Source organism: Psychrobacter sp. SWN149, from assembly GCF_015864565.1.
GTDB lineage: Bacteria > Pseudomonadota > Gammaproteobacteria > Pseudomonadales > Moraxellaceae > Psychrobacter.
Window position 1 is genome coordinate 1 of sequence record NZ_JADYWX010000002.1, and the last position, 115,343, is coordinate 115,343.

General features: G+C 43.8%; 94 protein-coding genes, 2 tRNA genes and 1 rRNA gene (1 of these 97 running past the window's edge). 71 read left to right on the top strand and 26 right to left on the bottom strand.

The annotated features are described in order from the left end of the window. The 8 genes from rrf to I6E86_RS02815 all read left to right on the top strand — a co-directional run. Positions 1-111, top strand: a 5S ribosomal RNA gene (gene rrf / locus I6E86_RS02780); the annotation flags it as partial. Between the two features lie 439 nt (positions 112-550). After that, a complete protein-coding gene (locus I6E86_RS02785) occupies positions 551-991 on the top strand; it encodes a thiol-disulfide oxidoreductase DCC family protein (protein WP_197175072.1) in 441 nt (146 codons plus the stop codon). After that, on the top strand, positions 978-1,358 hold the full coding sequence (locus I6E86_RS02790; protein ID WP_197175074.1) for a DoxX-like family protein: 381 nt from the start codon (positions 978-980) through the stop codon (positions 1,356-1,358). Before I6E86_RS02785 ends, I6E86_RS02790 begins: the two co-directional genes overlap by 14 nt. 199 nt (positions 1,359-1,557) lie before the next feature. Next, positions 1,558-1,962, top strand: coding sequence for a hypothetical protein (locus I6E86_RS02795; RefSeq protein ID WP_197175076.1), 405 nt, complete (start codon positions 1,558-1,560; stop codon positions 1,960-1,962). A gap of 241 nt (positions 1,963-2,203) precedes the next feature. Continuing rightward, the gene (locus I6E86_RS02800; protein WP_197175078.1) at positions 2,204-2,740 is read left to right on the top strand and encodes a hypothetical protein; all 537 of its coding nucleotides are present in this window, start codon (positions 2,204-2,206) and stop codon (positions 2,738-2,740) included. Positions 2,741-2,835: 95 nt separating this feature from the next. Beyond that, positions 2,836-3,249 (top strand): OsmC family protein, encoded by a 414-nt coding sequence (locus I6E86_RS02805; RefSeq protein ID WP_197175080.1) that lies wholly within the window; start codon positions 2,836-2,838, stop codon positions 3,247-3,249. A gap of 1 nt (position 3,250) precedes the next feature. Then, the gene (locus I6E86_RS02810) at positions 3,251-3,715 is read left to right on the top strand and encodes a flavodoxin family protein (protein WP_197175082.1); all 465 of its coding nucleotides are present in this window, start codon (positions 3,251-3,253) and stop codon (positions 3,713-3,715) included. A gap of 98 nt (positions 3,716-3,813) precedes the next feature. Next, a complete protein-coding gene (locus I6E86_RS02815) occupies positions 3,814-4,488 on the top strand; it encodes a DUF938 domain-containing protein (protein WP_197175083.1) in 675 nt (224 codons plus the stop codon). Between the two features lie 129 nt (positions 4,489-4,617). Here I6E86_RS02815 and I6E86_RS02820 read toward each other — a convergent pair whose 3' ends face one another. After that, positions 4,618-5,409 (bottom strand): dienelactone hydrolase family protein, encoded by a 792-nt coding sequence (locus I6E86_RS02820; RefSeq protein ID WP_197175084.1) that lies wholly within the window; start codon positions 5,407-5,409, stop codon positions 4,618-4,620. A gap of 441 nt (positions 5,410-5,850) precedes the next feature. On the opposite strand from I6E86_RS02820, the gene I6E86_RS02825 reads away from it, so the two are divergent. Both I6E86_RS02825 and I6E86_RS02830 read left to right on the top strand, forming a co-directional pair. Further along, complete coding sequence (locus tag I6E86_RS02825) at positions 5,851-7,938, top strand: catalase (protein ID WP_197175085.1); 2,088 nt, start codon at positions 5,851-5,853, stop codon at positions 7,936-7,938. A 313-nt stretch (positions 7,939-8,251) separates the two neighbouring features. Beyond that, a complete protein-coding gene (locus I6E86_RS02830; RefSeq protein ID WP_197175086.1) occupies positions 8,252-9,040 on the top strand; it encodes an MBL fold metallo-hydrolase in 789 nt (262 codons plus the stop codon). Positions 9,041-9,122: 82 nt separating this feature from the next. On the opposite strand, the gene I6E86_RS02835 is transcribed toward I6E86_RS02830, so the two are convergent. The 7 genes from I6E86_RS02835 to leuS form a co-directional block, all read right to left on the bottom strand. Continuing rightward, positions 9,123-9,198 (bottom strand) — tRNA-Lys (locus I6E86_RS02835). A gap of 159 nt (positions 9,199-9,357) precedes the next feature. Next, a tRNA-Lys gene (locus I6E86_RS02840) sits at positions 9,358-9,433 on the bottom strand. 231 nt (positions 9,434-9,664) lie between these two features. Continuing rightward, the gene (locus tag I6E86_RS02845; RefSeq protein ID WP_197175901.1) at positions 9,665-11,614 is read right to left on the bottom strand and encodes a MacB family efflux pump subunit; all 1,950 of its coding nucleotides are present in this window, start codon (positions 11,612-11,614) and stop codon (positions 9,665-9,667) included. Between the two features lie 296 nt (positions 11,615-11,910). Next, positions 11,911-13,242: an efflux RND transporter periplasmic adaptor subunit gene (locus I6E86_RS02850; RefSeq protein WP_197175087.1), complete on the bottom strand. Its 1,332-nt coding sequence runs from the start codon at positions 13,240-13,242 to the stop codon at positions 11,911-11,913. Positions 13,243-13,507: 265 nt separating this feature from the next. Further along, positions 13,508-14,578, bottom strand: coding sequence for a DNA polymerase III subunit delta (gene holA, locus I6E86_RS02855; protein ID WP_197175088.1), 1,071 nt, complete (start codon positions 14,576-14,578; stop codon positions 13,508-13,510). Between the two features lie 57 nt (positions 14,579-14,635). Further along, on the bottom strand, positions 14,636-15,373 hold the full coding sequence (locus tag I6E86_RS02860; protein WP_227680506.1) for a hypothetical protein: 738 nt from the start codon (positions 15,371-15,373) through the stop codon (positions 14,636-14,638). Between the two features lie 61 nt (positions 15,374-15,434). Continuing rightward, a complete protein-coding gene (leuS, locus tag I6E86_RS02865; protein ID WP_197175091.1) occupies positions 15,435-18,122 on the bottom strand; it encodes a leucine--tRNA ligase in 2,688 nt (895 codons plus the stop codon). A 207-nt stretch (positions 18,123-18,329) separates the two neighbouring features. On the opposite strand from leuS, the gene I6E86_RS02870 reads away from it, so the two are divergent. Further along, the gene (locus tag I6E86_RS02870) at positions 18,330-18,707 is read left to right on the top strand and encodes an arsenate reductase (protein WP_197175092.1); all 378 of its coding nucleotides are present in this window, start codon (positions 18,330-18,332) and stop codon (positions 18,705-18,707) included. Positions 18,708-18,792: 85 nt separating this feature from the next. Beyond that, on the top strand, positions 18,793-19,152 hold the full coding sequence (locus I6E86_RS02875) for a hypothetical protein (RefSeq protein WP_197175094.1): 360 nt from the start codon (positions 18,793-18,795) through the stop codon (positions 19,150-19,152). 101 nt (positions 19,153-19,253) lie between these two features. On the opposite strand, the gene argB is transcribed toward I6E86_RS02875, so the two are convergent. The 5 genes from argB to I6E86_RS02900 all read right to left on the bottom strand — a co-directional run bounded on the left by argB (position 19,254) and on the right by I6E86_RS02900 (position 26,342). Then, entirely contained in the window at positions 19,254-20,168 is a 915-nt protein-coding gene (gene argB / locus I6E86_RS02880; RefSeq protein ID WP_197175096.1) for an acetylglutamate kinase, read from the bottom strand. Positions 20,169-20,302: 134 nt separating this feature from the next. Then, on the bottom strand, positions 20,303-22,144 hold the full coding sequence (locus tag I6E86_RS02885) for a phosphomannomutase (RefSeq protein ID WP_197175098.1): 1,842 nt from the start codon (positions 22,142-22,144) through the stop codon (positions 20,303-20,305). A gap of 113 nt (positions 22,145-22,257) precedes the next feature. Beyond that, positions 22,258-22,722: a dUTP diphosphatase gene (gene dut, locus I6E86_RS02890; protein ID WP_197175100.1), complete on the bottom strand. Its 465-nt coding sequence runs from the start codon at positions 22,720-22,722 to the stop codon at positions 22,258-22,260. Positions 22,723-22,785: 63 nt separating this feature from the next. Next, positions 22,786-24,189: a magnesium transporter gene (mgtE, locus tag I6E86_RS02895; protein ID WP_197175102.1), complete on the bottom strand. Its 1,404-nt coding sequence runs from the start codon at positions 24,187-24,189 to the stop codon at positions 22,786-22,788. A gap of 119 nt (positions 24,190-24,308) precedes the next feature. Then, positions 24,309-26,342 (bottom strand): UvrD-helicase domain-containing protein, encoded by a 2,034-nt coding sequence (locus I6E86_RS02900; RefSeq protein ID WP_194362790.1) that lies wholly within the window; start codon positions 26,340-26,342, stop codon positions 24,309-24,311. A 797-nt stretch (positions 26,343-27,139) separates the two neighbouring features. On the opposite strand from I6E86_RS02900, the gene ndhC reads away from it, so the two are divergent. From ndhC to I6E86_RS02970, 14 genes are all read left to right on the top strand, one after another. After that, positions 27,140-27,763, top strand: a complete 624-nt coding sequence (gene ndhC, locus I6E86_RS02905; RefSeq protein WP_194362791.1) for an NADH-quinone oxidoreductase subunit A — start codon at positions 27,140-27,142, stop codon at positions 27,761-27,763. A 175-nt stretch (positions 27,764-27,938) separates the two neighbouring features. Continuing rightward, on the top strand, positions 27,939-28,607 hold the full coding sequence (locus I6E86_RS02910; RefSeq protein WP_021813431.1) for a NuoB/complex I 20 kDa subunit family protein: 669 nt from the start codon (positions 27,939-27,941) through the stop codon (positions 28,605-28,607). Between the two features lie 135 nt (positions 28,608-28,742). Next, a complete protein-coding gene (nuoC, locus tag I6E86_RS02915; protein ID WP_197175104.1) occupies positions 28,743-30,518 on the top strand; it encodes an NADH-quinone oxidoreductase subunit C/D in 1,776 nt (591 codons plus the stop codon). 174 nt (positions 30,519-30,692) lie between these two features. After that, entirely contained in the window at positions 30,693-31,202 is a 510-nt protein-coding gene (gene nuoE / locus I6E86_RS02920; protein WP_045444735.1) for an NADH-quinone oxidoreductase subunit NuoE, read from the top strand. After that, the gene (gene nuoF, locus I6E86_RS02925; RefSeq protein ID WP_227680507.1) at positions 31,199-32,623 is read left to right on the top strand and encodes an NADH-quinone oxidoreductase subunit NuoF; all 1,425 of its coding nucleotides are present in this window, start codon (positions 31,199-31,201) and stop codon (positions 32,621-32,623) included. Before nuoE ends, nuoF begins: the two co-directional genes overlap by 4 nt. 10 nt (positions 32,624-32,633) lie before the next feature. Then, a complete protein-coding gene (gene nuoG, locus I6E86_RS02930; RefSeq protein ID WP_197175106.1) occupies positions 32,634-35,729 on the top strand; it encodes an NADH-quinone oxidoreductase subunit NuoG in 3,096 nt (1,031 codons plus the stop codon). Position 35,730: 1 nt separating this feature from the next. Continuing rightward, on the top strand, positions 35,731-36,774 hold the full coding sequence (gene nuoH / locus I6E86_RS02935; RefSeq protein WP_194362794.1) for an NADH-quinone oxidoreductase subunit NuoH: 1,044 nt from the start codon (positions 35,731-35,733) through the stop codon (positions 36,772-36,774). A gap of 55 nt (positions 36,775-36,829) precedes the next feature. After that, complete coding sequence (gene nuoI, locus I6E86_RS02940) at positions 36,830-37,378, top strand: NADH-quinone oxidoreductase subunit NuoI (protein WP_010198902.1); 549 nt, start codon at positions 36,830-36,832, stop codon at positions 37,376-37,378. Continuing rightward, on the top strand, positions 37,375-38,091 hold the full coding sequence (nuoJ, locus tag I6E86_RS02945) for an NADH-quinone oxidoreductase subunit J (RefSeq protein ID WP_197175108.1): 717 nt from the start codon (positions 37,375-37,377) through the stop codon (positions 38,089-38,091). The genes nuoI and nuoJ overlap by 4 nt, the downstream gene beginning before the upstream one ends. Positions 38,092-38,189: 98 nt before the next feature. Next, complete coding sequence (gene nuoK / locus I6E86_RS02950) at positions 38,190-38,498, top strand: NADH-quinone oxidoreductase subunit NuoK (protein ID WP_192519290.1); 309 nt, start codon at positions 38,190-38,192, stop codon at positions 38,496-38,498. A gap of 4 nt (positions 38,499-38,502) precedes the next feature. Continuing rightward, positions 38,503-40,377: an NADH-quinone oxidoreductase subunit L gene (gene nuoL, locus I6E86_RS02955; protein ID WP_197175109.1), complete on the top strand. Its 1,875-nt coding sequence runs from the start codon at positions 38,503-38,505 to the stop codon at positions 40,375-40,377. A 3-nt stretch (positions 40,378-40,380) separates the two neighbouring features. After that, positions 40,381-42,006 carry an NADH-quinone oxidoreductase subunit M gene (gene nuoM, locus I6E86_RS02960; RefSeq protein WP_197175112.1) on the top strand — a complete coding sequence of 542 codons (1,626 nt, stop codon included), beginning with the start codon at positions 40,381-40,383 and terminating at the stop codon, positions 42,004-42,006. Between the two features lie 3 nt (positions 42,007-42,009). Further along, the gene (locus I6E86_RS02965) at positions 42,010-43,488 is read left to right on the top strand and encodes an NADH-quinone oxidoreductase subunit N (RefSeq protein WP_197175114.1); all 1,479 of its coding nucleotides are present in this window, start codon (positions 42,010-42,012) and stop codon (positions 43,486-43,488) included. Between the two features lie 190 nt (positions 43,489-43,678). Continuing rightward, entirely contained in the window at positions 43,679-44,506 is an 828-nt protein-coding gene (locus tag I6E86_RS02970) for a ferredoxin--NADP reductase (protein WP_197175116.1), read from the top strand. A 218-nt stretch (positions 44,507-44,724) separates the two neighbouring features. On the opposite strand, the gene I6E86_RS02975 is transcribed toward I6E86_RS02970, so the two are convergent. Beyond that, a complete protein-coding gene (locus I6E86_RS02975; protein WP_227680508.1) occupies positions 44,725-45,504 on the bottom strand; it encodes a hypothetical protein in 780 nt (259 codons plus the stop codon). 686 nt (positions 45,505-46,190) lie between these two features. Between I6E86_RS02975 and I6E86_RS02980 the strand changes: the two genes are divergently transcribed. Both I6E86_RS02980 and I6E86_RS02985 read left to right on the top strand, forming a co-directional pair. Continuing rightward, positions 46,191-47,078, top strand: a complete 888-nt coding sequence (locus tag I6E86_RS02980; protein ID WP_197175117.1) for an energy transducer TonB — start codon at positions 46,191-46,193, stop codon at positions 47,076-47,078. 134 nt (positions 47,079-47,212) lie between these two features. Further along, positions 47,213-48,097, top strand: coding sequence for a mechanosensitive ion channel family protein (locus tag I6E86_RS02985; protein ID WP_197175119.1), 885 nt, complete (start codon positions 47,213-47,215; stop codon positions 48,095-48,097). Between the two features lie 26 nt (positions 48,098-48,123). Here I6E86_RS02985 and ybeY read toward each other — a convergent pair whose 3' ends face one another. Continuing rightward, a complete protein-coding gene (gene ybeY / locus I6E86_RS02990) occupies positions 48,124-48,738 on the bottom strand; it encodes an rRNA maturation RNase YbeY (protein WP_197175121.1) in 615 nt (204 codons plus the stop codon). Between the two features lie 190 nt (positions 48,739-48,928). Further along, positions 48,929-50,020: a PhoH family protein gene (locus tag I6E86_RS02995; RefSeq protein ID WP_197175908.1), complete on the bottom strand. Its 1,092-nt coding sequence runs from the start codon at positions 50,018-50,020 to the stop codon at positions 48,929-48,931. 589 nt (positions 50,021-50,609) lie between these two features. Here I6E86_RS02995 and I6E86_RS03000 point away from each other — a divergent pair. From I6E86_RS03000 to I6E86_RS03010, 3 genes are all read left to right on the top strand, one after another. Further along, a complete protein-coding gene (locus I6E86_RS03000) occupies positions 50,610-51,956 on the top strand; it encodes an FAD-dependent monooxygenase (protein WP_320158518.1) in 1,347 nt (448 codons plus the stop codon). A 101-nt stretch (positions 51,957-52,057) separates the two neighbouring features. Next, positions 52,058-53,326: an FAD-dependent oxidoreductase gene (locus tag I6E86_RS03005; RefSeq protein WP_197175125.1), complete on the top strand. Its 1,269-nt coding sequence runs from the start codon at positions 52,058-52,060 to the stop codon at positions 53,324-53,326. Between the two features lie 26 nt (positions 53,327-53,352). Then, positions 53,353-53,997 (top strand): OmpA family protein, encoded by a 645-nt coding sequence (locus tag I6E86_RS03010; RefSeq protein WP_197175126.1) that lies wholly within the window; start codon positions 53,353-53,355, stop codon positions 53,995-53,997. Between the two features lie 27 nt (positions 53,998-54,024). On the opposite strand, the gene I6E86_RS03015 is transcribed toward I6E86_RS03010, so the two are convergent. Further along, on the bottom strand, positions 54,025-54,936 hold the full coding sequence (locus tag I6E86_RS03015) for a lysine exporter LysO family protein (RefSeq protein ID WP_197175129.1): 912 nt from the start codon (positions 54,934-54,936) through the stop codon (positions 54,025-54,027). Between the two features lie 247 nt (positions 54,937-55,183). Here I6E86_RS03015 and I6E86_RS03020 point away from each other — a divergent pair, with 247 nt between their 5' ends. From I6E86_RS03020 to I6E86_RS03030, 3 genes are read left to right on the top strand one after another with little or no spacing between them, the layout of a single operon-like run. Beyond that, positions 55,184-57,859, top strand: coding sequence for an alpha/beta fold hydrolase (locus I6E86_RS03020; RefSeq protein WP_197175131.1), 2,676 nt, complete (start codon positions 55,184-55,186; stop codon positions 57,857-57,859). Positions 57,860-57,862: 3 nt separating this feature from the next. Beyond that, positions 57,863-59,032 (top strand): patatin-like phospholipase family protein, encoded by a 1,170-nt coding sequence (locus tag I6E86_RS03025; RefSeq protein ID WP_197175133.1) that lies wholly within the window; start codon positions 57,863-57,865, stop codon positions 59,030-59,032. Then, positions 59,029-59,844: an SDR family NAD(P)-dependent oxidoreductase gene (locus I6E86_RS03030; protein ID WP_197175137.1), complete on the top strand. Its 816-nt coding sequence runs from the start codon at positions 59,029-59,031 to the stop codon at positions 59,842-59,844. The genes I6E86_RS03025 and I6E86_RS03030 overlap by 4 nt, the downstream gene beginning before the upstream one ends. 47 nt (positions 59,845-59,891) lie before the next feature. On the opposite strand, the gene I6E86_RS03035 is transcribed toward I6E86_RS03030, so the two are convergent. From I6E86_RS03035 to nadA, 3 genes are all read right to left on the bottom strand, one after another. Beyond that, the gene (locus I6E86_RS03035; RefSeq protein WP_197175139.1) at positions 59,892-60,800 is read right to left on the bottom strand and encodes a phosphatidate cytidylyltransferase; all 909 of its coding nucleotides are present in this window, start codon (positions 60,798-60,800) and stop codon (positions 59,892-59,894) included. 76 nt (positions 60,801-60,876) lie between these two features. Beyond that, positions 60,877-62,781 (bottom strand): L-aspartate oxidase, encoded by a 1,905-nt coding sequence (nadB, locus tag I6E86_RS03040; RefSeq protein WP_197175140.1) that lies wholly within the window; start codon positions 62,779-62,781, stop codon positions 60,877-60,879. A 70-nt stretch (positions 62,782-62,851) separates the two neighbouring features. Further along, positions 62,852-63,991, bottom strand: a complete 1,140-nt coding sequence (gene nadA, locus I6E86_RS03045) for a quinolinate synthase NadA (protein ID WP_197175142.1) — start codon at positions 63,989-63,991, stop codon at positions 62,852-62,854. A gap of 310 nt (positions 63,992-64,301) precedes the next feature. Here nadA and I6E86_RS03050 point away from each other — a divergent pair, with 310 nt between their 5' ends. The 3 genes from I6E86_RS03050 (at position 64,302) to I6E86_RS03060 (ending at position 67,308) form a co-directional block, all read left to right on the top strand. Then, the gene (locus I6E86_RS03050) at positions 64,302-65,345 is read left to right on the top strand and encodes an NUDIX hydrolase (RefSeq protein ID WP_197175145.1); all 1,044 of its coding nucleotides are present in this window, start codon (positions 64,302-64,304) and stop codon (positions 65,343-65,345) included. A 160-nt stretch (positions 65,346-65,505) separates the two neighbouring features. Beyond that, positions 65,506-66,366: a carboxylating nicotinate-nucleotide diphosphorylase gene (gene nadC / locus I6E86_RS03055; RefSeq protein ID WP_197175147.1), complete on the top strand. Its 861-nt coding sequence runs from the start codon at positions 65,506-65,508 to the stop codon at positions 66,364-66,366. 300 nt (positions 66,367-66,666) lie between these two features. After that, on the top strand, positions 66,667-67,308 hold the full coding sequence (locus I6E86_RS03060; protein ID WP_197175149.1) for a MarC family protein: 642 nt from the start codon (positions 66,667-66,669) through the stop codon (positions 67,306-67,308). 226 nt (positions 67,309-67,534) lie between these two features. Here I6E86_RS03060 and I6E86_RS03065 read toward each other — a convergent pair whose 3' ends face one another. Next, on the bottom strand, positions 67,535-68,137 hold the full coding sequence (locus I6E86_RS03065) for a LysE/ArgO family amino acid transporter (RefSeq protein WP_197175150.1): 603 nt from the start codon (positions 68,135-68,137) through the stop codon (positions 67,535-67,537). Between the two features lie 146 nt (positions 68,138-68,283). On the opposite strand from I6E86_RS03065, the gene I6E86_RS03070 reads away from it, so the two are divergent. The 3 genes from I6E86_RS03070 (at position 68,284) to I6E86_RS03080 (ending at position 70,566) form a co-directional block, all read left to right on the top strand. After that, positions 68,284-69,051 carry a hypothetical protein gene (locus tag I6E86_RS03070; protein ID WP_227680509.1) on the top strand — a complete coding sequence of 256 codons (768 nt, stop codon included), beginning with the start codon at positions 68,284-68,286 and terminating at the stop codon, positions 69,049-69,051. Positions 69,052-69,249: 198 nt separating this feature from the next. Beyond that, on the top strand, positions 69,250-69,933 hold the full coding sequence (locus I6E86_RS03075) for a hypothetical protein (RefSeq protein WP_197175152.1): 684 nt from the start codon (positions 69,250-69,252) through the stop codon (positions 69,931-69,933). A 45-nt stretch (positions 69,934-69,978) separates the two neighbouring features. Beyond that, on the top strand, positions 69,979-70,566 hold the full coding sequence (locus tag I6E86_RS03080; RefSeq protein ID WP_197175154.1) for a hypothetical protein: 588 nt from the start codon (positions 69,979-69,981) through the stop codon (positions 70,564-70,566). Between the two features lie 211 nt (positions 70,567-70,777). Here the strand turns inward: I6E86_RS03080 and rluB are convergent, their stop codons facing one another. Next, entirely contained in the window at positions 70,778-71,725 is a 948-nt protein-coding gene (gene rluB, locus I6E86_RS03085) for a 23S rRNA pseudouridine(2605) synthase RluB (protein ID WP_194362818.1), read from the bottom strand. A gap of 652 nt (positions 71,726-72,377) precedes the next feature. On the opposite strand from rluB, the gene I6E86_RS03090 reads away from it, so the two are divergent. The 15 genes from I6E86_RS03090 (at position 72,378) to I6E86_RS03160 (ending at position 90,605) form a co-directional block, all read left to right on the top strand. Beyond that, positions 72,378-73,400 (top strand): polysaccharide biosynthesis/export family protein, encoded by a 1,023-nt coding sequence (locus I6E86_RS03090; RefSeq protein WP_227680510.1) that lies wholly within the window; start codon positions 72,378-72,380, stop codon positions 73,398-73,400. Between the two features lie 25 nt (positions 73,401-73,425). Beyond that, positions 73,426-73,902 (top strand): low molecular weight protein-tyrosine-phosphatase, encoded by a 477-nt coding sequence (locus I6E86_RS03095; RefSeq protein ID WP_197175158.1) that lies wholly within the window; start codon positions 73,426-73,428, stop codon positions 73,900-73,902. Positions 73,903-73,933: 31 nt separating this feature from the next. Continuing rightward, positions 73,934-76,195 (top strand): polysaccharide biosynthesis tyrosine autokinase, encoded by a 2,262-nt coding sequence (locus I6E86_RS03100; protein WP_227680511.1) that lies wholly within the window; start codon positions 73,934-73,936, stop codon positions 76,193-76,195. Between the two features lie 53 nt (positions 76,196-76,248). Beyond that, a complete protein-coding gene (locus tag I6E86_RS03105; protein ID WP_197175170.1) occupies positions 76,249-78,246 on the top strand; it encodes a polysaccharide biosynthesis protein in 1,998 nt (665 codons plus the stop codon). A 181-nt stretch (positions 78,247-78,427) separates the two neighbouring features. Further along, the gene (locus I6E86_RS03110; RefSeq protein ID WP_265090672.1) at positions 78,428-80,110 is read left to right on the top strand and encodes an ABC transporter ATP-binding protein; all 1,683 of its coding nucleotides are present in this window, start codon (positions 78,428-78,430) and stop codon (positions 80,108-80,110) included. A 115-nt stretch (positions 80,111-80,225) separates the two neighbouring features. Further along, a complete protein-coding gene (locus tag I6E86_RS03115; RefSeq protein WP_197175174.1) occupies positions 80,226-81,296 on the top strand; it encodes a glycosyltransferase family 2 protein in 1,071 nt (356 codons plus the stop codon). A 1-nt stretch (position 81,297) separates the two neighbouring features. Next, entirely contained in the window at positions 81,298-82,368 is a 1,071-nt protein-coding gene (locus I6E86_RS03120; RefSeq protein ID WP_197175176.1) for a glycosyltransferase family 4 protein, read from the top strand. A 184-nt stretch (positions 82,369-82,552) separates the two neighbouring features. Further along, positions 82,553-83,620, top strand: coding sequence for a glycosyltransferase family 4 protein (locus I6E86_RS03125; protein ID WP_227680512.1), 1,068 nt, complete (start codon positions 82,553-82,555; stop codon positions 83,618-83,620). Between the two features lie 63 nt (positions 83,621-83,683). Beyond that, positions 83,684-84,760, top strand: coding sequence for a glycosyltransferase (locus I6E86_RS03130; RefSeq protein ID WP_197175179.1), 1,077 nt, complete (start codon positions 83,684-83,686; stop codon positions 84,758-84,760). Continuing rightward, positions 84,747-85,859, top strand: a complete 1,113-nt coding sequence (locus I6E86_RS03135) for a hypothetical protein (protein WP_320158516.1) — start codon at positions 84,747-84,749, stop codon at positions 85,857-85,859. The genes I6E86_RS03130 and I6E86_RS03135 overlap by 14 nt, the downstream gene beginning before the upstream one ends. After that, positions 85,856-86,986, top strand: coding sequence for a glycosyltransferase family 4 protein (locus I6E86_RS03140; protein WP_197175181.1), 1,131 nt, complete (start codon positions 85,856-85,858; stop codon positions 86,984-86,986). The genes I6E86_RS03135 and I6E86_RS03140 overlap by 4 nt, the downstream gene beginning before the upstream one ends. Then, positions 86,987-87,598, top strand: a complete 612-nt coding sequence (locus I6E86_RS03145; RefSeq protein ID WP_197175183.1) for a sugar transferase — start codon at positions 86,987-86,989, stop codon at positions 87,596-87,598. 10 nt (positions 87,599-87,608) lie between these two features. Next, on the top strand, positions 87,609-88,808 hold the full coding sequence (locus I6E86_RS03150; protein WP_197175185.1) for a DegT/DnrJ/EryC1/StrS family aminotransferase: 1,200 nt from the start codon (positions 87,609-87,611) through the stop codon (positions 88,806-88,808). A 294-nt stretch (positions 88,809-89,102) separates the two neighbouring features. After that, positions 89,103-89,990, top strand: a complete 888-nt coding sequence (gene folD / locus I6E86_RS03155) for a bifunctional methylenetetrahydrofolate dehydrogenase/methenyltetrahydrofolate cyclohydrolase FolD (protein WP_197175194.1) — start codon at positions 89,103-89,105, stop codon at positions 89,988-89,990. Between the two features lie 99 nt (positions 89,991-90,089). Further along, positions 90,090-90,605 (top strand): phosphate-starvation-inducible protein PsiE, encoded by a 516-nt coding sequence (locus I6E86_RS03160; RefSeq protein ID WP_197175203.1) that lies wholly within the window; start codon positions 90,090-90,092, stop codon positions 90,603-90,605. Between the two features lie 64 nt (positions 90,606-90,669). Here the strand turns inward: I6E86_RS03160 and corA are convergent, their stop codons facing one another. Both corA and I6E86_RS03170 read right to left on the bottom strand, forming a co-directional pair. Further along, positions 90,670-91,824, bottom strand: a complete 1,155-nt coding sequence (corA, locus tag I6E86_RS03165) for a magnesium/cobalt transporter CorA (RefSeq protein ID WP_413786984.1) — start codon at positions 91,822-91,824, stop codon at positions 90,670-90,672. 161 nt (positions 91,825-91,985) lie between these two features. Further along, positions 91,986-92,375, bottom strand: a complete 390-nt coding sequence (locus I6E86_RS03170) for a DUF2237 family protein (RefSeq protein ID WP_194362833.1) — start codon at positions 92,373-92,375, stop codon at positions 91,986-91,988. A 486-nt stretch (positions 92,376-92,861) separates the two neighbouring features. Here I6E86_RS03170 and I6E86_RS03175 point away from each other — a divergent pair, with 486 nt between their 5' ends. From I6E86_RS03175 to I6E86_RS03230, 12 genes are all read left to right on the top strand, one after another. Further along, positions 92,862-94,160: an ATP phosphoribosyltransferase regulatory subunit gene (locus tag I6E86_RS03175; RefSeq protein WP_197175216.1), complete on the top strand. Its 1,299-nt coding sequence runs from the start codon at positions 92,862-92,864 to the stop codon at positions 94,158-94,160. A gap of 171 nt (positions 94,161-94,331) precedes the next feature. Further along, the gene (locus I6E86_RS03180; RefSeq protein ID WP_110922316.1) at positions 94,332-95,621 is read left to right on the top strand and encodes an adenylosuccinate synthase; all 1,290 of its coding nucleotides are present in this window, start codon (positions 94,332-94,334) and stop codon (positions 95,619-95,621) included. Between the two features lie 331 nt (positions 95,622-95,952). After that, positions 95,953-96,384 (top strand): nucleoside-diphosphate kinase, encoded by a 432-nt coding sequence (gene ndk / locus I6E86_RS03185; RefSeq protein WP_197175218.1) that lies wholly within the window; start codon positions 95,953-95,955, stop codon positions 96,382-96,384. Between the two features lie 384 nt (positions 96,385-96,768). Then, on the top strand, positions 96,769-97,998 hold the full coding sequence (gene rlmN / locus I6E86_RS03190) for a 23S rRNA (adenine(2503)-C(2))-methyltransferase RlmN (protein WP_197175222.1): 1,230 nt from the start codon (positions 96,769-96,771) through the stop codon (positions 97,996-97,998). 399 nt (positions 97,999-98,397) lie between these two features. Beyond that, entirely contained in the window at positions 98,398-99,333 is a 936-nt protein-coding gene (gene pilW / locus I6E86_RS03195; RefSeq protein WP_227680513.1) for a type IV pilus biogenesis/stability protein PilW, read from the top strand. Further along, positions 99,324-100,145, top strand: a complete 822-nt coding sequence (locus I6E86_RS03200; protein ID WP_227680514.1) for a helix-turn-helix domain-containing protein — start codon at positions 99,324-99,326, stop codon at positions 100,143-100,145. The genes pilW and I6E86_RS03200 overlap by 10 nt, the downstream gene beginning before the upstream one ends. A gap of 152 nt (positions 100,146-100,297) precedes the next feature. Beyond that, on the top strand, positions 100,298-101,413 hold the full coding sequence (gene ispG, locus I6E86_RS03205; protein WP_194362838.1) for a flavodoxin-dependent (E)-4-hydroxy-3-methylbut-2-enyl-diphosphate synthase: 1,116 nt from the start codon (positions 100,298-100,300) through the stop codon (positions 101,411-101,413). Positions 101,414-101,484: 71 nt separating this feature from the next. Beyond that, positions 101,485-102,786: a histidine--tRNA ligase gene (hisS, locus tag I6E86_RS03210; RefSeq protein WP_197175235.1), complete on the top strand. Its 1,302-nt coding sequence runs from the start codon at positions 101,485-101,487 to the stop codon at positions 102,784-102,786. A gap of 54 nt (positions 102,787-102,840) precedes the next feature. After that, a complete protein-coding gene (locus I6E86_RS03215) occupies positions 102,841-103,635 on the top strand; it encodes a YfgM family protein (protein WP_197175237.1) in 795 nt (264 codons plus the stop codon). 124 nt (positions 103,636-103,759) lie between these two features. Further along, a complete protein-coding gene (bamB, locus tag I6E86_RS03220) occupies positions 103,760-104,968 on the top strand; it encodes an outer membrane protein assembly factor BamB (protein WP_197175239.1) in 1,209 nt (402 codons plus the stop codon). Between the two features lie 370 nt (positions 104,969-105,338). Further along, complete coding sequence (der, locus tag I6E86_RS03225; protein WP_197175250.1) at positions 105,339-106,760, top strand: ribosome biogenesis GTPase Der; 1,422 nt, start codon at positions 105,339-105,341, stop codon at positions 106,758-106,760. A gap of 203 nt (positions 106,761-106,963) precedes the next feature. Further along, positions 106,964-108,919 carry a sensor histidine kinase gene (locus tag I6E86_RS03230; RefSeq protein ID WP_197175252.1) on the top strand — a complete coding sequence of 652 codons (1,956 nt, stop codon included), beginning with the start codon at positions 106,964-106,966 and terminating at the stop codon, positions 108,917-108,919. 180 nt (positions 108,920-109,099) lie between these two features. On the opposite strand, the gene I6E86_RS03235 is transcribed toward I6E86_RS03230, so the two are convergent. Together I6E86_RS03235 and I6E86_RS03240 are read right to left on the bottom strand one after the other, a co-directional pair. Then, positions 109,100-110,266, bottom strand: a complete 1,167-nt coding sequence (locus I6E86_RS03235) for a D-alanyl-D-alanine carboxypeptidase family protein (RefSeq protein ID WP_194362844.1) — start codon at positions 110,264-110,266, stop codon at positions 109,100-109,102. Positions 110,267-110,925: 659 nt separating this feature from the next. Continuing rightward, entirely contained in the window at positions 110,926-111,270 is a 345-nt protein-coding gene (locus I6E86_RS03240; RefSeq protein ID WP_227680515.1) for an MCR_0457 family protein, read from the bottom strand. Between the two features lie 357 nt (positions 111,271-111,627). On the opposite strand from I6E86_RS03240, the gene surE reads away from it, so the two are divergent. The 4 genes from surE to glp form a co-directional block, all read left to right on the top strand. Next, on the top strand, positions 111,628-112,497 hold the full coding sequence (surE, locus tag I6E86_RS03245; RefSeq protein ID WP_197175263.1) for a 5'/3'-nucleotidase SurE: 870 nt from the start codon (positions 111,628-111,630) through the stop codon (positions 112,495-112,497). A 217-nt stretch (positions 112,498-112,714) separates the two neighbouring features. Continuing rightward, positions 112,715-113,503, top strand: a complete 789-nt coding sequence (locus I6E86_RS03250) for a peptidoglycan DD-metalloendopeptidase family protein (RefSeq protein ID WP_197175265.1) — start codon at positions 112,715-112,717, stop codon at positions 113,501-113,503. 69 nt (positions 113,504-113,572) lie between these two features. After that, positions 113,573-114,871, top strand: coding sequence for a lytic murein transglycosylase (locus I6E86_RS03255; RefSeq protein ID WP_197175267.1), 1,299 nt, complete (start codon positions 113,573-113,575; stop codon positions 114,869-114,871). Between the two features lie 393 nt (positions 114,872-115,264). Continuing rightward, positions 115,265-115,343, top strand: partial view of a gephyrin-like molybdotransferase Glp gene (gene glp / locus I6E86_RS03260; protein ID WP_197175269.1) — the beginning only. The gene runs 1,217 nt beyond the window's last position; only the first 79 of its 1,296 coding nucleotides appear in the window; the start codon lies at positions 115,265-115,267; its stop codon lies beyond the right edge, outside the window.

The following is a 115,343-nucleotide window of genomic DNA, read 5'->3' on the forward strand; positions in this document are numbered from 1 at the left end:
ACGACAATAGCGCGATGGCCCCACCTGATCCCTTCCCGAACTCAGAAGTGAAACATCGTTGCGCCAATGGTAGTGTGGATTCGTCCATGTGAGAGTAGGTCATCGTCAGCTCTCTATACTTAAAAAGAGTCACCCTTAACCGGGTGGCTCTTTTTTTTATCTTTTATTCTTAGTGACCTACACAGTAAATCCTATTTAAAGGATTTACTCTTGCGCTGCCTAAAATTGGCATGCAATTTTTACGGCGCTCAGGTCATCGTCAGCTCTCTATTCTGAATTATCCCCCGACATTAGCTTGTCGGGGTTTTTTCTTTGTGCGTTGGTTTATTCTTAATATAGTCATTTCATTAGTTAATGCTACCTAATTACTTCCTCTACACATATCTCGCGTTATTGTACCTTTTGCTTTGAGGTTTGTTCTTTATCTAATTTTAGCTATTCATTATTAAAAATTATCAGACCACACTCTACTTTTATATTTAGATTGTTGCTCAGCCATATTAGTGTTAAATTTACTCAACAATAAGTGGTTATTCAAAAGAGTAAAAAGATGAGTACTGATAAAATCCCTCCCAATGTCGGTGTTTTAGATAAAGTCATTCTTTTCGATGGTGTTTGTAAGCTATGTAACGTATGGAGTAATTTTATCCTCAAGTATGATAGTAAGCAGCTTTTCAAATTGTGCAGTGTACAGTCAGAAGAAGGCCAAGAGATACTGCTTTATTTTGGGCTACCTACCGACTCTTATGAGACCATGCTTTATGTAGAAGGTAACCAGTCCTTCCAAAAAAGTGATGCTTTTTTTCAAATAATGGCAGAGTTAGGCTATCCGTGGAAAGGGGTTTGTATTTTCAAGATTATTCCGACATCTATACGAGATTGGATGTATGACCGTATCGCATTAAATCGTTATAGTCTTTTTGGTAAATATGACTACTGTGCTCTACCATTGCCAGAGAATGAGGCACGTTTTTTAAATGCAAAAAGATAAGCTCACTCATGTTTCGATGATTAGTAGAGTGCTATTGGGATTTTTGTTTATTTATCATGGTTTGGTGCCCAAAATATTGTGGTTAAGTGCGGTCGAAGTACATTTGGTCTCTATCAGTGGTATTGGTGTGCCTGCTAAGGTAGCCTCACCCTTAGCGGGTATTGGTGAGATAGTTTTGGGTTACGCAATCATATTTCTCAATAAATCTAAGACTCCTGTCTATATAGCCGTAGCTATTCTAATTTTATTATTACTCTTCGTATTCGTAGCAAGTCCAATGTATTTAATAGGTGCATTCAATCCTGTTACGACCAATATTCTAGGTCTGGGTTTTTGCTATCTGATTCTATTCGTAGATAAAACGTAAATGGTAACCAAAATAGGTACAGATTTATTTAAAGTTTCATGAGTTGAAAAGATATGACAATATACATCACACGTTGCAGCCCATGATTCAGTCTAATTGAGGCAATACTATAAAAAGAAAATAAAATGAATATCGATCAAGATTTTTCAGAGAAAGTTCAAAAATATCTACATGGACTCACTACGAGTATAAAACAGTTTTGAAAGCGTTAATCGAATATAGTTATCCAAAAGAAGTGGTCAGTCTAGAGTTTGAAATATTTGCTGATGGATTCACACAAGGATTCCCAGTTAGAAATTTTTTTATGGATTCAAATAATTCTGAACACTTTGTTTATGTCAATGGTAAAGCTCAATATCCGTCGCCTGTTAAGCCAGAATTGTTAGAGATAGAGTATGTCTACCCTTATGAGCTTGAAGAGAAGTATATCAATGAAGATGAAGATTTTGACCCATGGAGTATCGCGATTGATGAGCTTATTCAGTGGTTTTCAAAGTGTTGGAGAGAGATGGGTGGAGAATCGTTTAAATTAAATGCAAACATTGCTCCTCATGATAATGATCAGGCGTATAACCTTACAGAAAGTAAGTGGGAAGAACGGTAGAAACACACCAAGGTAGCCTATCAGGAAGAAGGTCGCGACTGCTAATGTCAAATGTAGCCAAACTCTCATTGATAGGCGGTGGCGGTGCTGATGGAGCTATATATAAAGCTGCTGGATCGAGTGTGCTCAGAGAGTTTTCAGCTTCGACAGATGCTTAAGGGCTAGCGAAGATTTATTTAAAAATTATATACTTGAAAATTTGTATATAAATTAATTATGTAATTCTACCTTAGGAGCAATAATGTCCATATTAAAAGAATACAAAGAACCTAAAGATCTATTAGAGAAGTTGTTACGTGAAGGTAAAAGAACATGGACTTCCAAGGATATACAGGAAAAGGTAGATCACTTTTTTAATTTTTGTGTAACATCTTTATCCCTTCGAGATTGGTGTCTTGCATATTTGAATTTAGATGGTGCTGAAAAGTCAGATTTTTATAATATTCACTCTCAAAATGAATGGCTGAATTATTGTGGTTCAATTGCAAACTTGTCAAAGCACTTTAAATTGCTTGAAGGACGTAAGTCATCTGTTTCCTCGGTCGATTCTAAAATCTCGAGGCACATGTTATTAGGTATAGGTGATGATGGAAAAATGACTGAAATTACGCAAGCTATGAGAGTGTCCTTTGACATTAAAAATTCAGATGGCAATGTAAAGGGACTGATGGAAGTACTGTCCGGATGTGTATCTCAATGGGAACAAGTATTTACCGATTATAATATACCTGCACCTGATTCAGACTTAAAATATCGTATGTTTATTGAGTATTTATAATTTTTGAATCACTGAGTATTTACTATCTAATTTGCAAAATAATTGAAAACTAAACCGTACTTTCACACCCAATATTACCTATAAAAGAGAATTCCATGACAACTTCAAAAGTAACCTATCAAGGCAATTTACGTACTCAAGCCATCCATTTACAATCAAATAATCAAATCATCACTGATGCCCCTACGGACAATCATGGTAAAGGTGAGGCGTTTTCTCCTACTGATTTGCTAGCGACCAGTTTGGGCAGTTGTATCTTAACGATTATTGGTATCAAAGCCGAAGCGATGGACATCGATATCTCAGGTACGACCGCAGAAGTTACCAAAGTCATGGCTGCCAAACCAAGGCGTGTGAGTGAAATACACGTTATAGTCAATTTCTCGAAGGCATTGGATGAAAGTACGTTAAAACGATTCTACAAAACTGCGTTGACTTGTCCAGTAGGCAATAGCTTAGATCCTGCCATTACTCAAAACTTAGTGTTTAACAATGGCACAGACGCTTAATATGTCTACTAAGACTTTACTCATCGTCGCTCATGCGCCATCGCCTAATACTCAGAAATTGGTGCAGGCAGCTTATGACGGTGCCAATCATCCTGATATAGATATCAACGTCGTTTTGAAATCACCGCAGGATACGCAGCCTGAGGATGTGTTGGCTGCTGATGCGTTACTGCTAGGTACGACTGAAAATCTAGCGTATATGGCAGGGCTGACCAAAGATTTTTTTGATCGCTGCTATTATCCCGTGCTAGAAAAGAAGCAAGGTATGCCATTTGCGGTATATATTCGAGCAGGGCATGATGGTACGGGTACTAAGCGTGCGCTCAAAACCATTATCACGGGATTGCGCTGGTCTTGGGTGCAAGAGGCGCTGATACTACAAGGCGATTGGCAAGATAGCTTTGCTGAGCAAGTAGAAGAGCTTGCTATGACCTTGGCTGCTGGGGTAGAGGCAGGGATTTACTAGTTGTGATTTGTTTGGTAGAACTATGGCAATATAGACAGTGCTTGTTAATCTACTGCTATCAATACTGAGAGCATAATAGATGGTTTGGGAGGATAGTGATGCATGACGATAATCTGGATAGTGATAATCCAAATAATAAAGTAGATATTTCTGCATTGCCGTTTTCTCAAGCGTGTGAAAATAATAAGCAGCCTATTCTAGAAATACTTCAAACAGAGCTACAAGGCTTTAATCATGTGCTAGAGATTGGCTCTGGGACAGGTCAGCATAGCGTTTACTTTGCCCCTAATCTGCCTGAGATACAATGGCAAACCAGCGATGTTATTAGTAATCACCGCCATATAGTCGCTTGGCATAATGCTTATACTGCACCTAATCTATATTCGCCATTAGCGTTTGATTTGGCGCATGATTCAGTACCTGTTAGTGGTCATTTAAATAGCAGTGATATAGCCAAACCTTATGATGTGATATTTACAGCCAATACTTTGCATATCATTAGCTGGGCTCTAGTTGAGCGGTTATTTACATTGGCTGGTGAGGCGCTACCTGTTGACGGTAAGCTGATTATATATGGCCCATTTAACGAAGATGGCAAATATACCAGTGAAGGTAATCAGCGATTTGATGCGATGTTGAGATCAGGTAATCCTGATAGCGGCATTCGCGATAAAGAAGATGTCGTTAGTTTAGCAAATGCTCATCATTTACAACTTTCTAAATCGTATGCGATGCCTGCTAATAATCAACTATTGGTATTTCAGAAGCGCTAATTTTTTAAAGCGTCAGCAAAAACTAAATAAATAAAAAGACACCTTAATGGATCATTATTAGATCTTAATTGAGGTGTCTTTTTGTCTGGGTTTGCTTATATTATTACTTATTCAACTTGTGCTGCTAGGTTATTTATATTCTTCTGCTAAAAAGTCCAAGTAGCGTTTCCAAGAGCGCTCATCGGCGCGGGCATCATATCTATCGCTGCCAAATACGCTAAAGGCATGTGGCGCTCCGCTGTAGGTAACCATTTCGTGAGGTATCTTGGCTGCTTCTAATGTCTTGCCCAAAGTCGCAAAGCTCTCTAGCGAGACAGATTGGTCAGCAGAGCCATGGAATACTAGGATTTCTCCTGTAGTTTTGTCATAGCTTTGACCGGTTGGAATGTCGAAGGCACCGTGGAAAGGGACGAATGCTTTTTGCTCAAAGCCTGAACGTGCTAGCTCTAACGCAACTGTACCGCCAAAACAATAACCCATCGTAGTGCCTTTACGCACATCATTGCCTTGTAGTTGTCCTGCCGTTAATGCCCCTGCCAATATGCGACGCATTTTATTACGATCATCATATAGCTCCCCAGTTAGGCGTTTGTTTTCTTCGATAGAAGTGGGGCGAATGCCTTGTCCAAACATATCGGCCGCCAATACGTTGTAGCCTTCAGCCGCTAACATGTCAGCACGTTTGCGCTCATAGTCAGTTAGACCATCCCAATCATGAATCAATAAGATAAAAGGTGCATTAGCTTTGTCCGCCTTGGCATAATAGCCTTCGTATGCTTGGTCATCGACCGTATAAGTCACATTTTTGGTTGTGATAGCGGCAGCTGTCTGACTGAACATTAATGCCATTAGACCCATTGACGCGCCTACTAGCAATGAGTGATAAGGTTTCTTAGATGGAGAGTTTAGAGTTGGTAGCATAATGGATCGCCTTATAAGTATGTGAGAAAGATAAAGGGTTGGCTAAAGATTGTGCCTGTTTTATTTATTAACCATCCTTAGTATTTCATAAAAGCATACCTTAAAGAATAACTACATTACAAGATTCTATTGTTAACGTTTATGCGCCTTTGAGACCATCTAAAGCAGCTGCTTTATAGCGTCTATAAACCTTAACCAAACATCAACAAGGTTTACTATATACGCAACTATATTTGACTTATTTTTTGGGTAGTATAAGTCCTAAGCCTATTATTCTTTTATGAATTTTAGTGCGGTATCAATTTAACGCTCGGCAATACTGAAGACACAGACAAATAAATGACAGATGAAGTCACCATTATCTCAAAGGATATCAAAACTGTGTAGGCACTCTTTTAGTGATTTAAAAGAGCACTCTCAATCTATTAGCTAGGACTTTTTATGAATAATAATATCGATCATACTGACCCCGCCAAAAACATGAACACTGAACGTGGCAATGGTGGTGAAACCCATCAGCGCGCAGGCGGCGACACCAAAGTATTAACCACGCAGCAAGGTGTAGCTATCGCTGATAACCAAAACTCGCTAAAAGCAGGCTCACGTGGGCCGACGCTGTTAGAGGATTTTGTATTACGTGAAAAAATCAATCATTTTGACCATGAGCGTATCCCTGAGCGTATCGTTCATGCTCGTGGTAGTGCAGCACACGGTTATTTTGAGCTGACAGAGTCATTAGAAGAATATACGACTGCAAAAGTATTGACCGAAACGGGTAAGCAAACGCCATTATTTACGCGCTTTTCAACGGTAGCAGGTAACAAAGGTTCAAAAGACACGCCACGTGATGTGCGCGGTTTTGCTGTGAAAATGTATACGGAAGAAGGTAATTGGGATATCGTTGGTAATAACATGCCAATCTTCTTTATCCAAGACGCGATGAAGTTTCCAGATTTGATTCATGCGGTAAAACCAGAACCAGATCGCGGTTTTCCGCAAGCGGCCTCCGCTCATGATACGTTTTGGGATTTTGTCTCATTAAGTCCTGAAACCATGCACAATCTAATTTGGCTGATGAGTGATCGGGGTCTACCACGTAGCCTACGCATGATGGAAGGCTTCGGTATTCATAGCTATCGCTTAATCAATAAAGACGGTAAGAGCACCTTTGTACGTTTCCATTGGAAGCCAGTATTGGGCGTACAATCGACCACATGGGATGAGGCAGTGAAAATCTCAGGTGCTGATCCTGACTATCATCGCCGTGATTTGTTTGAGTCAATCAATAATGGCGACTATCCTGAATGGGAGTTTGGCGTACAGTTATTTACTGAAGAAGAAGCCAACGAATTTCCATTTGATCATCTCGATGCGACAAAACTGATTCCAGAAGAATTGGTGCCAGTTAAAGTCGTGGGTAAGATGGTATTGAACCGCTATCCAGACAATTTCTTTGCAGAGACTGAGCAGGTAGCATTCTGCCCATCGCATTTGCCACCTGGTGTTGATTTTAGTAATGACCCATTATTACAAGGTCGTCTGTTTAGTTATCTAGACACCCAGCTATCACGGTTAGGATCGCCAAACTTTGCCCAGATTCCTATTAATGCACCAAAATGTCCGTTTGCTAACAATCAGCAAGATGGTCATATGCAAATGCAAGTGCCTAAGACACGTGTACTCTATGAGCCACAAAGCCTAGATCCAACTCGTCCTCGTGAAAGCGCTAAACGTGGCTTTAACTCATTCCATGAGCAACTAGATGATGGCGTAAAAGGCCGAGTACGTGACGAGAGCTTTGCAGATCATTATAGCCAGCCACGTATGTTCTATCGTAGCCAGACAGCAACCGAGCAAGCACATATTGCAACCGCTTATGCATTTGAGCTAGGCAAAGTAGATACAGCTCATGTACGTACGCGTATGCTTAGCCATTTGATTCATATCGATGAAGACTTGGCCAACCGCGTAGCAACGGCACTGGGTATGGAGCTACCAGAGCCAGCGGATGCGGCTGCACCTGTCCAAGACTTGGGAACGTCTAAAGCGGTACAAACGATTGGTCTAACGCCTGATACACTAAAAGGCCGTATGATCGGTATATTAGTCGCGGAAGGTTCTAATAGCAGTGAAGTCAAAAAATTCGAAGATGCCGCCAAAGCGCAAGGTGCTAGCGTCAAGATTGTAGCGCCTAACAAAGAAGTCGTATTGGATGATGGTACACGCATACAAGCTGATGAGCGTCTCGCTGGGGGTCCGTCAGTGATGTTTGATGCCGTCGTTAGTATCATCATGCCTGACCAAGCTAAGAAGCTGGCAAAAGACAGCTCAGCACTAGATTGGTTCAACGATGCGTACAACCATTGCAAAGCCATCGCATATTGCGGCGCGACTGATGAATTTATCCTAAGTAAACTCCCAGTTGAAAAAGATGAATTTGTGACGCCATTGGCTGAGCTAGATGCCTTTATCAGCAATGCTAAGTCTCGTCTATGGGAACGTGAGCCAAAGGTTCGTGATCTTGCATAGTTGATAAGTAGATAGTTTACAAACTATCCAATTACTAAATGTTTCCTTAAACCCAGCCTAAGTGCTGGGTTTTTGCTTTTTGCTAATAAGGTGAGAATTTTTATAGATAAAAGTCATATATATACAGGTTCTAATCGTTATTTGTTAATAGTATTAGCTATGTCGTCTCTGTATGCCGCATTACTTTTGTATATAGTCACAAGCGTTCACTCAAAGTCATTTTATTTGTGGTGACGGGCGCTATACTAAAGGTTGGCTATAAAACTGAACAAAAGCCTCACAATAATAACGACGAATGAGGTAGGGAACACCAATGAGTCTATGTGAAATTGTACGTTTAGAAGGATATATCCAAAGTAGTTATCTGGCAGTATATCCAGATAAAATAATGCTGTTAGATGGTTGCTGCCGTGCTGATGTACCGATGGTGCTTGACTATATTGAGACAACATTGAAACGACCCATCACTGACCTAAAAGTAGTGGTGGTTACGCATATGCATCCGGATCATGCAGGCGGTGCGAATAAGTTTCGAGGAAAGACTGGCTGTCTGATTGTCTCAGCGGATAAAAAAAAGCAGTGGTATAGCGGTATTGGTGGGCACACGATGCACTTCGTAGATATACATCTAGGGTATTATGTGGCCAGACGTCAAGGCCGCTCATTTAAAAACCTGTATTACTCGGCAAGTCTGAGACCGGATATCACCGTCACAGACGGCAAGCTTGTGCCACATTTTGATGAGTGGCAAGTATTAGAGACGCCAGGTCATACGGATCGTGACTTGTCTTTGTTTCATTTGCCCAGTCGCGAAGTATATACAGCTGATTTAATCATTAAATTACGCCACAAGTTCGTAGCACCGTTTCCTGTCTATTACCCTAAAGACTATGTTGAATCGTTAAAAAAAATAAGAGCATTGCAACCGTCAATGGTGATGATGGCACATGGTCGAGAGCTGGCCATGAGTGAGGCAGAGTTTGATGAGTTTATTGCTCATGCACCCAAGCACCCACGTACCATCAAAGATACGATCAGACATAAACTACTATGGCGCAAGAGAGATAACTTTCGACTGTTTAAACGTAAGAAATATAAGTAAAAGCCAAAGTTAAAAAACACGTTCAAAAAACCCAGACGAAAAAAAGCCCAGTTACTAAGATAGTAACTGGGCTTTCTAAATATGGTGGGCTGTCCGCGACTCGAACGCGGGACCAATTGATTAAAAGTCAACTGCTCTACCAACTGAGCTAACAGCCCTGAAGAGTATATAAAAAAGCGATGCTTTTTAACTCTGCAAGAAAAAATTCTAACTAAAGAACTTTCTAAAACTAAACATCTTAACGATGTATTTTAAACTTATCTTTATTAGTCTACTACCGGATAGGGCAGAACGATTAATAAAGATCAAACTAAATATGGTGGGCTGTCCGCGACTCGAACGCGGGACCAATTGATTAAAAGTCAACTGCTCTACCAACTGAGCTAACAGCCCTAATGTTTGCAAACGATACTTAATAATTTAAGCATGATGCTTGCTTTCCCGTTTAGTTAATTTGTATCTCTAAACGTGAGAGCACATTATATATATAAATGAGCCAAATACAACCCCGAAGCGCCAAAAAAATGCAATTAATGCAAAAAAATGCCTTTTTTTTATCTAATTTGGCTTATTGGTGGATGTTTGATGGCAATAAATACTGATTTAAAATGCCAGTCACAGCTTTTAGTCCCTAGACAATGCTTCAACAGGATCCAATTTGGCGGCATTACGGGCAGGCAAGAATCCAAATACCACGCCAATGAGAGTAGAGCACACAAAAGCGGCAATAATAGAGGTTGATGAATAGATAACTTTGAAATTATCACCGCCCACACTATTAATTAATTCACCAATGGCAAAGGCCAGCCCAATACCAATCAGTCCCCCTAAGATACAGACTAGAACGGCCTCGATGAGGAACTGCTGCATGATATCGCTTTGACGTGCGCCTACTGCCATACGTACACCAATCTCGTTGGTGCGCTCGGTGACAGAGACGAGCATGATGTTCATGACCCCAATACCGCCGACGATCAATGAAATAACCGCGACCGATGAAATAAGCAATGTCATCGTACCTGTCGTCGACTCGATCGTTTGACGGATAGAGTCTGAATTACGTAACTCAAAATCATCTTTGCCATGGCGACTCTCTATCAAATCAGAAATGGCAGTCTCTGCGGCACTAGAGGAGATACTGTCATCTAATAACGCCACAAAGCGGTCTATATTGGTACTACCAGTGACGCGCGACATCACCGTTGTATAAGGCATATAGATGGTGGGCGTCGTCACACTGGGACCGAAGCCACCATCGCTCTCTTCGAGTACGCCAATCACACGTCCAGGCACACTACCAACCAATATCACTTCACCAATGGGGTTATCAATATCTGCAAAAAAGGTCTGTTTGGCATTGTCATCGATGATGATATCTTGACTACGTAATGTGACGCTTTTTGCATCAAACCCTTGACCCAATGCCAACGTCTCACCAGTGACGGTTAGATAGTCTTCACCAACGCCATTGACGGTGGCATCCTCTTGTATACTACGATAGCGCACGCTAGAGTTGGCATTTACCTGAGGACTGACGCTGATAATATAGGGCTGATTGCCGACCGCTTCTGCGTCTTCTGGTGTCAAGTTGTCATCGTTGTAACGGCGTCTAGGGTCGCCTCTAGGATAGCCATCATTGACGGTGATGGTATTGGTACCTAGCGAGCTGATATTGGCGAGGATTTGCTGCTGAGAGCCTTGACCAAGGCCAACGATAGATACGACTGCAGCGATACCGATGATGATACCGAGCATGGTCAGTAGGGTACGCATCTTATGCGCACGCATAGCAAGCAAAGACATCTTAAACGCTTCAAGCAGTCGATCAACAAAGCTACCAAAGGCACTTTTACGATGCTCACCAAGGATAGACTCTGGTTTTTTGTCTGTGTGCTTGTAATGCTCAGTTTGATAGTCAGCGATGACATAGCCATCTTTTAGTTCAATCACACGCTCCGCTTGTGCCGCCAGCTTTGGATCATGCGTGACCATGATAATGGTATGACCTTGTGCGCTGAGGTCATGCAAAATCGCCATGACGTCTTCGCCAGACTTACTGTCTAGGGCACCCGTTGGCTCATCTGCTAAGATTACGTCACCACCATTCATCAGTGCACGAGCAACAGAAACACGCTGCTGCTGTCCACCTGAGAGCTGATTGGGACGGTTATTGACCTTACTACCAAGGCCTAAATCCGTTAATAGCTTCTCAGCACGATTGGTGCGTGCCTCGGTATCCATGCCAGCATACACGGCAGGGACGGCGACGTTGTCTTTGGCACTGATATCACCAAGCAAATGATAGCGCTGAAAAATAAAACCAAAATGCTCACGGCGCAGTTCGGCCAGCTGATCGGCATCAAGCTTACGGGCGGATTGACCATAAATCTTATAATCACCAGCCGTGGCTTGATCTAGACAACCTAAGATATTCATCAAGGTGGACTTACCAGAGCCTGATTGTCCAATGATGGCAACCATCTCGCCTTGATTGATGGTTAGATTGATATCATGCAAGACGCGAATGGTTTGCTCACCAGCAGGGAACTCTCTGATAATGCCAGACAACTCCATAATGGGCTTGCCTGATGCAGGATGGTTAGCAGTATTGGTTTTTGCCCGATTATTTAAGTTATCCAAATTGTCTAAATTATTTAAGTTATCTGAGCTGTTTGAAAGGTTAGCAGAAGTGTGTGACCCTAAGTTTTGAGCCGTGCTACTTTCAGAGCTATCTTCAGTCGGCGGTTTAGGAGATTGAGATATAGTCATAGCAGTGTCTTTAATAAAGGCTAATAAGCGTTATAGTGTTGTTATGAAAGGGCTACGATATTTAACAAGCCCTTTTTTATTCAACATAGTCAAAGAACAAGTTACATTCGAGGTCCACCAGGGATACGGCCGCTACCTGATTTCTTACCGCTTTCTTCACTGATGATTACTTCTTCACCTTCTTTCAAACCACTTAAGATTTGCGCATTTACTCGGTTATCGATACCGACTTCTACTGTACGCTCTTCTACGGTTCCGTCATCTTTTAATACACGTACAAACTTGCCCGTGGCTGCTTTGACTTTTTCTTTACCTTTACCTTTAGAACGCTTCTCTTGTATCACTGTTGACGGTACTAATAGCGCATTTTTGGCTTCATTGACGATGATATAAATCTGCGCGGTCATATCAATTCGGAACAAGCGGTCAGGGTTCGGTACTTCTACGTAGCCGACATAATAGATAGCAGCGTCTGTCGAGCTGGTGCTACTGATCTGCTCTGGGGCAGGTTCGATAGCGGTCAATGTCGCATCATACTGCTTATCTGGATTACCAATGATATTGAAATAAGCGGGCATACCAGCATTGACGTTAATGACATCAGCTTCTGAGATTTGCGCGTTGATACGCACGGTCGATAAATCCGCTAGTGTCACCAGTGTGGGCGCCGTTTGGTTGGCATTCACGGTGGTGCCTTGTTCAGTCGTAATAGAAACGACGGTACCTGATATCGGCGCGCGAATCGTGGTATAGCTCAGATCTTCTTCAGCGGTACTCACATTGGTTCGTGATTTGCGTAACGCCGCTTGCTGACTGTTGATATTGGCTTCGGTAGTCGCAATCGCAGCCTTTGCCGTATCGATAGCTGCACGTGCATTGGCAACGGCTGCTTTTGCGGTCTCGACACTGGTCGCTTGCGTGTCATATTCTTGCTGCGAGATAGCGTCGATAGCGACTAAGTCTTGCAAGCGTGCAAAATCAGACTGTGCCTGTTTGAGCTCAGACTGACGGCTGGCAAGATCAGCATAGGCACTTTTTAGACTGGCTTGTTTGCTAAACGATTCCGCTTGTGCACTTTGTAGCGCCGCTTCACTTTGCTCAAGGGTGGCTTGTTCATTACTCAGGCTGTTCTTCTGAGTCACTTGATCAATCTGCGCAATCAAATCGCCTTGTTTGACCTCATCACCGACTTCAACGTACAGGCGTTTTACTTCACCAGATACCTGTGCCCCTACATCGACGGTATTTAACGCTTTCACTTTACCCGATGCCATGACATTGTTTTCAATATCACCGACCTCAACGGTTGCAGTTAGATAGTTGGGTGTGGTTTCTTCTGGCTTTAAAAAAGTATAGGCCAAAGCCCCTAATGCTACGATAATTAAGGCAATGACACCCCATTTTATAGCAGACTTTTTGCTTATTTTGCGCATGACAACAATCCAATCACAATTAAATCAAGTGTAGATATAGTAGAGACTTCACCTACAAAATGGAATGGAAATTAGTTTACGAAAGGTTAAGGTAGCCAAGCATAGAGATAGGTACAGAAAATAAACGCTTAAAAGCGAAAATTATAGGAGAACAAGATAGGATAGTAGAATCTGGACTTATAGTGTTTAAACGTATAAGTCAGTAAGAGAAGAGGTAAATAACTCGTTAGTAAACAGAACCATAGAAGATGATTACAGACTAATTTTAGCGCATCGCAAATAAACGCTTACCTGCCAATTCCAATGCGGCTTGTAGTAATAGCTCCCATGCTGGCTGACGGATTAGCCCTTTGATGGCTTGGTCACAGCGGTAAAGCAGGGCAGGCCATTCGCTCGTTTGTTCTTTTGATTGACGACGGCACGCTTGTTGGTAGAGACCTTGCTTGCTACGCCAAATGCCTAATGCTTGAGGATCTTGTCCATCCATCAATTGTATAATTTGACGCATGTCTTTGCTGATGGCCCATAGCACTAGAGTGGTGGGTTCATCGGTCGACTTTAGCTGAAAAATGATTTTGGCGACTTGTGCACTATTGCCTGCGAGCATTGCATCAGATAAGTCAAACACACTAAATTGCGCGTCACTGACCAGTGCTGCTTGCAGATCTGCGATATCTAGCGCCACGGTGCTTGTAGGCTGTGTATCGCCGCTAGTCGGCTTGGCATCATCACTTTCAAATAACTGCGGTGCAAACAGGTAGGACAGTCGCCAAAGCGTTTGATAAGCACTTAATAAATGGTGCTCCGTATGTGACATCAGGAGCTGCCACGCTTCTTGAGACAGTCGTAACCCAAACTGCTGTGCCTGTATCTGTAATAACTGCTGTCGCTGCTGCTCATTGTATAGATTGCAATCAATGACGTTGCCATATTGTGCAAAAGGGGCAAACCACTTACTGCTCTGGCTGCGTTTATCCTGCTTAGGCGTGAGCCACAATAGACTGTGACTGTGCGTACCGGCTTGTGCCTCAATGGCAAAGCGCTCTAGCTCAGCGATAACCGCTTTGTCAGGTTTATGATTGCCGGTCACGATTAAAGCGCTGGCATCATCGAATAAAGACTGACTGCCAAGCTCTGATAATACTTCTTGCCAGCTCTTGACGGAAATTAGCTCTATGCGTTTGATGGCGTAATTTTGCGCGCGCCAGTGCGGTCGCAGCGCATCCATCAGCCATTGACTGAGCAGTGGCTCATCACCATGCGCGAGCCATAGCCCTGCTACTCCAACTGAGAGTTGAAGTAGTTTTGGATAGGCTTTTATAAAAGTATCTTGCATAAGGTGATGACGCGCAGATTGATGGTAATAAATAGTAAATGTCTAGAATGCAAAGGGTCAAGGCGTTGGTAATACAACCGCTGTTGATGCGGATCCTTTGCCTGTTTGTACCGGTATCTTGGCAGTTCTAGAGGGAACTTTAGGCAGAGACAGCGCAACATATTGGTCAGTGATACGGCGGGCTAGTGTGTCATAGAGCCAGTCACGCGTTTGATCGCCTTGCTGATCGTCGGTACTGACCGATGCTTCATTATACTGGTAACTACGATCCACTTGGATGGGATTGGTCAGGGTAACCAGTTTGCCATTTTCCATGGTCTGGTAGCTGACATCGGCAGATAGTACCAGACGAATCTCTGTCAATACCCCAACCAGCTCATAACGTTTAAAACGCATATTGCTGATATCAATTGCTGCAATGGTATCAGGACCGATTTGCTGATTATTGCGGGTCACCTCATCTGAGGTCATATTGTCAATGACATCAACGCCCAAGGTTTCAAGACGCTTCGTCAATGGCAGTTTCAGAGGAAATGAGGTACGGTTGTCCTCGATGATGACAGCGGTTCTATTGACATCAAGTAACATAGGCGCGTCATAACCGCGTAGATGAAAGCCGCAACCGCTCAGCGTCGCTGCTGCACCTACTACCGCAAACATTGGTAATCCTGCTAGCAACACGGCCGCGAGTTTTTTTGCACCAGACTTTCGCGCAGCCATACTTGGTGCGTTAGGTGCGTTAGGTGCGTTAGGGGTTGCTTGATCTGATGGCCCAGCTCGGTGCTTGTACGACATAACGCTATCCTCATATGATAAAAAGGCTTAGTTGCCTAAGCCTAAAAGTCTTAGCTTAATCTTAGCCTGCAACCACGATATTGACGAGCTTGTTGGGCACAACGATTTCTTTTTTGATTTCGCCTGTGATGAATTTTGCCACACTTTCCATCGTGCGAGCTTGTTCTTTTAACTGCTCAGGATCGCTGTTCGGTGCGACGTCCATTTTACCACGCATTTTACCATTGACCTGTACCACCATCGTGATGGTGTCTTGTACGAGCGCACTGTCATCAACGACTGGGTAGTCTAGAGTTAAGGTGTCAAGTCCTAGTTGCTCAAGCAGATGCTCGCCGACGTGCGGGGCATAGACTGATAGCATGATTAATAAGTTGGTGAGCGCTTCGTGTTTGACTTGTAGCTCTTGCTCATTACTGGCGTTAAAGCCCGTTAGCTCATTGGCAAGTTCCATCAGGCTTGATACTGGCGTATTCAGTGCCAAACGGTCGCCTAAATCGCTGTCAATCTTGGCAATCGTTTCATGAGTCTTACGGCGCAAGTTTTTGGCAGCGGTACTCAATCCTTCTGTGTTTAATGTGGCACTGTTGAGCGTATCACTGCTGATATTGGCGGCTGTCAATGCTTGCATATGGTCGTTTGCAATACGCCATACTTTTTTCACAAAGTTATACGGGCCTTTTAGTGCATCATCTGACCACTCAAGCGTTTGATCGGCAGGCGCGGTAAACAGTGTGTACAGGCGAACGGTGTCCGCACCATACTTATCAATGGTAATCTGCGGATCGACGCCATTATTTTTTGATTTAGACATTTTTTCGATTTTGCCAATCGTCACAGGCTGCCCATCAGATTTTAGGAGGGCTTTGATTGGTTGGCCACGCTCATCGAAATCAATATCAATATCTTCAGCAAAGTAATACGTGGTACTACCATCCGCGTTGACGCGATAGAAGGTACCAGCGAGCACCATGCCTTGGGTCATCAAGTTGGCAAACGGCTCATCCCCTGATACGAGTGATTCGTCACGCATCAGCTTATGGAAGAAGCGTGCATATAATAAGTGCATCACAGCGTGCTCTACACCGCCAACATATTGATCAACCGGCAGCCACTTGTTGGCAGCAGACTTATTGACCATGTTTTGCGTATCATTTGGGCTAGCAAAGCGGGCGTAATACCAGCTTGACTCAACGAAAGTGTCAAAGGTATCGGTCTCACGTTCAGCAGGGTTGCCACATTTAGGGCAAGTGGTATTGACAAACTCAGGGATGTTTTTGAGCGGATTACCACGACCATCTGGCACAACATCCGTTGGCAATATGACTGGTAGGTCTTGCTCTTCGACAGGCACTGTACCGCAATGCTCACAGTTGATCATTGGGATTGGGCAGCCCCAATAGCGCTGGCGAGAAACACCCCAGTCACGCAAGCGATATTGGATTTTTTTCTTGGCCAGCTCTTTTGGCTCAAGTGTGGCTAGCATCGCCTCAAACGCTTGCTCAAAGTCTAGACCATCGAACTCACCTGAATTGACCAAGGTGTTGCGCTCGGTATAGGCAAGGTTGGCGACAGTATTGTTGGCCTTAGCGTCGGCTTCTTCATTATCAAAATAGCCTTCAGGCACAGTGATGACTTGCTTGATGGGTAGGTTGTACTTATTAGCGAACTCATAATCACGCTCATCATGTGCAGGCACTGCCATGACCGCACCTGAGCCGTAGCTCATAAGCACATAGTTGGCAACCCACACCGGCACTTCTTCGCCAGTCAGTGGATGCGTCACAGTCAGGCCAGTGTCCATACCGATTTTTTCGGCTTTGGCCATATCTGCTTCAGCCACTGAGCCTTTTTTGCATAGAGCACAAAACTCAGCAATCGCTTCATCATTCTCTGAGGCATACTGTGCGAGCGGATGCTCTGCTGCAACCGCAACATAAGTCACGCCCATCAAAGTGTCAGGACGGGTTGTGAACACATCTAACGTGTTGGTTTCGCCAGACAGCTCATAAGGGAAGTGCACTTCCATACCTGCGCTACGACCGATCCAGTTACGCTGCATGGTCAACACTTCAGACGGCCAATGACCTTCTAGTTGGTCCAAATCGTCAAGCAATTCGTCCGCATAATCGGTGATGTTGAAGTAGTACATCGGGATATCGCGCTTCTCAACTGCAGCGCCACTACGCCAACCTTTGCCATCGATGACTTGCTCGTTGGCCAATACGGTGTTGTCAATTGGATCCCAGTTGACGGTCGAGAGCTTTTTGTAGACCAAGCCTTTTTTGTATAACTGTAAAAACAACCACTGCTCCCACTGATAATACTCAGGGCTACAAGTGGCAAACTCACGCGACCAGTCAATAGAGAGGCCGAGCAGTTTAAGCTGCGCACGCATGTTGTCAATATTGGCAAACGTCCATGCCGCAGGCGGGGTTTGATTGGCAATCGCCGCGTTTTCTGCTGGCAAACCAAAACCATCCCAGCCCATTGGCTGCATGACTTCATAACCTTTAAGGCGATAGTAACGGCTCAGTACGTCAGAGATTGTATAGTTGCGCACGTGACCCATATGCAGCTTACCGCTTGGATACGGAAACATAGACAGCATATAACGACTTGGCTTATCGCTTGGCTCATTGCCCACTTCAAAGCGCTTGTCATCTGCCCATTTGGCTTGTTGCGCGGCTTCTATCGCTTGTGGATTGTAATAGTTTTTTTCTGTTTGGTCTGCTGTCACGGCGTTGCTCATAGTCGGCTCAAAATTGGTTGATACTAATAAAAATAGGGGGAATTTGACAATGCCATAGCATAGCGTAATTTGGCAAAAATTGCGACGATATGATGTATTTGCTCATGAGGTTTATGCATTAAAAGTGACTTTAGAGGGATGGGTTGTCTACATCTCATCATCCTTGGGTATAATAAAAGGATCAATGAACATTCATGAGGAGTTTCTATGACCATCACTATCTACGGTATCAAATCTTGTAGCACCATGAAAAAAGCGTTTACTAAGCTAGATGCGCTAAACGTCAGCTATGAGTTTCATGATTATAAAAAACAAGGCATCGACAGAGAGAGTATCCAGCGCTGGGTGAATGAGCTAGGCGTTGATAAAGTGCTCAACAAACGCGGTACCACATGGCGCAAGCTAGACGATAGCCAAAAGCAAGCGGCAGATGCCAATATAGACAACGCGATTGACTTGCTAGTAGAGAATACTAGTATGATTAAGCGCCCGATGGTAGAAGGTCAGATCAAGGACAAAAATCAAGGTCAGCCAGTACTGCTTTGCGGTTTCAATGAAGACGAATTTGATACAAATTTTTCATAAAAAAGCTGTCACTTTGGCAGCTTATAAACTATGATTTCATGAATGGAATTAAGTTTGCTTGTTTATAATAGTTAAGGATAAGACTATGAAAAAGTTGTTATTAATGGCGACGCTTGCAACAGCCTCTTTGATGATGACAGGCGTCCAAGCTGCTGACTCATCTACCAAGATTACTTTTGCCAAAGACAGCTATTGTGGTAGTTTTAGCGGTAACATCAAAGATGGTAAGTTGTTCCGCTTATGGTTGCTACCTGAGCAAAACTTAGTGATTCGTAATGTGGGCGATGACCAAATAAACGTCGCATACGTTTCAGGGCCTAAAGGGCGCCTAGATGGTGACCGCTATGATAATGAGACCTCTTATTTTACCGAAAATAAAGGCAATCATTACATGCAAGTATATGGCAACACTAGCCATAGTTCTGTCGAGTTCTGTGCTTATTAAGCGCTTTGCTTGCTAACGATTATCAAAGCATTCATGAGTCATAAAAAAGCCCGAGCTTGGTATTCAAGCTCGGGCTTTTTTATGTCAGTTACGGCTAAGCTCTACTGGCTCAATGATGAGTCCAAATCACGACTGATGAGTGTACCAACCCCTTCATTGGTAAAAATCTCCAATAGCGTGGCATGCGGGACGCGACCATCTACAATGACAGCGCTTTTGACACCGCTACGCACCGCATCGAGTGCGCATTGGATCTTGGGAATCATGCCGCCTGAGATTGTACCGTCTTCGATGAGGCTGTCGACTTTCTTTGGCGTGAGTCCAGTCACAACTTCGCCATCACGGCCCAGTACGCCTTTGATATTGGTCAGCAACATGAGTTTTTCTGCTTGCAAAAACTCAGCCACTTTACCTGCGACTAGATCGGCATTGATATTATAGGTATTGCCGTCGGCATCAACGCCAAGTGGTGCGATGACTGGGATAAAATCAGAGGCAATGAGCATGTTAATCACGTCTTTATTAACACTGACCACATCGCCGACAAATCCTAAATCGATAGGAACAGCGATACCATCTTCGCCGATTTTTTCCATCTTTAACTTTTTGGCTAAGATTAAGTTGGCGTCTTTACCCGTCAGACCAATCGCACGTCCACCGTGCTTATTAATCAAGCTGACAATGGATTTATTGACGCTACCGCCCAAAACCATTTCGACGATATCCATGGTGCTTTTGTCCGTGACGCGCATCCCATCGATACGATCTGACTGACGGCCTAGCTCTTTTAAAAGATTGTCCACTTGCGGACCGCCGCCATGTACCACCACTGGGTGTATACCGACGGTTTTTAGCAACACAATATCGCGGGCGAACGAGCTTTCAAGCTCAGGGTCAGTCATTGCATTGCCACCGTATTTTACGACGATCAATTTATCAACAAAGCGCTGAATATAGGGCAGTGCCGTGGTGAGTACTTCGGCGGTGTTTTTGGCATCATCTAAATTAAGCGTCATTACAAACTCCTAAAGGGCGGTTTTAAATGGGTTGTTTTTGGTAGTTATTCAAACATTTATAAATTGGTACAGTGCTGCTAATTGCGCTTGGTAGATCTACGTTTTTGTACAAGCATACTATCCATACGTGCCGACTACTCAGCAACCATAGCAAGAATCTGCTCTGCCAGTACGGTGTTGAACGGACGGCATAACGTGGCAAATATGGCTTGAATATCTTTTAGGTCGTCGATGCTATCACCAGCAAAGCGAGCGGTTAGGCTATTACTGGTGTTTGATTGGCGCAGCACGCCAAAGCCATGGGGGAAATCCAAGCGAACCCCGTCGATACAGCTAAGAGACGTCCCTATAGGCAGTAGGTGCTTCGCTTGCGCCAGTGTGGTGCTAGATTTTACTGAAGCGCAAGTGCAGACTGACGATGGGCACTGCATGGTTGGCAGTTGAATGAAGGTTGATGAGTGACTGGCATTATCCAGCGAATGGTGACGCGCCGGTACGGGTATCAATTGCTGTAAATAACGGCAAAACTTAGTCAATTGCTCCATGATAGCGCAATCGGTAGTCGCGGATGGCGGCATTGGCAAATAATGGTCAGCGGTACTGACCATGGCTGGCAAGCTTTGGATAATGTCTGACAGAGATTTTTTGCTGCTAAAGTTACCAGTGTTATCAATGTCATCACCAGACAAAGCAAACCAATGCAATAATCGTAGTGCAGCATACATCGCATCATCATAAGGAATAAAGCGGTGGTCATTGAAGATAAAATGCCCTGATAACTCGCCAGCAAAGACAATCTGACTATCAGGAAGCCGTATCTGTTGGCGCATAAAGCTGCTCCCCGTCTTACTGATGACAGGAGTCGCACCAAGATGGGACAGGAGTCTTGGCAAATGATGGGCACATTTAATATCGAAAAGAACCTCAGACGCTACTAATGAGTCATTCAAAGACTCAGGGCGTTCAGTGATAGCGATGCGTGCCAATAGATAAAGCAGATGATCAGGCATGACGACTCTGCCGTTATTATCAACAACCATCAAACGGTCACCATCACCATCAAAGGCAAGGCCAATATCTGCATGATGAGCTATGACGGCTCGCTGTAATTGTTTTAAGCGATTCGGTTCGGTTGGGTCAGGATTGCCAAGAGGAAAGCATCCGTCTGGCGTATCGTTGAGCATGATGACATGCTGGCAGAAATGGTCAAATAAATGCTGAGCAACACTGCCAGCAGCACCATTCAAGCAGTCAATAACCACGATTAGATCAAGCTTGCGAGCGTTTTTTGGATGATAAATAGTGGTTGAGCAGTGGTCTTCAGAGAGCTGGTTAAAGACGCGTTCGATAGCGTCGATATAGACACTTTCGACTTGCTCGGTAGATAGTTCATCAAGCAGATAACTTGATGGTTTAGTATCGTTATTATTCTCTACCATTTCTGAATCAAAAACTCGGTTTTTAGCTTGGATTTTTTGATAAAAGTGATAATCATGGTTCACAGTCAATTGTTGATAGAGTGCCTGTATTGCAGCGCTGCTCGGTGATGTATTACTGACCAACCACTTAATACCCAGCGTGTCTTTGGCCGAGTGGCTGGCGGTGACTGTGATGCCATGACCATGATAGCGTGCTGCCCAAAATGCCACCATCGGTGTGGTAACTAACCCTAGCTGTATAACGCGGATATTATGCCCAACCAATATGGCAGACAGTGTCCGTGCAATCGCCTCACTACCGCAGCGCACATCATAACCGACGACGACGGTAACGACGTTTTGCGGGTTTTCTTTACTTATATTCGTATGGGTATTGATGACAGTATTAAAGACTGGCGCTTTTTCGTCGCTGTGGGAGTGATAAAGCCGACCAAAAGCATGGCCCAATGCTTGTATAAACTCGTCTGTAAAATGCTGATAATAGCCGCGAATATCATAAGCACGAAATAAGGATTGCTGTGCAGCAAAAGATGGCATCGCTTACTCTCCTTATTGTCGTGGTTACTATTATCACAGCTATTATTGTGATGGTTATTATCTTGAGAGTTAACAACCATGAAAACGGTCAATCAATAGGGCTTACTTATGGGCTACTGGCGACCTGAATGTCCGAATCCGCCCGCACCGCGTTCGCTTTCATCACTGAACTCTGTTACCACTGAAAACTCAGGGCGGGCAACAGGTACAACGATATATTGTGCCATACGCTCTGCTGGATTAAGCACAAAGTCGTCGTTACTGCGATTCCAAATACTAACCATCAGCTCACCTTGATAATCCGCATCAATCAGCCCGACCAAATTACCTAAGACGATACCGTGCTTATGGCCGAGCCCTGAGCGCGGCAAAATCATACCTGCATAATTAGGATCTTGGATATAAACGGCGAGACCTGTACCGATTAAGTGTGTTTCACCTGCCTTGATGGTTAATGGCTCATCAATGCAAGCGCGCAAGTCGATACCCGCACTGCCATCGGTGGCACGAGTCGGTAAGGAGAACGCCTTATCTTCGATAATTTTTGGGTTGATAACTTTCACTTGTACAGCTTGCATAACACACTCACTTAACGATTTGATGGTTTTATAAATGAAGATATTCAAAAATTCAGTATTTGATTATAGTATCAATACACTGGCTAAGCCCAAAAATGACATAAAACCGACGATATCGGTTACGGTGGTCAAAATAACGGAAGCAGACAATGCAGGGTCGATATTCATACGTTTGAGCATCAGCGGTATGCTGATACCAGAGACATTAGCTGCTGTCATATTGATGGCAATGGCAAAGCCAATCACGGCGCTGATCTTAATGTCATGAAACCATAACTGAGCAATAAACGCCATAATTATCGCCCAAATGATACCGTTGATTGCGCCTACCCACAGCTCTTTATTCAAAAGCCAGACACGGTTAGAACCACCGATTTGACCCATTGCCATCCCGCGAATCACGACTGTCAGTGTCTGAGATCCAGCAATACCGCCCATGCTCGCAACCACAGGCATGAGTATCGCTAGTGCCACGACTTGTGCTAGTACTTCTTCAAACTGCCCAATCACTGCGGCGGCCAACAGCGCGGTACATAAATTGATACCTAGCCAAACACTACGGCTTTTGGCACTGGTTAAGATAGGGGCAAACAGTTCTTCATCTTGACTGACACCAGCGAGGTTTTTCATGGTGCTGTCAACATCGTCTTGGATAATCTCCATGATATCCTCGCCATTTAGCTGACCAACCAGCTCGCCATGGCTATTGATAACAGGGGCAAAGCGAATGTCTTCTGAACGAAAAATCGCCGCCGCATCTTGGATGTCTAAGCGATCATTGATCGTGATGGCGGTGTCAATCAGCTCTGACACTAAGGTGCTTTGCTTATGTTTAATCAAATCTACCAGACTCAATAGACCGAGCAGTTGCTGGCTTTGATCGACGACTAGCAGCTCTTGGCTTTCGTCATCGAGTAAATCTTCATTTGCTCGGAGCCAGTTTTGTACCTCAGCCAGATGGATGTCATCCCTTATTTGGATGATATCGGGATCCATATAGCTGCCCACTTCCCAATCCTCATAAGTATCGAGTTTATTAACCTGAACGCGGGTCTCTTCGTCTAGTGTTGCCATGACAGAGGTACGGACGCTCTCAGTCACGGTATCCAAAATCTCAGAGATGTCTTGAGCATCGAGATCTTGGGTAAATAAAGAAATCTCTTGAGAGGAGATATTCTCCATCAATGGCTGGCGGGTGTCGTACTCTAGCTCAGCCAGCACCTCACCCTTGAGGTTCTCTGGTACTTGCTCCCAAATCAATAAGCGGTTTTGAGTCGGGAAAGACTCTAATAGGTTAGCAATCTCATATTCTGACTGCTTTTCTAAAAACTCAGTAATGGCCTCATAGGCTTTATCAGCAACCAAACCCTGCAAGTACAGCAGTTTATATTCAGCATTGTATTCAGCTGGATTATACTCTCCTGGTAGCACAGATGGTCGTTCCTGATTGGGCGTGGAGGTAGACATAAAAATTCCAAGTTTCTTATAAATTATAAACAACAGTGATGCAGGAGTTTCTGAGTGGTTGCCCGCTCAACGGATACTTTTTTGGAGCAATCAATTTTGTAGCCATCAGTGCTATATCGTTAGCGCTTACCTAGCAGCGCCCGAATATTGGCCAGATACTCATCCGCAACGGCTTCAGGGTCTTTGGTCGCTTTTTTCTTTTTGGCTTTGGCAGGCCAATCGATATGCTCCTCAGGTAACTCATCCAAAAATCTTGACTCTGAGGTGACACGCATTTGACCACCTGCACGGCGCTGGGTTGCGAGGGTCAATGTCAGCTCACGACGCGCACGGGTGATGCCCACATACATCAGGCGTCGCTCTTCTTCGACTGTCTCGCTCATGATAGAGTTGCGATGCGGCAGCATCTCTTCCTCAAGCCCCATAATATAAACAAAATCAAACTCCAAGCCTTTTGCCGCATGCAAGGTCATTAGATTGACTTTATTGGTGTTCTCTTCTTCTTGCTGTTGCTCGAGCATATCTAGCAATACCAGCTTACGAATGATGGTATCAATCGTGCGATCTTCGTCTTCTTCAGCGCGATTAATGAGCGATTGAATACTGGTATAGAGCATATCGATATTATCAATACGGTTTTTTTCTTGCTGCGGAGTCTTGGCGTCGCTACGCACAAAATCAATGTAGCCTGTCTCATCAATCATTTGGCGCACGATTGGTACAGGATCAGGGTGCTGATCTAGCTCACGCGTATAGTGTTCAATGAACTCGCCAAACTCTTTTATCGTACCATAAGCCTTTGATGGCAATACATGAGTCAGACCAGCATGGGTGCAAGAGGCCAACAGCGATATACTGTGCTCTTGTGCAAATAACCCAAGCTTTTCAAGCGTTGCTGGTCCCATACCGCGCTTAGGTGTATTGATAATACGCAAAAACGCGCTGTCATCTTCAGGGTTCAAAATCAGACGCAAATACCCCATGATGTCTTTGATTTCACTGCGCGCAAAAAATGACTGACCGCCAGACAGCTTATAGGGAATTTGCAACTGACGCAGTTGTGCTTCTAGCATACGCGCCTGAAAGTTACTGCGATAAAGGACGGCATACTGTTCCCACTCATTACCAAAGCGCAGCTTGTGCGTGATGATCTCTTTGGCGACACGCTCGGACTCGTCATCGTCATTACGGCAGTTGATAATGCGGATTTTTTCGCCTTGACCTTTATCTGACCACAGTTTCTTTTCAAATAAATGCTCGTTGTTGGTGATGACGGCATTAGCTGAGGTCAAAATACGAGTGGTCGAGCGGTAGTTTTGCTCAAGCATGACGATTTTTAGCTTAGGAAAATCTTCTTTGAGCAGCGCCATGTTTTCAGGCTTGGCACCACGCCACGCATAGATCGACTGATCGTCATCACCTACCACGGTAAATCGACCTTGCGGCCCGACCAAGTTTTTAATCATTTCGTACTGAGCAGTATTGGTGTCTTGATACTCATCGACAAGCAGATAACGGATGCGGTTTTGCCATTTGTCACGCAGCTCTCTGTTTTCACGCAGTATCTTGGTTGGCAAGACAATTAAATCATCAAAATCGACGGCATTATACGCGCGCAAGTTACGCTCATACAGGGCATATAATGTGGCAAAAATCATGTCTTCTGGATCGTCCAACGTTTCCATCGCCTTGTCAGGCTCTATCAAATCGTTTTTCCAGTCAGAGATGAATTTGATCGCTTTGCCAACCAGCTCACGGCTTTCCGCGCCGCTTAAGTTGTCACGCATCATCAGCTCCATCAGTAGACGCTTACTGTCATCGCTGTCCATAATGGAAAAGTTGCCTTTGAGGGGCGTATGAATCAGCTCATAACGCAAAAACTGTAGCCCGAACTGGTGAAAGGTCGATACGGTCAGTCCGCGCATTTTTTCGCTAGGGAGCAATTTACTAACCCGCGCTTTCATCTCACGTGCCGCTTTATTGGTAAAAGTCACGGCAGTGATACGCTCAGCTGGCATATCACACTCTTCGATCAGGTAGGCAATCTTTCGGGTAATTACGGACGTCTTACCGGAGCCTGCACCTGCGAGCACTAGCAGAGGGCCAGATACGTAGAGCATGGCCTCGGTTTGTTTGGGATTGAGTTGACTCATAACGTGACCTGTAAGACAAAAGCAAAAAGAGGGTAGCGCTGATATAACACAATTAGATGAATGCGGCGCGCACTATCAAAAGGCGCACATTATCAAAACTTGTATCGTCGCGATATGTTAATAATCTTTATTATAAGAATAGTAAGGTTTAATGATGAGATATCATAAAAATCTGGTGGGTCATTATAAAGCAAAAATGGTCACTTTAGGGGAGGACTTGGGTGCTGAAAAAGGGATATTTAGGCACTTGGTTTTTGCTAAACGTCGTGGCAGTGTTTGCTCATAGCCAAAAGCATGGATTTGGGGTTAATATAAGGTAAGGTCTATATCATAATTCATAGTAAAAAAAACACCTCTTTTTTGCACAGAAAGTGACCGTTCAATACAGTTAAAAACTAGCTTTTAGGCACTGATATGCGTATAGTACGTAAATAATTTATGCCAGTTGTCTTGTCTCTATTGACCACGTGTAATGAGCTATTAAATCAATTAAGTAAGCAGTCAGATATGATATTGATTTAATACGTTGATCTTACGTTGTTAGAAGATGCGTTGGGCGACCAGCCTTTATCCGCGCGCATACCGGAATCTCTACAGTTGGTCACGTCTGACATCGTCGTCAATACACTTGATAATTGGTTGTTACCAGCAAAATACCTAACATGTGACTCAATGACAGTTACTTAAATACAGTCGCTTTGTGTTTTCGTCTGCGTTAAGCCTGTTGCAACACGCCCTTAGTAGGTCTGTGCTTGCGCTGCGCTTAACACTCGATTGGGTGAGGAGCACGTATTATCATGTCTGCTTTTAATTGGTCAGCCATTGCTTTTATTTTAGCCGCCATTGGGCTAGTTGTCTTTATGCTGGTCGTGCCGCGCTTACTTGGCGGTCGCTCTCAAGGCTCACAAAAAGAAGAGATATTTGAAGCGGGTGTTGTCGGATCTGGCAACGCCCGTATTCGTTTGTCTGCCAAATTTTATTTGGTCGCGATTTTCTTTGTCATCTTCGATTTAGAAGCGCTATATCTTTATGCTTATGCCGTCTCTGTGCGTGAGGCTGGCTGGCTTGGTTTTGCCGCTGCTGGCACCTTTATCGTTATTCTGATTATCGGTTTGATTTATGAGCTGAGCTTGGGTGCGATGAACTGGGCACCTGCTGATAAACTACGCAAAAAAGCACGTCTATATGCGGCGCCTGCTGGTTTCAATTTAGCAGATATCACCAAATTCGATGGTGCTCACGAGCTCATGGTTGACCCTACGGGTAAAGTGCCAGCACAGTCATCTGGTCAAATCAATGTCTCAAACAATATCGAAACCAATCGTCGTCATTTACAAAACATCGATCATATCAATACCACGGGTAATGTAACGTCTGTGGATTTTGCGACGTCTGCTAAGCAAGACAAAACTGAGCGTTAATGCCAGTTATTGATGTTGGTTTATGCAGTGTGTAAAGACTGCCAGTAAGAGATAAAGACATCAGTCTGTTTGTATTAATGATCGCTGATGATTAGCCACTTATTTATAATAAAGTTATGGCGACAGCGCGAGCAAGATGATTGCCACGCCAAGCCTAATATGAAGGTTGTATGTTATGAAATACACATTAACAAAAGCCAACCCTGATGCAGATACCTATCCTGCACAGACCAGTCAAACGGTCAATGACCCTATCGAAGACGAAGTCAATAAAAACGTCTTTATGGGTCGTCTCGAAGACCTCGTTCACTCGACAGCAAACTGGGGGCGCAAGCACTCACTGTGGCCATTTAACTTTGGTACTTCTTGCTGTTACGTCGAATATGCCACTACCTTAACCGCTGTTCATGATTTGTCACGCTTTGGTGCTGAGGTTATTCGTGCCTCGCCTCGTCAAGCAGATGTCATGATCGTCGCCGGTACTTGTTTTGTCAAAATGGCGCCTGTTATTCAGCGTCTTTATGAGCAAATGCTTGAGCCAAAATGGGTCATCTCAATGGGTGCCTGTGCCAACTCTGGTGGTATGTATGATATCTACTCTGTGGTACAAGGCGTGGATAAAATCATTCCAGTCGATGTCTATGTGCCGGGTTGTCCACCGCGTCCAGAAGCGTTGATTCAAGGTTTGATGTTATTGCAAGAATCTATCACCAAAGAGCGTCGTCCGCTGGGTATCCATGTCAATGAGCAAGGTATCTATCAGCCACAAATGACGCCTGAGCGTGACCGTAAGCAGGCAGATCGTATCGCTGTCAAAAACTTACGTAGCCCAGACAGTATTTAGGTTTGTGCGTTTAGATTGTTAGCGATAGCAACAACCTCAATATTTTATGCGCTCATCATAGTTCGGTTATGATTGACATAGCTTGATTATGACTAACAATAGTTCAGTTATGATTAATGAAGGAATACATCATTCATGGTCACGGTAGTCGAAAAGATAGACCCTAAGATTAAGCCTGTCCCAGCGGTTATCACAGAGCTGGAGCAGAAGTATGCCGGTAAGTTTGTCGTGCAGCAAACTGTTGATGAGATTCCAACGGTTTGGGTTGCGCGTGCGGATTTGCTCGATGTTCTCTTATTCCTGCGTAAATTGCCCCAGCCGTATGTCATGTTATTTGACTTGTCAGCGATAGATGAGCGTTTACGCCAACATCGCCAAGGCTTACCTGACAGTGACTTTACGGTGTTTTATCACCTTATGTCGCTTGAACGTAATAGTGACGTACGTATTAAGGTCGCACTGAGCGAAGACGACGTCAATGTACCGAGCGCCACCAATATTTGGCCAAATGCCAATTGGTATGAGCGTGAAGTATGGGATATGTTCGGTATTGTCTTTACCGGCCATCCGCATTTGACCCGTATCCTATTGCCTAAATACTGGGAAGGTCATCCACTGCGTAAAGAGTATCATGCGCGTGCGACAGAATTTACCCCGTACTTCTTGAATACCGCTAAGCAACAATACGAGCAAGAGAACCTGCGCTTTGTCCCAGAAGAGTGGGGCATGAAGCGTTCAGGTCGCGATGAAGACTTTATGTTCTTGAACATCGGTCCTAACCATCCCTCTGCTCACGGTGCATTCCGCTTAGTGCTACAGCTCGATGGCGAAGAAGTCGTCGATTGTATCCCTGATATCGGCTATCACCATCGCGGCGCAGAAAAAATGGCTGAGCGTCAAACTTGGCACTCTTTTATTCCTTATACCGACCGTATTGATTATCTTGGCGGTGTAATGAATGAGCTGCCGTACATCATGTCGGTCGAAAAGCTTGCAGGAATCACCATTCCTCCACGCGCTGAAACCATCCGTGTGATGATGAGTGAGTTTTTCCGTATTACCAATAACTTACTATTCGTCGGTACCTTCATTCAGGATGCGGGTGGTATGACCCCTGTATTCTATATGTTTACCGATCGCCAAAAAGCTTATGACGTCATCGAAGCCGTGACTGGCTATCGTATGCATCCCGCTTGGTTCCGTATCGGTGGTACAGCTGCTGATCTACCACGTGGTTGGCAGCGTCTGGTTCGTGAGTTCTTAGATTGGATGCCAAAACGCTTGGACGAATATGTCAAAGCAGCATTACAAAACAGCGTGCTCAAAGGCCGTACTCAAGGTGTTGCTCAATATAATGCCAAGCAAGCATTGGCTTGGGGCGTCACTGGTGCAGGTCTGCGCGCGACAGGCGTTGACTTCGATTTGCGTAAAGCGCGTCCATACATGGGTTATGAAAATTACGACTTTGAAGTGCCAGTCGGTTACAACGGTGACGCTTATGATCGTTGTATGGTAAAAGTTGAAGAGATGCGTCAGTCGTTACGCATCATTCGCCAGTGCATGGACAATATGCCACAAGGCCCTTACAAAGCGGACCATCCACTAGCGGTACCACCGCCGAAAGACCGTACCTTGAACGATATTGAAACCTTGATTAACCACTTTATCTCAGTATCTTGGGGTCCTGTGATGCCAGCGGGCGAGTGTACGACGATTGTAGAAGCGACCAAAGGTTTGAACAGCTATTACATTACTTCAGATAAGGCGACGATGAGCTATCGTACTCGTATCCGTACGCCGACATTTGCGCACTTGCAGCAGATGCCATCAGTGATTAATGGTTCGCTCGTCTCAGATGCCATTATGTATTTGGCATCGATTGATATCGTAATGGCCGATTGTGATCGCTAATACTTTGATCTTTCATGCTTTGATCAGAAAATTATCGTTATTAAAGAAATATGTTTATCAATATATCATTGCCAAATGGCACACCAAAACGCTGATATCTTGCCATGTAGCGACACTCATAAGACTGTCACTATTAGCTGATAAAGCGTGATGAGTGAGGACAGATAGAAGACTATGAAAATTGTTTCCGACAAAATGCCAAAAGTAGATGTGGCAAGCATCCTCACTAGCGAGGAAATTGCGGCTATTCATGAGTTTATGCACCATTACCCGCAAGCGCGTGCTGCTTCGCTCGATGCGCTAAAAATTGTGCAAAAGCGCAACGGCTGGGTCGATGATGCACAAGTGAATGCCATTGCCAATATTCTAGACATTCCAATGTCAGATATGGACGGCGTTGCGACGTTCTTTAACCGTATTTATCGTCAGCCTGTTGGTCGCCACGTCATCCTTATTTGTGATTCAGTGGCTTGTTTTTTGACAGGTTATGAGGCGTTATCAGCTGAAATCAGATCGCAGCTGGGTATTGAATATGGTCAGACGACGGCTGATGGTCGTTTTACGCTATTGCCAATTTGCTGTTTAGGTAACTGTGATAAGGGTCCTGCTGTGTTGATTGACGAAGATACCTATGGCCCTGTTCAGCCTGAAGAAGTCACGCAATTATTGGAGCTATACGCATGAGATTAACGCTTTCAGAGCAAATTGCTCAACGTAGCCAAGGCAAAGCACCAAGCCAACTTAACGAACAGCGCATTCCAATTTATGGTGATAAAGCCACAGCGACTAGCGAAACCAAGCCATTAACATGGCGTCTAGCACATCATGACGCAGTGCTTGATTTGGCCACCTACGAATCTCTAAAAGGCTTTACTGGTTTAAAGCAAGCTTTGAGTCAATCGCCTAAAGAAGTCGGTAATATGATCAAAGCTGCAAACGTCAGAGGCCGCGGCGGTGCAGGTTTTAATGCTGGTTTGAAGTGGACGTTTATGTCGCCGCCAGATGGTTTACCGCGTTATCTCATCTGTAATGCTGATGAGATGGAGCCGGGTACCTTTAAAGACCGTCTATTGATGGAGCGTCTACCGTTTCAGTTGATTGAAGGTATGTTGATTACCGCGCATGCGATTGGTGCAACTGACGGTTATATCTTTATCCGTGGTGAGTACATCTTAGCCGCTGAACGTTTGGTCGCTGCCATTGAAGAATGCTTGGCCAACAATCTAATGGGCGCTAACATTTTAGGCTCAGACTTTAGTTTTAATCTGCATGTGCATACGGGTGCTGGACGCTATATCTGCGGTGAAGAAACCGCATTGATTAATTGTCTAGAAGGTCGCCGTGCTAACCCACGTACCAAACCGCCTTTCCCGCAAATCTCTGGTGCATGGGGTCGTCCAACGGTAGTCAACAACGTTGAGACTTTGTGCAACATGCCAGCCATCTTGAATCATGGCGTCGAATGGTATCAGTCGTTATCTACTATCAAAGGCAAGAGCCAGACACCAGGTACGAAACTGTTTGGCTGCTCAGGTTTAGTCAACGACCCAGGTCTATGGGAATTACCATTTGGTTATACGGCGCGCGAAATCATTGAAGATTTAGCGGGTGGCATGATCGAGGGCAAAACCCTCAAAGCTTGGCTACCGGGCGGCGCATCGACTGACTTTTTAACCACTGAGCATTTAGATGTGGTGGTAGATTTTGATACCATTCAAAAAGCAGGTAGCCGTATGGGTACTGGTCTTATTATGGTTGTCGATGAAGCTCAAGATATGGTGCCACTCGTTCGCAATCTCGAAATTTTCTTCCAACGCGAATCCTGCGGTTGGTGTACACCATGCCGTGACGGTCTACCGTGGGGCGTCAAGCTGCTTACCGCTATCAATGATGGTGAAGGGCAAGTAGGCGATGTAGAAAAACTAGAGGGCCTCACGCGTGACTTATGGATTGGTAAAACATTCTGTGCGCATGCCCCAGGTGCGATGGAGCCACTAATGAGTGCGATTAAATATTTCCGTCCAGAGTTTGATCAAAAAATCACTCAGGCGGTTGGTGTAGATATCATTGATGCTGCAGCCAATCAACAGCCAGTAGTGAAATAAGGAGAGCGGCATGGCAGTCATACATATTGATGGAACCACTGTCGAAGTAGATAGCGCGGATAACTTGCTACAAGCTTGTTTATCACTCGGCATTGATGTGCCGTATTTTTGTTATCATCCAGCCCTTGGCTCAGTAGGCTCGTGCCGTCAGTGCGCGGTCAAGCAATTTCAAAACGCCGATGACATGGAAGCAGGTCGCGGTCGTCTCGTGATGTCATGTATGGTCGCTCCTGGCGATGACATGTACATCTCGGTCACTGATGATGAAGCCAAAGCATTTCGCAAGTCGATGGTTGAGTTACTTATGACCAACCATCCGCATGATTGTCCAACCTGTGAAGAGGGTGGACATTGCCATCTGCAGGACATGACCTATATGTCAGGTCATAGCCGTCGTCGCTACCGCTTTACTAAACGCACGCATCATAACCAAGAGCTTGGTCCATTCATCGCGCATGAGATGAACCGCTGTATCGCTTGCTATCGTTGTGTACGTTTTTATAAAGACTATGCGGGCGGCGAAGATTTGGGCGTTTATGGCTCAAACAACCGTGTCTATTTTGGCCGTGATAAAGATGGTCAGTTCGAAAGCGAATTCTCAGGCAACTTAACGGAAGTATGCCCAACCGGTGTATTTACTGACAAAACACATTCTGAACGTTATAACCGTAAATGGGACATGCAGTATGCGCCAAGCATCTGTCATGGCTGCTCGGCTGGTTGTAATATCTCACCGGGTGAGCGTTATGGTGAATTGCGCCGTATCGAAAACCGCTATAACGGCGAAGTAAACCGCTATTTCTTATGTGACCGTGGTCGCTTTGGTTATGGCTATGTCAATCGTGAAGATCGTCCAACGCAAGCGCTTGAACGTATCAATGATAAGCATGTCAAAATCAATATTGACTACGCACTCGATGAAACCATCAAACGTATCAAAGATAAAAAAGTCATCGGTATTGGCTCACCGCGCGCCAGTCTAGAAACTAACTTTGCGCTAAAAAACCTCGTTGGCTTTGATAAGTTTTCAACAGGTTTGAACCATCAGCAGCAAGCACTGGTCAATAAATGCATCGAAGTATTAAGTACTGATGGCATTTATAACCCAAGTATGACTGATATCGAAAGCTATGATGCGGTATTGGTATTGGGTGAGGATATTACTCAAACCTCATCACGTGTCGCGCTGTCAGTACGCCAAGCGGCAAAAAATGAAGGCCTGAAAATGGCAGCGGCGTTGCAAACGCAACCTTGGCTTGCAGAACCAGTTAAACGTATTGCTCAAGATGCGCTAAGCCCAGTCTATGTCATCGACGTGGTACAAACTAAGCTAGAAGATATCAGTAAAGTGAGTGTGGTGGCGACACCTGAAGACATCACTAAACTTGGCTTTAAAGTCGCTGATGAGATTGCTAACTTCGCTAATGATTTAGCAGAGATAGCGGACCCACAAGCGGCTGAACAAAATGTTGACACTGATGCTAATACTGATGGTATGCAAGCATTAGCGAAGCAAATCGCTTATGACTTGATTCAGGCCGATAAGCCATTGGTCATCTCGGGTAGTAGCTTGTCGTCTACCGCATTGATAGAAGCAGCAGCGCAGATTACTCAAGCATTGACGCAAAAACGTGCGGCTATCAAAGCGACTGAACAGCAGCTAGTTGAAACTCATAACGCCAAAGTAAAAGCTCAAGCGCAGTCTGCTAATGATCAGCCTGAAGAAGACCAAGATTTATCTGCCAAGCCGAACAAACCAGAAACAGGTGTAAATACAGAAACGCAAGATGATGTAGAACGCGCCCCTGCCGAACCGCTCGAACTAAAAGAAGTGAACAACCGCTATCATGCACAAGCAGGCATCTACCTAACGGTTACCGATGCTAATAGCATGGGTGTTTGCATGCTTGGCGGTCAGTCAGTAGAAGAGCTGCTTGCCACTGATTTCGATGTGGTTATCGTCGCTGAAAATCAGCTGACTGATGCCATCGATGCCAATAAATTGACGCAGTTATTATCTAATAAAACCGTCATTGCACTGGATCATCAGCTACTTGATTGGCACAAAGACGTCGATATCGTATTGCCAGCGGCTAGTTTTGCAGAAGCAGACGGCACATTGATATCTGCTGAAGGCCGTGCGCAGCGTTTCTTCCAAGTCTATGACAACGAATATTACCATCCGATGAGCAGCATTAAAGAAGGCTGGCGCTGGTTGCATGCAGTGCATAGCAGTATCGAGGGTCGTGATGTCGATTGGACGCAGCTAGATGATGTCATCAATGCATTGATCGCAACCCATCCTAAGCTTGCTGGTATCAAAGGCGCTGCACCTGATGCTGCTTACCGTATGACGGGTCTGAAAATTGCTCGTCAGCCACGCCGCTATTCAGGTCGTACCGCCATGCGTGCACCAATATCAGTGCATGAGCCGATGCAGCCAAAAGATTTAGACACTGGTTTAACCTTCTCAATGGAAGGTTATAGCGGTAAAGAAACGCCAAGCTCGATGATTCCTTTTGCCAATGCGGCAGGTTGGAACTCACCGCAAGCGTGGAACAAATACCAAGACAAAGTCGGCGGTCATCTCAAAAATGGTGATCCAGGCGTACGCTTATTTGATCACTTAGAACGTCTAGCTATTCGTCAGTATGTTGCGCCAGAAGCGATGTCTGCGACGACGACTGATATGCAGCAAGGCCAAGCGAAGCTAGTGCCTATCTATAATATCTACGCCAGTTCAATGATGGCTTCTCGCAGCCCAATCGTCGCTGAGCAATTACCTGTTGCCGCATGGCGTATCGGTATGGATGATGCTAAGGACTGGAATATTGCTGCTGGTGATTACTTGGCGATAGAGATTGATAAGCAACAAATCACCTTGCCAGTACAGATTGTTGGTTACTTAGCGGAAGGTTGTATCGGTTACCCAGTTGGGCAGGTGAGTATTATTCACCCATCGATGCCAGCGTCGGTACGTAAAGTGGATGCACCAGTGACGATGATGGGCAGCATGGCCAACGATATGATGAATAATAATGACATGATTAACGATAATGATACTGCGCAAATGAATACAGCGCCGATCACCACACAGGAGGTGTAATATGCAAGTTACCCGTATTATCCCTGATGTGCCAAGCTTTTTGACTGGGAGTCTGAGCTTTGATGCTTGGTCTATCTTATTTTTGGTGGGTCAATCACTGGTCATCTTCTTAGTCGTGGTATTGGTTGCGGCGATGATGATTATCTATGAGCGCCGTATGCTGGCCTTATGGCAAGATCGTTATGGTCCAAACCGTGTGGGTCCATTTGGTTCACTACAGCTGGTCGCTGATATGCTCAAAATCTTCTTTAAAGAAGATTGGACGCCGAACTTTACCGATAAGTTTATGTTTACGTTGGCACCTGCGGTCGCGATGTTTACCGCATTGGCCTCATTTGCCATTATTCCTATCTCGCCAACGCTTGGCGTTGCTGACTGGGATATTGGTATTCTGTTCTTCTTTGCTATGGCAGGTATTGCTGTCTATGCAGTGATGTTCGGTGGTTGGGCTTCTGCCAACAAGTTCTCATTATTAGGTGGCCTACGTTCAGCGGCACAAACCATCAGTTACGAAGTCTTTTTGGGCTTATCTTTGATGGGTGTGGTCGCACTGACAGGCTCATTTAACTTACGTGCCATTGTTGAATCGCAAGTTGACGGCTGGTATATCATTCCGCAGTTTTTTGGCTTTTTGACTTTTGTGGTGGCTGGTGTTGCTGTTACGCATAGACATCCATTTGATCAACCAGAAGCAGAGCAAGAGCTTGCCGAAGGGTATCATGTCGAATATTCTGGTATGAAGTTTGGTATGTTCTTTATCGGAGAATATGTCAACGTTGTCTTGATTTCTGCATTGATGACTTGCTTGTTTTTTGGCGGTTGGCTGGCACCTTTTAATTTAGATATTCCATTTATTCCACCAGCTTTTTGGTTCATGATTAAAACACTGTTCTTTATGACCATGTTTGTTTTGGCTCGAGGCTCACTCATGCGTCCGCGTTATGATCAGGTGATGAACTTTGGCTGGAAAGTATGTCTGCCCGTAACCTTGATTAACCTGTTGATTACTGCTGCGGTCATTTTGATATTTTCCCCAACGTTATAATCATCACTAGCCATCACTGATGAACTAGGGTAAAGCTGATAAGGATAATAATCCCATGTTTACTACCATAAAAAAGACCGTCATTGGTATATTTACCATTGTTCGCAGCATGTGGATGGTCAATAGTCATGCGCTTAGACCGCGTGATACCATCCTTTATCCTGAAGAGCCGGTACCTGTACCGCCGCGTTTTCGTGGACGTATTGTCCTAACGCGCGACCCTGATGGAGACGAGCGCTGTGTTGCCTGTAACTTGTGTGCGGTGGCCTGTCCGGTAGGATGTATCTCATTACAGAAAGCTGAGCGTGAAGACGGTCGCTGGTATCCAGAGTTTTTTAGAATTAACTTTTCGCGCTGTATTTTTTGCGGATTGTGTGAAGAGGCATGTCCAACGACAGCCATTCAAATGACCCCAGATTTTGAGCTGGGTGAATATAAGCGCCAAGATTTGGTCTATGAAAAAGAGCATTTGCTCATTTCAGGACCAGGTAAATACCCTGATTATAACTATTATCGTGTGACAGGTATGGCGGTAGCGGACAAACCAAAAGGCGCAGCACAAAATGAGTCTGCACCGATTGATCTAAGGAGCTTGCTACCATGATGAATATTTTAAACCATCCTGAACTGGCTGGGTTTTATTCGCTTGCGGCAGTGGCAGTATTTGCCAGTTTGCGCGTGGTGACTCAGGCCAATCCAGTGCATGCTATCTTATCGATGATTGTGTCATTGTTAGCGATTGCTGGCATATTCTTTGTGCTCGGTGCGCCATTTGCTGGTGCGCTAGAGATTGTTGTCTATGCCGGTGCCATTATGGTGCTGTTTGTCTTCGTTATCATGATGCTGAACTTGGGCATGAGTAATGATGAGCGTGAAGAGCGTTGGCTCGATGCTGGCACTTGGGCGATTCCAACAGGGTTGACGATAATCATCGCGGTTGTGCTATACGCGATGATTGGTCTCAATCATGATGAAGCCGTGATGATTGGTGGTACAGCGATATCTGCCAAAACAGTTGGTACGGTGCTATTTACCAAATATGTCATGCTGATAGAAGTGGCGGCATTATTATTACTGGCGGCTCTAGTCGCTGCTTATCATCTAGGTAAAGAGTCTATAGATGACGAAGTTGAGACTCATGCCAGTCAAGCATTTAAGCCAAGTGTGGGTAGTATTAAGCAATACGATAGTACGACTCAAACAAACAACGATACGGTCAAGATGGCTGAACCATACGAATATAAAGATATTGACCCACTTGATTACGTAAGTATGAATATCGGTGCGAACAAAGTCACGCGCAAGGAGTCAGACTAATGGTACTAGCAGCAAGCGTGGCACAAGACGTGTCAAACGTGCCGTTTGCCCACGAGGTGGCAGGCTTCGTACAGCCAGCTGTTGAGGCGCAAGGTGTACTGGGTATGATACCCATGAGCCACGGACTGATTTTGGCAGGTATTTTATTTGCTATCGGACTGTGCGGCGTCATGGTACGTCGTAACTTCCTATTTATGCTAATGAGCCTTGAGATCATGATGAACGCGGCAGCACTAGCATTTGTGGTGGCAGGTAGTCGCTGGGTCGATCCAGATGGACAGATTATGTTTATCTTTATTTTGACGTTAGCAGCAGCAGAGGCCGCCATTGGTTTGGCAATATTATTGCGGTTTTATCATCAGCGTGGGCATCTAGATGTCGATAGCGCCAATGAGATGAAAGGATGATGTCATGAGTTTATTACCATTAACCTTTATATTCCCGCTCGTTGGCTTTTTGATTTTAGCCTTTATGCGCGACAAGCTAACAGAGCAGGTGGCAGCGATTGTGGGCGTTGGTAGCATGCTGCTATCAGCATTATGTACGCTATTCGTGAGCTATACCTTTTTGACCACCAATCCAGCAGGAACGATCGTAGAGGTTCCGCTGTGGACATGGTTCCAAGTGGGCGATTTTGCCCCGCATTTCGGCTTGAGCTTCGATGGTCTTGCATTGACTATGACGGGTGTTATCACTGGGATTGGCTTTTTAATTCATCTGTTTGCCTCTTGGTATATGAAAGGTGACACTGGCTTTGCCCGTTTCTTTAGCTATATGAATTTGTTCGTGGCCAGTATGTTATTGCTGGTACTAGCAGATGACTTGTTTCTACTATATCTCGGTTGGGAAGGCGTGGGCATTTGCTCATACCTATTGATTGGTTATTATTACCATGACAGAGCCAATGGACGCGCGGCGATGAAAGCCTTTACGGTTACTCGCGTGGGTGATGTGTTCTTAGCCTTTGGTTTGTTTTTATTGTTCCGTGAATTCGGTACGCTTAATATCCAAGAGATTATTACGCGCGCGCCAGAAGTATTCGATATCAACAATCCAACGATGATGCTGACCACGATGATGCTCGTTGGCGGTGCGATGGGTAAATCAGCGCAGCTGCCACTACATACGTGGCTGGCTGATGCGATGGCAGGTCCTACACCTGTATCGGCACTGATTCACGCCGCAACGATGGTCACGGCAGGCGTTTATTTGATCGCCCGCTTACATCCATTGTTTGAGCTGACACCAAGTATCTTATTGTATTGGGTCGGTGGCGTGGGTGCATTGACGCTTATCGTTGCAGGTTTCTGCGCGCTGGCACAGACAGACATCAAGCGTATTCTTGCTTATTCAACTATGAGTCAGATCGGCTATATGTTCTTAGCACTTGGCGTTGGCGCATGGCAAGGGGCTATTTTCCATCTGATGACGCATGCTTTCTTTAAAGCGCTGCTGTTCTTATCATCAGGTGCGGTCATCCTTTCGGTACACCATGAGCAAGATATCTTTAAGATGGGTGGCCTGCGTAAAAAAATACCATTGGTATTTTGGTGCTATGTCGTCGGTGGTGGTGCACTTGCTGCCATACCTTGGGTTACCGTTGGTTTCTATTCTAAAGAAGCGATTCTTTGGGAAACCTATGCCACAGGTCACTTAGTACTATTCTATATGGGTGTATTCGGTGCTTTCTTAACCGCAATTTATACGTTCCGTATGATTTGGATCATATTCTTTGGTGAAGAAAAAACCCATGCTCATAAGCTATCAGGTGTGTCGTATTGGTTGCCTTTGACGGTATTGTTAGTACTATCTACCGCCGTTGGTGCTTGGATTACGCCGCCATTAGATGGTGTATTACCAGAGAGTGTCGGTCATTTACTAGAAGTAGCGGGTCAAGCGCATGCTAAGCATACAGCAGAGTATATCGCGATGGGTGCCATGGCAGCAGGTTTGATATTGGCAGCACTGTTATATGTCGTCAATAAAGGCAAAATGCTGACCAGCTTTAAGCGCTCACGTATTGGTGGGGCGCTATATCACTGGTGCTATCATGGCCTAGGCTTCGACGCGCTATACGATGTAATTTTTGTAAAACCCTTTTTGTTCATCGGCCGCTTACTTAAAGCCGACCCTATCGATAAAACGTGGTTGCTGTTACCTAAGCTGGCCTCAGTAGGTAATAAAGTATTGTCTGCGACGCAAACAGGGTCTCTTCGAGGTTATGCCACAAGCTTTGGCTTGGGTATGGCTGTATTGCTGGTGCTGGTAATGATGACGGTGGTATAAAAGATGATTGAGTTACAACAAACGTGGATGCTACCAGCATTAATCGCAATTCCCTTTATTGCAGGATTGCTATGCTGGGTGGTAGAGCGATTTAACAAACGTCTGCCGCGCTGGATTGCCTTGATCGGCATGACGTTGACCTTTGTATTGTCACTAGTACTGTGGCATTACGGTGACTTTAGCGGTATGAGTAAGCAAGTTATTGCACCAAGCGCGAATGTTCCTTGGGTCGCGGAGTTCAGTGTGCCATGGATACCGAGCTTTGGTATTAGCTTTCACTTGGCGCTAGATGGTTTGTCACTGATGATGGTGGCATTAACCGGTTTACTTGGTGTGGCAGCGGTTGCCTGTTCGTGGAATGAGATTCAGCGCCGTGTTGGTTTCTTCCATTTGAATTTGCTATGGAGTTTGGGCGGCGTCATCGGTGTTTTCTTATCGATTGATCTGTTTTTATTCTTCTTCTTTTGGGAGATGATGCTGGTTCCTATCTACTTCTTGATCGCTATCTGGGGTCATGATGTCGTCGGCAAAACCAAAGAATACGCCGCCACCAAGTTCTTTATTTATACCCAAGCATCTGGGCTTATCATGCTCATCGGTATCTTGGTGTTGGTCATTATCAGCTATGCCCAAAAAGGCGTGGTGAGCTTTAACTATAATGATTTGCTCGGTACGTCACTTGGCGGCTGGGAATATCCAATCATGCTGTGCTTCTTTATTGGCTTTGCGGTTAAGTTGCCAATCATTCCTTTCCATGGCTGGTTGCCAGATGCGCATGCGCAGGCACCAACGGCAGGTTCGGTGGATTTGGCAGGGGTGCTTATCAAGACTGCTGCCTATGGTCTGATTCGTTTTGTGTTGCCATTATTTCCAGCAGCGTCACAAGAGTTTGCACCGATAGCGATTACCTTAGGTACGATTGGTATCTTCTACGGTGCATGGCTTGCCTTTATGCAGACCGATATGAAGCGTTTGCTGGCCTATACCAGTATCTCGCACATGGGTTTTGTGGTACTAGCAATCTATGCTGGAACATTACTCAGCTTACAAGGTCTGATGATTCAGATGCTTGCTCATGGTTTGAGTTCAGCTGCACTATTCATTATGGCAGGACAGCTATATGAGCGTCTGCACACACGTGATTTGACCTTGATGGGTGGTATGTGGGGACAGTTCCGCTATTACGCACCGATATTGATGTTCTTCTGTGCAGCGCTACTTGGTATTCCAGGTACGGGTAACTTCATCGGTGAGTTCATGATTTTATTTGGCTCATTTGCTCAGTATCCAGTGTTTGTTGTTTTTGCGACATTCAGTTTGGTACTAGCAGGCCTTTACTCGCTCATTTTGATTCACCGCGCACTTTTTGGTGAAAACAATATCGCCGCATTGGCAGAGCGAGAGACTAAGTCACATGGCTTACCTGCACGTAAATTAAAAGATCTAGGCAAGCGCGAGCTGTCATTGCTACTGATGTTGGCTGCCGGTCTAGTATGGCTCGGACTGTATCCACAGCCGTTCCTTGATACCTCAAGTCATGCGATGCAGTGGATCAATAATGCATATATATACAGTCAAGTGACACAGGTAGATGCGTCGCACCTGCTTGATGCAATGGAGGCACGTTAAGTCATGAATGATATTACGATGAATGATTTGATAGGATTGTTGCCTTACGCGCCGATCATCGCTGTAGTGATTACAGTGCTGACGGTCATGATTGCGATTACCCTTAAACGCTCGCACATGGTCACTGGTACGATTACGGTGGCAGGCTTAAATATCGGCCTATTTACCCTCATCGGGCAAATGGTCGGTGTGATTGACAGTGGAGCTATCGCGCCAAATGCTGAGCAGTTATTTGTTATTGATAACTTTGCTCAGTTTAATATGGTAGTGATTTTTATCTGTGCCTTGGCGTGTTGTACGTTGTCTTATGCGTATCTTGCCAACCTCAAAGACAATAAAGAAGAGCTATATTTGCTCATGCTGCTATCAACCATTGGTGCACTACTGATGGTCAGCGCGCAGCACATGGCATCGTTCTTTATGAGCCTAGAGATGCTGTCAGTACCGTTATATGGTTTACTCGCTTATACTTATAAGCGCAACCAATCGCTTGAGTCGGGACTGAAGTACTTGGTGCTATCAGCGACCGCATCAGCGACGTTGCTGATGGGTATGGCCTTCATCTACGCAGAAGTAGGCTCGCTAGCATTTAAACCAATTAGCATGGTGCTGGGCAACCTCTTTGAATCGCCACTATTGATATTGGGTGCGGCGATGATGATGTTTGGTATCGCCTTTAAACTCTCAGCGGCGCCGTTTCATATGTGGACGCCAGATGTATACGAAGGTGCACCAGCGCCTATCGCTACCTTCTTAGCATCAGTATCAAAAGTTGCCATGATGGCACTGGCGGTTCGATTCCTAATTGATACCTCTTTATTGGCATTGCCTTCAGTGCAAATGCTATTAATGGTGATGGCAACATTATCCATTTTAGTGGGTAACTTATTGGCAGTGCGTCAAACCAGTCTCAAACGTCTACTCGGTTACTCATCCATTGCCCATATGGGTTATGTAATGATCGTTATCGTTAGTATTGGCGCAGCGGCTGATAGCATCTCTAGCATGTATATGGCAGTCTATGCCTTTACCTCTATCGGTGCTTTCGGTGTCGTAACCTTGATGTCGAGCCCATATCGTTTGTCTGGTGAAGCGGATGAGCTGACTCATTATCAAGGGTTATTCTGGCGTCGTCCAGTCCTGACCGCTGTGATGACGATCATGATGTTATCACTGGCTGGTATTCCGTTGACGGCAGGCTTTATTACTAAGCTGTTTGCGATATTGGCTGCTGTGCAAGGTACCAACTGGTTCTTGGCTGCGATGATTATCTTAGGCAGTGCGATTGGTCTATTCTACTATCTACGTGTATTACTCACGCTGTTCAAACGTCCTAAGCAGTTCATCGAGTTTGATGTGTCTGGTCAATGGGGTCTGCGTACCGGTGGTATCATGGTGATTGCGGTAACTGCGATTATTCTGTTCTTTGGTATCTTACCAAACAGTATGATTGAGTGGGCAAGCATGGCGCGTATTTGGTAGCCTTAAAAGAGAGATGAGATAAGCCTTTGCTGCTTATCTGCTGTTACGGTTAAAAAACCAAGATGCGCCAGCTTTATGATAAGCTTGGCGCATCTTTTTTTGTGCCTACCTTTTGATGGTTATTTATTTTTTGCCTACTAAAGGTAGCTTATAAAAACACAGTTTAATAAAGTATAAGTGATAAACAGTTATGAGTGACAATATCCAAACCGTGACAGTACTCAGTAAAACCACTTGGACCCCCACATTATTTAGTTTTACAGTGAGTCGTCCTGATAGTTTTAAGTTTACAGCAGGGCAGTTTGTCCGCTTGGGCGTCAATCCCAGTCAATTGAAATACTATCAGCAAATTGAAGCCAATGATGATACCTCTGATACCGCATTGAATGAAGACATCTTTCGCGCGTATTCGATTGTGTCTTCGCCCTTTGATGAGGTGATAGAGTTTTTCTCTATCGTGATTCCTGATGGTGCATTTACCTCACAGCTGCAGCATCTACAAGTAGGTGATGAGCTGCTACTCAATACCATGCCATTTGGATTTTTGACCTTAGCGCGTTATCAAAAACCCATGCCGAAGGATTTGTGGTTGCTTGCGACAGGTACTGGTCTTGCACCATTTTTATCGATGCTACAAGATTTAAAGACATGGGAAGACTACGAGCATATTGTATTGGCTTATAGCGCACGCTCGACACAAGAGCTGGCTTACGTGGATAAGATTAAAAGCCTTCAAGAAGACTTCGGTACGTTGGTTGATAATCCAGCCAAGCTCATCTTTATCCCAATCGTTACTCGTGAGCCTGTCGACGGTGCATTGTCAGAACGTCTACCAAAGCTATTGCTAGAAGGCACGTTAGAGAAGCAGGCGGGTATCGCGTTGGATATTGATACTACTCACGTCATGCTATGTGGCAACCCAGAGATGGTGGATGATACCAAAGAAGCACTAAAGTCGCTAGGACTGGTGATGAATCGACGCGGTGAGGGTAATATCGCTGTAGAGAACTACTGGTAGTGATAGCCAAACCCAAATAAATCCGCTACATCGTCAACTTCGCTTGACGTACTACTTGTACTATCTGCGCTTGATTTCCTTGCATCGAAATTATTTGAATTCACCTATATCTCTTTTATTTAAGCTAGTGGTTATCTGCTTTAATAGAAAATAAAAAACGCTGTCTCTTTAAGGTTATTAGACTTAAAGAGACAGCGTTTTTTTGTGCGGTGAAATAGCTAAACTTGGCTTGGTTCGGTCGCATCATCTATAGGTTTGACTGGGCCTTGCATCAGCTCAGGCTCATCATCATCACCGATGATATCTTCGCTATTGCTTGAGGCGAGTAGGTCGCGGTAATTAATTTGAGCCTTTAGCACCATCTGTTCTTCTTCTAGCTCGCCATAGTTGACCTGTACTTTATATAGGGCACCCATGATTTTTTTATTGTTTTTTAGCCAGCGATTGATATCGATATAAATCACTTCGTCTTTTGCGCGCGCGATATTGACGTAAGATAAAAGGAAGCCCAAAGGGTCTTTTTTTAGGACGCTGTGATAAAACCAAATCGCAAGCTTTACCCCTTGGCGTTTGATAAAAGATTCGCAGCGCAAGTTTAAGATATCAGTATAGGTCTGCTGACCAAACACAAAACGCTGTACATTGCGATCGAGTTGCACGTGAATCAAGCTAAAATTACTGGCGATTTCCGCATAAATACCGCCTGCATTGACCGTGCAGTATAAGCGAAACCAATCATCATGTAGCTCAACGCGCAGCTCTAAAATCGCCTTTACATTGTCCGTGACAAAGTTTTGTAGCGCATCATTGACGTAAGTTTGTGCGACTGGCAGTGCCAGCTCGTCTTCAAACTTATCTGTGGTTTTATTATAGATGTCTTTAACGGATTGGGCGAGACGTTCCCAACCACTGCTGAATGACTCATCAAAACGATAGCCAATATTTTCAAAAAACTCATCGAAATTGTCTGAATCTCTCACGTTATCAAAGTCACTCAAACTTATTATCCTTATAATTACTGGGCTTGCCATTCAAGAGGTGCTGCAATGAGTTACGGATCAAAAGCCATAAACCATCATTAGTACAGATAGAAACGGTGAGATGATGGCTATCATTATGCTGATGCAAAAGTAACGATACAAAGCACTGAGATGGCTGCGCTAAAACAGTATATAACAAATACAGTGGCTTCAAAATGGACACATGGGTTTTATGACAATTCATTTACCATATAGGCAGTTTATATAAATCTATAATGGTTAAGCGAATTTAAGCTAGGGCGTGTCTTCAATTAGATTTTGAGGCTTAAAATGAGAGAAATTGTAGATAAACCAGAAAGAAATTGCCGTTGATATGAACATATTGACAAAATTACTGACGACGTTTAGCAAAATTTAGCCATTTTAAGGCCACTAAATGTATTAGTGTGCTAATTGATGACACGCCCTAGTATTCACAATTATTTTACGTTTGCTAATAGATATCCGTGTGCTTATGATTGTACTCGTCAGAATGGTTGCGCTAGTGACATCATTCTCTGTCATGTTATGATAGCGCCTGTATATATCAAGCATAGCACTGTTTTCAGAATGGCGATGCTCACTATCTAGCACACCGTATTCGGTGCTCATTCACATGGCACTGTACATACTGCTATACTCATACTCATAAGCTGAGACCTGCTTTGGCCTACATTAAAGACTCACAAAGTTATCATTTTTCAGCGCAAGACCCTAAGCGTGATATCAGTTTGCCTGTTGCAATTGTCATCGCAGTCGCTATTCATGCGCTGATTATCTTTGGTATTGGTTTTTCTGTTGGAAAAGATCCTGCTGCGATGATGCAGGATGTGGCAAAAGCCCTCACAGACAACATGAAGCCCAATGAAGATGCTCACTTTATTGCCAATGCCTCACAAGAAGGCGGCGGCAGGGTGCAAGAGCAGCTAAGACAAGAAAACAATCAGCTGAGCGCATTGGCTGCTGCGCAAATGAGCGAAACACAGGACGTGATTGATCTGCAACGTCAGGTTCGGCAGCAGCGTTATCAAGAGAGCTATCTGCGCACGACTTTAAGCTGGCGTCAGGCTAGCATAGAGTCTGACAATGATAGCAAACAAGCACAAGATGATGTGATCGCTCAAGAAGAGCGGATACGTAAGCAAATCGCGACGTTAGAAGCACAGCTGTCTCAGCGCCAGCAGCTCTATGCGACCAAGTCCAAAGTGGTAACAGTAGACAGCAACTCGACCACGCGCGGCGCAGCGGCAGACTATATCGATACTTTCCGCGAGCATGTTGAGCGCGTTGGTAATTTGCATTATCCTGCGCAAGCGCGCGCCCAAAGCATCACAGGTGAAGTGCGTCTGATGGTCATCATCAGTAGCGATGGCACTATCAAAGCCATCCGTTTGCTTGAAAGCTCAAACTCAACGATATTGGATGAAGCGGCCAAGCAATCTGTCAGGCAAGCAGCGCCTTTTGGTCAATTTACCAAAGATATGAAAGACATCGTCGAGCTGCGACTGATACGAACTTATCGATATAGTGACAAAGTTAATGTCACTTATTAAGGTTGTAGAAAGTTGGCTGCACGATAAATAAACATAGTATGTCGATGAATACGTCATACTATTTTTCGATATACAGCTATCCAAATATAAAGCTACCCAAACTCATCACACACCGCTATAAGTAAAGAGTCAGTATGGAATTTTTAGGTTTTACAGTAGATATTGCCACCCTAACCAGCAATAGCATAGAATTGGTCATCAAAGTTGCATTGGCAATACTGATATTCGTCGTCGGGCGCTGGCTTGCGAAAAAAGCCGTCGCAGTGGCTCAAAAAATTATGTTACGTAGTCATTTAGATGACACGGTTGCTAGCTTTTTGGGTCGTCTACTATATGGCATATTGTTGGTCGTGGTGGCGTTGGCTGCACTGAGTAAAGTGGGTGTGCAGACCACGTCGGTCGTCGCTATATTAGGCGGTGCTGCGGTTGCTATCGGTCTGTCGCTTAAAGATCAGCTGTCTAACTTTGCCGCTGGCATCATGATTGTGACGTTTCGCCCGTTTGTACGCGGTGATTATGTACAAATACTCGGTCATACCGGTACGGTGACGGAAATTAACTTGATCAATACCCATCTGACCACGACAAACAATCACGATATTATTATCCCTAATGGTGACATCACCACAACCGCGACCATCAACTATTCGTCGTTACCCAATCGCCGCGTGGATATCACTATCGGCATTGGCTATGATGCCGATATTAAGACCGCAAAAGACATCATGATAAAGTTGGCCACCGACAATCCGTTGGCATTTACTGACCCTGAACCTATCGTCCGTGTGACCAACCTAGGGGACAATTCGGTTGATTTGACCCTAAATGTTTGGACTACCAATGCGGACTGGTGGAGCATGCAATGTGATTTGCTTGAGCAGTTTAAATACGCGCTTGATGACAACAAAATCGACATTCCATTCCCGCAGCGCAGTGTGCATGTTAAAGGGTTAGAGATGTTGATGGGCAACAAAAACGAATCGCCATTACCATCTTTAGACAAAGATCAAAATCTCTAAAGATAAAGATGTTTAAATCATATTCACTATAAATAGGGGTTTGGTAGGTTTAGGCCTGCCAAAACCTCAATTTCAAACTGCTCCATCTCATCTTGTTCAGCTTGTCCAAGCTCGTGATCAAATCCAAGTAAGTGCAGTACACCATGTGTTAATAGATGGCTAAGGTGCTGTGCGACTGTTTTCTCTTGTTCTGCTGCTTCACGCACGATCACATCATGACAAATAATCAGCTCACCAAGCGCTAGGGTTGGCATCAGCCCGATGATAGCGGCTGGCAAGTCACTAGGATAAGACAGAATGTTGGTCGCATAATCCTTGCCTCGTGCTTCCAAATTCAACTCACGACCTTCAGTCTCATCAGTGATATATATATCGAGTGATTTGGCTTTTTCTTGCCATAATTCAACATCAATATCTGCAAAATAAGGCAGTACCAAACCACTATTAATGCGCCCATCTATATAATCTAAAGTTGCCATCATCACAGGTAGTAGTATGTCACGATGATAAAAAGTATCGAGTAGGGTGTCATCAATACTACTCGTTGCACTGATATCTAATATCTCAAAGCTTTCATCATTATTAGTGATATCAGTTGCCTTATTTTGGTTAGAGTTCTCATTATCGTCATACTGGCTCATGTTGTTCTCTCCTTACTATATTGTCATGCTATTTGTTTAATTTGCTAAAACTACTCAAAGCTAATTTACCAACCCTAATCTACTACGCTAACTATCAGTCTAGCAGCAAAAAACCGGACTACTAATTAGTAATCCGGTTTTGCGTTTCTATATTTGCCTTTTTAAGGTGGCAGATATCAAACCTGCTATTTTATAGCTTGGCTGCAGCATTAGCGATAGCTTGTCTACGCTCTTGCTCTTTGATACGCTCAAACTTACGCTTTTCTTCTAATATGATTTGCTCTTCATCAAACACATCATAGGCTTCGACAATTTTTTGTACCAGTTGATGGCGTACCACATCTTTTGAGTCAAACTTGGTGATATGAATCTCTTCAATACCGCTTAAGATTTCCATCGCTTGCGCCAATCCAGACTTGTGCCCCCGTGGCAAATCTACTTGGGTCACGTCACCAGTAATAACGGCTCGTGAACCAAAGCCCAAACGGGTCAAAAACATTTTCATTTGCTCAGGCGTGGTGTTTTGTGCTTCATCCAAGATAACAAACGAATTGTTTAATGTACGACCGCGCATATAGGCAAGAGGTGCGATTTCGATGACTTGTTTTTCAATCAGCTTGCCGACCTTTTCAACGCCGATCATCTCATATAGCGCATCGTATAATGGACGCAAGTAGGGGTCGATTTTTTGCGTTAAATCACCAGGCAAGAATCCCAGTTTTTCACCAGCTTCTACTGCTGGACGCACGAGTAAAATCCGCTCGATTTCATTACGCTCGAGCATATCCACGGCGCAAGCAACGGCTAGATACGTTTTACCCGTACCAGCAGGCCCAATACCGAATGAGACGTCAGAGTTCAGCACACTTTGGACATAGGTCTGCTGATTGCCACCGCGAGGAATGATACGACCCTTACGTGTGCGCAAGCTAACGGGCGTAAATTCACTAGCAATATCGAAATCTTCTTCTTTGGCAGTTTCTTCTGCCTGTTGTGCATCGGCTGCCATGTCTTCGTCACGAGAGATACTCGATTGGATAATGAGATGCAGCTCTTCTGCACTGATGTCTTTTTTGTTTTGAGCTTCATCCACCATCTTATAAATAATACGTTCACCACGTTCAACACCGGTCACATCACCGCTCAGGCAAAAATCACCTTGACGTTGCATGATTTTGATATCGAGGCGTTTTTGGATATATTTCATGTGATTATTGTATTCACCTAGCACAATTTTAAGCTGTGCTGGCGTCAAGGATTCAAACTTTATACGGCGGCTCATGGAATCAGTCAAGCGATTATCCTTTTATTGTGTGCCCAAAGTGATGTTGTTTTATTAAGCTTTGGACTTAAGAGATAAAGTGGTCGGTCGTTATTATCTTGGCTTTAGCTTTACATTGTAGAGATAGAAATGACGGTAGCAGTGCTGTTGGTTTTATGAATGGTGATAAGTAACGGTCTTGCCTTTATTATGGTAGATAGTTCTTAAATTTCAAGCCATACATCTTAACCCTGACGCTGTTTTTGTATGGTGATTGCAATCGTTGCTGGTTTTGTAATAATTTTAGTAGAGTGCGCTTTTTAGGTTTGGTTGCTTCTCAATGCTTTGTGGTTACTGTGTTCATTGTTATCAATATTAAAGCTGTTTTAGTACACGCTTTGCCTACCGTTAACCGCACGGAATAATGGGTTATTTGTGTTAATCTATTGAGTCTATCATAGTGTTCTCTGATTGCACCTAAAACATAGTTAACTTGACCAAAGGTCATGAGATTTCAGTGACTGCTAGCAGCAATTAATTAGCAGCAACCAATAGCCCACTGATCAATTATAGAAAGCACGCCCCATATAATAAAGTAGGAATAATAATGATACAAAATACTGATCTAAACTTATCGAATGCTAAAAGCAAAGTTGAGAATGCAGTTGAAAACAATGTAGTTGAAAATATAGCTGATAATAGTAAGGCAATCACGGCGCAACAAGTACTTATCGCGGGTGGCGGGCATGTCGGTTTATCCTTTGCACTGCTGCTAGCGAAACAGGGTATTGCCAGCACGTTATTAGAAAAAAACAGCTACCCAACCATCAGCCCAAACGATGATAGCAATCGTAGCCATTATTTGGACAGTCGCAATACCGCATTATCACGCCGCACTGTACAGATTTACCAAGAGATTGGCCTATGGGATGAGTTGCAAAGCCATGCCTGCCGTATCGACTCAGTACAGGTAAGCGAACAGGGCAGCTTTGGCCGCGCGCAGCTCAATAAAGCCGAAGAAAAAGTAGAGTCATTTGGTCAAGTAATAGAAAATGCATGGCTCGGACGCAAGCTTTTATTGGCCGCGCAATATGAGCCGTTGATTACCTTGATTGATAATGCCAATGTCAGCGCAGTGACACAAAAAGCGGATGGTGTCACGCTGAGCTTTAGCTATTACGGTGAAGAGGAACAAGCGCAGCAATTACAGGGCAGCGTCTTGGTCGCTTGTGATGGACGTGATTCTACCGTACGTCAGCTATTGGATATTGGCACGACCACTTATGACTATCAACAAACAGCTATCGTGGGTGTGGTAGAAACTGATAAAGCACATGAGCATGTGGCGATTGAGCGTTTTAGCCCAGCAGGTCCACTTGCTGTACTACCATTGACCGATCCAAATGGCGACGGCAATGATGAATATCAGAGTGGCTATAGACGCTCGGTCGTTTGGGTATGTCCAAAGGGTGAAGAGAAACGTTATCTAGAAGACGATGCGCATTTTTTACAGACACTGCAGCAAGCCTTTGGTCAACGCGCTGGCAAGTTTATCGCTGCTGGTCGCCGCGGCGCTTATCCACTGACACGCGTGCTAGCAAACAAGCAAGTAGACGGTCGCTGCGTGGTCATGGGCAATGCGGCTCATACCTTGCATCCCGTAGCAGGACAAGGCTTTAACCTCTGTATGCGTGACGCCCATGTATTGGCGCAGATGATGAATTCGCAAGTGCTCAAGGGTGCAGACATTGGTGATCCAACGCTACTCAAACGCTATGAAAAATCGCGTCTAAGCGACCAAAAACGAGTCATTCGTTTTTGCGATGCTGTCGTACATGGCTTTACCCATCCCAATCCAATCATAAAGCTGGCACGCAATGTGGCTCTAGTAGCCTTCGATAAACTGCCAAATATTAAACCACTGGTTGCGACCTATGCGATGGGCTTAAAATCATAGCGCTATAGCCAATCCTCTTTAAAAGAGTGACAGCGTCAATCTTGCTTGAAGTAAGATTGATAACAAGTATTCTAATATCGACCAGTATTGAGAGACACCTTATGAAAAACAACCATACGCTGATTATCGGTAGCGGTATCGTTGGTGCAACGCTTGCGCTAAAACTGGCACAAGCAAAAATGTCTGTGACGTTGATTGATGCTCGTCCAGCACGCGATGCCTTAGCTTGGCAAGGCGTACTGAGCAAACGTGATGCTCGAGTGTATGCGCTGAGTTTGGCCAGTATTAATTTGCTTAAAGACGTTGGCGTATGGCAAAAGATTGCCTCCTCTAAGCGTAAGGCTGACTACTCACAAATGCAGGTATGGCAACTGAATGGTAGGGGTGAGCTATTATTTGGTGATAATAGCGAAAATCATCCTGACAGTGCACTACCGCAAATGCTTGGTAGCATGGTCGAGCCAGCCGTCATTGAACATGCATTATGGCAGCGTTTGTATGAGGATGACGTCAGTGCTTATCTAACCATTATCGCGGGGCAAAAAGTCACAAACATGGATTGGCTAGGTGCGCAGCAAGGCTACCGTGTGACTTTAGACAATCATACCACTATTGGCGCAGCCCTACTGGTCGGTGCTGATGGTCGCGGCTCATTTGTACGTAAGCAAGCAGCGATTGGGTTGGACACGCTCGATTATAATCAAACCGCGATTTGCTGTGCGATTCACACTGAAAAACCGCATCAAGCAACGGCGCGTCAGGCGATGTTGCCCACGGGTACGCTGGCGTTGTTGCCTTTAGCGGATATTACCGATGAAGATAAAGCTGATCCGCAACATTGGCAGTCGATCGTATGGACGTTGCCACGCAATCAAGCATTGGCATTGATAGAAGAAGATGACCGTGTTATCGCCGATAAACTGGCTGCTGCTTGTCATTATGAGTTAGGTGCTATCAGTCAGATTGAATCAATCGCTAGCTTTCCGCTCACCGCGCAACAGGCGACAAGCTACGTGGCTGATAACTTGGTATTAATCGGTGATGCGGCACATGGTGTGCATCCGTTGGCAGGTCAAGGGTTGAATCTGGGTATGCTCGATGTACAAGTATTGAGCGAGCAATTAACACACGACTTTACTCGTAGTGGTGGGACGATTTGGGGTAGCAATCAAACGTTGCGTCGTTACGAGCGTCTGCGTCGTCCGCATAATAGCCTGATGATGCACAGCTTTTCTGCCCTTAACTGGCTATTCGCAGGGTCGCTGGCGCAATTACGTCCCGTACAGCAGATACGTAATGAGGGCATGTACCGCGTTGGTAAAATGAAGCCGCTCATGAGATTGTTTGCTAAGCAAGCGAGTGGGGTTTAGTTTCTATACTTAAGGATGAGTAGACCATGAATATTAAATTATCGATAGTGATGACGAGCATGCTAGGCATATTGTCACTGACAGGTTGTCAGACACCGTTAAAAAGCACGGCGCTCAATCAAAGTATTGAAGAGCCGCCTATTACTTTAGTACCAGATACTCCGGATTCAGATGGTGATGGTGTACTTGATGATATAGACGAGTGTCCAGCTACTCCAGAAAATGTAGTAATAGATGAAAGAGGCTGTCCCTCTTGGGGTCCTATGAGTCTACATATGGAGTATCGTGCTTTTTTTGCAAAAGGTAGTAGTGAACTACCACTTGAGTATCAGCTTGAACTTGATAGAGTAGCAGAGCAGATGAATAAATACGATACTGCTACCATGCAAATTGAAGCTCATATTTCGGAAGACGAGGTCGGTAAACATTCTTATTCTCTGGGCAAAGATAGAGCACTTATGGTCAAAAACTACCTTATTTTAAAACATGATATTGCTACTAATCGTTTAAATACTTCAGATTGTGAGGTTAAAGCGCCTATTGCATCATCTGATACCGAAGAGGGAAAATCCATGAATCGCCGAGTCTATGGACTAGCGACAGAGCCTGAAGACGGAATGGTTTATCATAATCAAAATGGCTCAAAATCAGATATATGTATCGAGTTTTGAATCATAATCAATCATCAAAAGCTGTATCTACCCAAGCGCCGAGAAAAACACCATCAGTACAGGGGATACGATATTAATCAAAAAGCCAAAACTAATCGCCAATGGTACAACTTTTAGACCACCTGACTGTTGGATAACCGGCAACGTAAAGTCTAAGCTGGTCGCACCGCCAAGCCCAACCGCTGCTGATGGATATTTGCGCATAAAAACGGGTATAAACAATAGCGCAAAAAACTCGCGTACCAAGTCATTAAATAGTGCCACACTGCCCCAAACCGCACCATAAGCGTCTGTCATGACAATCGCTGATAGTGAGTACCAACCAAACCCTGACGACAGCGCCAAACCTTTGGTCCATGAGACATCGGTAAATAGCAACGCAAAAATAAGCCCGCCTATTAATACCGCTAGCGTAAAAATAACACTCATTTGTACGCCGCGTTTATTCAGCATTACTTCTTTGAGCGTAATGCCTGAACCTTTAAGCCCAATACCAACCAGCAATATTAGTATCATCAACAGAGCAGTCATGGTGTTCTCTGGTGGCATATAATTGGCAGGTAAGAAGTAGCCAATCACCATTCCAATTACCACACAAACGACCTGCGCAAGACTGCCACGAATACTGACACGATGCTCTTTGGATTTGACGCTTGGTTTTTTGGCATGCCAAGGGTGCAGATGATCGAACGCCATGAGTGCAAATAAGCCCGTACCAATTGTTAAGATCGATAAGACAGTGACATACAGAGCAATTTCGCCCAACTGGTTACCCAGCCCTTCTACTTGTGATAGCTCAATCCCAATTAGTGCCAAGATAATGTAGACCAAATACGATAGGCCTTTATCCGCAAGCTTGGTCATAGTCGGATTAGAAGGAATGGCAAAGCCAATAAACATTGGCATTAGGACTAGAACAAGGGTAATCAAGCTTTGCATGGTGAAGGACTCGCAGCGTTTTAAACAAGGCATTTTTAAGAAGCTGAAGATTGTAGCATATTACTGCACAAATGCTGGTGTGCGGGTTCAAAATGTGGATGACCATGCCAACTTATGACTGAAAAATCACCTAAGACCGAGACTGATGTACAAAAGGATTGCCGCTTATTGAGTGTCGGTAGGCATAAATATTTACCTTATAGCGGTTTATTGATACATTAAGGTATTCGGGCAGTTGGGCAATACTATGTCGCTATATCAGCTCAAACCTAAATTTCAAGATCAACTGCGACCGCTGAGTAATGCATTGGTCGCCCAAAAAATTACGGCCAATCAAGTGACGGTATCCGCAGTATTATTGAGTGTGGGTACGGCTTACGTAATTGCTAAGCCTGCAACCGATCAGCAAGCGTTATGGCTGTTATTGCCGTCATCATTATTCGTACGGATGGCACTCAATGCTATCGACGGCATGATGGCGCGTGAGCATGGTCAAGCATCGACGCTGGGCGCAGTACTAAATGAGGCGAGTGATATTATCGCTGATACGGCGCTCATTGCCAGTTTGATTCCGCATATCGCTAAACATGACTTACAAATGAATTATGAACGACAAACTGGCATGAGTAAGTCGCCAACCACTCAGCGGCATATCAGCAGTATTGTCGCGTTAAGTATGAGTACCGAACTACTTGGTATCGCCAGCAATACGATGCTAGGGGTTAGGGCAAACCAAGGACCTTTAGGCAAAAGTGACCGCGCTTTAATACTAGGCGTTCTTGGTGCTGTTATGGGGAGCAAGCTACCGTTATCGCTTTCTCCTAAAAGAATCGTGCAGTTGTCCCTGTTGGTAGAGACGCTATTATTAAAAACGTGTTTAAATCGCTTACGTTATATGGCAAATCTATATCTGATGCATCAGCCACCTGTGCTGCGATCCGTATTGTATGAGTCAACAAACAACTCACTATCTCTTAATACTGTTTTGCCAAATAATTCTACTGATAACGCGCGCCCATTGGAGTTCAAAGAAATGCCAACCACCAACACTCACAGTCAAAAATCAGAAAAACAAGCCAGTGTTGGTTCTGAGCAGTCTTCAGCCAAAGTTATAAATGGTGAAAGTTGCTACAACGCTTATGATGGCACGGCTATTTATTATCGCTACTGGCTCACGATGCCTTTAGCAGATATGAAAAAATCAGCTATCAAAAAAGCGACTCAGCCATTACGCCAAGTGATTTTATTGCACCGTGGACATGAGCATTCGGGCCGATTGGCAGAGTTAGCAGAGCAGTTTGCAAAAGCTAGTTATCAAGTCTTTGCTTGGGATGCACGCGGTAATGGTCGCTCAGGCGGTGTCAAAGACCATGCGGAGAGCGTTACCGAGCTTGAACGCGATTTAGACGGTTTTGTGCAGTTGGTTATTGGGCAGACAGGTATTGCTATCGAAGATACGTTGATTGTCGCCAGTAGTATCGGTGCGGTACTGGCAGCAGCATGGGTGCATGATTATGCGCCCAGTATTCGCGGGATGATATTGGGCACACCTGCGCTAAGCATTCGCTTGTATATGCCTTTTGCGATACCGTCATTAAAGGTAGCACGGACGCTGGGTCTGATGTCGCGTGTTAGTAGCTATGTTAAAGCGCAAGTATTGACTCATGATAAAGAAGCGCAGCAAGCTTACAATGCTGATCCATTGATATCGAACAGTATTTCAACTGACTTACTCATCGATACCCATGCTACGGGTCAGCGCTTGCTAGACGATGCAGGGGCTATCACTGTACCGACGTTTGTTTTATGCGCAGGTAAGGACTACGTGGTCGATAAGCAGGCTGAACGCACGTTTTATGAAGCGATTAATACATCTACCAAACGCTGGCAATTATACCCAGATAGCTATCATGCAATCTTTCATGAGACTAATAAAGCCGATGTTTTTGCCGACTGTATTGATTTCGCTGAGCAAGTATTTAACATACAAGTCCAAGCCCCTGATTTGAGTACCGCGCATTTGAATAGTGCCAGTAAAGACAAGGTAGACCGCTTAGCGATTAAGCCGTTTAATCCGAGTTTTGCTATTACCCGTTTTGCGATGCAAAAGTTCGGGCATGTTAGCGATGCGATTGCGACAGGGCTTGAACATGGATTTGACTCGGGTCACTCGCTTGATCATGTTTATTATAATCAGCCTAGTGGACAAAATAAATTTGGGCAAGCAATCGATAAATTTTATTTGAGTAATATTGGCTGGCAAGGCATTCGTATACGCCGCGCCCATATATTAGAGCTGGCACGCGATGCTCTGGCAGATATTGCAGACAAAAACCAGAGTAGTACTAAACCATATCAACCAAAACTGTTAGATATCGCTAGTGGTCATGGTTTTTATGCGTTTGATCTATTAACTGAGTTTAGTGATTTGCATGCAGAGCTACGAGATTATGAGATGCATAATATCCAAGCACTACAAGCAAAAGCAGAGCAGTTAGCGATTTCTGATCGAGTCATAGCTTGTCAAAAAGATGCTTTTGATGCAGCCAGTTATCAGCAGATAGAGAAGACGAGTGACAGTGCAGTTGATAGAGGCTTTGATATTGCTATCAGCTCAGGCGTGTTTGAGTTGTTTTCTGACAATACACTACCTGAAACAGCATTGGCGGGTATTTATGACAGTTTAAAAGCGGATGGTTATTTAATTTATACCAATCAGCCGTGGCACCCTGAGCAAGAATTTATCAGTAAAACCTTGAACAATCATCGTGGCAGCAGTTGGGTGATGCGTTGTCGCTCGCAAGCCGAGATGGATCAATTGGTTGAGCGTGCTGGCTTTAAGAAAATTGCCATGCGTATCGACCGTTTTGGTATCTTTACGGTGTCATTGGCGATTAAAATTGTACCAATCGATGATAAGTAATAAATGAATAATAAATCCATCAAGCCTTATGAGCGCGTCCAACTTTTTTCAGGCGGTGGCTCGCGTTTTGGCTATTACTTAGGTAGCTATGCGGCGTTGGTCAAGCACGACCTAAAGCCAGATATTATTATTGGTACTTGCGGCGGGAGCTTATCCGCTTATCTAGTCAACCTAGCTCCCGACCCTAAGAACTTGCAAGCGCTGATGTGCAGCCGTGAGCTATACTCAGTCATCAAAGCGATTCGCCATGTTACCCCTGATGAAGCCAATAGGCGTTTAAAAATACGTTATATAACCCACGCACTCAAACGTTGGCATCTGTCACGGCGTAAGTCTAATGGACAACAGCAACGACAGGTAAACAGCTATGCGCGACTCTTAGATGAGCTACAGCAGTTGGCGATGTTTCGTATTGATGATGAAGTGCAGTGGCTTGATGAACTGTCTAGCTTTGCTTCTAGCGAAAATGGCAGTCGTCAGTCTAATGCTAGCACCCCTGAGATAGCCATCATTGCCAGTCGCCTTTATCAAGCGCCTATTGATGGTTTATATAATGAAAAGCTAACGCTGCAAGAATTATTATTTGCACCGCCACGCTTTGAGCATTCTGTATCAAGTCTGACTGACGGGGAAATGAGATCACCTGCACATACATTTGCAAATGGTCGGATACATCAGGCAGTAGAGATACAAACACACTGGGATTTTGCACCAGTGGTTCGTGCGTCTATGGCCGACATGTATTATCTACCGCCCACCCATATCGAAGAGCTTGGCTGGTGCTTGGGTGGGGTTATTAATCTCACACCTATTGAGCTAGCATGTCAGTTGGGTGATAGCGTATTTGCAGAGACTAAGGCAGGTTATGACTCATGGTTGGCTGCTCCCGCGATTCAGCGGGTTTTTGGTTTTGACCCTAATGAGCGATTGGCAGCAGTACATAGTTATCAACCGAAAGCCACATCATCAAAAGCAACACAGCCCCATTGGTTACCGTTTGCCGATAATGAACAGCAGTTAGTAGGTCAGAATGTGCAGAAGCGTTTTAATATAAAGCAAATGACTGTTGAGCTGATACACGCTGACTATGATGGCTTTGTGCAGCAAATGCAGGCGCAATGGCAGTATGGCTACCAGCGCACGGCCGACTATATACAGCAGCATAATTTATGAAGACTCACGCAGAAGATACCGCTAAACATCACACGCCGCATATCATTGTCGTCGGTGGCACGAGTGGTCTTGGCTTGGCACTGGCTGTTCATCATCTACAGCTTGGCTGGCAGGTGAGCGTGATTGGTAGTAACGAGGCAAAGATAGAACATATCAACCGCCAGTATCCTACCATCGTGACTTATGCTTGCGACTTAACGGATGTTATCCAAACACAGAGTCTATTAGATGAGTTGTCAGCTATTAGCTTTGACAGGCTGATTTATAGTGCAGGTAATTACACCAATGAGCGTGTTAATCATCTAAACCAAGCAGACAGCGATAAAATGTTAGCGATTAACTTGCAGGCATTTGAGCAGGTTTTTAGATGGGCAAGTGTGCAGTTAAAGCAGCAACATCAGTCACTGGACTTTGCCAAAGACTGTAGACCAAGCCTCATCTGTATCGCCTCTATCGCTGGCACGATGGATTATCCGTATGCCAGTCTTTATGCAAAAAGTAAGCGCGCGATGATTGCGGCTGCCAGTGCTTATCGAGTGGCACTTGACCCTTATGATATTCAAGTGACTTGTATTGCATCAGGCTATATCGATACCCAAGCATTGCGTGATTTAAATGATGGTGATGCTAGCCATAAACCGTTTATCATGAGTTTGCAGACGGCTGTAGTGGAGATTATGAAGGCGATTGATGATGATGTGGAGTTGGCAATATTTCCACGCTCCATGCGCTACATTATTCGGGCATTAAACCACTTACCCAAGCCATTACTCAATTGGATATTGCGCAGTAAATTGGATAGGCCTTCTTAACCAAGCATTGTCTTAATCAAGCACTGTCTTAAGCAAGAGTGGGCAGCTTATCCAAATAGCCAATAGAGTAGGGTGAATACTGGCACACCAATCAGCAAACTATCCACCCGATCTAATACGCCGCCATGTCCAGCCAGCATCGTACCAGTGTCTTTTACCCCATGTTGGCGCTTAAATGCGGACTCTAATAAGTCCCCCACGATACCACTAACTGCAAGACTGTAGGCTGCTAGTAAACAAACCCACCAGCTAAAGGATGTGAGCCATACGCCTAGAAGTGAAGCCAATATAGCGGCACACAAACTACCAAAAATCGCCCCTTCAATGCTTTTGTTTGGACTGATGGTTGGTGCCAGACCTCGTTTAAACCATTTATGACCCAGTAATCGTCCGCATAAATATTGGGCAATGTCATTAAACTGGCTGGCAAATAGTACAAATAGCAATACGCCATACTGCTCACGCTGCCACGTTAATTGCTGCAAGGTAATAAGGCTAATAATCAGTAAGATAAAGACAGTGCTAAAGACGACATCCAATGCATTTAAATGTGCAGATGCACTGACAGGGGTTGAGATAGGTACTGAGATATCTGCTGAATGTTTCTCATGAGTGCTGGTGATTGGTTGTAGTCCGCGTGCTTCGAGCTTACGGATGAGCCCTGCCTTGCCATTTAAGCACCATAAGCGTTTGAGCTCGTAGCCACCGCGTAGCCCGATTAAAATAAAAAAGGCAATGAGTAGCCACTGATAAGGATAAGACTGATCGTACTGACTAGGGTTCTCTAGCTTCGCGATACTGTAGCAAAGACACAGCGCAACCAGCATGAACCACCATGAGCGGGCAATTAGGTAAATTTTAGGTAAGCGTGTACGCAGTCGAGGCAGGGCTAGCACGCCCCATACGACGCTGACGGTAAGCATCAGCCCGATAACAAACCAGGTGTCAGTAGCCATGTTTTAGCACTCAAGTAACAGGTGGCGTGTGAAGCCTCCTTATAATAATAACTTAAATGCTGCTTCAACCCTAGTGTCAGACACTATCCATGACAGGTATAGAGTCTGTTTCGGTACTCATAGTATGACTGATGGACGCAAGCGGATTGCGTTTGGGCGGTGCAATGATGCTGGTCAATGCTACTTCGTCTAAATTGGGGTAGTCGAGTCGATAATGGCCGCCACGACTCTCAAGGCGCTGATAAGCAGATTGAACGATCAATGTTGCCAGTTGCAATTGCTTTGACAATTGATGCTTTGCTAACAGATGCTTCGATAATTGATGTATGGTTAATCGACTATCAGCCAATGGATGGTTTGACAATTGAGTATCGCCAAGTTCGTTTGCATTAGGAACGCTGTCGTCACTCGCAGCAAGTGGATAACGCTCCATATCTGCAAGCCACGCTTGCCACTGCTGAATTTGGGTCAGGGCTTGCTCTAACTGATGGGCACTACGTGTGATGCCCATATTGGCTGTCATGAGTGATTTTAAAGCGTTGATGATTGCGGTGATATCAGTGTCTGAATGAAGCGCCCTATTTGCTGTGTCATGCGGATGCGTTGATGGTAGCGTCAAAGGCAGGACAATAGGTTGAGTATCTGTCAATACAGGCGATGACCACAGGTCAGTGGTTGGCTGCTCAAACGCATCATAGCGTGCGCTATCCCATTTAACCATTTTGTCTAAATAATGTGGCAAGTGGCCAGCAATATTGCGGCCAACCACCACACATTCTAATAAAGAGTTGCTTGCCAAACGATTGGCGCCGTGCAGACCTGTATAGGCGACTTCACCTGCTGCGTATAGCCCTTGTACATCGGTCAAGCCATCGGTAGAGGCGACCACGCCGCCACAACTATAATGCGCCGTCGGGGCAACGGGGATAGGGTCGGTGGTCATATCAATACCTAGTGGCAATAAGGTTTGATAAATTTGCGGAAAATGCTGCTGCAAAAAGTCTGCTGGCAAGTGGCTGACATCAAGATGTACATAGCCCATGCCATTTTTTGAAATTTGCTTGGCTATCGCACGTGCAACAATATCTCGCGGTGCCAGTTCTGCACGCGCATCAATCTCTAGCATAAACCGTTTGCCTGTCTGCGGGCAATACAACCGTCCACCCTCACCGCGAAGTGCTTCAGAGATTAAAAAACTGCTATCACCTAATGCCAGACCTGTCGGGTGGAATTGCACAAACTCCAAATTTGCCAGACGGCAGCCTGCTTGCCATGCCATCATCACACCATCACCCACGCACACATTAGGCGCGCTGGCACGTTTAAATAACTGTCCCAAACCGCCACTGGCCAGTACGACTGCGCGACTATAAATAGTGAGCTTACGATGGTTACTGTGGTCAAAAACGCGTGCACCTTGGCAGTGGATGTCTCTATTGTCTTTCAGCAAACTTAACGCTTCATGATAGGGCAATACAGTAATGTTAGATGCCGCATTAACTTTTATGTTCAAGGCCTCCATCACATGTCGCCCAGTCGCATCATCTGCATGCGCCACGCGGCGACAGCCATGACCACCTTCTTTGGTTAAATGCAATTCACTGGTGGTTAAGCTAGCAGTCTGCGACATTATTTTATCTGCTGGTGCTATAGCATGTTGCTGTAGTGTCGGCGTAAAGGGAACGCCTTGCTCACATAGCCATTGGACGGCCTGTTGTCCTGCACCCAATATATCAGCAGTGTTCGCCGCATCACACAAGCCTGCACCAGCGATGAGCGTATCAGACACATGGTCGGTCACGCTGTCAGTTTTATCTAAACTGGCTGCAATACCGCCTTGCGCATAATGGCTTGAGCAGACATCGAGCGCCGCTTTGCTCAAAACAGTTATGTTAAGCGACTTTGGTAGGGATAGTGCAGTACTTAAGCCTGCCAGACCCGCCCCAATGATAAGAACGTCAGTTTTTACAATAGTGCTCATATCACTGCGACTCCTGTTGTTTTCATAGGAAATAGTACTGGTCTCATCAGCTGAAGGCGACTGACTCATGCTAAGCTGCCCCAACGTTAGCGAACAGTGCACGGTCTTTTACGATATCGCCACTGGCAGCGACTCGTTGCTTTTGTGCTTCAGCAAAATCAAGCATGCGCTGTAAAGGCTTTTTGGCTGCTACGGCCAGCTCTGGCGTCATCAATACTTCACCGCTACTATGAGTTAGGCACTGTTCAATACCTTTTAAACCATTCATCGCCATCCATGGGCAGAAGGCACAGCTCTTGCAACTTGCGCTCTCACCAGCGGTAGGCGCGGCCAAAAAGCGCTTGGTGGGAGAACGCTTTTGCATTTCGTGTAAGATACCCAAATCAGTGGCGACGATAAAGGTATCAGCATCCATCTCATAAGTGGACTGGAGTAGTTTACTGGTTGAGCCGACCACATCAGCAAGGGCAACCACGCTATCAGGTGATTCTGGATGTACTAACACTTTAGCATTGGGGTGATCTTCTTTTAATTGCATCAGTTCAGTGGCTTTAAATTCATTGTGCACGAGGCAAGAGCCTTGCCACAGCAGCATGTCTGCGCCAGTCTCAGCAGCGATATATTTTCCCAAATGGCGATCAGGGCCCCAGATGATAGGCTCGCCTTGGGCATGTAAATGACGGACGATGTCGATACCAACCGATGAGGTTACTACCCAATCTGCACGGGCTTTTACCGCGGCGCTGGTATTGGCATAAACCACCACGGTACGCTCAGGGTGCGCGTCACAAAAGGCTGAAAACTCATCGGCAGGGCAGCCCAAATCAAGCGAGCATTCGGCTTCTAAATCTGGCATGAGTACGGTCTTCTCCATACTCAAGATTTTGGCAGACTCACCCATAAAACGTACGCCAGCGACTACTAAGGTCTGGGCGCTATGTGCTTGACCAAAACGCGCCATCTCTAATGAGTCACCCACACAGCCGCCAGTCGCTAATGCCAAATCTTGGATAAAAGGGTCAACATAATAGTGTGCGACCAGCACTGCATTGTGTTCTTTTAATAGCTGTTTAATATTGGCCTCAACCACCAGACGCTCAGACCGTGACAAATCTGCTGGCATTTTGGCTTTGGCATATTCGATATGCATTTGAGTGGCGATACGATTGTCCGTGCTCATGACGGGTGCGTCGTAGGGATAGGTTTTCATAATGGCAGCCTCTGTTGGTGCGATAACGACAAATGTGTGTATTAAAAATAGAGTAATGAGATATAAAAATAAATGAGTTGTATTAATTATGCTCATTTTGAGTATAAATACAAGTGGTTTTTTTATACTAAGCGATTCAATACGTCAATTTTTGGTATATTTGATGCATTCATTGATACCACTTCCGCTATGATTACAACGACAGACTATGATCGTTTTAGATTCCCGCTATGCTAAGATGAGCAGTAGCTATCGATACAGATAGCCTTTTTTTATGACAGTCTAAAGATAAAGGATAACCCCTAGAGCCATGACGTTGTCTTATTCACATGCGCACCAGCAAGGTAGCGGCACAACAGAAGTGGTCGCCGTACTGGTCGCTATCACAGATCATATCGCGCGTGTCCTGACCGTTGATCAAGGCAAGCTATTGCCGAACGGACCGCTGATGCCGCTTCATCGCTCACTGCAAGCAGGCGTGCACCAATGGGTTGAGGAGCAAACGCAGCAGCCACTTGGATATTTGGAGCAGCTATATACTTTCGTTGATACCAATAGGCGCAATATCGATGGACACGCCCTCGTGTATGTCAGCTATTTAGGGTTGGTGCAGGAGACACAGACGCAGCAGTTACAAAGCCAAGCGCTATGGCGTGATTGGTATGATTATTTTCCGTGGGAAAACCATTTGGATGGTATGCCCAGCATTATTATAGATTTTATTGTTCCTGTGCTATTGGAGTGGGTGAATACCGCTGAAGACGTTACTATCCAGCAGCGCCGACGTCAGCGTATTCGTCTATGCTGGGGAGTCAGTGAAGCCTATTTGACAGATCAGGCATTACCAAACGCAGAGTCTGTCAATGCTCATGCTAATGCTCACCTCAATGAAAGCAGCGAGTGGGTTTCAGAGCATGTGCTGCTGCGTTATGAAATGCTGTACGAGGCGGGTCTGATACCTGAAGCGCCTAATTATCCGCCCAATTATCAAAATACTGTCCTGCCTGATGATTGGTCACAGCGCATAGGCGTACCGATGTATTATGACCATCGCCGTGTGATTGCTACCGCTATCTCGAGACTACGTGCCAAGATTGAATACCGGCCGCTTATTTTCGGTTTGATGCCTGAGGTCTTTACTTTGTCGCAGTTGCAGCAGAGTGTTGAGGCGTTATCAGGGATACGTTTGCATAAGCAGAACTTTCGCCGTTTGCTCGATTCACAGAATCTAGTGATGGAGACAGGAGAGAGTAGTAGTGCTCAGCGCGGTCGTCCAGCCAAACTATATCGCTTTTGTCATGATATTGAGCTGCAAAGTCTATTAATGGATAGCAAACTTCCTAAGCGTAAATAGCCCGAAAAATCTCTTCAAATTCACTATAAAAAAAATTGATGTACTGAGAAGTTTGTCACCCTTCCTTGCAGAGACGATAATTTTACGCTATATTTATGCTCATTTTGAGTTTAAATGAACAGACGTTTTTATCAACTCTATGCTGATATGAGGATCAAAAATGACCATCGAAAAAGAGCCAGCGTTGGATGATGTGTTGCTCAAGCCATTGGTGAAAGACGCTCTCACTGAAGATTTGGGTCGGCGCGGTGATGTGACGTCCCAAGCTACTATTCCAGCGGACATGCAAGCACAATTACAGATCAAGGCACGGCAAACAGGTGTGATATGCGGCATGGATTTGGCACGTTTGTCTTTTGCTTTAGTCGATGCACAAATTGAGTTTGTGGCGCAAGTACAAGATGGTGAGACAGTCGAGGCGGGGGCCGTGTTGGCCACTGTTCGTGGGAATGCGCGCCACCTATTGACAGCTGAGCGCACCGCATTGAATTTCATGACGCATCTCAGCGGTATTGCAACAGCGACCCGTCAGATTGTCGATAGTGTGGCTGAGTATCCTGCGCAAATTACTTGCACCCGTAAGACCATTCCAGGCTTACGTATCGTCCAAAAATACGCAGTACGCTGCGGCGGCGGTCGCAATCACCGTTTGGGTCTCGATGATGCTATTTTAATCAAAGATAACCATATTGCGATTGCCGGTGACATCACAACCGCTATTGAACAAGCGCAAGCATTTGCTGGTCACTTGATTCCAATTGAAGTAGAAGTAGATACGTTAGCGCAACTAGAGTTGGCATTAGATGCAGGTGTCAATTTGGTATTATTAGACAATATGCCACCCAAATTGCTACGCCAAGCCGTTGTTCTATGCCAAGGGCGAGCAAAGACTGAAGCCTCAGGTGGTATCACGCCAGATAGCGTGAGAGCAGCAGCAGAAACAGGCGTTGATTTTATCGCGATGGGCTATTTGACGCACAGCACTACTGCCTTGGATATTGGTCTGGATTTCAGTGCCTAACATTAAACACTTAGTGTGTTCTGACTTACAGGTTTTTTAGCGCAAAAATGGTTATTAATGTTGTGAGTGAGCCATCTATTTGTTAGGTATTGACCTATAATAGGCTGCTATATACATGGATTTTTTGCCAAGATGATGTAAGAGAGTAACCAAGCAAAGTTAATGATTTAATTAGCTTATCTGCCTATGTTAGAATATAAGCTACAATGCCGTTTTTAACTGCCTATTGGGTCATCGTTGCACTTGCACGATGGCCTTATCTTTTTGCACCAGTGGTATCAATAGACAAGTGAGCGCTCAGTGAACACTGAAATTATCAAGATAATCCTAGCCTTCATGGTATTGATCAATCCCTTCAGCGCATTGACGTTGTTCTTGGATTTGACTCGCGGCTATTCGATGAACAATCGACGTAAAGTCGCGCGCGTTGCTTGTCTGACTATTTTTATCACCATCAGCTTTTTTACGCTTGCAGGTGAGACGCTGCTAAAAACCCTTGGTATTTCTATTGGGTCGTTCCAATTGGCGGGCGGTATCTTGGTGTTTTTGATTGCCCTGAATATGATGAATGGAGAGGGTAACCCTGTAAAGCCTGATCAAGAGAACTTCGATGTCGATCATGTAAAAGATGCGCCTGTTTCGATGGCAGCTGCTGTGGTGCCCCTCGCGATTCCGATGATGATCGGGCCTGGCGGTATCTCGACGGTTATCATTTACTCTTCACAAGTCTCAGGTGTGTTGCAGGTATCTGCTATTTTAATTGCTGGTCTGTTCATTAGCTTATTTTGTTATTTGGCATTGATGGCAGCAGGTCGTATTAGTCGCTTGTTGGGTGATACTGGTCTGAATATTATGAGCCGAATTATGGGTATGCTATTAGCTGCCGTATCTATCGAAATTATCGTTAATGGCTTACGCACGCTGTTCCCTGCTTTGGTGTAACGGTTTTATTTGTTAAGCCATAAAAAATTGGTTGCTATCACAAGCACCTGATATAAAAAGTAAAAAGCCAAATACGTTTCAGCGTATTTGGCTTTTTTGTGCGCGGTACATTCAGCTACTATAGTCGTCCAATATAATTTGGATACAAGAAAGGCGAGTAAAAGTACTACAAGTCGTAGACTAAGCGAGACTGACACCGTATCTAATTTATAGAGAATTGACTATATTAACTATGATATAAGTGCCACGCCAAGTACAGCATTAATATACCCACTAACCCATCAAGTATGTTCCATGCTTTTGGCTTCGCAAATAGAGGTCTGAGTAGTCGTGCGCCATAACCCAAGGCAAAAAAGAAACAGAATGACGCACTGACGGCACCCACACCAAAGGCCAGTTTGCTACTAGCACCCGTTGAAACCATACCAACGAGTACCAAGGTATCTAGATAGACGTGCGGGTTGAGCCATGTAAAGCCAAAACATAGCAGTAGTGCTTTTTTTAAGCTAGTAACGGCCTGACCATCGACGGTCAATGCATGTGAGCGTTTGATACTGGCATATAAACTTTGCAATCCATAAACCAGCAAAAATAGTGCGCCTGCGAATCTCGCGATATCTACTGCATGTGGATAACGAGCCGTCACTGCGCCAAAGCCCGCAACGCCCGCTGAGATTAATAACGCATCGCTAACAGCACAGAATAAGCAGATAAAAAAGATGTGTTCACGTTTAATGCCTTGTTTTAGCACAAAGGCATTTTGTGATCCAATTGCTAAGATAAGCGATAGCCCAAGCAAAAAGCCGGAGATATAATCGGTTGTGTTCATAGTAAAGTGCTTATCATTTTGAAGAGTAGGAATATTGACACTTTGCTTACTGGCAGTGCCAAAAAAAGCTGTTAAGATAAGTCATCAAGTGAGTAAGTGCAATAGTAATAAAAGTGAATAGGCGAGGAGCAGAGCAAGTCATGGTCATGAGTTTGACAAGAATGCTACAGTCACTTGGCCAAGCGCCCGATGACCTGCCAACACAAGCGGCTAAGAACGCTCGGGAAATGGGTGCCAGTCAAGAGATAGAGTCGGTCGCTAATGATAGTAATAGTGCTAGTGTCTCTAGTGAGGGCAAAAAAGCCAATCATAAGCCTTCTGTGCTGACGCCGCCCGAGCGTGCCAATCGTATTTGTGATGCCTTGGCACAAGTGAGTGATATTCGAACGCCGACGCCTTTGACCGATCGCTATTTGTCCAATCGTGCCCAAATGCGCCCAACCAATAGACCTCCTTTTGACCCCGATACTTTATGGTATCTCAAACATGGACGCTGTCCGATTATGACTGAGCTTGTTGATGTGGTCGACGAAGCCACCCTAAATGCCATGCCCATTGAGGCTGTTGCGATATTAGACCGAATCAATGGTAAGCTAAAACGCTACCGTGAATGGAGCAGCGAGCTCAACGAACAGCAACAGCAGCAACATAATGAGCGTCAGTTCGTTATCGACAAGCTGGTGTCTGAGAGTATTCCAGAAGCACTACATCATTATGAACAACTACAGCGCTTCAGCCCCCATCGTACCAAAAACAATATGGTCCAAGGTAATATGACGGCAGGAGATATGTTGACCGATTTGTTTCTTGAGATAGATTATGAGCTTGATGAGTTGTTGGATGAGCTGCATCAAACGGTGATGAATCGTCTGGCCTCCACACACCGTTATGTCAAAAGCCGTACGCAAAGCTAGCGCTCTTTTTAAAAGAGAATGATCATCTATAAACACAATGCACAACAATATTGGGCTTTAATAAAGCCTTATTTTTTTGTTTAATAAAAGCATGACCAATCAATATAATTGGCTCCGTTCAAATCGCTTTGCTTAAAGTATGAGCCAAAATAATAAAGAATTTGCCAAACCATTCTACCAAGTAATAAGGACAACCTGATGACCCAAGTGACTGCGATGCTCGTGATGTTTATACTATATGGGGTGCTACCAGCCGCTGGGTTATATCTGGGCTATCGTGGCATCAAGAAAGTCACAGCGCCAAAAATGCTCGAATACAAAGCGATGCCGCAATTGGGTTATATCCCTGAAAAGAGCCTACCAGTGGAGGTCAAAACAGCTCTCGACCAAATCAATGAAAAAGGTGAGAAGCTGCGTGTCATTTATGGTGATACCAATAATGATGGAAAGATTGATGATAAAGATACCGTTACCGAAACTTACATCATGATTCAAAATTTGATGGACAGACATGTGCCACTTGCTGTGGCGGACTATCGCCGTTTGCATGACTTAGATGTGGGGGATAGTGCACTCGCTGATACGACCAAAATCAAGCACTCTAACGTCACGGGTAAAGAGGCGCTATTAGATGTACTAAGCACGATTAATACTCAGTTCGATGAGTTGCTGAATGCCTCCTATCATCAGGATGGTCAAAAGTTGCTAGTAACCAATCGATATCTACAATCCCGCTTTGATAATCCTACTGGTAATACAGAGCTTCAAAAGCTTGATCACAATGTCAGCAGTGCCAATAGTGATATGAGCAGTGATATAAGTATTCAGGCGATTGAAAGTCCAACTGGTACAAATGTGAGTGTTGAAGATATTAAGCTGTAAATACAGAGTTATCTGATCAAAGGAAAGCATAAAGAGTACGCGTATATGAGCATCTTAATAGGCATTGGCATCATAACGACAGTCACTACCTTTTACTTGGGTAAAAAAGGCTGGCAAGCTTTCCATAAAGCTGTCGGTATTACGCCAGGTGTGCTCGTCTATCAGAATGATAATGCACCATTATCATTATCTACTGTAAAGTGGCAGCAACTAAGTTTAAATAATAAACATCTAAAAAATTTGCCAGAGCAGCAACTGCGGCAATTAAAGCGTATCGATGAAAAAGTGAATCATTATCAAGCGTATCAAACAGCGCTACAAGCTCAGCATAAGACGCCTGCCATAACAGAACAACAATTTGTACTAAACAAGATGATGCATACTCGGTTGCCAGAAATGTTAGCCAGTCATCACCATCTAGTAAATGTGAATAGAAATATTCACAAAAGGAGTGGCGACAATGTGAGTACTGACAGTGTAGGCAATGACAATAAAGCGGAAGCTAATGAGTTATTACAGAGCGTTTTAAACAATATTGAGCAGCGTTTAGATAAGTTGCTGGCGCAAATGGATACGCAGCAGTTGCAGGAATTGCGAGTAATGAAAAACTATATCAATGGTCACGATAGCTAAGTCTACATCGTCAGAATTACAACGACTTGCTATAAAAAACACACAAAAAAGCTGCCAGTGATAAATAATCACTGGCAGCTTTTTTATGGTCTACTTTAAAACAATACCATTCACAAAAATTAGAGTAGCAAGGAAAACAAGTGCAAGTACTACGCATTGTAGACTAAACGAGTTTGACACAGCTAATCGTACTTTTTGGGTTTGGTATCACTTAACGCTTGTCGTTGCGGTCACGGGTATTACGCGTACCACGACTGGCAGGGCTAGCACTGCTCTTAGGTTTTGCGCTGCTGTTGCGATTGTCGCTACCACTGCGGCTATCGCTACGACTATCAGTCGCGCGACGTGCTTTAAGCGGCTTGCTTCTAATACGTTCTTGCTTCTCTTTTGCTGCGCCATGCAGACCCGTACCATAACGAGGACGCAAGCTCACAAGATCGGTCAAGGTATTGATGTCTTTTCTGTCGAGTTCTAAGAAACGACCAGTACGTAGCTCTTTTGGTAGGGCAATCGTACCATAGCGCGTGCGCAGTAGACGGCTTACTTTTAGGCCTTGTGATTCAAACAAGCGACGTACTTCACGGTTACGGCCTTCTTTTAGCTGGACGTGATACCACTTATTGACGCCTTCACCGCCACCGTCTTTGATATCTTCAAACTTTGCAAGGCCATCTTCTAGCATGACGCCAGCCGTTAATGCACGGGCAATCTCAGGTGTCACTTCACCCAATACACGTACCGCATATTCACGAGTGACTTCACCAGAGGGATGCATCAAGCGATGCGCCATTTCACCATCGTTGGTGAATAACAATAGGCCAGTTGAGTTAATATCTAAGCGTCCGACCATGACCCAGCGATCATGAGTCAGCTTTGGCAAGCGCTCAAAAACGGTTGGACGACCTTCTGGATCTTTAGCAGAGCAGACTTCGCCTTCAGGCTTGTAGTAAGCGATAACACGGCGACGCTTCTCGTTTTCAGAGGTGTATTTTATCTGACGGCCATCAACGCGAATCTCATCGCCTTGCTCAACACGATCACCGATGGTTGCTGGGCCGTTATTTACGGTGACGCGGCCGGCTTTGATGACTTCTTCCATCTGACGGCGTGAACCAAGTCCCATACGGGCGAGGGCTTTCTGTAATTTTTCGTCTTTCATAATCATAACCTTGAGTCGGTGGGTTTACATTTCTCAATGTAAAAAAATTGGATTGACTATTCTACGCTATTTTGACGACTTTAGCACGTAAACCAATAGCTTATAGTCATGAGTATTTATAGCAAGATGACTACTAATTGATAAAAGTCTAGTTCAGTGAATTGCAGTAGGTAAAAGGCGTATTAATAAGTTGTTTTCCAGCGCATTCTAGCGCATTTATTTTTAACGAATAATTACAATAAAATGTCTAATTAAGGTCAGTTTTGTAAACAAATATCTGTTGAAGAATTTTTATTTATCGGCTGCTTATTAACCTCTACAGAATGATATGAATACTTAAACAGCGCAGTATGTGATCAATTTTTTATGATAAATCATTTTTTATCTGATATTAAAACCATTGAAAATAAAAGGATACAAGGTATCTGTGTATACAATTCACGATCTGTTATATATGGATTTATAAATATTGCGTTGCTCATAGTTTGGGTGTATATTTGATGTATAGATTCATTTTTATGAATGTATTTAGTGCAACATAGTGTGCTGCTTTGATTCACAAATATAAATATGAGTAACTGTTATGGTTTATAAATATTTCATTTTTGTACACAGACGTCTTTTAGTAATGAGCATAAATTGCTTATTTATTATGGGATTGCTTACAGGTTGCACGATAACTTCAGGACTTCAGTCAGGAGCTTTACCTGAATCTGGCACTTTTACAGCGGAGAATGGTTTACAGTTTCATATTCAGCCTTTAAGTTTGGCAACGTTACCACGCACAGTGGCAGCCGCTCCGACTCAAGACCTCTATAACCTAATAAAAACCTCTGGGCGAGTCAGCTATGGCATCGCAAAAGGGGACATACTCAATATTATCCTCACCAACTATCCAGACATCAATGCCTCTACTGCTAGCTTAACCGTTGATCAACAGGGATTTGTACAGTTCCCACTGATAGGACGTATTCAAGCCAGTGGGATGAGCGTGCCACAATTTACCGCCGCGCTACAAAGTAAGCTTCAGCGTTATCTTAAATACTCAGACCCTCAGGTCAAAATTATCAATTATCGTGGCAGCAAGTTTTTTGTAGATGGGGCAGTGAAGCAGTCCGGAGAGTTTGCTATTGCAGATATGCCGATCTCAGTATATGGGGCTATCTCTATGGCTGGTGGGACGAGTGAGTCTGGAGATTCAAATAATATTGTGCTTAATCGTCAAGGTAGTAGCTATCAATTAGGTATTCAGTCTTTGCAGAAAATGGGCCTATCCGCCAATCAGATATATCTACGAGATGGCGATGCTATCCATGTTAATAGCCAAAGCCGTAATAAAGTCTATGTACTCGGGGAGTTTGGCAAGATTGAGCCAGTCGCGATTCCTGAGCAAGGACTGAGCTTAGCGCATGTGCTAGGCGAATCAAATGGATTGAATTCCAATACAGCCAATGCGGCCAAGGTATACATCGTTCGGGATGACCCGCAGTACCAATATACCAATATTTATTATGTCGATATGCAGAGCCTCACAAGTTTGGCATTGGCCAGCCGTTTTGATATGCAAGCCAATGACATCCTCTACGTCGACCCAACAGGTTTGGCACGCTGGAATCGTATTATTAGCGCAATACTGCCTTCAACCTCTGCAATCAACGTAATCTCGGGACTGTAGGCGTCAACTATAAAAGGCATGAATGATGGGCGCATTTGATAATATCTTGGTTGTTTGCATCGGCAATATCTGCCGTAGCCCAATGGCAGCTGCGCTATTGACAGAGCGTTATTTAGAAAAGCACATCGACTCTGCTGGGTTATCAGCACTAATAGGACACTCTGCAGATAAGGTGGCGATTGAATTAATGGCCACTCACAATATAAACATAAGCTCACATGTGACAAAGCAAATTAGTGAGGTGTTGGTTAAAAATGCCGATTTAATTTTAACGATGTCAATTGAGCAAACTAAGTGGATAGAGAGTCGATGGCCGTACTGCCGAGGCAAAACGTTTCGAATCGGTCACTGGTTAGATAAAGATATCATCGATCCTTATCAGTTGGATGCGGCAATATTTGCGGGCAGCAAACAAGACATTGTCGATAGCCTTGAGCAATGGAATGACAAAATTAGTGACGCACCGTCAGTCAAAAATTGGACGCTAAGCGAATGCTATTAATCGATCAACATTGAATAATGAGTATATGGTTATGAATAATATGGATTCAAAAGACCTATCAATGCCTACGGGCGAAAAAGACAATGACAACATCGACTTAATGGCTATGGTTTTGGTTTTGTTGCGTGGTTGGAAAATTATCGTGCTTATGGCAGCACTAGGATTTTTGATAGGATTTTTGTATATCCGTTACGTCAATCCGACCTTTAAGGCAGATGCACTGATACAGATTGAGGAGAATACGCAGGGCGTAGAAGCGCTTGGCGAGAATATCTCGGGTTTGGTCAAAGAGGAAACGAGTAAAACGGAGACCGAAGCCGAGCTCATACGTTCTCGCATGATCCTAGAGCCTGTGGTTGATTTATTGCACTTACGTATTCGGCTGACCGATGCCAATATTGGATACATCGATAGAATAAAGAACAATCGCATCGATAGTCAGATAAATACGCCTGAGGGTGTATCACTTAATACTAGCAATGGTGTAGTACAGATTGATCAATTTGATGTATCACCTGAGTATCTGAATCAAGCCTTTACGCTAGAAAAATCTGCAACAGGATTTGTCTTGAGCAATGGCCTTGATGAGTTTAAAGGTCAACTGAGTCAGCCGAATCAGTTTAAAGGATCGGACGGTCAAATTAATATCACTGTGACTGAACTGCCGAGTGATGGCTATCCTATCAATATTACCAAGCAAACCTTAAAAACCACAACAGATGCTATCAATAGCGCATTGTCTGTTGATGAACGAGGGGAGCAAACCAGCATTATCCAATTGTCTATGATAGGTACGAACCAGCAGCAAGTCACCACCATACTCGATCAGATAGTCCAGTCTTACGTGGATCAAAACCAATCCCGTGGCTCTGAAGAGACCACTAAAACGCTTGCTTTTATGGAAACGCAAATTCCCGCATTAAAAGAAAAGCTTGCGACCTCTGAAACATTATTTAATAATTTCCGCAAAAAATACGGCACCATCGATGTGGGCAAAGAGGCAGAACTGCTATTGAATGAAAAGTCTCGAATTGGTGAGCAACTCAATGACCTTAAACTAAAAAAAGCAGATCTGACCACCTATTATACCGAAGAACATCCAATGGTCATTCAGATAAATGAGCAGCTCAAAGTTCTAAATAATCGGACACAAACGATAGACAATACTGTTGTTGGCTTGCCTGAGATTCAGCGAGAATTTTTGAAGTTATCAGAAGATACCGCCCTGAACAGAGAGATCTATCTGACCATGCTCAAAAACTATGAGCAAATGAAAATCGTTGAAGCTGGTCAAATTGGTTATGCACGCATTCTGGATAGACCAACCAGCACCTTTGATGCCATCGCACCGAATAAATTTCAGATCATTATATTGACCATGCTCATAGGTACGATGCTTGGGGTGATATTAGTTCTACTCAAAAATCTCATTCGAAATGTGGTAAAAGATCCAGAACATCTGGAGTCCAAAACAGGGATACCTGTCATTGCGACGATTCCACGTTCACCCTCAATATCTAAGCTTGGTAAAAACAAAAAAATCACCGATCGCATGCTTGCCCATGTGGATCACAACGGTTTAAGTTACGAAGCAATTAAGAGTTTAAGAACAAATCTTATCTTTGGGATGCCAACAGGGGCCGTAGTTGGGCAGTCTGCCAAAGTCATACTGATCACTGGAGAAAGACCGGGTGTTGGCAAATCTTTTATCACGGCCAATCTAGCAGAGGTGTTTTCTCAGCTCAATAAAAAGATTTTGGTCATTGATGGAGACATGCGTTTAGGAGAGTTGCATAAGATGTTTGGTATGAGCCAGGATGAAGGTCTGGCCGATTATTTACTACAGGATGAAAGCAGCCTTATTCCAGTGAGTGAACCTCAGGTTGATAGTGATATCTCTAAATTGAATCTCGAAAGCTTTATCCAGTCGACTGGTATGAAGCATATTGATTTTATATCGCGAGGACGGCAGTCACATAACCCCACCTCATTACTGACAGGAGAAAATTTTACTCATCTGATGGCAACATTGAAAAAGCAGTATGACTATATTGTCATTGATGCGCCGCCGATACTAGCGGCTTCAGATGCCATGGTATTGGGACAACATGCAGACAAGGTACTCCTAGTGACTAAATTCAATCATTCAGTAGAAGGACAACTGGTCTATGCCATCAAACAGATGGGCAAAGCCAATGTAAAAGTAGATGGCATTATTCTCAATGATGTACAGCAAAGCATTATAAATAAGTATAGCTATCATTACCATTATGCTTATGGGCATAACCAGTAATAGAGTGGCGGCGGTATCTTCCATAAGCAATATAACTTAAATAGGTGAGTCTTATGTTGATAAAGACAGAGTCTGACAATGCTTATCAAACATCTCACGATTTCGATCGATGGATGAAGCGTACGGCTCTGTATTTATTGTCGCTACCACGATTTGTCAAATGTGCCATCTTATTTGGCATTGATTTTATGTTATCGATATCTTGCTTATTTTTAGCATTGATATTACGTCAAGGTTATATTGCTCATCATATTAGCCCTACGTTATTGACTTTGTATGCTTTCATTCCTGTCATAAGTCTTTACTTGATTGGGTTTTATAGAGGGGCTTCTAGAGGGTTTTTTGATGCAGCTATGGGACGTGTGCTACAGCTATTTCTATTACTCATTATCGTTTACCAATTCATTATTTATCTGAATCCGTTACCATCGATGCCACGCTCTGCACCGATCATATTTTTATTCATATTTTTTATTTGGTTATGGAACAGCAGATTGATGATAAGGGCGCTATTGACACGTTCACAGAGATTGGATGAAACCGCTAATTCAGAAAAATGCTGTGAAAACGTGATTATTTATGGTGCGGGGGAAGCGGGTAGAGAGTTAACAGAGAGTTTGAGATACACGCATAAATACAATGTAGTGGCATATATCGATGACAATCATCAGCTGACGGGTGCTTACTTGCATGGCAAAAAAATATATGCTGATCATGCGCTACCGCTATTGATTGCCCAGCTCAATGTCTCACAAGTGATCTTGGCAATGCCCTCTATGGGCCGTGCGCGCAAAAAACAAATCATGGACAGTCTGTCAGGTATCTCTATCAAGATAAAAGACTTACCAAGCCTACGAGAGCTGGCTGATGAGCAAGTAACCGTGAGCCATATACGGCCAGTAGATATATTAGATGTCCTAGAACGAGACGCCGTGGAGCCGGTAGAAGAGCTACTACAAAAAAATATCACAGGTAAAAGCGTCCTGGTGACAGGAGCAGGTGGCTCTATTGGTAGCGAGCTGTGTCGACAGATCATGAAAAATAAACCAGCCTGTTTGGTACTGTATGAGCAGTCTGAATATGCGCTGTATACCATAGACCAAGAGCTTAGAAATCAAAAAATAGAGCATATAGAATACCAAGATATTGACATCATCAGTATCATTGGAAGCGTGAGCAACGAAAAAAAATTGGCTTATATATTCAAAAATAACCATATAAAAACCATTTATCACGCGGCGGCATACAAGCATGTTCCTATTGTCGAGTCTAATCCGTTTGAAGGGGCAATCAACAATACCAAAGGTACTTATCACTGTGCTCGTGCGGCGATACAAGCACGTGTTGAAACGTTTGTCTTGATTTCTACTGACAAAGCCGTAAGGCCTACCAATGTCATGGGTGCATCCAAACGCTTGGCCGAACTGGTCTGTCAGGGTCTGAGTCAGAGCAATAGCCATACTTGCTTTAGCATGGTGCGTTTTGGCAATGTTTTGGGATCATCAGGGTCTGTTGTGCCACTTTTTACCAAACAAATTGAGCAGGGTGGTCCTATTACCATTACTCATCCAGAGATTACCCGCTACTTTATGACGATACCAGAAGCCGCAAGCCTCGTTATCCAAGCAGGTGCAATGGCATTTGGTGGTGAGGTATTTGTACTAGATATGGGTGCACCGGTCAAAATTATTGATCTGGCCAAGCGCATGATTCGTCTGACAGGTTGTGAGCTAAAAGATAACAGTAATCCGAATGGTGATATTGAAATTATCTTTACTGGACTGAGACCGGGTGAAAAGCTTTATGAAGAGCTGATCATTGGAGAAGACAATATCGAAGCTACCTTTCATCCGTTAATCATGCAAGCGATGGAGCACAGTTTTCCTTTGGCTGATATCGAAAAAATACTGTTTGAGTTTGTAGAAAGAGCTAAAAACCAAGATGTGGCATGGCTAAAAACACAGTTTAGGTTTTTTGTAGAGGGGTATCAGGAAGGAGATGATACCGAAATTGAAAAGGCAGATGTAGAACCCATGGGTGTGGTTAGTTAACATTTTAAGAAAAATTGACGTAAGTAAACCAATAGAGTGGTTATAAAGTATGCTGCGACTAGCCAAAGAATTATTTGCCTTGTTAACCATAGATCAGCGTCGACGCTATTTGTCTTTGCAGATCATGATGGTGTTCATGGCATTTATGGAGCTGTTAGGAATCGCTTCTATAGGTCCTTTTATGGCTTTAGTTGCTGACATGCAGCTGCTTGAAACCAATGCGTTTCTTAATAGTATATATGTAGCCAGTGGTGTTAGTACGCACACAGACTTCTTGTTTATAACGGGTCTGTTTGTACTAATGATGCTGGGTTTGGCCTCTGTCCTATCGATGATTACCACATGGCGTTTGTCTTTATTTGCTTATTCTGTTGGTACAGAGATTAGCGATCGTTTATATCATTATTATTTGCGAAAAGATTGGCTTTTTCATGCTAGTGGAAGTAGTGCTCAATTAACCAAGCAAATTGCAACTGAAGCATTAAGAGTGACAAACTTTATTATTTTGCCATTTATACAAATGAATGCTCGCTTGGTATTAGCCGTATTTATCTCGATTAGCATCTTTATTTATAACCCGCTGATAGCAACCGTAGGGGTTGTATTATTTGCTAGCGGCTACGTCATCATATATAGAGTAATCCGCAAGCGTATTGCCCTCTACGGAGAGTATGTCTCTACTACCTCAACAGATCGGTTTAGGCTGATGAATGAAGGTTTCGGGGGTATCAAAGATGTACTACTTTACAATCGTAGACATGATTTTGTTCATCAGTTTGAGACAAGTGGAAAGTTATTTGCTCGCGCTCAAGGCGTGAATACGGCATTGAGTCAAGCGCCTCGCTATTTAATGGAGCTATTGGCTTTTGGTGCAATGATTGGTCTGGTCTTAGTTTTATTGACGACGCGTGACGGCAATTTAAGTCAAGTTTTGCCTGTATTGACCGTCTATGCTCTTGCAGGGTTTAAGTTATTACCAGCTTTGCAGCAGATATATCATAGTGTTGCTACGATTAGAGGTAATACCGCGGCTTTTGATTCTATAAAAGAAGACTTACTGGCTTCATTAGTCATAGAAGATGAGCAAAGTGATACTTCAGATATATTAGACAATCGAGCAATTGATCTATCAAAGATTAAGAATATACGACTGAATAGAGTCAGCTTTACATACCCTAATAAAATTATGCCAGCACTGGACAATATCAATATCAATATACCTGTCAACTCTACAGTGGGTTTTGTCGGTGAGTCGGGATCAGGCAAGTCTACAGCCATCGATTTGCTACTCGGTCTTATTTCACCGAATACAGGAGAGTTGATGCTTGATAACATTATTATTGACAAACAAAATAGAAAAGCTTGGCAGCAATACATAGGATTCGTACCGCAAAGTATATTTTTGAGTGAAGGCAGTATCACTGAAAACGTCGCTTTTGGCATATGCCATGATGATATTGATTTAGCACAAGTCAAACAAGCGGTTAAGCTTGCTCACCTTGAGTCGCTGGTTGAGAGCTTGACTGAAGGTTTAGACACGAAAGTTGGGGAACGAGGGGTTCAACTATCAGGAGGTCAGCGACAGCGTATTGGTATAGCCAGAGCACTATACAATCAAGCTGATGTGTTGGTGTTTGATGAAGCAACGAGTGCTTTAGACGGTATTACTGAAAAAGTCATAATGGATGCTATTGAAGAGCTCAGTGGACAAAAAACCATCGTAATGATAGCTCACCGATTGAAAACAGTAAAAAACTGCGATGTCATTTATCTCATGAAGCAAGGCAGAATAGTGGAGCAAGGGACGTACCAACAGCTTATAGATAACAATCCCATGTTTAAAAAAATGGCTGAGTTCTCATAATGAACGCATTATAAGCGTATGAGAAGATTCATATCGCTTCACAAAGTTTTTAGCAGTAACAGGCAGGGATCATAGGTTTTTAACTTTTAGAAAATTTATGCGTGAGGTGCCAATCATGACCGCATTTGAGAGCCCATTAGTCAGTATCATTGTACCTGTCTACAACGTTGCGCTGTATCTTGATGAGTGTTTGAACTCTATTAAAATGCAAACGTATCAGAACCTTGAAATAATCGTAGTAGAGGATTGCTCAACTGACCATTCTATACAGGTGTTGCAACCTTATCTAAAAGACAGGCGCATCAAATTCATTAAAAACGTCAAAAATCTAGGACTGTCAGCTACCCGTAATAAGGGGATTGATTTGGCTACCGGTGTATACATAATGTTTGTCGATTCTGATGACATCATAGATTTAAGCTTAGTGAAGACCTGTGTCGATTGTGCGACAACAACCAAAGCAGATTTAATCACGTATGGCCATGCACAATTTAGTGACACTCCTGAAACTGTAAAGCAGCCTTGCTCTCCATCTGATTTAGAACTAATAAGCTATAAACAAGGAAATGAGTATTTTAATCTTGACCATTATTGTTGGGCAAATTTTATTCGATTCAGTGTGTTAAAACATTCGAATATCCGTTTCCCAGTAGGGTTTTATTATGAGGATGGACCTTTTCATTGGCATTTAGGTCTTGAGGTAAAAAATAGATATTATTTACCAAAAAAAATGTATTTATATCGAAAGCATAGTCAGTCTATTAGTGCACTGAGTAGCAAAAATGGTCGAAAGTTATTAGATGCTTTTACGCTGGAACTAGAGATAATCGCACTTGTAAAGCGTTACAGACGAGATGAATTGAAAAATGTATTGTCAAGGCGCCTTATAGATTTTAACTTTTATAATCTTCTTTATATCGATGATAAATTCTTAGCTTCTGCATTGAGTAAGGTAAAAATAGTCGAGAGCTCAATGCGAGAAAATGATTATGAGCAGGTCTTTAATTACCGAAGTATTACAGTTTTATTCTTAACTCTAGTACCTAACTATATATCCTTACCTTTTCTAAGATTGATCCGAATAATTCTGCATAAAATATTTAAACCTACTCGTAAACTAATCCGTAATGCTTTCAAATATCTTTCGTTTAGCAATGAAAAAGATATAACTTATCAGGATGCATAGCATGAAAAAAATATGCTTTATTGCAGGTAATCTTAATAATTCTGGCGGCACAGAAAGAGTGACTAGTGTGGTAGCCAATGAATTGGTTGAAAAAAATTATGATGTTTCAATATTAAGCTTGGTAGATGGTAACGAGCCTTTTTTTACTTTAAATAAAAGTATTCAAACTTACTCGCTATATCCCCAGAAAATATCTTTTAAAAAGAATTTCCTACCCACGATTTGGAAGATACGTAAATTTATCAAAGAACACCAGATAGATAGAGTTATTGTTGTGGATAGCAACTCATGCCTATTTACAGTGCCTGCATTATTTGGGCTAGATATAGAGCATATCTGCTGGGAACATTTTAACTTTAATAATGATTTAGGGCGATATAGTAGAAGAGTGGGACGTCAGTTAGCAGCGCGATACTGTGATGCCGTGGTTACTTTGACAGAGAGGGATAAGCAGTATTGGTTAAGAGGTACATCGCATAAATCACAAATAATAGCGATAGCTAATCCTTGTCCTTTTCCACCTCAAACCGATAGCAAAATAAATGGCAGCAATACAGTCTTGACTGTTGGCGAGCTCACAAAAGTAAAAGGATTTGATTTATTGCTCGAAGCTTGGGTTCAAGTAAATAGCACTATGCCAAATTGGAAGCTGGTCATTGTTGGTGAAGGCGAAGATAGGAAAAAGCTAACAAGTTTTATCAACGATCATAACTTGGTAGACAGTGTTGATTTGGTAGGACGTACGTCTGATGTGAGCAAGTATTATGAAAAAGCCGATATATTTTGCTTGAGCTCTCGCTTTGAAGGTTTTCCTATGGTTTTGCTTGAAACATTGGCGTTTGGTTTGCCTGTTGTGAGTTTTGACTGTGATACAGGACCTGCAGAGATATTAGAAGATACAGGTTCTATCCTAGTGCCTAGAAGCAATATAAGCCAGCTTGCTTCATCTTTAATTGATTTGATGAAGAATGAGTCAGCTCGAGAATCAATCAGTTTAAAAGCTAAAGAGAAGTGCGAGAATTATCAGCCAGAGAATATAATAAATCAGTGGATTGAATTATTGGAAAGGTAAAATTAAGTTATGCTAATATTTTAAATTTGATATATATTAGTAGTGACGTTATAGTTTTTAATCAATTCTAAAAAAATGGTTATATTTTTAATAAATATATTTAGCAGTGTTGATGTGATTCTAGTTATATTGGATTTTTATATACCACCGAGTCTTTTTTCTATAAAAATAAAGGACGTGTAATTTGAAAATTTTAATATTAACAAGTAGCGTCAATAACTCGGGAGGCACAGAGCGAGTAGGATCTATGCTAGCTAATGGGTTGTCTGAGGTCGGATATGAGGTATTGCTAGTGAGCATAGCTGATGGCGATATGCCTTTTTTCCCTATTAATAAAAAAGTTAAGTTGCTGTCTTTAATGAGCTTTCCAAAATGTAAGTTATGCCGTATTCCAAATACTATTTATAAGCTAAGAAAGTTACTAAAAAAAGAATGCATTGATACATTAATTGTAGTGGACACTTTATGCATTCAGTTTACTTTGCTCGCTGTGCTAGGGCTGCCAGTAAAGCATATATGTTGGGAACATTTTGGCTTTAGTAATAATATAGATAAGCCCCAAAGAAGATTTGCTCGCCAATTGGCGGCCCGATACTGTGATTCCGTTGTCACGTTAACTGAAAAAGACAAACAGCATTGGCTAAATGGCACACAGCATAAATCACAAATCATAGCCATCGCTAATTACTGCCCATTTCCACCTCAGTATTTCGATAAGGAAAAAAATACGAAAATAGTATTATCAGTAGGTAGTCTAACCCATATTAAAGGGTTTGATATGTTACTTGAGGCTTGGATACAAGTTAATAGAGCGCTGCCAGACTGGAAGTTGGTTATAGTCGGAGAGGGAGAGGAGAGACAAAAACTCACAGATTTTATTGCAGAAAACCACTTGGTAGATAGTGTGGAATTGGTAGGCCGCACCTCTGATATTAGTCAGTATTATAAAGACGCTGAAATTTTTTGCTTAAGTTCTCGCTTTGAAGGTTTTGGTATGGTGTTAATTGAAGCGTTAGCTTTTGGTTTGCCGATAGTCAGTTTTGATTGTGATACAGGACCTGCAGAAGTGTTAGAAGGTACAGGATCTATATTGGTACCTAAGAATGATATAGAACAGTTATCTTTGTCTTTAATTGAGTCCATGAAAGACAAGCAAGGTCGGAAGTTAATTGGGTCAAAAGCTAAAGAGAAATCTGGTTTTTATCAACCAGAAAAAATAATAAAACAGTGGATTAAACTGATTGAGAGTTAAAATAAATTTTATAAAAAATCCATTTCAATGAATTTTTATTAATTAATCTGTCATAGGCTAACCATGAAAATACTATATATCATCACTGGTCTAGGGCAAGGAGGCGCTGAACGAGTTGTTTGCGACTTAGCAGATGAGATGGTCAAACGAGGACATCAAGTCAAAATCATCTATTTTGTAGGTCAGGCACTCACCAGACCAATATGTAAAGATATTGAGTTAATCAAAATTGGCTTAACCAATACAATGTCGCTACCTATAGCGTATGTATTGCTATCAAAAAGCATTAAAGGTTATCAGCCTGATGTTGTGCACTCGCATATGGTACATGCGAACATTTTAACGCGCTTGGTCAAACTAGTGACACCCATAAATAAATTGATATCAACAGCGCATAGTAGTAACGAAGGCGGCGCACTACGTATGCTGGCCTATCGGCTGACCAACCCTTTAGCTAATATAAGTACCAATGTGAGTAATACGGCAGTTGCAGCTTTCGAATCAAAACACGCAGTACCTAAAGGCAGCATGCAAACCATATACAATGGCGTGAATTTTGATGACTTCAGTTATCGTTTGCAGGCAAAAAGTGAGATACAAGATGAGTTGGAGTTAGATGAAAGTAGTAAGCTCATTTTAGCAGTAGGTAGTTTCAATGAAGCAAAAAACTACTCTAATTTGCTAATGTCCATCAAGTCTTTAAAAGACTTCAGCTCTATTCCTTTTGTACTACTCATTGCAGGTGATGGTGAGCTAAGGTCAGAAATTGAAAGGCTGATTGTAGCGTTAGAGTTAGATAAAAACGTTATCTTATTAGGACGAAGGCATGACATATCGACATTGATGTGCGCTTGTGATGTTTTCGTTTTATCCTCTGATTATGAAGGTCTCCCAACCGTATTGATTGAAGCGCTCGCTTGCCAAGCTAACGTTGTTTCCACTGATGTTAGCGGTGCACATGAGATATTAGATGGTTATGGCAGCATTGTACCTATTAGACAACCTAAAGCTTTGGCAAAGGCTATCGCAGACACTTTGCTCATTGAAAAAAAGAACATACTGGGACGGCAACATGCCAAAAATAAGTTTGATATAGAGATTGTTTCAGACGAATGGATGAAGGTATATGATGAGAAATAATCAGCACTTCTTCGAACGATTTTCTAATCCCACTATTTTTTTATTAGTTACGACTGTGTTTTTTTTTAAGATCATTGCTTTTGTTTTAATGGAATATGGCATTTTAGTCATAAACTTAGGAGGTGGTAGTGATGCCAATTATTACAACTCTTATGCTGAAGGCCTTACAGATACGGCAGTAAATATTTGGCCAATATTATTAAGATGGTTGAATGATATTGGTTTATATTCGCGTGACGTGACTACTTACCTTTTGTTTTTCTTAAGCCTGATAGCTGTTCCGATGATGGTGGTTAGGCTTTCAGGTCTGACGTTTAACAAAAATCAGAAGTATTATTTGTATTCCTTGCTAGTTTGCTTGATTCATCCAACCATATTCTTTTTTTCGACAGATATTTTTCGTGATGTATTTATGGCGTTTTGCTTTTTAGCAGGCTGTCTGACAGTAAAGGGGTTTTTGAAAAGTAATAGCCTATTAATTTCGTCTTTATATTTTTTATTGTCTGTTGCAATTGGGTTTTTCTTGATAGAGATTAGAATTTATTTAGGCTATGCTTATTTACTCAGTCTTCTGTTTTTCAAAATAAGATTTACAAAAAGTAGAGTTGTCTATTTGGGTTTTTTATACTTTTTACTTCTGTTTATAGCCAACTATGTAGGTATTTTAGACTTACTCACTGAATATAGATCTGGGTTTGAGGCGTCAGAAGGTGGTTCAACTCTAGGTCTAAGCTTCTCTAACCCTCTATTATTTATACCTAACTTTATCATCAGCTTTTTGGGACAAATGTTAGGTTTGTATATTACCAATCCATTGGCACTTGTACTGTTCATACTTGAAACCATTCCATTCTTTTTTATGCTTGTATATGTATTAAAAAACATAAAATTTGCAGACAGCTTTGTACGCTTTCTTATTGTATTCTTTGTACTTTATGGCAGTGTCTGGTTGATTGGAAATGATAACTTAGGGACAGCAGTTCGTTTGAGGATATATAATTATTTAGCCATATATATCAGTTTCTTCTATATTTTAAGACTTAAAAGTAGTTCTTTGAGAAAGCTATCCTCTAATAAACGAGAGGGAATTAATAGATGAAAATAATTATTTTAGGCACCATTGCTTATAGTCTCTATGGTTTTCGTGCCGATCTCATCAAAGCGTTGGTCAAGCAACAGCATACTGTCTATGCATTCACGTCTGAATATACTCAAGCAGAGTTAAAGAAGATAGAGATGTTAGGTGCTATACCAGTGACCTATCGTTTGAGTCGAGGGGGTCTGAACCCTTTGTCTGATATCAAAATTACGTATCACTTATCTAAAGTAATTGAAAATATTGCGCCAGATATTGTGTTCTCTTACTTTTCTAAACCAGTCATCTTTGGAACATTAGCAGCAAAAATGGCAAAAGTGCCGCAAGTGGTAGGTATGCTTGAGGGGTTAGGGTATTGTTTTACAGACCAACCCGAAGGCCTGAGCAAAAAAGTGAAAGTTATCAAAGCGATTCAAATTCTGCTATATAAAGCAGTTCTGCCTCAGATAGACACGCTCATATTTTTAAATGCTGATGATCCTAATGATTTGTTGAAGAAGTACAACATACGAGCAAAGCAGGTAGAGATTCTAGGCGGCATTGGTTTGAGTTTGAGTCATTACGAGTATCAGCCTGTAGTGAATATTCAAAAGCCTATTAAATTTTTATTTATTGGACGCCTATTAAAGGAGAAAGGCATTCATGACTTTATTTCAGCGATAAAAATAGTAAAGAAAACATATCCTGAGGCCTATTTCACTATTTTAGGGGAAATAGATGTATCTAACTTGGGCGCATTGCAAAGGTCAGAGCTAGATGAGCTGATTGCATCAAAAATCGTCAATTACCCCGGCCAAGTTGATAATGTAAAAGATTGGATTGCCAGTCATCATGTATTTGTATTGCCGTCTTATCGTGAAGGTGTGCCACGTAGCACTCAGGAAGCAATGGCTATTGGAAGGGCTGTTATAACCACTGACGTACCTGGCTGTCGTGAGACAGTCGTTGATAGTGTTAACGGTTTTTTAGTCGAGAAATGGAATCCACAAGCCTTGGCTGAAAAGATGATTTATTTTATAGAGCATCCCGAACAAATCGAGAAGATGGGTATTGAAAGTTATAAGATAGCGCAAGAAAAATTTGATGCCGATAAAGTCAATAAACGATTACTAAATATGTTGGGTTTATAAATGATAAAACGACTATTCGATATCGTCGGCGCGACTGCTGCTCTAGTAGTGCTGTCTCCTGTATATGCTGTGACCGCTTATAAAGTGAGTAAGAATCTGGGGTCGCCAGTCTTATTCCGTCAGAGACGTCCCGGTTTATATGGCAAACCGTTTGAGATGATAAAATTTCGCTCAATGAAGGATAGTGTAGATACAAATGGCAATCTATTAGAGGACAGTGAACGTCTGACATCCTTTGGTAAGGCACTGCGTAATACTAGCCTAGATGAGCTGCCTGAGCTATGGAATGTGATTAAGGGAGATATGAGTCTGGTGGGCCCAAGACCGCTACTGATGGAATATTTACCATTATATAGTGCTGAGCAAGCTTATCGGCATAGTGTCCGTCCAGGCATTACTGGCTACGCACAAGTGAATGGCCGTAATTCTATTGGATGGGATGAGCGGTTTGCGCTTGATACTTGGTATGTGGATAACCAATCATTGTGGCTAGATATAAAAATTTTATGTAAGACGGTGAAAAAAGTCATCGTCAAAGATGGTATTAGTGCTGATGGGGAAGCGACCATGAGTAAATTCACCGGTAATAGCGTTGATCACAATACGCTTTGATGAGGAATATATGTTAAACACTCCTTTTTCCCCGTGGCCAAGTTTTACTCAGCAAGAAGCCGATGCCGTTAGCAAAGTCCTCTTATCTAATAAAGTAAACTATTGGACAGGGACCGAGAGTCGTGAGTTTGAGACAGAGTTTGCTAATTGGGCAGACAGCAACTACGCCATCGCCGTGGGTAACGGCACGCTAGCGTTAGACTTGGCATTGCAAGCGCTCGATATCAAAGCGGGTGATGAAGTGGTTATCACGCCGCGCACCTTTATCGCCAGTATCTCTTGTGTGATTAATGCTGGAGCAACACCTGTATTTGCTGATGTCGATGAAGCCACAGGCAACATCACCGCTGACTCTATCAGTGCCGTACTGACGAAAAACACCCGTGCCATTATCTGTGTGCACTTGGCAGGCTGGCCGTGTGATATGGACAGCATTATGGCCTTGGCTAATGAGCATGACTTGTATGTGATAGAAGACTGCGCGCAGGCACATGGGGCGCGATACAAAGGCCGTAGCGTGGGCAGTATTGGTCATATTGGCGCATGGAGCTTTTGCCAAGATAAGATTATGACCACAGGCGGTGAGGGCGGTATGGTCACGACCAATGACGAGCAGCTATGGCGCAAGATGTGGGCGTACAAAGACCATGGCAAGAGCTATGCAGCCGTGTATGAGACAGAGCATGCGCCCGGCTATCGCTGGTTACATGAGAGCTTTGGCACCAACTGGCGCATGACTGAGATGCAGTCTGTCATAGGACGTATTCAACTTGAGCGAATGAGTGATTGGACAGCCAAACGTACTGCTAACGCCCACACGATATTAGAGACCTGTGCCAAGTGGGCAGAGAATGGCTATCTGATCGTGCCCAAGTTAGAAGACACACCGCAGTTTTCAGACTCTAAACATGCGTACTATAAGCTGTACGTGTACGTGAATGCAGACAACCTGCCTGAGGATTGGTCGCGTGATCGACTCATTCAAGAGATTAATGCGTTAGGTGTACCGTGTTTTTCTGGTACAGCTTCAGAAGTGTACTTAGAAAAAGCGTTTGATGATACAGGGTTACGTCCAAAGGCAAGCTTGCCAGTGGCCAAGCAGTTGGGAGAGACCAGTGTGATGTTTTTAGTTCATCCAACGCTCACCACTGCTGAGATTGCGCAGACAGTAGAGGCTATCGATAGCGTATTTGGCTCAATCGCTAGATGAGGAATTGTTGATACGCATTGATGTTCCGTACATAAACGTCAGTCTGATATCAGTTTTATGGTTTATTGAGTTGTTAATTAAAGATTATTAGCGTTTTATTAATCATAATGCGACACTGCTTAATATAGTCTTTATAGAAATTTATGAGTATCTAACCTTATGCCATGCTAGGATTTTTAGACGCAGGCAGGTACAATATCACTATCAATCATACCTTGATTAAGGATAAGACAGGCATGCAAGCAATTGCGGCGCTGTCTTTATTTTTTTGTCATATCCTCTATTGGAGTTCCTATGTCTATTGCGTCTACTACCCAAGAGTCTGCCACCATTTTAGACGGCAAAGCACTTGCCAAACAAATAGAAGAGCAACTGCGCACGCGCGTAAATGCTATTAAAGAAAAGACAGGACGTACGCCGAGCTTGGCGACCATATTGGTTGGTGCAGATCCCGCTTCTGCGACTTATGTGCGTATGAAAGGCAATGCCTGTAAGCGTGTTGGTATGGATTCTATACGGGTTGAAATGCCAACTGAGACCACCACTGAACAGCTCATGGCAAAGATAGAGGAGCTGAATAATAATCCAGATGTACATGGCATTTTGCTACAGCATCCTGTCCCTGCGCATATCGATGAACGTGCATGTTTTGAGCAGATCGATTTGGCAAAAGACGTGGATGGCGTGACTTGCCTTGGTTTTGGTCGCATGGGTATGCAGCAGTCAGCCTATGGCTCGTGTACGCCGCAGGGCATCATGCATTTGCTAGAGCATCACAATATTGAGCTCTCAGGTAAAGAAGCAGTCGTCGTAGGTCGTAGCGCCATCTTAGGTAAACCGATGGCGATGATGCTATTAAATGCCAACTGTACCGTGACCATTTGTCATTCTAGAACGCAAGATTTGGCATCGCATATCAAGCGTGCTGATATCGTGGTTGGTGCAGTCGGTGTGCCAGAATTGATTAAAGCGGAGTGGATCAAAGCGGGCGCAGTTGTCATCGATGCAGGGTTCCATCCTACCGATGATGGCGGCGTGGGTGATATCGAGCTACAAGGCGTGGAGAATATCGCCAGTGCTTATACGCCAGTGCCGGGCGGTGTCGGCCCAATGACCATCAATACGCTTATCCGCCAGACGGTCGATGCGGCTGAAAAATCAGCAGGTTTAAACGCCAGCTAACAAGCGAGTAATAGGAATACTGATTGCCGATATATAAGGGGCCTGAGGAAAGAATAACTCAGGCTAAATCAACCACATTTCAGTTGATAGGACCTAAACATGGCTAAAAAAAACGTAGGTATTCATGAGCGATTACAGGGTATTGGCAGAGAGTTCGTCGATATCTGTCATTACGTTATCTTGTTTTTAATCAGTGTGGTGGTGTGGACGGCAGGCAAGGAGTTTATTGAGATCGTCCAAAAAGGCTCAGCGGACTTAAAAGATATCTTGATGTTATTTATTTATCTTGAACTGCTAGCGATGATAGGGATTTACTTTAAAACCCATCGTCTGCCCGTACAGTTTTTGATATTCATTGCGATAACGGCGTTGTCGCGGCATTTGGTGGTCGATGTACAGGCCGTCTCAGATTATTTTCATTTGTGGCTGCTAGCGACGATTTCTGTGGCGATTATGCTGTTGAGTGGCGCTATCGTGATACTGACATGGACAGCGAAAACTTTTGGCCGTCCAGAGGATAATCTCGATAAACAGCATGCAAACCTAATAGTGAATGCATTGTTGCCTGATAATGCGCAAGCGCCTGATAGCCATACCAAGCATCGCCGTGAGTGATATATGATGATCAACACAAAAAAGGGCTACCACTGGTAGCCCTTTTTTTATCCGATATTTTTCATTACAGCCACTTTAGCCGCTTAAAGTTATAGTATAAGTAACTACATAGTGCGATGATAACGACCATGATGACAAGGTAAGCATACTTCCAATGCAGCTCAGGCATAAAATCAAAGTTCATGCCATAGATGCCAGCAATGGCCGTCGGTACGGCTAAGATACCTGCCCATGCTGCCAGCTTACGCACGACCTCATTCTGTCCCATATTGACCATGGCCATATAAGTATTCATAACCACGCTCAGCATTTCATTGAGACCATTGATGGCATCTAACGAGTGCAAAAGATGGTCATTGACATCACGGAAGTAGGGCTTGGCGGCCTGAGAGAATCCAGAGACAATCTCGCTTTTTTTATGATTGATAAAAAAGCTACAAATGTCTTGGACAGGCAGGATAATAGCACGCATATGTACCAGCTGAGACTTGAGCTCATAGAGGTTTTTTAAGGTGCTTTTATCAAACTCGTAGGTAAAGACATAGCGTTCTTGCTCACGCAAGTATCGACCCAGTCGGTCGGTGATCGGCATATAGTTATCGACGATAAAATCGAGTATGGCGTGTAGCACGAAGATAGGGCCCATGCGCAGCTTTTCGGGGCGACGATGACAATGTTCACGCACAGGTGCATAAGAATTTGATGGCCCATTACGGATGGTAATCAGGTAGTTTTTGCCCATGAATATCGCGGTCGTGCCGTAGCGAATGACGTTGTCCTCTAACTTGGCTGTACGCAGCACCACAAAGACCATATCATTGTCGTAGTTCTCAACTTTGGCACGTTGATGATCTGCGAAAGCATCCTCAATCGCCAGTTCATGTAGATCAAACGCTTCTTTGACCTTCACCATGGTTTCTAGACTGGGGTCATAAAGACCGAGCCAAATAAATTGACCACTATTATTCAGCGCACGACTGACATCATTGAGTGCCACTTTATAAAGGTTTTCACCCGTCTTACGTGAGTAAGCGTAGCAGTTGACGACTTCATCTGCGCTCGATAGGTCAATATCTTCATAGCGCTCAGAGTCGGGGTCATAGACCGTCATGGTCTCAATGGTATCCTCACTTGTCGCAGCGACATCACCATAAATATAACTGTCATCGCTGTCTAGATAAAGATGCTGGTCGTTCATATGGGCATATATATGATCCATATTGGAATCAGGTGCAATGCGAGCCGTCTTCTTAATCAATTGATTATTATCGTTTTCCATACACTCTCCTGTCATATAATCAAAAACGTCAATAATCGAAGTTTACCGTGAGCATGGCTACTGTTTTAGCGTGTGCTCACTTTACCCACAGTAAGTCGGTTTTAGAGTGCATAGCTTTTTAGCGTCTCGATATCTACCAATGCCAGTAGGCTCTCATGACAAGCTTCTAGCTTAATTTGCGGGGCAATATCAAAATCTAACGCCTCAACCCAGCGCAGTGCACAGATACACCAGTAGTCACCAGGTTTTAGACCCGCAAAGTTGTATTCAGGCAGTGGCGTTATAAGGTCATTACCGCGACTGGCAGAGAAGTTTAAAAACTCGCTGGTCATCTTGGCACAGACGGTATGCTGACCGACATCATGGTTGCCTGTATGACAAAACCCATTACGATAATAGCCAGTAATAGGATCGAAGCAACAGCTGGCAAGCGCCGTGCCTAAGACATTGGTTTGGTTGATGGCAGGGTTTGGGTGGTAATCAGATGACATAAGGCTTCCGAGATAAAAATATGTGTTAGTGTATCATGAGTCTGTACCGATGATGCTGCCGTAATCATGCTCATTATCTGATGGTTAACAAAAAATAAACCTCTTGTCTATGCGCCCAATATTAAGCCAAATACATCAACGATAACGGCTGCGTCCGCTACGACCCTAACCTGCAGTTGGACAGTAATTAGATAGCGATTGTGCCTAATTGTCACTAGGCGAACCTTGAGTGCTATGCTAAACTAAAGCATAAAGTGCCTTGATTATTTGTCGCTGTTTTTTAGCGCATAAAGATACTCGTCTTATCATTCTAAATTATACTTATTATTCACCCTTTTGCGGTTACCTGGTTTGTTTATAAATAATTGGGTCAATGATGTTGCGCGTTAAATATAAAAACACAACGTCAATACTCGGCAAACCACCTTTTAAGTACCGCATCAGTACCGCGTTTTTGGTAAGCGATACGCCAAACAAGGATTTATTGTGTCTGTTAGTTCTGATTCTGCAAAACCTGCCCAGCCAAATGCTACCAACGAAACAGTGACTCAGTCTGCTGAAAACAGTGCTGTTTCCAATCACAAGCCATTCTTAAGTACCTTTGCCAGCGATGTGGCCAATAGTTGGCTGCTGCCAGACGGTGTGGTTGATGTGTTGTTTGAAGATGCTCATAAGCAAGAAGTGCTGAGGCATCAATTGATTGAGCAGCTTATCACGCATGGTTATCAGCTGGTTTGTCCGCCGATGATTGAATTCACCGAATCTTTGCTAAGCGATGCATCAGAAGATCTTAAGCGTCAAACCTTTAAGATTATTGATCAGCTGACTGGTCGCTTGATGGGTGTACGCGCTGATATTACCCCGCAAATTTTGCGTATAGATGCGCATCACGGCGGTACCGGTATTGCGCGTTATTGCTATGTTGGTGATGTGATACATACCTTACCATCAGGTCTGTTCGGCTCACGTACGCCACTACAGTTAGGTGCTGAAATATTTGGTTGTGCCTCACTTGCCGCAGATATCGAACTGATAGATGTGCTGTTTACGATGGTCAATAAACTTAATATGAGTGCCGCGCTCCATATCGACTTGGGTCACGTAGCGATATTTAAGCGCTTGGCTGAATTGGCTGAATTATCAGACAGTGATACTGAGCAATTGATGTACTTATATGCCAATAAAAACCTGCCAGAGCTCAAAAGTGTTTGTCGCACGCTATCGATGGGCGATGATTTTTACGTGCTGGCACGTTTCGGTCACGATATTGCCAATCTGTTGGCAAAACTGTCAGACACTGCGCAAAAAGACAGCGAGATCGCAACGGCTGTGGATGAGCTACAACGCCTAAAATCACATCTACAAAAGCAGTGGCAGTGCCCTGTCAGTATCGATGTGACCGAGCTATCAGGCTATCATTATCACACGGGCATCGTGTTCAATGGTTATATCAATAGCGAAACGCAGCCACTCGTGCGTGGCGGTCGTTTCGATGGTATGCAAAGCCAGACGCAGGCATTGCGCGAGGCGACCGGCTTTAGTATGGATGTCAGCCGATTGCTGGCTCATACACAGTTAGCTGCACCTACCGTTGTCTTGGTTGATTTTGCCACTTTGACTAATGCAAATACAGATGAGATGCAGACACTATTACAACAAGTTGAAAGTCTACGTCAGCAGGGTTACCGCGTCACCATGCCATTAGATATCGCAGATTGTCCCGTTGGCATGACGCATCGTTTGAGCATGGCTGACAATAGCCAATGGCATCTGCAAGCGGTTTAATGACCAATTTATTAAGCACAATCACTAAGTACCAGTTATTCACTATAAGCTGTTAAAACGCTAAACGAGTCGTTAGATACATGGGTATAAGTACAGGTATCTGCGACAGAGTCATATTGGTTTTTTAATGGTTATTGCACACACCTCAATACATAAAGGTAAGGATTGATCATGGGTAAGAATGTCGTAGTTTTGGGTAGCCAATGGGGCGATGAAGGTAAAGGTAAAATCGTTGATTTACTAACCGAAAAAGCCTCAGCAGTCGCGCGCTTTCAAGGCGGCCATAACGCTGGTCACACGTTAGTTGTCGATGGCAAAACCACCGTCCTGCATTTAATCCCATCAGGTATCTTGCGTGAAGGCGTGACGTGCTTCATCGGTAACGGCGTCGTATTAGCCCCTGACGCATTGTTAAAAGAGATGAAAGAGTTAGAAGACAACAACGTACCTGTACGTGAGCGTCTGCGCATTTCACCGAATTGCCCACTAATCATGCCATATCACGTAGCGCTTGACCAAGCTCGCGAAGCCAAACGTGGTTCTGGCAAAATCGGTACAACAGGTCGTGGTATCGGTCCTGCGTATGAAGATAAAGTCGCACGCCGTGCCATTAAGCTTGCTGATTTATTCCGTGAAGACTTAGAAGAAAAACTACGTAACCTAATCGAATATCATAACTTCCAACTGACTCAGTATTATAAAGTTGAAGCGATTGATTTTGATGAGACGCTTAAGCTTTGTAAAGAGTGGAAAGAAGAGATTAAAGGGATGGTTACTGATGTAACTGAAGACCTAAATCAATTGCGTCTTGCTGGCGAAAACCTAATGTTTGAAGGTGCTCAAGGTACGCTACTTGATATCGATCATGGTACTTATCCGTTTGTGACCAGCTCAAGTGTAACCGCTGGTGGCGTGTCTACTGGTACTGGTATTGGTCCATTATATTTAGATTACGTACTGGGTATCACCAAAGCTTACACCACGCGTGTTGGTAGTGGCCCGTTCCCAACTGAATTGTTCGATGATGTTGGTGCTCATTTGGCCAAAGTTGGTCATGAGTTTGGTGCGACCACTGGTCGTGCGCGTCGCTGTGGCTGGTTCGATGCTGAAGCATTACGCCGCGCTGTGGTACTGAACTCTATGTCAGGTATTTGCTTGACTAAGCTTGACGTATTAGATGGTCTTGAAGAGCTGCTAATCGGTGTGGGTTACAACCTACCTGAGACTGAGTGTGCAGGCGCACATGATGCTGAATTCTATGAGTCAGTTACGCCTAAGTACGAAACCATGCAAGGCTGGAGTGAGTCAACCGTTGGTGTAACCAACTATGACGACCTACCAGAGAATGCTAAAAAATACATCAAACGTATCGAAGCATTGATTGGTTGCCCAGTTGACATTATCTCAACTGGTCCTGATCGCGAAGAGACTATCGTATTACGTGACCCATACGACGCATAATTTGTACTACAAACTTGATTAGATAGTTTTAGTATTAATAAAAAACCCCAGTGCTGAGCACTGGGGTTTTCACTTTTTTCAGAATTCATAGCATTATCAACCATTAATGCATAATAAATTTACTTTTATGCAAGGTATGGTCATAAATTAGCCCTATCATTTATGATCTTAATCATTATAATAGGCAGCAATCCTATGTTGGCGCTCAGGTTTTAGATTTGACCAACAATAAGTTAGTCAAGTCCGCCCAAGTCAACATTGTGGCTAACGATAAAACAAAGCATTAACTCTTTTATTTTTTACCGAATTTATCATTTATTAGGAGCTTTTCATGGCTAACGAACGTACTTTATCTATCATCAAACCTGACGCAGTTGCTGGCAACCACATCGGTGCTATCTACAGCCGTTTTGAGCAAGCGGGTCTAAAAATTGTTGCTGCTAAAATGATGCAACTTGATGATGAAAAAGCAGGCGGTTTCTACGCTGAGCACGCTGAACGTCCATTTTACAACGACCTAAAATCTTTTATGATGTCAGGTCCAGTACTAGTATCAGTACTAGAAGGCGAAAACGCTATCGCTCAGCATCGCGAAATCATGGGTGCTACTAACCCTAAAGACGCTGCTGAAGGCACTATCCGTGCAGACTTCGCTAGCAGCATCGATGAAAACGCAGTACATGGTTCAGATTCTGCAGATTCTGCAGCACGTGAAATCAGCTATTTCTTCAGCGATGATGAAGTATGTGCACGCACGCGCTAATAGCAGCGATTATTAATGTCAGCTAATATTTAGCATATTGATTGTTAATAATTGGTTTTGCAAGACGGCTTATATCTTATGGGTATAGGCCGTTTTAATTAATTGCTCATGTGCAGCTTCGACTATATCTCCAACTTCGACTATAATAGAGCAAGCTGAATTGAAATCGGTCAAGATTTGCCTCATTATCTTATATTAGTCAGTGTTATCAATCCTTTGTCAGCATTATTTTACTGGATTTCACCAGTCATTTGGTAAAACTGGTTGTCCAAAAATATACGCTCACAAAGGATTGCTCATGCATTCATGCCATACCTATGTACGGCAAAGCTCATATCAATAATTGCATTGCTCACTTAAGCTCATGCAAAAAGGTTACCTATTATGTCCACTGTTCAAGCTCCTACTCAACACGTACCTGCCAAACTTACTGATAGCATTAAGCTGGTAGACGAAGCGCACGCAAAGACCAATCTACTTGGCATGACGCAAGCCCAACTTGCAGAGTATTTTAAGAGCATTGGCGAAAAGCCTTTTCGCTCGACGCAGGTGGTGAGGTGGATATATCAGCAAGGCGTGACGGATTTTGAGCAAATGACCAATTTGAGCAAGTCATTACGTGATAAATTATCACTCAATGCTTGTGTGGTGCCGCCAAAAGTGATTCATCGTCAATATAGTGATGATGGCACGCGTAAATGGGTGTTTGAAGTCACGGGTGGCTCATTGGTTGAGACCGTTCTTATTCCTGCAGATGACAGCAAATTGAATGGCCGTAAGACATTATGTGTGTCTTCGCAAGTGGGCTGTGCGCTGGACTGTAGCTTTTGTAGTACGGGCAAGCAAGGGTTTGAGCGTGACTTAACTGCTGCTGAGATCATCGGTCAGCTGTGGGTGGCCAATGCGTCTTATATGACTGACGAAAATGACAGCTTAGAAAATGTCGATCATAGCATATGGGAAAACAACGTCACCAACGTCGTGATGATGGGTATGGGCGAACCGCTATTGAATTATAAGCCTGTGGTTGGCTCAATGGAGCTGATGCTCAGCGATCATGCTTACGGCTTATCAAAACGTCGCGTCACTTTATCAACTTCAGGCGTTGTGCCAAAAATGTATCAGCTCGCGCAAGATATCGATGTGGCATTGGCCATTTCGTTACATGCGCCTAATGACGAGCTGCGTAATGAGCTGGTGCCAATTAACAAGAAGTATCCGCTAGAAGAGCTGATCGCTGCGGCAAAAAACTATGTATTTGACGTCAATCCGCGTCACAAAAAACATGTCACGATTGAGTATGTGATGCTTGATGGTGTCAATGACAGCAATGAGCATGCTCACCAGTTAGTTGCGTTATTGGAAGGGCTACCGAGTAAGATTAATCTTATTCCGTTCAACCCGTTCCCACATGCAAACTATGACAAATCAAGCAACAATCGTATTCACGCGTTTAGCAATATACTAAGTGAAGCAGGTTTTGTTTGTACCATTCGTCAAACCCGTGGTGATGATATTGATGCGGCTTGTGGTCAGCTTGTAGGTCAAGTTGCTGACCGTACCAGACGCTCAGCAGCATGGCAGCAAAGCATCAAAGATCGTGAAAACGTCTAATAGGGTCTTAAACGGAAAAATTTAGTATTTGATTGTTTTAAGGCATGTCATCAATTGGCACATGAATATATTTAGTGGCCTTAAAATTGATGGCCTTAAAGTGGCTAAATTTTGCTAAACATCGTCAGAAATTTTGCCAATATGTTCATATTAATGGCAATTTCTTTCTTGTTTATCTAGCATTTTTCTCATTTTAAGCCTCACTATTTAATTGATGACACACCTAGAAGCTAAGCTGTCTTTTATCTGTCGCAACGGTAATGAAAATGTAGCAATAACGGTCAAGGTGGAATAAGAGCGCAATTAGTCACAACTAAATTGTACTTATAGGGATTAAATCTATTAAACTGATGCCTCGAGGATCGAACGCATTGAACCAACAGTTTTATGATGGCGGCTATGATGACTTCTAAAAATTCTTGTCAGTTCAAATATCAAAAAACATTTTTTAATCGTCAAAAGCGAGCAGATGCATCGACTGACCGAGCCATGATGTCAAAGCAGGTCATCTTAGTGGCCACAATTTCTGGACTGCTGATGAGCGGCTGTCAAACCACAACGTCTAATGATTTGACTAGCAGCACGCCTTATCAGACATCGACACGGCCCAGTGATGATCGCAACTTGGATCAGCAAGAAATTGCTCGTGTGCGTACGTCACTTGCAGCTCAATATATCCGCAAAAATGAGCTTGATACGGCACAGCGTCAGCTCGAAAAAGCCTTTGCTGCGGATAGCCGTTACGCGCCAGCCTATGATATGATGGGTGTTTTGCTGCAACAAGAAGGCAGTCGCATCAATCTTGCAAAAGCGGATGAGTACTTTAAAAAAGCCATCGCGCTTGATAAAGAGTTTGTGCAAGCACACAATAATTATGGTGTTTATTTATCGCAGACAAAACGCTATCGTGAGGCGGCAGAGCAGTTCGAGATTGCAGGGGCATCGCTAGGCTACGAAGGCCGTATCGGTGCGCTGGAGAATCTAGGGCGTACTTATCTTCAGTTAAAGGATAATAGCGCCGCTGCCAAAGCATTTTTGCGGGCACTCGATGGCAATCGCAGTAGCATTATCGCCCATATCGAATTGGTCGATTTGTTGCTAGAGCAGCAGCGTGTGCCGCAAGCCCAACGTCTATATGATGAGACGTTGATGCTGGTGCAAGGGCAGGGTATAAGCCCGCGTTTGCTGTTACAAGGTATCAAGCTTGCTGCAGCACAAAACAACATAACAACACGCCAGCAATTGGCACACAACCTTTTATCCGCTTATCCACTCAGTGATGAAGCGAAACAACTTAAGACTTGGCTGAATAATCCAGAGGCACCATGGAAATGACCACCCCATCATCGAATACTCAATCTAACGCTCAGGGATCATTTGGTGCCGTGTTGCAGCAAGCCCGTAAACATAAGAAAGTGAGCTTAGAGGAGGTAGCAGCCGAGCTGTTTATCCTCAAGCGTCATCTAGAAGCCTTAGAGACCGAAAACTTTACTGAGTTGCCGCAAGCTGCCTTTGCTCGCGGTTTTGCGATTAACTATGCCAAATACTTGGGTCTTGATTCTGCAAAAATCGCTAGCAGTTTTGATACCGCTTATCCCAAAGAGCTCAAGGCTAAATCGATTAATAATACCAATACGCCACTGCGTCCGATGGGTACCTTGCAGCGTGACACGCACAATCGCATTCGTTTTAACCCGCTACTGATTTTAGGGGTTGTTGGGCTTATCATCTTGGCCGTATTTTTATTCCGTATGGTGAGTAATGCCAGTCAAGAGAACAACGCGGAGCCAGTGTCTACGGTTGAGGACATATCCGCTATCGAGCAAGCTCAAGGGGCGGCCATTAATATCGATAACGATACCAATGGCGTTGGTGCCTCTGGCTCTGCATTGAACCTAGGAGATGCTGGTACTGCGTTTTTGAATATGAAGCTGACAGCCGATGCAGTGGTTAGTATCACTGATGCGTCTGGTAACAGTTTGATAAGTGGTGCTCAGACCGCTGGTGATTATGATTTATCAGGGACGCCGCCGTTCAATGTGCAAATTGACAATATCGACAATGTCAGTTTGATGCTCAATCAGAAAGCAGTCGCTCTAGAGACTTATGCAACCGATAAACAAGCGACCTTTGAGCTGACGCCATAATTTTGGTCTGACGTGAGTTGCCAGCCTTAATGGCAATTTTCAGTCGCCAACCTATGTGGTTTTTAGTACAGCGACCCTATTGATACACTGTTGATACACTGATTTTCGTGCATTACCCTGCGTTTTTTTATTTTTGTTTGAAGGATTTATGTATGTCAATGCCATCGCCTATTAATCGTCGTTTGACCAAAAAAATCTATGTCGGTGATGTCGCGGTTGGTGGTGATGCGCCAATCAGTGTTCAAAGTATGACCAACACAGATACTTGCGATGTGGCAGCGACAGTGGCTCAGATTGAGCGCTGCGTTGAAGCTGGTGCTGATCTGATGCGGGTCTCTACACCGACGATGGATACGGTCAAAGCATTTGGCGAAATTCGAAAGCTGGTCAGCGTGCCTTTGATTGCAGATGTACATTTCGATCATAAGATTGCATTGGCCGTTGCCGAAGCCGGTGCCGACTGTCTGCGCATCAACCCTGGTAACATCGGTAGTGATGCCAAAGTACGTGAAGTCGTCGCCTGTGCCAAATACCACAACATTCCTATTCGTATTGGCGTCAACGCAGGCTCTCTAGAAAAAGACATTCAGCGTAAGTATACCGAGCCGACTGGCGAAGCAATGCTTGAATCAGCGATGCGTCACATTGACATTTTAGAACGTCTCAATTTTGATCAGTACAAAGTATCTGTTAAAGCCAGTAATGTATTTTTGACATTGGATGCGTATCGTCTGATCTCTGCGCAAATTGACAACCCATTACATTTGGGTGTGACCGAAGCGGGTGTATACCGTACAGGCGCGGTCAAATCTGCCATTGCCCTTGGTGGGCTTTTGCTTGATGGCATTGGCGATACCATTCGTATCTCACTGGCAGCAGAGCCTGAAGAAGAGATTAAGATTGGTTTTGATATTTTAAAATCGCTGAATATTCGCTCTAATGGCGTAAACTTCATTGCTTGCCCAAGCTGCTCACGTCAAGAGTTTGATGTCATCAGAGTCATGACAGCATTAGAGTCACGTTTAGAAGACATTCGTGAACCGATGAATCTGTCCGTGATTGGTTGCAAGGTAAATGGCCCAGGAGAGGCAAAAGAGGCAGATATCGGTATCGTTGGTGCGGCTCCGCGTTCATTGGTATACCGTATGGGCCAAAAAAGCCACCTGATCGATACCGATAATTTGGTCGACGAGATAGAAAGTATGGTACGCGCCCATGCAGAAGACTTGGCTAAAAAGCGTGAGAATGAAATTATTCGCGTTAGGTAAGCTAAACAATCACTCATATATAGACAATAAAGATAAAAATATCTGTTAAATTTTAAGGACATAACCGTACCATGATCAAAGCTATTAAAGGGTTCAATGATATTTTGCCTAACCAATCAGCAAAATGGCTGCATCTAGAAGCAATATTGGCTGATGTGCTGGGCAGATACGGTTATGAGCATATTCGTTTGCCTATCGTTGAACAGACGGATTTGTTTGCACGAGCGATTGGCGGTGCCACTGATATCGTCGAAAAAGAGATGTATAGCTTTACTGACAAATCAGATCCACCAACGCCATTGGCATTACGTCCTGAAGGGACAGCAGGGGCAGTACGTGCAGTCATCGAGCATAATTTGCTACGTGGCGATACGCCAAAACTCTGGTACATCGGTCCTATGTTTCGTTACGAGCGTCCGCAAAAAGGCCGCTATCGTCAGTTTCATCAGTTGGGCGTGGAGAGCTTTGGTAGTGCGCTACCAGACGCTGATGCTGAGCTGATTGCGATGACGCATCTAATGTGGCAAGAGCTAGGCTTGAGCGATGAGATGCATCTGCAACTAAATAGCTTGGGTGAGCTGGATGAGCGCCATGCCTATCGCGAAGCCTTGGTTGAGTATTTGACAGATAAAAAAGACCAGCTAGATGAAGACAGTCAACGTCGCCTGACCACCAATCCGCTACGTATCTTAGACAGTAAAGAAGCAAGTACTCAGGCCCTATTGGCTGACGCGCCAAAACTGGCTGAATTTTTGGGTGAAGAGAGCGTGGCGCATTTTGAGCAGGTGCAGTCTTATCTAACAGCACTTGGTATTACTTTTGAGATCAATCCGCATTTGGTACGTGGTCTAGACTATTATAATAAAACGGTTTTTGAGTGGGTGACTGATAAGCTTGGTAGCCAAGCGACCGTTTGTGCTGGTGGTCGCTATGACGGCTTGATCGGACAATTGAAGTCTATCGGCAAAAATGACGATCAGTCAGACAAAAAGTCTGTAAAATCTGAGCCTGCTGTTGGCTTTGCGATGGGTCTTGAGCGTTTATTACTATTGATGGAAGTGGTGGCACCGATTGCTGACGTACCTGCTTGTGATGTGTTTGTTGTCGCTCATCCAGAAGTGTACAGTGCAGGCGTGGGTTACGCGCAAAGTTTACGCTATAGTCGCCCCGATGTGCGAGTAAAAATGGCGAGCGCCACCAGCTTAAAAGCACAAATGAAAAAAGCGGATAAATCCGGTGCTGCATTGACCATCATCATCGCTCAGCAAGAGATTGATGATAATACGATCAGCATTAAAGACATGCAAACAGGTGAGCAAAAAACGGTTGCACAAGATTGGCTGTCTAATAAAGACAACTTTTTAGGTCAATAATCGGTTTAGGCTTTCGCATCCGCACCTCAATGTAAATTTATCAGGTAAACACATATGGCTTTGACCCCTAATTCGCCGAATGCAGACAACTCCATGCAAGCGTTAAAACAGTATGGCAGTTATATTCTTACTGCTATTTTGGTGGCACTGGCCGCCTATTTTGGTTGGACTTATTGGCAAAACAATCATGCCAGAGTAGATACGGTTGCCGCCGATCAGTATGCAGACATTCAGCGATTGAATGAAGAGGTCAATTTGGCTTCACAAAACCCAGATTTAGAAGCAGAAGCCCAAGCGTCTTTAAAGCAAAGCCGTGGCCAGTTGGACAAAGATATCGACGCTTTGGTCAGTACCCATGGTGAGTCAATCTATGCCTGGCAAGCACTGATGATTAAAGCCCGTCAGCAAGTAGATAGTGATGATTTTGCTGCTGCTACTGAGACATTCAAGAAAGCCTTGGCCATTGATTTGGGTGATGCAGGATTAGAGGCGATTACTCGTCTACGTTATGCCAAAACGCTTTTGGCTACGGGCGATGCCGATGCAGCATTAGCAGAAGCTAACAATGATATGCCAAGCTCGTTTGAAGCCAGTCAACAAGAGCTACTAGGTGATATTTATCTGGTACAAGAAAATAAAGACTCAGCTATCAAATCTTATAACAATGCGTGGAAGCTATTAAGCAGCCGTCAAGAAACGCGCGCAGTGCTGGCATTGAAAATGGAAAGTTTGGGTCTGTCTCCTGAACCCATTGCTGAGCAAACCGCCCTTATTCAAGAGTCCGCTGCTATTGAACAGCCACTAGTGGTAGACAGCTCAGAAAGCACTACTAACGAAGGCGCTCAGTAAGTCAGTAGAATAGTATTGAGCATTGGTAATCATTTAACGTTTTTTGCCTATGACCCAATGATGACTGATTTGCTATCGGCCCATTCATCAATTAATAATAATTTATTTGTAGTGAGAACATATAATGACTCAATCTATTCGCTCTAACAACATGCTCAATATGAAAACCATTAAAACCACTGCTATGCATGTCGCGGTACTGGCTGTCATGAGTACGGCAGTCATTGGGTGTACCCGTGGTATCAAGCCAGTGGTTAACGATCCGGTCAAATTGGTACAAATCGCTCAGCCAATCAGCGTGTTACAGCCAGTTTTTAGCACCGATGTTGGCAATAAAAAAGCCAGTAAAAAAGACCCATTGAACTTGCAAGTGGGTTATGCCAATGGTCAAATCGTGACAGCATCGCGTGGCGGCGAGCTAACAGGGTTTAATGCCACAGGCGAGCGTGTATGGTCTATCAATGTTGACGAGCAAATCACTGGCGGTGTCGCTGTGGATGCACTCAGTCAAACGGCGGTGGTCAGTACTCGCAGTGGTAAAATACTGGCATTTGATAGTGCCACTGGTGCAAAACGCTGGCAGCACCAGTTATCAGGTTCTGTATTAACACCTGCACTGATCGCCAATAACCGTGTGGTACTGTCTGCAAATGATGGTTTCTTACATGGTCTATCACTGCAAACAGGGCAGTCGGTATGGCAGTTTGCGACGCAACTCCCTGCCATCAGTGTGCGCGGTAGTGCTGCTCCCACTTTACTAGACAACCAAACGGCGTTATTGGCAACGGCTGATGGCCGATTGCATGCGATTACCATTGATAATGGTCTGCCGCAGTGGTCCAGACGTGTCGGTATTGGTACTGGTAGCAGTGAAGTTGAGCGCATGAGCGATGTGGATGGTATGCCTATCGTTGACAAGAACCAGCTGTTTGCAATCAGCTACAGCGGACAGTTGCTAGGAATCGATTTGGCATCGCGTCAAGTGATGTTCGTTAATGAATTGGCTAGCCTAAACGCCTTGGCAGTGAACCCAAAGCAAGTGATTGCTACGAGCTTAGAGGGTAAAGTCATTGCTTATGATCGTACTAGTGGCGAGACATTATGGGAAAGCGAAGCACTGGCTTATCGCGATCTCACCAACCCTGTTATGATTGGCAACTACATTGCCGTTGGCGATCTAGATGGTGTGATACACTTATTTGACCCTGCTACTGGTAACATCGTTAGCCGTATCGAGACAAAAGGGGCATTGACCAGCTTGCAAGTACAGGGTAGTCGTCTGATGACTCAGAGTACATCAGGACAGGTCGCTATCTGGCAACTGACACGCTAATAAATGAGCAAGTAAGACATTAAATAAATACAATCAAAAATATGACCACTGATGGGTTATTTTGATAAAATTATGAAGTGCTTATACTTCTTATCGCTTTTTGTGACACAAACGCTGCTTAGTCAGCGTTTAGTGCCTTGTGTAAACTGCTTGTTTAACGACAGGCTTTCGCGTACTCTATGCGACCGATACGCCATAGGCGTTATCCATATATACTAAATTCAGCCGGTTTTTTAATTATACAATAGCTGGCTATTGTTTCATCATTTTTTAATTTTCGGTCAAATATAGCGCATCTATACTATTGTTGAACAACTGGTATAAGCGTTGCTGTATTGTCCGTCATTATGCCTTTCACTGAGAGTAACCCATGAGTATCAAGCCTGTCGTCGCCTTAATTGGTCGTCCAAACGTCGGTAAATCTACCCTATTTAATCAGTTCACAAAAAGTCGGCAGGCATTGGTTGCTGATCTTTCAGGATTGACTCGTGACCGTCAATACGGTGATGCTACCTATGAAGATAAATCTTTTATTGTAGTAGATACAGGTGGTATTGGCGAAGCCGATGATGGCCAGGGTAATATTGATGATTATATGTCTGAGCAATCACATACCGCCATTCATGAAGCAGATATCATTGTATTTGTGGTTGACGCCCGTGCTGGTATGATCGGTGCAGATGCCGAGATTGGCAAATTCTTGCATACCTTAGGTAAGCCTGTTTATGTGGTTGCCAACAAAGTCGATGGCGTCCATGACTCTGCACCTGCAGAGTTCTATGCATTAGGATTGGGCGAGCCGTACCCGATGGCTGCTAGCCATGGTCGCGGTGTGGGCAATCTGCTTGAAGTGTTGACCGCTGACATGCCTGAGCAACTGAACGTGGTAGAGCCAGCAGGCTTGAAACTTGCCATTATTGGTCGTCCAAACGTGGGTAAATCGACGCTCGTCAACCGTCTGTTAGGTGAAGATCGAGTCGTAGTATTCGATATGCCTGGTACGACACGTGACAGTATTTATATTCCTTATAAACGTGAAGGCAAAGACTACGTGTTGATTGATACCGCTGGTGTACGTCGCCGCGGTAAGATTGATGAAAAAGTAGAAAAGTTCTCTGTCATCAAAACCTTGCAGGCGATTGAAGACTCTAATGTGACTATTATTGTTATTGATGCTCATGAAGGGATTGTCGATCAAGATTTACACATGATTGGTTATGCTCTGGATGCAGGCCGTGCTCTAGTCGTTGCCATTAATAAGTGGGATGGTCTCACTCAAGATCAAAGAGACTATATTAAGATTGAAATGGATCGCCGTTTTAACTTTATACCTTATGTAAAAATACATCTGATCTCTGCACTACACGGCACAGGCGTGGGTAATTTATATCCCTCTATCTTGCGTGCTTATAAGTCTTCAATGTTTGAAGTATCGACCAATCGTCTGACTCAGATATTGCAAGATGCTGTCACAGCGAATCCACCGCCAACAGTGGCTGGTCGCCGTATCAAACTGCGTTACGCCCATATTGGTGGTCACAACCCACCAGTGATCGTGATTCATGGTAACCAAACCAGCTCGCTTCCTAAGAGCTATCAGCGTTATCTAGAAAACCAATTCCGCCAAGTGTTTAAGCTTGAAGGCACACCGCTTAACGTGATTCTCAAGCAGAATGACAATCCATATGCCAACAAGAGCGATACACCAACCAAAGCGAAGGCACAGCAACTGCGTCAGCGTGAACGTAACCGTACGCAGAAATTCACGACCAAAGACAAAAAGCCTCGTTAATTGTACAATTGACTGATGGATAATCTGTTTTACCGTGCTATTGAGTACGGTAAAACATACCCAAAATAGGGCTAAGTAACTCTGCAATTCTTATGCTGTCACTGAAATCAAAAATCAGTCGCAAAACGCCTAAATGTTTTTCTTATCACGCCTTCAAAATACCTGTACTATAAGTGAAAATTACCTCAAACCAGTAGAGTGATATGAACAGCCGTTCGTCTCAAACCATGCCCGTGCTTATTTGGCGCTCTGTCGTACAAGCTTTAGTTGTGGCTGTGTTGGCAGGTATCTTGTTGTCTTTTGTTTATGGCTTGGTACATCACTATCAAGATAAGCAGCAACATATCCAGCAATTAGCGGCGCTATTGACAACCAGTGCCTCGACTGTCGATGGTGCAAATGTGGTGGCTGAACAAGTAAATATTTTGTTAGAGAACGAGCCAACGATTCAAAGTATCGTTTTTTATTCAACCGCTCAGCCTATCAATGAGGTCAGTCCCTTACTCGATGACTGGAAAAATGCATTGTTTGCTGCTACTGTCAGCTTTAACTACCCAGTGGTCAGTAAGTATATCGGCAACGCAGATTCTAGACGTTCAGGCTCTCATCAACGACTAGAGACGGCTTTATTAGAACACAAAAGTGAGAGTACCGAAAAGACTGCGTCAATCACAGACGCCACTGAAAACAGTACATTGATTGGTTATATCAACATTACGATGGATGTAAATATCCTACGGATGCATTGGTTTCGTAGCATCCTATGGTTATGGCTGATAACCGTTACCTTGACCGTTCTCTTTGCGCTATATATCTTCAGAAAACTTAACTGGCCTATCAGAGACATCGAAGCATTGGTCGCTGTCTGTAATACGGTGACAAAAAATCCAGAATTGGAACAATTACCCGTTATTCCGCAGCGTTTCAACTTTCAAGAAATGGTACAAATAAAACAAGCGTTGGTAGTGCTATTCAATCGACTACAAGACACCAAACAAGGCTACGAAGCCCTTGCTGCCTTTGAGCAGCAATTGCACAATAAGGATGTGTCGCTTGATGTACAGCTGCACAACTTTCAAAGCATGATATCTCATGAATTAAAAACATCATTAAATGCAATTGTGGGTGGTTTGCAGTTATTAGATGATGACACCTTAAGCAACGAGCAAAAAGACGCGGTTGAAATCATCAGCAATGGCAGTGACAAACTGGTGCTATCACTGGATCATATTATCCAACTGAACCAAATTCAAAAAGGTCAAATAAGACTGCATACAAACGAGTTTAATCCACTACAACTGATTGCAGATCTTTTGGCGATATTTGAACCCATTGCCAATCAAAAAGGACTGCGACTGGTCAGTAATATCCATCATATAGACTACAGCCTGTATGGCGATTCAGGAAAAATCGAACAAGTTTTGTCTCTATTACTCAGTAATGCCATTAAGTTTACGCCAGCGGGGGACGTCACGATTACCTCGCAACTGACCCATTTTAGTAAGAGCAATCGTTGGCAGATCAGTGTCAAAGATACAGGCATCGGTATTGATAGTGAGCATATAGATGATATCTTCAATCCGTTCTTTCAGGTAGATTCATCACAAACTCGGCAGTATGAAGGGTCGGGTGTTGGGCTCCCTATCGTCAAACAAATGACCCAGCTTATGGGCGCTAGTATTGAGGTCGAGAGTATGTTGGGCGTAGGCACTCAGTTTACGTTGACCATCGCTATGCCCAACCAACAGCAGTCTAGGCAGCAGCGTCTACTGGCAGGTTTGAACATTATTTGTTTTTATCATCAAGAAATAGGGTCGCTGGCAAGCGAGTTAGAATCTTTGGGGGCTACTGTTATCTGTCATCAGAATCCTCAACGGGTCATCGATGCGATGAGTAATAGCAAAATTGAGATGGTGATGTTTGCTGAAGATGTTTTTCCAGATAAAGCAGAATTATTAGCCAAGCGTGTTCGCGAATATGAACGTACCGAAAGTGATAAACGTGCCTTACTGATATATTGGTATCCGCAGCATCGAGTGCGTTATATGGACAGCTTTGAATACGGCTTAAAAGCGGCTGGTATTGATTACTGCTATAGCGCTGCTTATAAAGGCAAAGCCTTGGGTGATTTACTCAAGCGTTGGTTGGTATGGACATAATATCTGGTTCAAAAAATCTAATTAGATGAGGCGTTCTTGTATCGTCTGTACGCGTTAGATACCTTTATAGGGACTCTTATCTTAGACGCTGTTTAATGCTTGATTATCAATAAAAAAGACGCCTCAAATGAGGCGTCTTTTTGGCTTTATGATAAGCATCATGGACAGATAAATGACCTTTTAGAAAAGGTTTTTTGCCCAGCGTACGACGCGTTGCCAAGTACGGCTCATAAAGCCAGACTCTTCAACGTCGCTAGTTGCCACGATAGGAACAGAGGCGACTGCTTTACCGTCGATAACGGCCATCATTTTGCCAATTTCTTGGCCTTTTTTGATGGGTGCTTCTAAGCTTTCAGGAATATCAACTACTGTCGTGATTTTATTCTTTTGCGTTTTGCTGGTTAGAATCTGTAAATTGTCACCAATAGCCAGCTCAACCTCATCCGCTTCCCCGAACCATACTGGAATTTTGCTAACGAATTGTCCAGCAGGTGCTTTAGTAACGGTAGTGAAGTGGCCAAAGCCCCAGTTCAATAATTCACGTGATTGATCAGCGCGTGCTTGCTGACTCTTGGTACCCATGATCACAGAAATTAGGCGCATACCTTCGCGATTACTAGAGGCAACCAAGCAATAACCTGCCGCATCGGTATGGCCAGTTTTTAGGCCATCGACGGTTGGATCAGTAATGAGCAAGGCGTTACGGTTACCTTGAGTAATACCGTTATAGGTAAACTCTTTTTCTGAATAGATACTGTAGTAGTCGCCGCTATTTTTGATAATAGAGCGTGCCAGTTTGGCCAAATCCAAAGCAGAAGCCAAATGACCTTCATCAGGCATGCCAGTCGCATTGACAAAATGAGAGTTCTCCATGCCAATCTTTTCTGCTTGTTCATTCATCAAGATAGCAAATGAGGCTTCGCTACCAGCGATATGCTCAGCCATCGCTTTTGACGCGTCATTACCTGATTGAATGATAATACCGCGTAACATATCAATCACGCTGGCAGTTTTATTCACTGGTACATACATACAAGACTGGCTGCTACTGCCACGGCACCAAGCATTGGCACTCATCAGTACTTGCTCATCTTCTTTGAGATCACCTGATGCTAGGCGCTGCTCAATGATATAACTGGTCATCATTTTGGTTAGAGACGCTGGCGGTAGCGACTCGTTGGCGTTTTTCTGTGCCAAAATCTCACCAGTATTATAGTCCATCAATACATAGGCGGTATTATCCATCTCAGGTGGCTGTATGGCTGCGTTTGCCATCACTGCACTCATCGAGATACTTACACCAACTACCAGCTGTACTAGCTGATTTTTTACACGCTTTACTGTCATATATCATTACACCGCATCATGGAACCAAATGTATCTATCGCTTGTGCTCAATACCAACCTTCATACATTATTTTAAGCAGCATGTCTTAAACATCATGTCTAAAATAATGTATTAATGAAAACAGGGACGACTGTACGATAGACATAAAATTAACGCCTTATCTTAGCAAAATGCCAACCGATGGGGAATCGATAAATGCAAAAATAAGGCAGGATAAAAAAGAAAAGTGACGATCTATCAAGTGTTTGCTCTCATCTAAATATATGAGCTCTGATAAGAACGAATACTATACACAAAAAAAAGCCTGCTGTAATGTTCGTCAATGACCAACAGAATTACAGCAAGCTTTTCTCTTACATCAATCAAAATAACAATCGACTCTCATTATCCCGATTGACACTTATTCAACCGCTCTAGCCAATACGATTGTTTGTTTATTATCATTGATTTGGACAACCTGTATCCAGCTAAAAATTCCGACAAATGCGCTGATGGGTCATACTCTTGCGACTACAGTCATGGCGTTGACAAAACAATCAACCAAGAAAAAAAGGGCACAGGTCAGAGATAATAGTAAAAAATAGAACTAAAACATTTTAATGAGCGAAACCACAAATATAGAGGTCACTCAGGACGCATTACTATTCAAAAAAGGTTACTAGTAATCAGCGTTCGCCAAGTCTTCACATAATGCCTTATTGTCTTGCTTTGAAAAGCCCATGGTCCAGCTACGAATACCTTGTAATATCTGACGGTAGTCTTGCTGTGTAGACAGATATTGAATAGCCGCTTTAGGGTCTTCTAAAGAAGGCATTAGCTCATGCAGTTGTACCGTGTACGACTTATAAAACCGCTGTTTTTGCTTACCATTAAGCATCGGTGGGCATATCTCTGATAGTACCTGCATGACGGCAATTTCATGTTTGGTGATATTGATACCAGACATATCCAGCGGAATAGTGGTCGCAGGATTATTTGCAGCATGAGATGCTTGAGCCAACATGGCAACAGACGTTATCAGTCCTGCAATCCCAATTTTCGAGGCAGTATTTGCTATCACAGAAGCTATAGATAATATCGATTGATTCTTCATTCAGGATGACACTCGCTTATCATTATTTGATGGTCATATGTTAATGGGTAAAAAAACAAAAGTCACATAAAATATTGATTTATGTGTAGATATCTTGTGAGCCAAGAGCATTTTTTAGAAACATATCAGTAGCATATACTAAGGAAGTTACGCCAGTATTAGCGCATCGGTTTGTATTGTGCTTCGCGGTTGCTTATTGTAATCTGATGCCCTAGCATCAGTACCATAACAATAAAATGTTCATCTGATATAACATATTGAGCCAACATGAAATTCTTAATTAGCAATGACGATGGCGTGTATGCACCAGGGTTGATGGCACTGTCGCAGGCGCTATCTGCCATCGGAGAGGTTGTGGTCGTGGCCCCAAATGATGAGCAAAGTGGCTATGCCAGTGCGCTAAGTGTCGCCAGGCCCTTGCACACGCATCAATTGCCCTCTGGTTTTATAGCGGTGAATGGTTCGCCAGCCGATTGTGTGCATTTGGCGCTGCATGAGCTGTATCGTGACACGCACTTTGATTGTGTGATTACTGGTATCAACTCAGGGGCTAACTTGGGTCAGGATGTGATGTTTTCGGGTACTTTTGGTGCGGCATTAACCGCGCAGCTCTTTGGCATACCTGCTATTGCCACCTCGTTAGTTGGTGGCGGTGTCAAAAGCGGTGGGCAGGAGTCAGCGAGTGATTATCAAATAGCGGCAAATGAGATCGTTAAACTATTGAGCAATACGCCAATATTGAATATTATCAAAAATTTGCCCTATCATGTATTAAACGTTAATATTCCTGATGTGAACAGTAGCAGTGATATCAAGGGTCAAAAAATCACCTCATTGGGGCATAAGCAGATCGCACAGCCTGTCCGTCATATGATTGACCCGCGTGGACGCGATGCATACTGGCTGTCTCTGCGTAAAGGCAAAAGTGACGCTCCACTACAGGGGCTAGCTGGCGCGTCTGGAGCAGATGAAGTATCTGGAGAAAATAAAGGGCTGCTCGCACATGAATGTTTGTTATCAGCGCAAAAGATGACGGATGTTCAGGCAGTGGCCCTGGGTTATATCAGTCTCTCTCCAGTGCGTCTGCATCATACCCCAGCCGGCGCATTGTCCAAGCTCTCAGAGCTAGAGTGGTAGACTCAGCACGAGACAATCAACAAAAATATGAACGATGCCAATGAAAAATACGGTTTTTACTGTATGATTTATCAATCAGCTCGACCAGACTGTAAAGCATCATGGAGATATCGCGCATTGAATATGTCAAAAAGCTTTTAAATGAGCATTGATTGAATGTAAGAAACATCTTAGTAATACCACAATAGATAAGCGACACAAAGAATAGGAACCTTGTATGAAAAACATCATGACTGGATCACGTTTTGCAAAAGCGGCGTTGATCGGCACTATGGCAGTGGCGACGTTGACAGTGGTTGGCTGTGCAACCAAACCAACTTATCAATCAGCCAACCAAGCAGGTCCTAAAATCATTACCAACGCGCAAGGCGTTCCTAACTACCACCGTGTTCAGCGCGGCGATACGGTCAGTCAGATTGCGGCACGTTATCGTCTTAACTATCGCCAAATCGGTGCGATGAATGGCCTAGATAGTAAGTATACGATCTATAGTGGTCAATGGCTCAAACTATGGCAAGGCAACGCTGCACCAGCCTCAAATAATAACAGCTACAGTGCACCAGTACAGTCGCAAACGACTTATACACCGCCTGTGACACAGACGCCAGCGCCAGTATATGAAGTGACGGCCAATGCCACCTCAGGTTATGAGTATCCTAGTAGCAACCAAGTGACTCGTAACTTCGATGCCGCTGCTGGCAATATGGGCATATGGTTTGCTGGAAACATGGGTGACCCAGTACTGGCCAGCCAATCAGGAACGGTGCTTTATTCAGGCAATGGTCTAACAGAATACGGCAATTTAATCATGATTCGCCACAGTGATAACTACATCACAGCCTACGCGCACAACAGTCAGCTACTGGTCAAAGAGGGCGACGCGGTACAGCGTGGCCAGCGTATTGCTAATATGGGAAGCAGCGGCCAGACCAATCAAGTGGGCCTAGAGTTTCAAGTTCGCTTAAATGGCAATCCGATTGACCCACGTGCGGTACTTGGGCGTTAATGTTGAGGTAGGGTCGCTGATGGCTTGGCGACCTTAAGCCATTTTATTTACTCATGTTTGAGACTTTTTATGAAATTTAAAAAACAATACCTTACCTTTATGCCAGCATTAGTCATGGTTGGGTGTACAAGCCAGCAGGCGATGCAGAGTAAGCCTGTGCGTCAAGGCAGCGTCGAGATTACTCAAACCCAAACCATTCAGGTCAAACCAACGCCAGCGCCAGTTGTGAAGCCGCAACCAGCGCCCAAGCCAAGCTATAACAGTTTTTCTGATTGGAAGTCTGACTTTTCTATGCGTGCGATCTCATCAGGTTATGATGCTCAAATCATTCGCCGATTGCTTGATTCAGCCTATCTGAATCAGCAGGTTATCTCGCTAGATTCAGGACAGCCTGAGTTTTCTAAGATGCCATGGGAATATGTTGATTCTGCTGTATCGAGTGGGAGAGTGAGCACAGGTAAGCGTAAGTTTGCAGAGCAGCGTGCATTTTTGTCTCAGCTAGAGTCGCAATACGGCGTCGACGCAGAAACCATTGCCGCTATTTGGGGCATGGAGTCATCCTATGGCGTGGTAACGGGCAATAGCGATCTGCCAAGTTCGCTTGCCAGTCTCGCCTATGATGGTCGTCGTCAAGAGTTCGCTGAAGCTCAGCTATTGGCACTTGCAACCCTGCTACAACGCGGTGATGTGTCATGGTCACAGCTTGAGGGGTCTTGGGCAGGCGGTATGGGAGAGACACAGTTTATCCCTGAGACATGGCTCAAACAAGGCGTTGATGGTGATGGTAACGGACATCGTAATCCTTGGGCAACAGGTGATGCACTCGCCTCTACGGCCAATTACCTGAGTAACTCAGGGTGGGTTCGTGGTCTTGCGCCTTTTTATGAGGCGACCGTACCTGCCTCGTTTGACTATTCGACAGTGGGTAGCAAGCAGCCAGCGGCTAGATGGGCTGCGATGGGCGTTGATACCATAGACGATGTGTATCTAGATGCCAATACGCAAATGGAGTTATGGCTGCCAGCTGGTAAAGACGGTCCGGTACTACTGCTCAGTCCAAACTTTGATGTCATCAAGGTTTATAATAATTCATCGAGCTATGCGTTAGGCGTGAGTCTGCTTGGCAAGACCATTGATGGACAAAGTGGCCTAAGAAAGTCATGGCCTCGTTATGAGCGTCCATTATCGACCACACAAGTTGCCAATTTGCAACGTCGTTTGACCAGTATGGGTTATGATACCAAAGGCGCTGATGGTATCGTCGGTACCAATACTCGCATGGCATTTCAACGCTGGCAGGGAGACAATAATCAGACGCCAGATGGCTTTATCACTCAAAGCAGTGCTTCTTCATTGGCCTCATGGTGAGAGAAGCTATTGCTGTTAATACGTGATGTAAGCGCCGCTGTTTTTGACCGCTGATATTTCATGATTATGTTACTTTGTTCTACAAAAAGCACCTTGCCAAGGTGCTTTTTTTGCCTCAGTCTATGGGTGGTTTTGCTGTTATCTATTGAGACGATGAGTAGGGAGCACTCAAGCTGAATCTACTGCACTTTTGTCAAAACTTATCAGGACAAGGTTCGTACAAGAAAGTTACGACTGTGAGTGCTAGACTCTAGGGCGTGTCCTCATTTTTATTACCATTTTTAAAATGAGGACAGACCCTAGAAAATGGATTTTTTAAACCACGTTTTTTAACAGCAGTTTTTAGATAACAGTTTTCAAATAATAAATAGAACGACCCAAAGAGTGTGCGATATGATTACCATGGAAGAACTACAAGCGGCGATAAAGCAGCGTATAAATAACTACAACGATACCGACTTTCCACTACAAA

Coding starts and splice junctions, on each gene's coding strand:
- I6E86_RS03150 (WP_197175185.1), top strand. CDS start 87,609: ATGTTAAACACTCCTTTTTCCCCGTGGCCAAGTTTTACTCAGCAAGAA.
- I6E86_RS03255 (WP_197175267.1), top strand. CDS start 113,573: ATGAAATTTAAAAAACAATACCTTACCTTTATGCCAGCATTAGTCATG.
- I6E86_RS03160 (WP_197175203.1), top strand. CDS start 90,090: ATGGCTAAAAAAAACGTAGGTATTCATGAGCGATTACAGGGTATTGGC.
- I6E86_RS02910 (WP_021813431.1), top strand. CDS start 27,939: ATGAAATACACATTAACAAAAGCCAACCCTGATGCAGATACCTATCCT.
- nadA (WP_197175142.1), bottom strand. CDS start 63,991: ATGAAAACCTATCCCTACGACGCACCCGTCATGAGCACGGACAATCGT.
- I6E86_RS02870 (WP_197175092.1), top strand. CDS start 18,330: ATGACCATCACTATCTACGGTATCAAATCTTGTAGCACCATGAAAAAA.
- I6E86_RS03050 (WP_197175145.1), top strand. CDS start 64,302: ATGACGTTGTCTTATTCACATGCGCACCAGCAAGGTAGCGGCACAACA.
- I6E86_RS02900 (WP_194362790.1), bottom strand. CDS start 26,342: ATGAGTCAACTCAATCCCAAACAAACCGAGGCCATGCTCTACGTATCT.
- I6E86_RS03065 (WP_197175150.1), bottom strand. CDS start 68,137: ATGAACACAACCGATTATATCTCCGGCTTTTTGCTTGGGCTATCGCTT.
- I6E86_RS03180 (WP_110922316.1), top strand. CDS start 94,332: ATGGGTAAGAATGTCGTAGTTTTGGGTAGCCAATGGGGCGATGAAGGT.
- nuoH (WP_194362794.1), top strand. CDS start 35,731: ATGCAAGTTACCCGTATTATCCCTGATGTGCCAAGCTTTTTGACTGGG.
- surE (WP_197175263.1), top strand. CDS start 111,628: ATGAAATTCTTAATTAGCAATGACGATGGCGTGTATGCACCAGGGTTG.
- nuoL (WP_197175109.1), top strand. CDS start 38,503: ATGAGTTTATTACCATTAACCTTTATATTCCCGCTCGTTGGCTTTTTG.
- I6E86_RS03090 (WP_227680510.1), top strand. CDS start 72,378: ATGGGATTGCTTACAGGTTGCACGATAACTTCAGGACTTCAGTCAGGA.
- rluB (WP_194362818.1), bottom strand. CDS start 71,725: ATGAAAGACGAAAAATTACAGAAAGCCCTCGCCCGTATGGGACTTGGT.
- I6E86_RS02860 (WP_227680506.1), bottom strand. CDS start 15,373: ATGTCGTACAAGCACCGAGCTGGGCCATCAGATCAAGCAACCCCTAAC.
- nuoM (WP_197175112.1), top strand. CDS start 40,381: ATGATTGAGTTACAACAAACGTGGATGCTACCAGCATTAATCGCAATT.
- I6E86_RS02830 (WP_197175086.1), top strand. CDS start 8,252: ATGAGTCTATGTGAAATTGTACGTTTAGAAGGATATATCCAAAGTAGT.
- ybeY (WP_197175121.1), bottom strand. CDS start 48,738: ATGAGCCAGTATGACGATAATGAGAACTCTAACCAAAATAAGGCAACT.
- I6E86_RS02965 (WP_197175114.1), top strand. CDS start 42,010: ATGAATGATATTACGATGAATGATTTGATAGGATTGTTGCCTTACGCG.
- I6E86_RS03105 (WP_197175170.1), top strand. CDS start 76,249: ATGTTGATAAAGACAGAGTCTGACAATGCTTATCAAACATCTCACGAT.
- I6E86_RS03075 (WP_197175152.1), top strand. CDS start 69,250: ATGACCCAAGTGACTGCGATGCTCGTGATGTTTATACTATATGGGGTG.
- nuoJ (WP_197175108.1), top strand. CDS start 37,375: ATGATGAATATTTTAAACCATCCTGAACTGGCTGGGTTTTATTCGCTT.
- corA (WP_413786984.1), bottom strand. CDS start 91,824: ATGGATCATATATATGCCCATATGAACGACCAGCATCTTTATCTAGAC.
- I6E86_RS02785 (WP_197175072.1), top strand. CDS start 551: ATGAGTACTGATAAAATCCCTCCCAATGTCGGTGTTTTAGATAAAGTC.
- I6E86_RS03145 (WP_197175183.1), top strand. CDS start 86,987: ATGATAAAACGACTATTCGATATCGTCGGCGCGACTGCTGCTCTAGTA.
- nuoG (WP_197175106.1), top strand. CDS start 32,634: ATGGCAGTCATACATATTGATGGAACCACTGTCGAAGTAGATAGCGCG.
- I6E86_RS02805 (WP_197175080.1), top strand. CDS start 2,836: ATGACAACTTCAAAAGTAACCTATCAAGGCAATTTACGTACTCAAGCC.
- I6E86_RS02790 (WP_197175074.1), top strand. CDS start 978: ATGCAAAAAGATAAGCTCACTCATGTTTCGATGATTAGTAGAGTGCTA.
- I6E86_RS03130 (WP_197175179.1), top strand. CDS start 83,684: ATGAAAATACTATATATCATCACTGGTCTAGGGCAAGGAGGCGCTGAA.
- rlmN (WP_197175222.1), top strand. CDS start 96,769: ATGTCCACTGTTCAAGCTCCTACTCAACACGTACCTGCCAAACTTACT.
- I6E86_RS03200 (WP_227680514.1), top strand. CDS start 99,324: ATGGAAATGACCACCCCATCATCGAATACTCAATCTAACGCTCAGGGA.
- I6E86_RS03020 (WP_197175131.1), top strand. CDS start 55,184: ATGTCGCTATATCAGCTCAAACCTAAATTTCAAGATCAACTGCGACCG.
- I6E86_RS03230 (WP_197175252.1), top strand. CDS start 106,964: ATGAACAGCCGTTCGTCTCAAACCATGCCCGTGCTTATTTGGCGCTCT.
- I6E86_RS02820 (WP_197175084.1), bottom strand. CDS start 5,409: ATGCTACCAACTCTAAACTCTCCATCTAAGAAACCTTATCACTCATTG.
- I6E86_RS03080 (WP_197175154.1), top strand. CDS start 69,979: ATGAGCATCTTAATAGGCATTGGCATCATAACGACAGTCACTACCTTT.
- I6E86_RS02875 (WP_197175094.1), top strand. CDS start 18,793: ATGAAAAAGTTGTTATTAATGGCGACGCTTGCAACAGCCTCTTTGATG.
- nuoF (WP_227680507.1), top strand. CDS start 31,199: ATGAGATTAACGCTTTCAGAGCAAATTGCTCAACGTAGCCAAGGCAAA.
- nadC (WP_197175147.1), top strand. CDS start 65,506: ATGACCATCGAAAAAGAGCCAGCGTTGGATGATGTGTTGCTCAAGCCA.
- I6E86_RS03140 (WP_197175181.1), top strand. CDS start 85,856: ATGAAAATAATTATTTTAGGCACCATTGCTTATAGTCTCTATGGTTTT.
- mgtE (WP_197175102.1), bottom strand. CDS start 24,189: ATGTCTACCTCCACGCCCAATCAGGAACGACCATCTGTGCTACCAGGA.
- ndk (WP_197175218.1), top strand. CDS start 95,953: ATGGCTAACGAACGTACTTTATCTATCATCAAACCTGACGCAGTTGCT.
- argB (WP_197175096.1), bottom strand. CDS start 20,168: ATGACGCTTAATTTAGATGATGCCAAAAACACCGCCGAAGTACTCACC.
- I6E86_RS03100 (WP_227680511.1), top strand. CDS start 73,934: ATGAATAATATGGATTCAAAAGACCTATCAATGCCTACGGGCGAAAAA.
- nuoE (WP_045444735.1), top strand. CDS start 30,693: ATGAAAATTGTTTCCGACAAAATGCCAAAAGTAGATGTGGCAAGCATC.
- I6E86_RS03070 (WP_227680509.1), top strand. CDS start 68,284: ATGAGTTTGACAAGAATGCTACAGTCACTTGGCCAAGCGCCCGATGAC.
- I6E86_RS02970 (WP_197175116.1), top strand. CDS start 43,679: ATGAGTGACAATATCCAAACCGTGACAGTACTCAGTAAAACCACTTGG.
- I6E86_RS03235 (WP_194362844.1), bottom strand. CDS start 110,266: ATGACAGTAAAGCGTGTAAAAAATCAGCTAGTACAGCTGGTAGTTGGT.
- I6E86_RS03110 (WP_265090672.1), top strand. CDS start 78,428: ATGGCTTTAGTTGCTGACATGCAGCTGCTTGAAACCAATGCGTTTCTT.
- nadB (WP_197175140.1), bottom strand. CDS start 62,781: ATGAGCACTATTGTAAAAACTGACGTTCTTATCATTGGGGCGGGTCTG.
- I6E86_RS02885 (WP_197175098.1), bottom strand. CDS start 22,144: ATGCCATCTTTTGCTGCACAGCAATCCTTATTTCGTGCTTATGATATT.
- ndhC (WP_194362791.1), top strand. CDS start 27,140: ATGTCTGCTTTTAATTGGTCAGCCATTGCTTTTATTTTAGCCGCCATT.
- I6E86_RS03250 (WP_197175265.1), top strand. CDS start 112,715: ATGAAAAACATCATGACTGGATCACGTTTTGCAAAAGCGGCGTTGATC.
- I6E86_RS02985 (WP_197175119.1), top strand. CDS start 47,213: ATGGAATTTTTAGGTTTTACAGTAGATATTGCCACCCTAACCAGCAAT.
- I6E86_RS03010 (WP_197175126.1), top strand. CDS start 53,353: ATGAATATTAAATTATCGATAGTGATGACGAGCATGCTAGGCATATTG.
- I6E86_RS03120 (WP_197175176.1), top strand. CDS start 81,298: ATGAAAAAAATATGCTTTATTGCAGGTAATCTTAATAATTCTGGCGGC.
- I6E86_RS02845 (WP_197175901.1), bottom strand. CDS start 11,614: ATGGAGTTGTCTGGCATTATCAGAGAGTTCCCTGCTGGTGAGCAAACC.
- I6E86_RS03005 (WP_197175125.1), top strand. CDS start 52,058: ATGAAAAACAACCATACGCTGATTATCGGTAGCGGTATCGTTGGTGCA.
- holA (WP_197175088.1), bottom strand. CDS start 14,578: ATGCAAGATACTTTTATAAAAGCCTATCCAAAACTACTTCAACTCTCA.
- I6E86_RS02825 (WP_197175085.1), top strand. CDS start 5,851: ATGAATAATAATATCGATCATACTGACCCCGCCAAAAACATGAACACT.
- I6E86_RS02800 (WP_197175078.1), top strand. CDS start 2,204: ATGTCCATATTAAAAGAATACAAAGAACCTAAAGATCTATTAGAGAAG.
- der (WP_197175250.1), top strand. CDS start 105,339: ATGAGTATCAAGCCTGTCGTCGCCTTAATTGGTCGTCCAAACGTCGGT.
- I6E86_RS02810 (WP_197175082.1), top strand. CDS start 3,251: ATGTCTACTAAGACTTTACTCATCGTCGCTCATGCGCCATCGCCTAAT.
- I6E86_RS03215 (WP_197175237.1), top strand. CDS start 102,841: ATGGCTTTGACCCCTAATTCGCCGAATGCAGACAACTCCATGCAAGCG.
- folD (WP_197175194.1), top strand. CDS start 89,103: ATGTCTATTGCGTCTACTACCCAAGAGTCTGCCACCATTTTAGACGGC.
- leuS (WP_197175091.1), bottom strand. CDS start 18,122: ATGAGCAACGCCGTGACAGCAGACCAAACAGAAAAAAACTATTACAAT.
- I6E86_RS03135 (WP_320158516.1), top strand. CDS start 84,747: ATGATGAGAAATAATCAGCACTTCTTCGAACGATTTTCTAATCCCACT.
- bamB (WP_197175239.1), top strand. CDS start 103,760: ATGACTCAATCTATTCGCTCTAACAACATGCTCAATATGAAAACCATT.
- I6E86_RS03115 (WP_197175174.1), top strand. CDS start 80,226: ATGACCGCATTTGAGAGCCCATTAGTCAGTATCATTGTACCTGTCTAC.
- nuoI (WP_010198902.1), top strand. CDS start 36,830: ATGTTTACTACCATAAAAAAGACCGTCATTGGTATATTTACCATTGTT.
- I6E86_RS02995 (WP_197175908.1), bottom strand. CDS start 50,020: ATGAGCCGCCGTATAAAGTTTGAATCCTTGACGCCAGCACAGCTTAAA.
- ispG (WP_194362838.1), top strand. CDS start 100,298: ATGTCAATGCCATCGCCTATTAATCGTCGTTTGACCAAAAAAATCTAT.
- I6E86_RS03170 (WP_194362833.1), bottom strand. CDS start 92,375: ATGTCATCTGATTACCACCCAAACCCTGCCATCAACCAAACCAATGTC.
- pilW (WP_227680513.1), top strand. CDS start 98,398: ATGATGACTTCTAAAAATTCTTGTCAGTTCAAATATCAAAAAACATTT.
- I6E86_RS03015 (WP_197175129.1), bottom strand. CDS start 54,936: ATGCAAAGCTTGATTACCCTTGTTCTAGTCCTAATGCCAATGTTTATT.
- nuoC (WP_197175104.1), top strand. CDS start 28,743: ATGGTCACGGTAGTCGAAAAGATAGACCCTAAGATTAAGCCTGTCCCA.
- I6E86_RS03030 (WP_197175137.1), top strand. CDS start 59,029: ATGAAGACTCACGCAGAAGATACCGCTAAACATCACACGCCGCATATC.
- I6E86_RS03035 (WP_197175139.1), bottom strand. CDS start 60,800: ATGGCTACTGACACCTGGTTTGTTATCGGGCTGATGCTTACCGTCAGC.
- hisS (WP_197175235.1), top strand. CDS start 101,485: ATGATCAAAGCTATTAAAGGGTTCAATGATATTTTGCCTAACCAATCA.
- I6E86_RS03095 (WP_197175158.1), top strand. CDS start 73,426: ATGGGCGCATTTGATAATATCTTGGTTGTTTGCATCGGCAATATCTGC.
- I6E86_RS03240 (WP_227680515.1), bottom strand. CDS start 111,270: ATGTTGGCTCAAGCATCTCATGCTGCAAATAATCCTGCGACCACTATT.
- dut (WP_197175100.1), bottom strand. CDS start 22,722: ATGCAAGCTGTACAAGTGAAAGTTATCAACCCAAAAATTATCGAAGAT.
- I6E86_RS02850 (WP_197175087.1), bottom strand. CDS start 13,242: ATGCGCAAAATAAGCAAAAAGTCTGCTATAAAATGGGGTGTCATTGCC.
- I6E86_RS03025 (WP_197175133.1), top strand. CDS start 57,863: ATGAATAATAAATCCATCAAGCCTTATGAGCGCGTCCAACTTTTTTCA.
- I6E86_RS02815 (WP_197175083.1), top strand. CDS start 3,814: ATGCATGACGATAATCTGGATAGTGATAATCCAAATAATAAAGTAGAT.